Here is an 88,115-nt window from a genome sequence, read left to right on the forward strand (position 1 = left end):
GCATTGCCTGAATTATCAGTAATAGCCAAACCTGGAATCACAAGATCAGCTTCCTTGTGAATACCAGTGCCGTCAGGGTAAGCCCCAAAGAGGCTATCATAGCTATTCCCTTCTGCTGTGTAAGCATGACCGTATTCTGAGCCTAAACCAGAGCCGCCGCCATCGCTATAGAGACTGGTGGTCTCACCGTAGAGAGTGTCAGCATCGGTGTAGCTGGTGACATAAACGCGGTTGTTATAGAAACTATCCGTTGTTCCAGCGCTCACTGAGTCAATGGTATAGTAGCCAATATTTACTGTCTCATTGGCATAACCACCCAATACTTGACCTGCTGTATAGGTTCCTGCTAAAGCGTAGCCATAACCACTATAACTATCGCCATTACCGTAGGTGTAGGTGTAGTTGAATAGTTGGTTCTGGATGTCAGCTTCAGCGGAGTTACTGAAGTAGGGGTCGGAACTATTGCCACTTGCGTCATAGGCATTGCCAGATTCAGAGCCTAAACCAGAGTAACCTATTCCACTGCTGATATTAGTTGTTGTTCCATAACCCGTATCGCCATCTGTGTAGCCGGTGACATAGACGTAGCCGTTATAGCCTGCGTTAGTATTGCCTAACTCAACGGAGTCAATGGTGTACTGTCCTGTATAGCCTGTCTCATTGGCATAACCATCCAATACTTGACCTGCTGTATAGGTTCCTACTGCTGCGTAGCCATAACCACTGTAACTATCGCCATTACCGTAGCTATAGGTGAAGTTATATTTCTGATTAGCCAGAATGTCGGCTTCGTAGTATTGGCTAAAGTAGGAGTCGGCACTATTGCCATTCACATCATAGGCATTGCCAGATTCATAGCCTAAACCAGAGTAGCCAGTTCCACTGCTGATATTAGTTGTTGTTCCATAACCCGTATCACCATCTGTGTAGCTGGTGACATAGACAAGATTGTTAAAGGAACTATCTAAAGTAGTGGAGGCAATGGAGTCAATGGTGTAATAGCCATAATTCCCCGTTTCGTTATAAATGTTGCCAATGGTTTGACCTGCTGTATAAGTACCTTCCACGGCATAAACATAACCCGTATAACTATCCCCATTACCGTAGTTATAGGTAAAGTTATATTGGCTGTAAACCGAACCTATGAGAATTGGTTGGGATGTTTCCACATCTAGAGAGTAAGAGGGGTAGTTGGGGTAGTAGGGGTCAAATAAAGCTAGATCATCCGCTAAAGCAGCACTATCTACTGTGGTTGTGAAATAGTAAGTCCCGGTGGAATTTTCTGTTTGAAAGCGCAGAAGAGCAAAGCGTTCTAACTGATTCACTCCTATAGCTTGACCCAATTCAAAAGCGGGGAGAGAACCGCCACTAAGGTTGTTAATCAAACCACTGCTATTGTCTACAGTTCCATCCTGTAACAGTGGGAAATTGGCGGTGATAATGTTGGCGGGGTCAAAGGGCGTATCAATAGATTCCAGAATCAGCCCATCCCAAGCTAAATTAAGTCCTAAACCGTTAACCCCAGCCGCATTTCCACGCAGGTCTGCTACCTGTATTTCTACAAAGAAGGAACGATTTAGTCCTACTTGGTTATTGCTGATTATTTCACCAGGTGTTCCATCGTTATCTGCCAGCAGATTCAGTCGCACTTGCAGGATAGCAACTATGTCATCATTTACGTTAGTGATTGCCACATTTCCAGCATTACGTCCGCTATAATTGGGATCTTCGCTGATTGTCTCACCTGTCAAAATCAAGTAGCTCACATCGCCATCATTTAAATCGTCATTAACACCGGTTACAGTGATGGTCTGGGGAACATTAAAATTAGTTGGAGTAAATACCAGCGAAGTAACAGAAACTTCCCCTTCTGTTGGATCAGAACTGCTGATAGGAATAATGACATCGGCAGTTGGCTGACTGGTTAGCGATACCGTAAAAGTAGCCGTTCCCCCTGCTTCTGTCGTAAACAAACCTGGGGCAGCATCCACACTAATGTTCACCACATTACCTAATGCACTTTGTACCGCACTGACAATATTTGAACTATTATTTTCCAAAGCCACAACAGAACCATTACCCCCCAATTGAGAAATTAAGGATTCATAAGCACTGATATTTTCAGGAGTGACCGCAAAAACCGGAACAATCCTTACGCCTGCGGCACTCAGAATACTGGCAACTTGAGCGATACCAGGGTAATCCTCACCTGTTCCTGCCGGCGTACCATCTAAAATGGCATCTCCGTTGTTGGGTGTGTAAATCCCGGCGAGCGCACCATCCCCTGCAAAATGATAGGGAGCATCTGTGAAAATAATAGCGAGTCTCTGGGAGTCCGGTCGAAAACCAAGCTCACCTGTACGTAACCCAGTCTGCATTAGAGCTTCCAGTTGAGACTCAGACCAATCACCCCCGTTTAATATCACCAGATTATCATAGGTGGACTGTACATCTGTGAGATTTGCAGTGAGGGGAAGATCTGTCCGGTAAACATAGTCCGACCCAGCGCTTCCAAAGGGAAAAATTGGTTTGTCAACAAAGGAGGCTACCGCAAATTGAGCATTAGGTTCAAAGCTCAGAATATTAGCAATTAAGCCAGGAATAAGTCCCCTAACCGTTGCAATATCGTCTCCAAATGACCCCGAAAGGTCTTGAACAAAGACAATATCGAGAAGTCCACGACTGTCGTCATTCTGGATGGTCAAAGTCGCCGTTGATACCCCCAGACTCACACCCTCTGAAGGATTAATAAGTTCCAAGCCAATAGTGTCGCTGGCTTCTACAGTGGTGTCTCCATAAATAGGAATTTCGACAGTTTGAGTTTCTTCACCAGGATTAAACGTTACTGTGATCGGGAAATTGGTATTGTTATAGTCTGTTAATTCGCTGATGCTGTCTCCCCCGGCGGCTGATCCTGGAGAGGCACTGTTGACAACTACTTGGACTGTTTGAGTTTCACTCAGGTCACCAGTTCTGGTTAAAGTTACGGCATTGTTATTGACAAAGCTTCCACTATTGCCTTCGGGAGAGATAAAAGCAGTAGTGCTGAAACTAATATATGCGATGGATTCCGTCATAAATATGACTCTGTATATTGTATATGTTCGCTTTTTTTAGTATACACTATAGATGACTAAGTTCCGTACTGACTATTACTGACTTTGTACTGACTTCGATCGCATATATATTAAGTTTTTTTAAAAGTATACATGAATTGTTCCTACAATTTTTTTCACCGGATGTCTACTATACCTTTGCTATTTTCTCGTAAGTTGGGTTTCGGACCTTAACCCAACAGACGAATCAAGGCTTTTTTCAATTGAGCGCAGGCATTAATGTGTGATATATCTATCTTTGGATAGATGACAGATAAGCCTCAAGGCATAAGCTTGACAGTTGCTTAATTGGTGCGTTAAGATGCCAAAGAGAAATTAAAAATTAAAGTCATAAATTACCTAAAATAGGCGAATTTAAGCGTAAAAATGAACCATCGTCTGTACGCTTTCACCATGGGAATAACCACTTAACAAAAATCAATGCCAAGATCACTATGCCTTCGTTATGACTGTATTGACAAGGTTAGGGTGGCTGTTACACGCAGTGGATATGCTAACCAAAGAGCCTTAGCTGATGATACCGGATTATCCTTAGCTACAGTTAGTAATTTCTTAACTGGTAAACCTGTTAACTATAGAACCGTTGAAGAACTATGTCGCAAATTAAATCTAGATTGGCAAGAAATTACCACTAGCAGCGATGAAGTAATATCTACCCCCCCGCAATCCGGACAAATACGCAAAAAAAAAACAATTTCAATAAATTCCAAGATTGGGGAACAGCAATTGATATTTCACCATTTTACGGACGCAGGGAAGAACTCATACAGCTAGAATCATGGATTATCCAAGATAGCTGTCGGTTGGTAGGATTGTTCGGTATCAGTGGAGTTGGTAAAACAGCTTTAGCTACTCAACTAGCAAAACAGATTGGGGGTGAGTTTGATTGCGTTTTTTGGCGTTCAGTGCCTACTGTTCCATCTTTTGAGAGTATGATCACTGACTTGCTATCTTTTGTCTCTAATCACAAAGAAAGCAAATCCGACATTAATCGAGTTATCCATTATTTGCGTACTCGTCGTTGTCTGATTATCTTGGATAATCTTGACCCGGCTTCAGATATTAATTATATAAAATATACTCAACTCACCCAAATAATTGCGGAAACACACCATCAAAGCTGTCTGATTTTCACCAGTCAATCCAAACCTGCTGAAGTTGGTTTTATGGAGAGGTGGACATTATCAGTACGTTCTTTGGGATTATTGGGTTCATCAGAAATAGCTTTTTCCCTAATCCAATCAAAACAATTATTGGGAACTGATGAACAAAAATATGAACTATGCTATCTCTATGGAAATAATCCCCTCAAAATTAAAGTGGTTGTTAGTACCATCATTGACTTATTTGATGGTGACATTGGTAAGTTTCTAGAAGAAAAAAGTACCCGTTAGACTCTCAAATAGATTATTCCGCCTATGCGTCTGAGTTCACTTGATGTGTTTCGTGGTATCACCATTGCAGCGATGATTCTCGCTAATATGGCCGGAGTTGCAGATGATGTTTATCGTCCCCTCAGTCATGCCAAATGGCACGGTTGTACACCTACTGATTTAATATTTCCCTGCTTTTTATTCATTGTCGGTGTAGCAATGACCTTTTCTTTAGCAAAATATACCGCCCAGAACAAACCCACCAAAGCAGTTTATTTACGCATCCTGCGCCGGACTGCGATTCTATTTATATTGGGTTTAGTATTAAATGGTTTTTGGAATCAAGGTGTTGGGACTTTTGATTTAAGTAGTATCCGCTTGATGGGGATATTACAACGGATTGCTTTAACTTATCTTTTTGCATCTTTAATAGTTTTAAAATTACCTCGCAAAAGTCAATGGTTAGTAGCAGGAGGATTACTAATTGCTTATTGGTTGACAATGATGTATGTTCCTGTTCCTGATTATGGTGCGGGAGTGCTGACGCGAGAAGGTAATTTTGGTGCATTTATTGATAGATTAATTATTCCCAAAGCACATTTGTATAAGGGTGATGGGTTTAATTTTATGGGAGACCCTGAAGGACTCTTTAGCACTATTCCGGCAATAGTTAGCGTTTTAGCTGGTTATTTTACAGGGGAATGGATTAAAGATAAAAAACAGGCTAGTTCACAAACTAGCATGGATTTAGTATTGTTTGGTTTGTGTTGTTTGGTAATTGCAATTATTTGGGATGTGTCATTTCCCATTAATAAGAAAATTTGGACGAGTTCCTATGTTTTATTTACCTCTGGTTGGGCGTTAATGTTATTAGCAGCTTGTTATGAGTTGATAGAGGTGAGGCTAATTAAACGCTGGAGTAAGCCTTTTGAGATCATGGGATTAAATGCGATCGCTCTTTTTGTAGCTTCTGTATTTCTAATTAAAATCATAGCCAAAACTCAACTGGGTACAGGTGAAACTGCTGTTAGTATCTATAATTGGATTTACAAAAATATCTTTGCATCTTGGGCAGGAAATTTCAATGGCTCATTTTTGTTTGCATTTATTACCTTGTTATTTTGGTATGGTGTGGCTGTGTTAATGTATCAGAAACGCTGGTTTATTAAAGTGTAAATAAAGTTCTGTTGGGACAGGCATATTGACCAGAGATCAGATCCCCGACTTCTTAAAGAAGTCGGGGATCTGATTTCAAATTAAGCTAAATTAGATTAACAAAATGACCATCAAGGAGAAATAAACTATGTCAGCGAGAAAACCTAGCATTTTGGTGACGGGAGGAGCAGGATATATTGGTTCTCATACAGTGTTAGCACTCAAGCAAGCTGGTTATGAGGTAGTCATCCTGGATAACTTGGTGTATGGACATCGGGATTTGGTAGAAGAGGTTTTAGAGGTAGAATTGATTGAAGGGGATACGAGCGATCGCACTTTATTAGATAATCTTTTTCAGAGTCGCCATTTTGCCGCAGTTATGCACTTTTCCGCCTATGCTTATGTAGGTGAATCTGTCACTGACCCAGCTAAATACTACCGGAATAATGTTTTAGGAACGTTGACATTATTAGAGTCAATGTTAGCAGCTTCAATTCATAAATTCGTCTTTTCTTCCACCTGTGCCACCTATGGTGTACCGAATTTTATTCCGATTACGGAAGATCATCCCCAAAATCCCATTAATCCCTATGGTGCAACTAAATTAATGGTAGAAAGGATATTAACTGATTTTGATGTGGCATACAATTTTAAATCAGTACGTTTCCGCTATTTTAATGCTGCTGGCGCTAACCCTGAAGGATTATTAGGAGAAGATCATCATCCCGAAACCCATTTAATCCCTTTAGTGTTACAAACAGCATTAGGTCAACGGGAAGCTATTAGCATTTTTGGGACTGATTATCCTACTCCTGATGGTACTTGTATTCGGGATTATATTCATGTCAATGATTTAGCCGATGCTCATATTTTGGGACTAGAATATTTATTAAATGGTGGTGAAAGCGAAGTTTTTAACTTAGGTAATGGTAACGGTTTTTCAGTGAGGGAAGTGATTGCTGCGGCAGAAGATGTCACAGGTATGGTAATATCAGTCAAGGAATGCGATCGCCGTCCCGGAGATCCTCCAGCCTTAATTGGTACAAGCGAAAAAGCTCAGAAAATCTTGAATTGGCAACCCCAATATCCAGGTATTAAAGATATCGTCTCTCACGCTTGGCAATGGCATCAACAAAGGCATAAATAAAAGCCTTAGAAGATGTCGTCTCGTTCGCATAGCGTTCCGAAGGAATAGAGATAGCGCGACCTAGGAATCGCATTGTTTGTGAGAAATGCGGGTCAGATACCCGATTTCTCTAAGAAGTCGGGTATCACATGAGTTCGACATAACGATAATTTGTGGAAAACTCACCCCACGTAGGAGTCTCAAGCCCTTATTCTCTCGTTGAAAAAATCATAACTCCGTTCGCGTAGCGTCTCCGAAGGAGAAACTCCGAACTCAGAACTCAGGTGGTATCTTGTTGGTAAACAAGTCCCTTCTCCTTCACAAGGGGGTAAAATAGTAAAATGACAGATGCTACTGTTATTGTCCCCAAAATAACTATCACGAAAATATATGACAACCAACCCACCAATTCTCACTTATACTCTGGAAGAAATATTATCTCGTTTGGATCAAAAGATAGAGAAGCAATTTACCGAAGTTAACCAAAAAATGGATCGGCAATTTGCTGAAGTCAATCAAAAGTTTACTGAAGTCAACCAAAAACTAGAAACTATTGATGGTAGACTAAATAAACTGGAAATTGGACAAGCAGAACTATCAGGGGAAATTAAAACCTTAGATAAAAAACTATCAGGGGAAATTAAAACCCTAGACGAAAAACTATCAGGGGAAATTAAAACCCTAGACGAAAAACTATCAGGGGAAATTAAAACCCTAGACGAAAAACTATCAGGGGAAATTAAAACCCTAGACGAAAAAGTTATTGGTATTGATAAAAGACTAGATAACCAAGAATTTATTAATCGTGGAGTTCTAGTAGCAGTGATTATCGCCTTAATTAGTGGAGTAGTCAAACTATTCGGTTTCTTCCCCACTGGTAAAATCTGAAAACCTTAATTGTATACAAAACTCATTTTCAGTCATAGAAAATATAAAATATGAAAAGCAAAATTGCGAAAATTATACCCTTCTTCTGTTGCTTTACCCTTGGTTTGACCCCTATGGTAGCCTATGGTCAATTATCTGTTTCTCCTTTAACAATTCAACGCAAAGCAGAATCAGGACAAGCTAGGGGAGTGATTGAAATTTATAATGCCTCTAATAAACCCTATCGAGCTAGAGTTTCCTTGTCACAAGAACCTAGCTGCTGATGTTGCCATATTATATCTACCAGATGAAGAATCTCTCCAGGAAATAACCAGAAGCGAATTTGTAACAATTCATGATACCCATTGGGGAATTGAAAGTTTTCACAGAGCCATTAAACAAGTATGTGGAATTTGTCGATTTATGGTGAGAGATAGCCAAGCAATCAAAACACACATATTTTGTTCACTTCAAGCATTTGCTCGTTTAGAAAAAATGCGCTCTGAAAACATAATTTCTAATTGGTATGAAGTGCAAAGAAACTTATTCACTTTAGTTGTGCGCGACTACATTGTGGACAATCTTACCAATGCTTGTGCTGCTTCATCAACATAGATTCATTTTTTTGTCAATGCGTAAGTCCTAAAAGATTAGATAACCAAGAATTTATTAATCGTGGAGTTCTAGTAGCGGTGATTATTGCCTTAATTAGTGGAGTAGTCAAACTATTCGGTTTCTTCCCCAGCAGCAAAATTTGAAAATTCTAATCGGAGTAAAACTGAAGGAAAAATCAAGGGTTTGAGTGATTACCCAGGGATGCATCACTACGCTGCGCTAAGTTCAGCAGAACTTTTCAAACACCCTCTTAGAGGTTGATAGTTGCATCGGGATTTGGTAGAACAGGTTTTACAAGTAGAATTGATTGAAGGGGATACCAGCGATCGCACTTTATTAGATAATCTGGTGTTGCTGAGTAAAAGTATGATTTTATTATGCCTACGGCACGCTGCGCGAACACGCAGAAACGCTCCAGGCACAGAGAGTAAGAGTTTGAGAGATGAAGTTTTCGACTTTCATACCCCAATTCACCAACACCAGATTTACAAGGAATATTCGGTAAGCGTAAAGCTCAGTGGCTAAAGCCGCTGAGAGTGTTAACTATCCCCCTTTATCTTTTTCCTAGGAAACCAATCATCTAAAATGGCGTAAAATACTGGGACAACAAACAAGCTGAGAATAGTAGAACTGACCAAACCACCAGCAATAGATACAGCCATGGGCGATCGCAATTCTGAACCCGCACCTAAACCCAAAGCAATGGGAACCATCCCCAAAATTGTCGCCGCAGTTGTCATCATAATGGGACGCAAACGGACAGGGCCAGCCTTGAGAATTGCCTCAGTTCTTTCTAGTCCAGAATCTCTTAACTGGTTAATGTAATCTACAATTAAGATAGCATTTTTGTTAGTAATCCCCAGCAAAAATACAAAACCAATTAGAGATATCATCCCAAAATCACTTTTTGTAAATAGCAGTGCCAACAAAGCCCCCACGATTGCTAAAGGTAAAGAAAGACCAATAACTATGGGGTCTACCCAACTTTTAAATAACCAAACTAACACCACAATAATACAAAGTGCTGATAACCCCAAAGTCGTGCCGAAACTCGCAAAAACCTCATTTTGACGGGCAGAATCTCCCCCTAAATTCAAAGAAACACCCGCAGGTATAACTGCTTTAGCTTCTGCTACCACCTGATCAGTCGCATCACCCAAAGTTAAATTTTGACCCAGGTTAGCGCCGATATAAGCTACCCGCTGATTATTCAAACGTTCAATGTGGAAAATAGTATCTTGTTGCACAGATGCACCTGTAATAGTCACATCCACAAACCCTGATATTTTCTCAATTCGGGCTTTTACGGCTTTAGCCGCCGTCGTTAAAGCTTGAAGATCATTACCTTGTAAGGCTATTTGCAGAGGTTTTTGTCCACCTGTGTCTACAAACTGAATATCTTCTACACTTGTAGTTACACCCGCCAATTTTGGCAAAGCAGCGCGGAGTTGGTCTTGTACTTCTGCCGTTTTCACTTCTGAGTCTGTTTTCAGCTTAACGTACAGCGTTCCTTTATTTGGCTCACCTTCACGAGAACCGACAGTAGTAAACACAGTTGCTACTGCGGGAGACTTCCTCACTACTTCTTCCAGTTTCTTAGCAACATCCAAAGAATCGTTTAAAGGATTAGGAATGGGAATAGAAGATGATGAAGCAGCTAAAGCCGCAGCAGACAAAGACGAATTTCCTAATTTATCTTGTTGTCCCGTTTGTCCTGCCTGTCCTCCTGGTTGTCCTAGTCCTTCTGTCCTTCCTTGTGCAAGATCCCCAGGAAGACTAGGTAAAGGAGCAGTATAGACAATATTAAATTCTCCTCGATCAAGTTTGGGAATAAACCCTTTGGGAATTAGGGGAATTAGGGCTAAACCAGCTATTAAACTACCCACTGCCAAGCCAACAACTATCAAGCGGTGCTGCAATGACCAGGCTAACAAGTTACGGTAAGCCTGATCAAATTCTAACCAAATTTTACGTTGCTTTTGGGGAGAATTGGATGGTTTCGCTTTGAGCCAGTAAATAGCTAAGACTGGTGATAAGGTTCGGGCGACTAACATGGATGTGAGCATGGCAGCGGAAACTGTAATCCCAAAGGGTTTGAAAAATTGACCAATGACTCCACCCATTAAACCGATAGGCAAAAATACCGCTACCGCTGTCAAAGTGGCTGCGGTGACAGTTAAACCAATTTCATTGGTGGCTATGAGGGCCGCTTCGCGGGGGGTTTTTCCTGCTTCTATATGCCGCATGATGTTTTCGACATCAACGATCGCATCATCTACTATTGAACCAATGACTAAAGCTAAGGCTAACAGGGTGATGGTTTCTAGGTTAAAGCCATATATCGCCATGACGATAAATGTTCCTAACAAAGATATGGGAATGGCTAAGGCAGAAATCAGCGTAGCTCGCCAATTCCATAAAAAGGGGAAGATGACAACTACTGAGAGGATAATGGCTTCAAGCAGTGCATCTATGGTGGAATGGGTGGCGTTGTGAATATATTCAGCTTGGGTAGCAGCTAAGGTGAGGGTGACATCTTTTAAGCTCAACCTTAGCTGTTGTACTTCTTTTTCTACCCGACTGACTACTTCTAGGGTATTGGCATCACCTTTTTTAATTACTTGAAAGGCTAAAGCCTGTTTACCATTGAATCTGACTAAGGTTCCAGATGAGGGTAATAAAACATTCCTTTTTTCCTCCTGAGTGCTGGGCGGGGAAACCCCGCCCCTACGTTCTTGACTCCTGCTGTTGCCATCTCCTAAGAGAGAGACTTTGAGGACTCCTGGTAATTTAGCGATCGCTGGGACAATTTTCTCTTTTGCTAGTTGCTGTAAATTATCAATCTTCCCAGTAGCACTTTCAATGGCATAGCTAACAGCCGCTGATTCGTTCAGATTCAAAGGGATGATTTTTTTAGTGGCATTCTTGGGTAAATTTAATTGATTGACGATTTGAGAAATTTCGTTGGTCGCAGTTTCTAAATTTGTCCCCACCACAAAAGAGGAAATTACAGCAGTTTGACCAGGATAAGTTGATGAACGAATATCCTCAAGTCCTGTCAGTGATTTGAGACTTGCCTCCAGGGGTTTAGTTAATTTTTCTTCCGTATCTAGGGCAGAGGTTAAGGGTGCTTGAGCATTTACCACCACTACCGGAAAGGTGATGTCTGGAAATAAAGCATATTTGAGGGAACTGAATGCAAGCACACCAGCTACCGCTATACCTATCCAGAAACACACTGTCAACCAAGAAAACTTAATCGCTAATTTGGAAATATTGAAGCTTTCCCGTGTAGATTGTGTATTGGTCTGTACCATCTGATAAAATTATTTGAGTCCTTGGTGATTAGTTGTCAGTCTTTTGATCACTGACAACTGACAGGTTAGTATAGAACTTCTAGGGTGAAAATGGTGGGAGAGGTTTAGTCATAGTAAACCTTAATTCTTTCGTTCCTTGTTCAAAGTATTCTAAGCAACACCATAATCTGTATATGGACGCTTGTAGGGCGGATGCAACCCCAACACAATATCTTCTTTGGGAACACCCATTTTTACTAACTCCTCAGCAGGATTTTGGTCTGTCAAATTCTGTTGTAGCCAAATTTTGCCATTTTTAATATCAAAGTGCATGACACTACGATAAACTCGATGTAGTTCTTGCCAACCGACATTCATCCATTGGTAATGATCCCTTTGGGTATCAAAAATCAGTTGTAGTTCTTCTTCATCATCATCTTTGGCGTAATTAGTTAACAAAGTTTGAATATATTCTCGATATTTAGCTATTTTATCCATTTAAAATTGGCAGACACGGATAACATTAAATCGTTGTATCCTTAGTATTCTATACTATTTGTAGTCAAAGGAAAATAGGGCGTTGCTGAATCGAGGTGTGAAATTTCCAAATTGAACCTTTAAAAATTTTACCTTTGCGTCTTTGCGCCTTTGCGTGAGACTAAAATTCATACCCTTAATCAGCAACACCGAAAATAGTTTCTAAATTTCTCATTCTCATGTCAACTTTGATCTTAGTCCCCCAGGGAGCAGAATATCAAGCCGTCTGTCGCGGATTAAGTCGCGTCCCCAATTCTCAAACCAAGGTATTAGCGATACCAATGGGAATCGAACCAGTGCGGAAATATTTACAACAGTTCACCCATAATCAAGCAAATCGGATGCTGATGATGGGTTTGTGCGGTAGCTTGAGCCAAAAATATCAAATTGGAGATATTGTTTTATATCAAAATTGTCTTTATCAAGGAAATCTGCAAGAAGGCGATAATTCCTTTACCGCAGATATACATAATCAACTTGGGGATCGTGTATCTTTAGTCAAAGGGTTAACAAGCGATCGCCTCTTATATAAAGCTACAGAAAAACGCGAGTTCCAAAAACAATCCGGTGCTGACGTTGTAGATATGGAAGGATACGCTTTTCTCGAATTTTCCCAGCAACCATCGGATGCAGTTTCTCCACCAGTACAAGTAGCCGTCCTCCGAGTAGTTAGCGATGATGCTCACCATGACATCCCCAATATCACCTCAGCCATTAGCGCAGACGGCTCATTACAACCTTTACCCTTAGCTTGGGAATTAATTCGTCAACCCCTAGCAGCAACTCGATTAATTACGGGTTCATTGAAAGGACTCAAAGCTTTAACAACAGTTACACAACTATTGTTTACGGCTTAAGGCAAGAATGTCCAATAGACCCATAAGATCCCCGACTTCTCTAAGAAGTCGGGGATCTAAACAGAATTTAAACCGGAGAAATGTCTTTTAAGCTAAACTACTGGTGCCAAATTGACTTTAACAATCACATCATTAAAGTCTTTATCTCCACCACCACGTAAATCCTCAAAGCCAAAGGTATTATCACCTAACATCCGTACATGATCTACACCATCTGAGTTAGCCCCCATGAAGACGAAGTAAATATCTGGGTTATTATTAGGATTTCTATCAAGTAGGGCATCAAGTGTACCATTAGCCACAAGAAATGGTACATACATAGCACCACCTTGAAGGGTAGTATTGAAACCTGCTGTTCCGCCGTTATTCACGTTCAAACTAACATCAGAAACACGGCCATTCAGAGCCGCTTGCACATAACCATCCTGTCCTGGGAGGATATCAGCGATACCATCACCATTAGTATCAATACCGCCATTCCCATCAGTTACGCGATAGAAACCAACGAAATTGTTGTAACTTGCTTCTCGGTAAACGGTAAAATCAGCGGTTACTGCACCAGTAATACCCCGTAAATCCAGCGATTCGCCTTGTGGTTTACTTTGCAAAGCTGTACCCAAAGGCATAGATTTTTCATTTGCTTGAATCTGGACTTGCAAATCGTCGAACCCAGTTGAATTACCAGAACCATCTTCCCAATTTAGGGAGAAACTATTAGACCCCAAGTCTGTAATTTTTACAGTAGAAGGGTTGGCAAAGAGAACATTGCCAATGGGTGTGTTCTTATTCAGTACAGAATCGGTTGAACCATCTTTTACTAAATAGAATCTCAAATTGTCATTGGAGTTAAATTCTAATAACCTACCGAGGCTAGTGAGATCAAATCCAGCAGGAAGATTAGTAATAGTAGAGAAAATTATCTGACCTTTTGCTAATGCTTTTTCTGCATAACCAGGTTCACCTGGGGCAATTCCATCTATTTTACCAGACGCATCATCAACAGTAAATACTCCTATTTCATAGAAACTATTAAAATTGAATCCTGTCAATTTTACTTCTAGTGTCACTTTGCCGTCGTTACCTTTGATATTGAAGACATTATCACCAATTAGTGAGAGGGAATCGTTAACGTTCACAGTTTCCGTGTCAGTGCCAGTTTCAGTTCCCGTATCAGTGCCAGTTTCAGTTTCCGTGTCGGTTCCCGTATCAGTGCCAGTTTCAGTTCCCGTATCAGTGCCAGTTTCAGTTTCCGTGTCGGTTCCCGTATCAGTGCCAGTTTCAGTTTCCGTGTCGGTTCCCGTATCAGTGCCAGTTTCAGTTCCCGTATCAGTGCCAGTTTCAGTTTCCGTGTCGGTTCCCGTATCAGTGCCAGTTTCAGTTCCCGTGTCGGTTCCCGTATCAGTGCCAGTGTCAGTTCCCGTGTCGGTTCCCGTATCAGTTCCCGTGTCAGTTCCCGTGTCGGTTCCCGTATCAGTTCCCGTGTCAGTTCCCGTATCAGTTCCAGTGTCAGTGCCAGTGTCAGTTTCCATGTCAGTGCCAAGCCGCACATAGACTTTCCCTGTTCCAGGTGCGCCAATAATTAAATCGTTAACACCGTCACCATCAAAATCTCCATTACTGATCGAGCTACCTAACTTATCACCTATAGAAGCACCGTCAATTATAAAGCCATTTTGACTGTTGGGACTTTCGAGACTTGAGAGTTCAAAGGTAGGAGCAAAGTCTTCCTCTGCGCCATAAATGACGTAGACTTGTCCAACATTATTATTAGCATTTTTTGCCCCAATGATGATGTCATCAATGTCATCATCGTTAATATCCCCAGCATCACTGACATACCAATCGGAGTTATCAAGGGTTGAAATACCATTGATGGTAAAGCCATTGCTACCATTAAGGTCAGAAAGATTGATGCTAGAACCAAAATCTTCTTTGCCAAAGACCACATAGCCTTTGCCTTTCCCACCAATAATCAAGTCTCGGATGCCGTCACCGTTGATATCCCCAGCTTTGCTAACAGAAAGTCCTGATTGATCACCATCTTGTCCGTTGATGACAAAGCCATCGCTGCTACTGAAGTTGTAAATGTTGATGTTATTATCGCTAAAGGGGTTGTCATTGCTACGCCCATAAATGACATAACTGCTGCCAGAATTGTTACCATTGGGATTCGCATAGGGCGCACCAATGATGAGGTCATCAATTCCATCACCGTTGATATCCCCAGCGTCACTGACAGAATAACCTAAGCTATTGTTGTCATCAATTGGGTTATCCGGGTTATAGCTGTAGATAATCAAACCGTCATCAAGCCCAAAGTTTGGGTCATCGAGGTTTAGGGTTGAGTCAAAATTCTCTTTCCCAAAGATGATATAGCTTTCACCTATAGTCCCTGATCCATTATCACCAGGATTAGTTGCGCCAATTAATAGGTCTTTGATGCCATCACCATTGATATCGCCAGCAGCACTAACAGACCAACCGGCATTACGACTATATTCACTGCCTTGAATCTTAAAGCCCTTACTGCCAAGGCTGGAGAGTTCGATGGGACTATTAAAATAGTCGGACTCTTCACTACCAAAGATGACATAAGCAGAGCCGAGACTATTCTCATCTGCACCGGGTGCGCCAATGGCTAGGTCATCAACACCATCACCATTAATATCCCCAATATTCCTAACAGAATAGCCGAATTTATCACCCGCGTTAGGCCCATTGATCACAAAGCCTTTAGTGTTATCGAGGCTAGAGACATCTATGGTTCGATTAAGTGAATCTCTTTCACCAAAGACTACATAGGTTTTTCCGGCGTTGCTTTTGTTATTAGGATCGCTCAAATGTGAGCCAATGACGATATCTTCAATTCCATCACCGTTAATATCAACAGCACTAACTGAGTAGCCGAACTCATCGCTACTTACACCCTTGATAGTAAAGCCGTTGTTGTTGGATATGGGAGTGGAAGTGGGTATAATCTCACCACTTACAGGATCGATAACAATAGTCTCGCCAGTTACAGGATCTATACCGATCAAAAATACCTCTTCATCTTCGCTGCCAGAATTAGGATCTGGTAGGGCTGCTTCAAATGGGATCTCCTCAACTGGGGTATTTTCACTTGTTATGATCGATGGATTGCCGCTAACTCCAGTTGTGGTGGCAATAGCACTAGGATCTAGTTCTGTTGATGGATTGCTGCTAACTCCAGTTGGGGTGGCGATAGGATTAGGATCTGGTTCTGTTGATGGATTGCTAGGATCTTCAGTTGTGGCGGACATAGGATCTAGTTCTGTTAATAGATTGCTAGGATCTTCAGTTGTGGCGGACATAGGATCTAGTTCTGTTAATAGATTGCTAGGATCTTCAGTTGTGGCGGACATAGGATCTAGTTCTGTTAATAGATTGCTGCTATCTACAGTTGTGGTGTCCATAATGATGTAGTGTTATTAGTTTTTCTTCATTGGTTAACAAATTTCGGTTACAGCAAAGCTGGTGTAATAGGTAGTTCCACCCTAGTTACACAAGTATTTGCTATAAATCTGCGTTGAGAAATAGCTCTAGGCTGTAGTTGAGTGGCTAGAGTGTTGGTGATAGTATGGACAGCATTTCATACCTCTGGGGTAAATATGCGTGTTTGCCCCTAAGCTTGAGTCGTTAGAGTAACTTTTGATGGAAGTAGGGGAATAGTAGTTAATACCCTGGTATGATGAAACCTCCCTGGCTTGCAGTTGAGTCGCCAGAGTTGGTGGAGATAATTTTTTCGGATGGTCAGATCCGGTTAGTTTCTATGCCAGATCAAACTCTCTTTATATCCATATTTGTGTACCCAATTTTTCACCTCATATAATCAAATCCAGGTCTATTTAAGACTTGGGGTTTTTGCCGACTACACCCAGACGCGGGAAGATGCTGAAGTTTATGCCTGATTTGATTTAAGGACTCTTAGTTTTTCACTAACGAGAAAGTTTACTTTGATTGCCCGAAAACAGTATAGCCTAGATATTGTGTTATTAGTTGTGAAGTTTCTGTGAAGTTGAGGTCAATAATACGCAAATTTCTGAGTTGGGCTTTTATCATTGGCTGTAAACATGACAATCTGTTTTAGTCTGCGGTTATGATACTTGATGTCAATGGGAAGAATTTCCTTTCCCTGTTCTCAAGTCCCGCTTCCTATAAATTAATCCCTAGTTGTGAATGTCCAATCCGGACTCGTTTTAAATATTCTGACTACTTTTGATCTACTGTTTTTACCAGTAATCCTAATGTGTGGTTAATGCTGGGTCTGGTGTTTAATGGGTAAAAATGGAAATTCTGGGGAAAAATGCCTGCTACTGGTTGTCAACGGGGTAAACTCTGGCTTGATTAGGGATCAGGGATCAGGAGTCAGAAGTATGGCTTACGCCAAGTCAGAAGTCAAAAGAAGAGGGAAATTTCTGTGTTTGCTGCTTTTGCTCGTCCTACTTTGTTATTTGACATATACTCTACCTTTCCATGCGCCTCCACGACCTTGCCAATGTTGTAATGCTGAATCTAATGTCATACAAGTATACATAAAGGAAATAATGGGTAAGCTAAAAGCAAAAGCGGAGGAGCATTTGTAAAAGCGAATAATGGGGAAGTAAGCAAAAGTCATTAGCAGGTATCCAATGACAGAGGTGAGGGTAATTGTCCAATTCCCGAATACCAGTCCTAAAATAATTCCTACTGGTGGGACTATATATACTAAGGTCATTCCTAAGAGGCTACCCAGGAGGAGAAAGGGGGAATAATTTAGTTGTGTATAAGCACTTCTGGCGACCATATCCCATATTGTTTTGAGGGAATCGTAGGGGCGTAAGCTATAGGTTAAGACGCTAAGTCCTAACCAGATTCTTCCCTTGGTTGATTTGACGGCTTTGGCTAGGGAACAGTCATCAATTAGGGCTTGACGAATAACTTGTAATCCACCAATTCGATTGAGGGCTTCTTTGTGAATGAGAATACAACCTCCGGCGGCGGCGGCGATCGCTTTTTTGGGGTTATTTACCCAGGAAAAGGGATAGAGTTTTTGGAAGAAGAAGACGAAGGCGGGTATTAATAGTTGTTCCCAAAAGCTTTGACAGCGTAATCGTACCATGATGGATACGAGGTCTAATTTCTGGGCTTCGGCTTTGGCAACTAGGCGGCGGAGGTTACTGGGATGATGTTCTATATCTGCGTCCGTAAGTAAAAAATAGTCGGGTTTTAATAGGCTGGCTGTTTGTACACCTTGTGCCATTGCCCATAATTTGCCTGTCCAACCCGGAGGTAATGGGGGGCTGGATATAATCTGTAGTTGCTGGGTTTTGTCGAGGGCGTAGGCTACTCCTTGGGCAATGTTGGCTGTACCATCGCTACTTTGATCGTCTACGAGGAAGATGGTGAAGTTACCAGGATAGTCTTGGAGGAGGAGCGATCGCAAGCTAATGGCAATGACATCGGCTTCATTGCGGGCGGGAATGACTACGCACACTGTTGGTAAGGTGTTATTATCAATATCTTTGTCTGGTGTTGCTTCTAATAGGTGATTAATTCGCCAAAATTGCCCCCAAAATAAGATTAAAAATAACCAAATGACTAAGGATAGAAGGGTCAAACTCAAGATAATTGTTGCCATCACTGTTGCCATACTCCAATTTAAAACTTAAAAAACACATTTAATTGTCACTGACTTGGATAGAATACAATATCTGCTGATTTTGGGGAAGAATTTTCTCGTAATTCGGTTATGTTATTAAATACTTGAGTTTGGTGCTGAGGTAGGTATTTGATGGAAACACAAGATGGAACAAAAGTCAATAAAGTTGTTGATGCGATCGCGAAGCTGACCGAAGGTATCGCCGCCAGTCAAAAACATCTGCTTTCTATTCAAAATCCCGATGGTTATTGGTGGGCAGAGTTAGAATCTAATGTTACCATTACCTCGGAAGCTGTTTTACTGCATAAGATTTGGGGAACTGATAAAACCAGACCTTTATATAAAGTTGAAAATTATCTCCGTTCTCAACAGCGAGAACATGGAGGTTGGGAATTGTTTTATGGTGATGGTGGAGATTTAAGCACAACTGTAGAAGCTTATATGGCTTTGAGGTTGTTAGGTGTACCTGCTACAGACCCAGCATTACTAAAAGCAAAATCCCTAATTTTAGCTAAAGGTGGTATTAGCAAAACTCGGATTTTTACGAAGTTACATCTAGCTTTGATTGGCTGTTATAATTGGCGCGGACTGCCTTCTTTGCCACCTTGGGTAATGTTGGTACCCGATAATTTTTTCTTCAATATTTATGAACTTTCCAGTTGGGCGCGTTCTAGCACTGTACCATTATTAATTGTCTTTGATCGGAAACCCATCTTTAAAATTGATCAACCAATTAACTTAGATGAATTATATGCTGAAGGTGTGGTAAATGTAGTTTGGGAATTGCCAAAAAATGGTGATTGGTCGGATATATTTAACACCCTTGATGATGGGTTTAAATTAGCAGAAAGATTGAATTTTGTACCTTTTAGAAATGAAGGCATTAAAGCCGCAGAAAAATGGATTCTAGAACGTCAAGAAGTTACAGGTGATTGGGGGGGAATTATTCCCGCTATGTTAAATTCTCTGTTAGCTTTAAAATGTTTAGATTATGATGCTAATGATCCAATTATCGAACGGGGTTTAAAAGCAGTTGATAATTTTGCTATTGAAACAGAAAATAGTTACTGTGTTCAACCTTGTGTTTCTCCTGTATGGGATACTGCTTGGGCGATTCGGGCTTTAATTGATTCAGGTTTTGCGCCAAATGATGCCGCTATTGTCAAAGCTGGAGAATGGTTAATAGAGAAACAAATTCTCGATTATGGTGATTGGAATGTCAAAAATAAGCAGGGAAAACCCGGCGCTTGGGCCTTTGAATTTGAAAATCGTTTTTACCCAGATGTGGATGATTCGGCTGTAGTGGTCATGGCTTTACATCAAGCAAAATTACCAAATGAAGAACTGAAAAAACAAGCTATTAATAGGGCTTTAAATTGGATTGCGACGATGCAATGCAAACCAGGAGGTTGGGCAGCTTTTGATATTAATAATGATCAAGAATGGCTCAATTATATACCCTATGGTGATCTAAAAGCGATGATTGATCCCAATACTGCTGATGTCACAGCTAGAGTATTAGAAATGTTGGGGGCTTGTAATTTATCAATTCAACCAAATAATTTAGAAAAAGCTCTAGATTATCTCTTGCAGGAACAAGAAACAGCAGGTTGTTGGTTTGGACGTTGGGGTGTAAATTACATTTATGGAACTAGCGGCGTTTTATCAGCTTTGGCTTTAATTAATCCTTTAAAATATGCGGGAAATATCAATCAAGGTGTTAATTGGTTAGTGAAAGTCCAAAATTATGATGGTGGTTGGGGAGAAACTTGTTTTAGTTACAATGATCGTAATTTAAAAGGAAAAGGTGACAGTACAGCATCCCAAACTGCATGGGCTTTAATTGGGTTAATAGCAGCAGGTGAAGCAACGGGAAAATTAGCTCTTGATAGTATTGAAAAGGGGATTAATTACCTGTTAGAAACACAAAAATCCGATGGTACTTGGGATGAGATTTACTTTACTGGGACAGGTTTTCCTTGTCATTTTTATTTGAAGTATCACCTTTATCAACAGTATTTTCCGTTAATGGCTTTGGGAAGATATCAAGCGATACGTTAGTAATAGAAAACATTAAAAAAATAGATCCCCGACTTCTTTTAGGAGTCGGGGATCTGAAATCCCACTTTAGATATATCTCTATCTATTTCTTTAGCATGAAGTTAAGTTAATAATTCAAGTTTAGACTAAAGTAAATTTACCACTTTTCTAGAATGACGATACTCAGGCTTTAAACTATTCACGCATAATTATTTTGTTATTGATTTGAATACTGGAGATAAAAAAATGGAATATACCGAGTTTATAACCCATGTTCAAAGTTTAGCTCAATCGGAATTTCGTGAAGAAGCAGAAGTTGCTACTCGTGCTACTTTGGAAATTATTAAAAAAATTATTCCTAGTGACGAAAGAGAAGAATTAGCAGCACAAATACCCCAGGAATTGAGAGAATATTTACATGGAGGTGAAACAGAACCTATTCAATCTTTGAATTTACAAGAATTTATTGAATGTATCAGTAACAAAGAACAGGTAGAACCCACGATAGCCGCTATTCATGTGCGGGCTGTTTTTGCTGTTGTACAACTTGCTGTTTCTCCAGAAAATTTCCGCAAATTTTATAACTATTTCTCTCATGATTATGAGGAATTATTCACTATCTCACTTGCTTAGTTAAAAGAAATTTGCAAGGGGAATATTTAAAAATACTCGATTTCTCTACGAAGTCGGGTATATTTTTGTTTACTAAATATTGAAAATGAATTACTATAGACACAAAATCATCAAAATTAAAGTTAATTTCAGGAATTATGCTGACTTTTACTCAACGTCAACCACCTAATGATGATACTATAGTTACTTTCACTCTTGCGCTGACTGCGGAAGAACGCACTCGTAGCCGTCATAAATTTGCATTAGCAGATGGTCAAGAGATTTTTTTGCGTTTAGCTAGAGGTACGGTATTAAACGATGGTGATCTTCTCACAGATGAAACTGAAAGTATTTATATGAGAATTATTGCTAAACAGGAACCTGTTTTAACTGCTTATGCAGAAATTCCTTTATTATTAAGGGCTGCGTATCATTTAGGAAATCGTCATGTTCCTGTGGAAATTAATTCTACTTATTTACGCTTATCTCCAGATACGGTTTTAGCTGCTATGTTAATCCAATTGGGGTTAGAAATTAAAGAGGAAGTTGTACCTTTTCAACCAGAATTAGGGGCTTATGGAAATCACTCTCACACATAGCCATTTTTTGGCGATTTTACAATTAGCAAGTCCAGCTTTACCTGTTGGTGCATACAGCTATTCGGAAGGGTTGGAAATGTTAATAGAAGATGGTACTATTACTAATGTTGAAAATCTCCAAGATTGGCTAAAATCTGAATTACTTTATGGCTCAATTCGCCTAGATGCAGCGATAATGTTGAGGGGTTTTTATGCTGTGAAATCAGGTGATATAGAGGCTTTAAAGCGGTGGAATTTATGGTTGTCAGCGGCGAGGGATACGGAGGAATTGCGGGCTGCTAGTTGGCAAATGGGACGTTCTCTGATGCAATTATTGGGTAAGCTAGAACCGGATATTTTACCTGTGGTGAATGCTGTAGGTTATCCTAGTAATTATGCGATCGCTTTTGCGATCGCTTGCGCTCATTGGGATATCAATATTCAAGCCTGTTTATTAGCCTATTTACATAGTTGGGCGAATAATTTAATTACTGCTGGTATTAAAATTATTCCTCTGGGACAAACTGCGGGACAGGAGTTATTACTGAGTTTACAATCTTTATTAACTATTACTGTGGAGGAAATTTTGACAATGACAGATGATGATTTAGGATGTTGTAATTGGGGTTTGTCTTTAGCGAGTATGCAGCACGAAACCCAGTACACTAGATTGTTTAGGAGTTAAAAATTATGACGGCTTTAAGGGTGGGAGTTGCAGGTCCTGTGGGTTCGGGAAAAACGGCTTTAGTAGATGCTTTATGTAAGGATTTACGAGAACAATATCAGTTAGCTGTGGTGACAAATGATATCTATACTCAAGAAGATGCTCAATTTTTAGTCCGTTCTCAAGCCTTAGAAAGCGATCGCATTTTAGGAGTAGAAACAGGAGGTTGTCCCCATACTGCTATCCGTGAAGATGCTTCTATGAATTTAGCCGCAATTGAACAATTAGAAGAGAAATTTACCAATTTAGATTTAGTCTTTTTAGAAAGTGGTGGAGATAATTTAGCGGCTACTTTCAGTCCCGAATTAGTAGATTTAACAATTTATGTCATTGATGTAGCTGCTGGTGATAAAATTCCCCGCAAAGGTGGTCCAGGTATTACTAAATCTGATTTATTAGTTATTAATAAAACCGATCTTGCTCCCTATGTGGGTGCTGATTTGAATATAATGGAAAGAGATGCAAAAAAAATGCGTGGTGATAAACCTTTTGTTTTTACAAATCTGAAAACTCAAACTGGTTTAGGAGATGTTCTTCAATTTGTGAATGCAGCTATTTGTTAATTGTTAGAATCAGGATTTACAGGATTAAAGGATTTTCAGAATGTAATTGATTTGCTTTCAGAAACAAACACAGATTTATTATATGGGGTTTGCTGAAAAAGTTGTCTGTGAGGGGAGGTGACAGGTGCTACGCCACGGGGACAGGGAAGGAATTTTCTTCTTTCTTCTTTCTTCTTTTTTTCTCCTGAACCCTTGGTAGGACATTAACTCTTACCTCTAACCTAGTTCGGTCAAGAACTGAGTCTGGTCAACTAGGCTTTTACAAGCCCTCACTTACCCGAGTCAAATTTATTTTGACGGGTAATGATCGGAAAAAACTTCTGTTCTTTCCTCCCCTGCCCCCGGTGCCTCTCTTCTCCCCCTACTTGGCTTCACCCGTCATTTTCACCTGAGTTCGACATAAGATAATTTTTCGAAAACTGCCCCAAATATGAGTCTCAAACCCTGATAATCTCGTTGAAAAAATCATAACTCTGTTCGCGTAGCAGAAACTCCGTTCGCGTAGCGTCTCCGAAGGAGAAACTCCTAACACCGAACTCAGGTATTTTCGGGTTGACAGACTACTGGGGTAAAATGACAACTAACAACTGACTATCTGGGGTAACGTTTCATTAATTCTCTGACTTGCTCTGCATGATAGGAGCTTCTTGTCAATGGTGAAGAAACAACTTGTAAAAATCCTAGTTCTTCGCCAAAAGTTTGCCATATTGCAAATTGTTCTGGTGTTATGAAGTTAGATACTTGTAAGTGTTTTTGACTGGGTTGGAGATATTGCCCAATTGTCAAAATATCACAATCTACTTTTCGTAGGTCTTCCATAACTTGGCGAATTTCTGCATCTGTTTCACCTAAGCCGACCATGATACCAGATTTGGTGTAAGTGCTGGGAGAAATTTGGCGAGAGCGTTGTAATAATTCCATTGTGCGATCGTAATTTCCCTGGGGACGCACACGGCGATACAAGCGAGGAATGGTTTCTGTATTGTGGTTAATTACTTCTGGTTTCCCTTGGAGAATTATTTCTAAAGCTTGCCAATTACCGCATAAATCGGGAATTAATACTTCTATTGTTGTCTGAGGCGAAACTTCATGAATAGCATTAATACAGTGGACAAACTGAGATGCACCACCATCAGGTAAATCATCTCGGTTAACGGAAGTAATCACGACGTGATTAAGCTGCATTCGCCGCACTGCTTCCGCTAGTCGTATGGGTTCGGTGGGATCTAAGGCTTGGGGTTTCTTTTCAAAATCAATATCACAGTAAGGACAAGCTCTAGTACAGGCTGGCCCCATAATTAAAAATGTGGCAGTACCCGCGTTGAAGCATTCCCCAATATTGGGACAGGAAGCTTCTTCGCAAACGGTATTCAGGGCTAAATCCCGCAAAATTTCTTTAACGTTACCAACACGCTCCCATTGAGGCGCTTTCACTCTCAACCAGTCTGGTTTTACAGTCACAGTCTACTTTTACCATTTTAGTTATACAAATCTTATGGTAGCAAGCAAAGACCTTGGAGGCAGATGAAATATTTGTTATTTTATAAGGGAAATGCCGAAAACCCTTGAAGATGTAGCTGACTTAGGAAGCTACATCTGTGCTTTAGGCAAGGGATGAAGGCTAGAGGCTTTCCTTTATCCTGCATTGATTTTAATCCATATTCGTGATACAACTATATTGTCACTAAAGACGTAAAAAGCTACCGAGAGACTCTCGGAAAGTTACGCTTGTCAGATATGATTTCGCCCGCCAGGTCTAACGAAATCAGGGCAAGAACCCAAATATTTAAGGCAGTGCCTGAAACTGGGATAACTGAGGGATATAGACTGAAACTCTCTATAGAATCTCCGCGTCTTTAGACCGGAGAGTGTCAAAATGATTGTGGTAATATTTTTATATAATGAATGCCACTTTTGTGGCGGGATGTGGCGCAGCTTGGTAGCGCACTTCGTTCGGGACGAAGGGGCCGCTGGTTCGAATCCAGTCATCCCGATTGTTGTTTTGTCACTTGCCAGATTATTTGACCGCGTTGACAAATTGGTGTCCGTCTTGCCAAATTATTGTCCGCGTTGCCAAATTACCTAATCATCATCGTGTATTGGCATTGGAAGCTATTACAATAATAGCTTTTATTTATTGGTATTGCTTCAGTTACGGAAAATCCCGAACGAAGTGCGCCTTTCAACCCACCTAAAATGTTTTATATGCCTGGGGTTAGCAAGCAAGTTACCAAGATAGCAATTCCTACGGATCACTTTGCGATCGCATCTCTGGATGAAGGTAAAGCTGTGATTCCCGTATGGTTGGATGTTATTTATCAGCAGTTGGCGGTTAAGCTAAAAATGTGATGGGTACAATAAATTAGGACTTACGCACTATACAAATTAACCATGATGTGAATGAACGAAAATCCGTCGTTTCAGGCTTTAGGCGATTAACTTCTGTTCAATAGCGAACTGCTTGCAGCAGCGCTTCGCTATCGCTCAAAAATAATCAAAAAATCACGTTAAAATGCCCAAAACCCATACCTCATAGTAACCGTTCACGGGGGGTACAAAAAACGCTCTATATGAGATTCCACGAAAACAGCATGAAAAACGTTATAGATTTGATTTTTTTAGGTCATTTGAAATTCGCAAAATCTCTATATCGGTCTGCAAATCGTTTTCCAGCCAATTTAAGAACCATTCGTTAATATGTCAAGTTGCCTGAAAAACCCAACAGACAAAGCTTTCAGGTTTTTTAATAAATTCTCACCCCCTGTGAACGGTTACATTAGCAGTAGCTACTCAAAAAACTTATGAAACTTTGAGCAAAAAGACAAATCAAGATGATATATATGACGATCTAGTAAAAAGACTATTTAAAGATAGATTACATAAAGCAAATGTTAATCATATCGTTTTTGCTAGACGTGGTAAAACTGCACGAGAAGAAGCACTACAACAAGCTATTAATCAAGCAAAAATAAATTTTGAAACAAAATGGAAAATATCTTCCGATAGTACAACTATTATTAAACCCGACCTTCACCCGCAGTTGTATTATATCATTGATATTAAAAACATTCAAATAATGTAATGAATTAAAACCAATATTGTGGTTAATATGTACCATAAAATAGCAAGCGATCGCTCATGATATCCTAAATTTTCTTTTGATGTTGTACCATCTCCCCAAACGGCAAAAAACACCGATGACACCAACCATCAACCCACAACGCCGGAACTTTGAACCTAGCTCCACAATTAGGACACTCAGACAACAAACTTAAATGATGATGCTGACACCCCTGAGTCACCTTAAACTGCCACTCAATCCGATGACAAGGCGACTCCACATAACAACCAGCACAAAGCCGAATCGGTTCAAGATTCATTCCCACCCCAGCAGGTGGTAACATCTGCTCTAACCTATTAGCATCAACCCCCACAACCTTAGCCACAGCCTCCAATTGTTGCCGAGAGGGAGGGGGATTAAAACGAAACTTTTCCCAACGAGCGATCGCACTGGCCAAGACGCAGGAAAAACCAACATTTACACATCCTACGTTGGGTTTCGTTCCTCAATCAAACCTTAAAAAGGTGGTAATTCTTTCAAAATGGTAAAGCGAATATGGTTAATAGCCAAGTCACCTAGTGAAATCTCTTCTTTTGTTAAGCGGATGCCATTTCTGCGTAAGGTTTCAAAGGTGATGCCTTTACCAATTTCGATGTGATACCAGCATAAGCCCATGAAGAACCTTGTAGGATATGGACCACCTTCTTCGAGATCATCAGGATTGGATTCCATTGGCAACCAACCAATTCCAGGAATGTAAAACTCTAACCAAACATGATTAAAATCAGGTTGAAGAGGAACGCCCTGGTGTTCGGCATAGACTGGACATTTATATCTACCAACGGTGCGACAAGGAATGCCATTGAGGCGACAAAGTGCTAGTAATACACCTACATATTCTCCACAAGAACCAGTACCCCGATCCAAGGCGATATCAGGTGAGTCAATATGGGGTTTAATGGCATAGGATAATTGATCATAGACATAGTTACGGATACTGTACATTTTCCGTAATATGTTGGTTTCTGTACCAACGGCTGTGCGGGCTGCACGGATAACAATATCGGTATCCATTGCCAGGTCGTCATCATCTACCAGATAGCGGGTTTTTAATTCTGGTGACAGTTCGGGAACATCTTCCACGTCTCTAGGAGTGATGCGATGTTTAATGCCGCGTACTTCTACTAATGCCTTCCAGCCAAATATGTGACGTTCACCGGGGGCAATGCTATCAAATTTAAATACGGCTACTCTTTGTCCGTCAATGATTTCTTCAGTGAAAGGTAAACCAATATGTTCAACTTGTTGGACTTTTTGGCGTTGGGTTTCTGAGGGGAGGGCTATACGCCATTCTATATCGGCTAAGTAAACTTCATCCAGGGGGGAAATTTCCTCAACATAAGACATTTCTATGAGATAGCCATTGGAGAGGGCGTAGCGTTTATCCTCCTGGTAATGATATTGTAGGGAATGAATGAATGTGCGATCGCGGTAGGTTAATTCAAAACAGGGGTCAGCGTTGGGATTATCCCGAATATAGGGTTCTTCGCTGGAGTATGCCACATAAATCCGATCTTTGCCTGTATCATCCTGTCCGTGAACGGCGATACCTGTAGGAGAATCAAAAGGCGTGAGAACACTAAAACGGACTTCTCCAGTTGCCCTATCCATAGAGTAAACTGTTTGTTCCGTGCGATCGCATACCCACAAAGTTTCTTTACTAACTGCTAAATTTTGTATACCGACACCAGGGGCATAAAATCTGGTGATTTCCTTGCGGGTATCTCGATTAAAAATCAAAATATAGCCAAGTCTTTGGCAACTAACATAAACGGTAGATTCCCAAACGGCCACACCATCAGCAGGATAGGGTAAAGTCACAAAATGCTCTAACCCTAAAGATGCCAATTTACATAAATAGACACTGTTCCCACGAGTCACCCACAGATCATCTTCCCACACGGCTAAACCGGTAACTTCTTGAAATTCGCGGACTTGGTGGGGATTGATAATTTTGCTGTTATCGGTAAGGGGGTCAATTTCTAATAAATGACCTTTAACCGTATCAATAGCAATAAGTTTATCTTTAATGGAAGCAATACCGTAGAGGGTAGCAGCAGTAACTGGTCTGATTATTTTTTGCCCAAACATCTGGCTCACCGTCAAACTAGGTAGTGGAACACTCATAAATTATTATTTATTAACAACAGTTGCCATAGAGAAAGGAGTCAGGAGTCAGGAGTTCAGGAGTCAGGAGGAAGAAGGAAGAAGAAAGAATAAAATTACCCAATGACCAATGACCAATGACCAATGACCAATGACCAATGACAACTGACAATTGACCAATTCCACATTTTCGGACATCACTAAATTATGATCGAATTTTGTAACCATTTCCTGTAACCTACACGATGTCTGCTCATTCTTTACCTGAATCTACCCACCTCTGGCATGGTTTGGAAGTTGAAAAAGCTTTAGAAATGCTTGATAGTGACGCAAACAGCGGCTTAACCTCCCAAGAAGTTGAACAGCGTCGTCAGAAGTATGGACTCAATGAACTCGAAGAAAATGGAGGTCGTAGTCCTTGGCAAATTCTGCTAGATCAGTTTACCAATATCATGTTATTGATGCTGATTGCCGTTGCCCTTATTTCTGGCTTTTTGGATTTAGTGGCTTTGACTGGGGGGACATTAAAACCCGGTGAAGTGCCATTTAAAGACACAATTGCCATTATGGCTATAGTTATCCTCAATGGTATTTTGGGCTATGTCCAAGAAAGCCGGGCCGAAAAAGCTCTAGCAGCCTTGAAAAAACTGTCTTCTCCCTCAGTGCGAGTCCTACGTGACGGTAAACTGGGGGATGTGGCGGCTAAGGAGCTAGTACCGGGGGATGTGATGCTGCTGGAAGCGGGTGTACAAATAGCTGCGGACGGTCGCTTAATAGAACAGTCTAATTTGCAAGTGCGAGAATCGGCTCTTACAGGTGAAGCCGAAGCTGTCAATAAGCAAGCCATACTTACACTACCAGAAGATGCACCATTAGGCGATCGCCTCAATTCAGTTTTTCAAGGTACGGAAGTCCTCCAAGGTCGGGCGAAGGTACTGGTAACTCACACCGGAATGCGCACAGAACTAGGCAAAATTGCCGCCATGTTGCAGTCTGTGGACGGTGAACCTACGCCTTTACAGCAGCGCATGACCCAATTGGGTAATGTTCTCGTCAGTGGTTCTTTAATTCTTGTAGCCATAGTAGTTGGTGGTGGACTAATTCATGATCTAACTAAAGGAATAGGTTGGAAGAATTTACAAGAATTAGTGGAAGTTTCTTTAAGTATGGCGGTGGCGGTAGTTCCTGAAGGTTTACCTGCGGTAATCACTGTGACTCTGGCTTTGGGAACTCAGCGTATGGTCAAGCATCACGCTTTAATTCGCAAACTCCCAGCCGTAGAGACTCTTGGTTCTGTAACTACTATTTGTTCTGATAAAACCGGAACTCTAACTCAAAATAAAATGGTGGTACAGTCGGTGTACACCAATAATTCTACCTTTCGCGTCACTGGAGAAGGTTATACTCCCATTGGCGATTTTCAATTAAATGGTGAAAAAGCCAGTTTAGATGAAGTCCCGGAAATTTCCGCCTTGCTTGTTCCCTGTGCTGTTTGTAATGATGCTGTTTTGCAACAACAACAAGGAGTATGGGCAATTTTAGGCGACCCCACTGAAGGGGCTTTAGTTACCTTGGCAGGAAAAGCCGGAATTGAACAAGACCAATGGAGTAGTAAATTACCCCGTGTTTCCGAATTTCCCTTTTCTTCTGAACGGAAGCGCATGAGTGTGATTTGTCAACTAGAAGCTGTAGCCACTGGTGATACTTCTTTAACCGCCATTGACCCAGCGATTGCTGGTTTTGTGGAATCGGAACAATACTTAATGTTTACCAAGGGTTCACCAGAATTAACTTTGGAAAGGTGTACAAAAATCCATTTAGGTAATCACTCGATTCCTATCAGTGACGAACACCGCAGCCAAATTTTGGTAGCTAATGACCAGATGGCGGGTAAAGGTTTACGGGTCTTAGGTTTTGCTTATAAACCTTTAGCTGAAGTTCCCCCAGATGGTTCTCATGATACATCTGAGGTAGATTTGGTCTGGTTGGGGTTGGTGGGAATGCTAGACGCGCCTCGTCCAGAAGTGAGGGCGGCTGTGCAAGAATGTCGCCACGCGGGAATCCGTCCGATTATGATTACTGGCGACCATCAATTAACTGCTCAGGCGATCGCTATTGATTTGGGAATTGCCCAAGTAGGTGATAGAGTCCTCACTGGTAAGGAATTACAACTTCTCAGTGACCAGGAATTAGAGGAACAGGTTGACTTAGTGAGTATTTACGCGAGAGTCTCCCCTGAACATAAATTAAGAATTGTCCAAGCTTTGCAACGTCGCGGGCGATTTGTGGCAATGACAGGCGATGGCGTGAATGATGCTCCCGCCCTCAAACAAGCCGATATCGGCATTGCCATGGGCATCACAGGTACAGATGTGAGCAAGGAAGCCAGCGACATGATCCTCCTAGATGACAATTTTGCCACCATAGTCGCTGCCACGAAGGAAGGTAGAGTTGTTTATACTAATATTCGCAGGTTTATCAAGTATATTCTTGGTAGTAATATTGGGGAAGTTCTCACCATTGCGGCTGCGCCATTGTTGGGATTAGGAGGTGTTCCTTTGAGTCCTTTGCAAATTCTCTGGATGAATTTGGTAACAGACGGTTTACCAGCTTTAGCATTAGCTGTAGAACCCCCTGAACCTGATGTGATGGAACGTCCTCCCTTTAGTCCCCGTGAAAGTATTTTTGCTAGGGGTTTAGGTTCTTACATGATTCGCATTGGGATTGTCTTCGCTGTGATTACAATTATCCTCATGGAATGGGCTTACCATCATTCTCATGCAGCCGGGTATCAAGGACATGAAGATACTTGGAAGACAATGGTATTTACTTCATTATGTCTAGCACAAATGGGTCATGCGATCGCCATTCGTTCTAATAATAGACTTACCATCGAAATGAATCCCTTTTCTAATCCCTTTGTATTAGGGTCAGTCATTGTCACCACGATTTTGCAATTGATGTTAATTTATGTTCCACCCCTGCAAAGTTTCTTTGGTACTCATGCACTGAGTTTAGAAGAATTAGGAATTTGTATCGGTTTTAGTGCTTTAATGTTTGTCTGGATTGAAGGTGAGAAGATATTCTTCCGCTTAATGGGCAAAAGGAATGTTTAATTGATAAATTGTCAGAATCAGGATTTACAGGATTTGAAGATTAACAGGATTTCATTTCATTATCTTTGGATTTTTTTATCCTGATTCTGATATTTACCAATTAGTCATCAATATGTATCGAAAAATCAACTTCAACAAGATCCAGAATTTCATCGTCAATCCTGTAGGGGCGGGGTTTCCCCGCCCTTAATTGTATTGCTGCATAAAAAAATCTTGGTGCGGGGACAATTCTAGAATTAATTAGGAGATAGATATCATGGGTGAATCCAAACGGAGAAAACAGCAAGATCCCAACTACGGGAAAGTTAAAAATCCTGTCAAAAATCTTATGAAAGTTTTTTGCCCATTCTTTGAAGATTACGATAATTTATCTCATCTCGATGGTGATACTATATCGTTGATGATAGCTAAACAGGGTTACAAAGAAACGGGTTTGAAAGGCATAATTGTCACAGGATATCTAGCCGAACATTTATTAAAAGACTATCCTCCCGAATCTGAATTAGTCCAAGCCTTCAAACAACATGGAAATATTTATGTTACTTCCACATTAGCCCTAGCGTATTTGGAAAATGATATAAACAAAGAGGAAAATCTTAGGAATTTTGATACATACGACCCATTAAATGACTTTATATGTATGAAAAGCGATTCTAAAAAGTACCAAGTAAGTTTGGTGACAGGATCTTAAAAAAATTTTCTCATCTCCCACAAAATCCCCAAAAGAATCCCGGCGACTGGAAGTCACGGCTACACAAGCAAAACCCACCTGCGTGGGTTTTAAATTTCCCTAGTCCGCCTACGCGGACTTTGTTTGTATAGCCGTGTATCCCTGACGGAAGCCGGAGGCATCTTTCTAATCGCCAGCTTATTTCTGCAAAATTGGGATGCTCCCCATAGGTTTCTCATCTCAAAGATAACTTATTATAGAAGTCAGGGATTTTGAATCCTTAGCCATTATGTACTTAAAAACTTTACACCTCAAACAATTTCGGAATTACCAAAACCAAAAAGTTGAATTTACCGCTGCTAAAACAATTTTGGTAGGTAATAATGCTCAAGGAAAATCGAACTTGTTAGAGGCTGTGGAGTTATTGGCAACATTGCGATCGCACCGGATGGCACGCGATCGTGATTTAATTAAGGAAGGTGAATCTACAGCCCAAATTCATGGCACCCTAGACCGGATTCATAGCCACAGCGATTTAACTCTCACCTTCCGTCGTCAAGCGCGTCGCACCGTCGCCATAAATGGGCAAATAGTCCCCAGACAAATGGACTTTCTCGGTGTTCTCAATGCAGTAGAGTTTTCTAGTTTGGATTTAGAATTGGTGCGTGGTAGTCCTGAAATTCGTCGCAACTGGCTAGATACACTCTTAATTCAATTAGAACCAGTTTATGCTCACATTTTGCACCAATATCACCAAGTTTTACGCCAACGCAATGCTTTTTTAAAACTTTATCTAAATACACCAGAAAAATCTCTACAATCAGAATTAGCTATCTGGGATGCACAATTAGTAACTGCTGGTACAAAGGTGATTATGAGAAGAAATAGAGCTATTCAACGATTAGCTCCTATAGCTTCTGCATGGCACGCTAGTATTAGTGGAGCATCCGAAATTCTGCAAATCAATTATGCTGCTAATATTCCCTTAGAAAAAACCTCTCCTCAAGAATTACAAGCAGCCTTTTTTACTAAACTTCAACAAAGAGCAGTTGCAGAATCACATCGAGGGATAACGTTAGTTGGACCCCACCGCGATGAAATAGAATTAATTATTAATCAAACTCCTGCCCGCCAATATGGTTCTCAAGGTCAACAAAGAACTTTAGTTTTAGCTTTGAAATTAGCCGAATTACAATTAATTGAGGAAGTGATTAATGAACCACCTTTGTTATTATTAGATGATGTTTTAGCCGAATTAGATCCATCTCGTCAAGGTCAATTACTTGATGCTATTCAAGACCGCTTTCAAACCTTGATTACTACTACTCATTTAGGTGCTTTTGACTCTCAATGGTTGAAATCTTCCCAGATTCTATCTGTGAGTGCGGGAAAAATTGACAACTAATACCAATTTTATAGCAATTCCCAATCTCAATAAATACACCCCAACCGCCCTAAGGCTATACCCCCTTAGTCCCCAGAATTTTTTGAAGCTAAATAGAAATTATTATTATAATAGAAAAACACTTTGCAAACATTGGAGATTTTCAACTACCCGAAATCGTCAGAAAATAATGACACATCATAAAATTTAAACTTTTGATCTACCGTAATTATTGTTAAACCTTCCACCAAAGCTTGAGAAATTAACATCCTATCAAACGGGTCTTTATGATGCCAAGGCAAACTACCCACATTCAAACAATGCTCCGCCGAAATATCCAAAACTTGACACCGATTATCCCGAAGCACCGCCAACAAATCATCGGGTTGCTTCAACTTTCCTAACGAAGTTTTAATCGCTATTTCCCATATTGTTGCTGCGCTAACAAAACTATCATTGACTGGATTTCTAATAATTTCTCGCACATCTGCCGACAACTTTGGGTCATTTGCTAACCACGACAATAAAACATGGGTATCTAATAAAAACCCCATTAACCTTTTCCATAAAACATAGCGTTAATCTCCTCTGACTCATCATCAAAATTATCAGCCATCCAAACGCGCCCTTCCCAAGCCCCAGGAGTCCGCGGCTCAGGTTCTGCTTCATAGCGGATCAAACGCACCAATGGTTTACCCTCTCGACTAATGACCACATCTTCACCCTCTAACACTGACTCTATTAATTCGAGAAGATATGCCCTTGCTTCTTGAACTGTTGCATTCTTCATAGACAAAAAAACAAAGAGATTAAAATCTAATTATAAGATGAAAATAATAATTCAGAACAACTTAAACAAGCTATTTTAAACCTGATATAAACCGAAAAAACCATAGAAGATAGTAATAATCAGTACGGCGTATTTTATTAAGTAAAAGATAAATTAAATTGAGTCACCGTTTAAATATGCTTTAGAGAAAAATACTATTCTTAGACTTTAATTAACGTCCAAAACCATAACAAAAAAACATAGCGCGTCAGGGTAGCTTCAAGATGATTTTGGATATGTGAAGTAAATCTCCTGTATTGGCTATTAATACAGCTGATGGTGGGGTACAATTGTTAATTATCAGCCGTCCTAATCTGGGTGAAAAAGGCAATTAATTTCATACCTTTAAATTTTTCTGTTCACCTAACTAATAAAATTTTTCTAATCTTTTAAATATGTGTAGAATAATTACAGTTAAAATCGCGCCCATTAATCCTAATTGCCATAAACCACACCCAGCCGCAATTCCCAAAGCAGCGGATACCCAAATTGCAGCAGCAGAAGTTAATCCGTGAACTTCTGGAGATTTTGATGATTGGGAAGATTGACGCAAAATCTCCCCAGCGCCTAAAAACCCCACTCCAGCAGCGATACCTTGAACTACACGACTAATAGCATCAGCACTAAGTTGTGTCCCACCTGTTTGGATAGCAATCAGAGTAAATACAGATGAACCTAAACTGACTAACATATGGGTTCTTAAACCAGCCGGTTTATTTTTTAGTTGTCGTTCTAAGCCAATTATAGCCCCAATAAACAAGGCGAAACACAGACGAAGACCGGTGTTTAGCCAGTCACTACTGGCAATATAGTAAGGGTTAATCAAGTTCTGTTGGTGGTAAATAGTTTGATAGGGAAATTTGTGAAATTAGTCATAAAATATGGGTGTATTGTCCATACTAATTGGTAATATAGTAACAAAAAGTATGTAATAAATATTATTTAATAAATTGAGTGGATAAACTCTATTGGCTTGACCAAATTAAACTACAAGACCGCCCGAAGGTTGGAGTTCAGGCGTTTTATTTAAGCAAAATTAAACAACAGGGCTATCCTGTTCTGCCTGGTTTTGTGGTAGAAGCGGATGTTTTACGGCAATTCCTAGAAACTCTCAATAGTTCAGAGTCGTTAATTGCTGATTTACCCTATTCTTCTCTACATTTAGATGTACATAATTGGCGACAACTGCAACAGGTAGCCGGACGCTTACGTCAGGAAATTATCTCAGCGACTGTGCCACCTCATTGGGTGAGGACAATTTTTCAAGCAGCCAGACAATGGCAAAGAAGCAGTTTAATTTTGCGTCCCAGTTTGGCAATATCAAATAACCAAGAAATGAAAAATGTATCTGGGTTATTAGAACCAGTATTTTGTCCTTGTGAAGAAGAGGAAATAGGTGAAGCTTTAAAGCTGCTTTGGAGTCAGTTATTCCGGGCGAGAAGTTTACTATATTGGCACAGTGCGGGGATTAGTTTGCCTAGCATTAATTTAGGGGTGTTAGTGCAACCAGTTGACAATGCGATCGCTTCTGGTGTAATCAATACTAAATCATCGGCATGGGATATTGAAGCTACTTGGGGTTTAGGACTAGCAATTACCAACGGTGAAGTATTACCAGATGTTTACTACATAGAACCAAAAACCGGCGCAGTCATAGAACGACAATTGGGTAATAAAATGTTGGCGTATCGTCTTAATCATGGTAATGCTTTTACAGATGAACAACTGCAACCAACATTAGATACTGATTTTTTACTAGCGTATGTTCTGGAAGAATCTCAACAACAAGAATATGCTTTGCCAGAGGAATTTTTGCAAGAATTAATTACTGTAGGCAATCAAATAGTCAGTGAATTAGGTGCAACTTTAACTATGAAATGGACAGTTGCCAAGGAATCTTTAGCCACAAAACTCTATATTACAGAAGTCACTGTTCCCCAATCTGTAAATAAGAGTGTGCAATTTATTCAAGGCGTTGGGGCAGCCAGAGGGAGAATTATTGCTAATGCCCATATTTTTAATTCATCACAAAAAGTAATCCAAGTTCCTACAGGCGTAATTCTCATCGCCCCAATGATTACTCCTGATTGTTTACCCTTGCTACAAGGCGTTGCGGGGATTATTACAGAACAAGGGGGATTAACCAGTCATGGAGCGATTTTAGCCAGAGAGTTGGGTATTCCTGCGGTGGTGAGTGCCACTGGTGCAACAACTATTTTACAAGCAGGTGAAAAATTATTAATAGATGGTGATAAGGGAGAAGTATATCGTCTCACAGGTGATGAAGAAAATTTTCCTAGTCAGGAGATAGAAGGATTAATTAAAGAGGAAAAAGTTGTCAATTATCAGCCAATAAATTTACCCATAATTGCGACTAAGTTACTCATAAATCTGAGTCAAGAACGATTAATTAAACAAGTAAAAGGTTTACCTGTGGATGGGGTGGGATTATTGCGTTCAGAATTAATGATGTTAAATATTCTGGAGAAAAAACATCCTCAAGAATGGTTGAAAGCCGGAAGAAAAGCGGAATTATTAGAGTTATTATCTAAGCAAATTATGCAGTTTGCCCGTGCTTTTTCACCCAGACCGATTTTTTATCGGTCTTTAGATTGGCTACCTCATGATTTGCCATCATTGAGTACAGATACCCCATTATCAAAGTCATCAATTATCAGCGATCGCGGTATTTTCAGCTATATACAAAATCCGGCGGTTTTTGAATTAGAATTACAAGCTTTAGCGATAGTTCAAGCATCTGGCTATAGAAATATTAATTTGCTATTACCTTTTGTCCGCAGTGTTGAAGAATTTGTATTTTGTCGTCACAAGGTTGAACAAGCTGGGTTAATGCAAATATCCCAGTTTCAATTATGGATGATGGCAGAAGTTCCTAGTGTATTATTTCTATTACCTGAATATATTAAAGCTGGTGTGATGGGTATTTCCATTGGCACAAATGATTTAACACAATTATTGTTAGGAATAGATCGAGAACAGGGAAAACCAGGAATAGGCTCGAAATATCTTGATGAAAGTCATCCAGCAGTGATGGGTGCAATATCTCAATTAATTAAAATGTCTCAAGCTGGGGGTATTTCCTGTTCTATCTGTGGTCAAGCTCCGGTGCTTTATCCAGAAATGATTGATAAATTAATAGAATGGGGGATTAGTTCTATTTCTGTAGAACCGGAAGCAGTGGAAAGGACTTATCAAGCGATCGCTCGTGCTGAACAAAGATTAATTGTAGCAGCAGCACGGCGACAACTGGGAAATTTGTAATTTTTTTTAATTGCTCATCAAGAACATAAAAAAACAACTATTATAGATAATGGTTCATTCACTTGTGTGTAAATGTCATTCCCACAATTTCAACAACATCTTACTAACTTAATCACGACAGCGGAAACTATGCTGCGTTCATCTCGTAGTGGCAAACCAGAGGAAAATACAAAAGATAGTCTGATTGTACCTTTTCTCGATGCACTAGGTTATACAACAGAATATCGGACACTTGAAGGATCAATTCGCAGCTTAATTGGCACTACTACATGGGTAGATTATTTATTACGCAATGAAGTAGGAAAGCATCCAAAATTGATGTTTGAAGCTAAAAGTTTATGGGATAAAAATATCTGGGAAACAAATTCACAACAAGTTTTAGATTACCTCAGAAACTATAGTTTAGATATCGGGACACAAGAACCTGTACTTTGGATTATTTTATCTAATTTTCGGGAATGGCACATTTTAAGATTACAAGATAGAAAACCCTTTTGGTCATTTACACTTGATCAGTTAAAAAATGATCCTGAATTGGTAAATAGAGTATATACCTGTTTGAGTCGTGAAAATTTATCTGGCAACCATTTAGAAGCATTTTATAGTGAAAAAACTAGAGAAGAATTAGGAACAAAATTTCTAGCAGATTTAAAAATTTGGCGCGTAATTCTTGCTAATGGCATTAAAAAATCCCAACCTAATTTAAGTTTAGAGAAAATTCGTGAAGCAGCGCAAATCATTTTAAATCGTTTTCTATTAATTAGACTTTTAGAGACATTTAGCCGAGAAATGCCCTTTAATTATCTGGGTAGAGTTTATTATAACTGGCAACAAACCTTTCCAAATTTGCCATTTATTGACCAACTTAGACAAGCATTTCGTAGTACATGGTTAGACTATAATACTGAGCTATTTCAACCTTCTTGGATTGATGAATTAACAATTGATGTTGAGTATTTAGAATCAATTATTGTCATTAATGCAGTACCACAGGAAGGTATACTTGATACAATTACTGGAACATTAGCTAATTATCGTTCAATTTATAACTATGATTTCACAACTCTAACCCAGGATATATTAGGTACTGCTTATGAACAATTTTTAGCCCATCAATTAATTCTTGTTAACGATGTAGTCCAAATTCTAGAAAATCAAAAAACTCGCAAAAAAGAAGGTATTTTTTATACTCCTAACTATATAGTTCGTCAAATTGTTTATCAAACTTTACAGCCCTTAGTACAACCTAAAATTGATCAAGCCATTCAATTCCTAGAAATTGGTGAATTACAACAAGCTTATTTAGTAGCAGCATCAGTTTTAGAAATTACAGTTCTTGATCCTGCTTGTGGTTCAGGTTCATTTTTATTAGGTGCATTTGATTATTTATTAACAGAACTAAAACGTTATAACCAAGCGTGTCAAACGGCTAAAATTCCTGATAATTTTGATTTATTTACTCATGTATCAGTACAACCAATTATTAATCCTGAAGAACAAATTTTAGTCAAAATGCTGCATGGAGTAGATCGAGATCCCCAAGCAGTATTATTAGCAAAATTATCACTATGGACAAGATTATTACGTGCGCGTCCTGGAGAATATGGTAGACGCAATGGTTCTATCTATTCTCATTTACCAGCACTCACTTTAAATATTCGGGTTGGGGATAGTTTAATTCATAGTCCCGCTAATTTAGAACCTTTTTACCAACAATTAACAATAGTTGCAGATTTGGCTAATATTGCTAGAGATCCTAATCAAAGTGAAATAGAAAGAAATCAAGCAGTTAGTAATTTAGAAAATACAATTGTAACTATTAATCAACAAATTAATTCTGTTTTAACTGCGTTTTTTGCTAGTGATGAAAGTATCAATTCAGTAATTTACTTAATTAAAAACAGAGAAGCTGAAGTAGCAGAAATAGAAGCAATACGAGAATTTATCACAGAAGATATCAATTCTGAACAAACCTTAGAAAATTGGACATCTGCTGAATTAGCGAGAGTTAAATCTGAACTCATGAGTTTAGAAACAGCTAAAGAAGAGGTAATTATTAAACGTCCATTTAATTGGGAAGTTGAATTTTCCCATATTTTTGATCCTAGATTACCAAAGTCAGAACAAGGTTTTTCTGTCATCATTGGTAATCCTCCTTATTTTAATGTTGATTCAACATTTGGTAGAGGTGCATTAGAATTAAAATGGCTCAAATATGCTTATGTTGATATTTACACTGATAAAACAGATATTTTGTTTTATTTCTTCCGTCGAGGGTTTGAAATTTTAAAAGCAGATGGTTATTTAACTTTTATTATTTCTCGTGCTTTCATTCAAGGTGATAAATCTAGAAGTTTACGAGAATTTATCTGTAAAAATACGAAAATAGTCAATATTATTGATTTCTTAGGTCATCAAGTCTTTAAAGCGGGAATTGCTACCTGTATTATTGAATTTCAAAGAAAAAATCCTCAACCAGAAGATACTTTTACTACCTTTTATGTCCTGGATCTTAATATTGTCAAAAATACTTTTATGAGTGATGATTGTTCTTTACATTTAACCCAAGGTGTAACTCAGGTAAATATTACACAATCTGAATTAGATGATAATCGTTGGCAAATATCTCCATATAATGATATTTTTAATACAATTGATGAATCTGGTATCAAGTTAAGAGAAATAGATTGGGTACGTTATACAGAAGGTATTACTACAGGACGTGATTCTATTTTTGAAGGACAATTTAATACAAAATTTCCAGAGAATTACTACTTACAAAGAGTATCTATTTCTTCTATTAATTCCTATGGTTGTGAACCTCCAGAAACTCAAATTTTGTATTATACTCATCAAACTGAATGGGAAGAATTGCCTAAAGCTATAAAAACATATTTACAAAAAAATAAGTTAGAATTAGAAAGTAGAGATGTTTATAGAAATAAAACCAGTAGTTATAAATGGTTTCATTTGCATCGGCCACGTCATGGTATGAGAGATGCAAAAATTTTATTTCCTCGTCGTGCAAGTTCTAATAAGTTTTTTGTTGATGAACAGGGAATTTGCGGGTTTAAAAGTGATGTAGCTGCTTATATAAAATGTGGAAATATTGATGTTAATATCCTTTACTATATCTGTGCTTTACTCAATTCTCAAGTTTTAGAATTCCGCTATCGTGCATTAGGTGGAATTGGAAAACTCACAGGTAAAGGAATGTTTGAATATTTTGAAAATCAAGTTGGTGATTTACCAATTCCTCAGTTGAATGAAGAAAATCATGATGACTATCAAGAGTTACTTAAATTAAGTCGTGAAGCGCATGAAATTTGGCAAAGTCGCTATCAAATTATCACAATTTATGAATCTAAAGCTGCAAAAATTCCTAGTAAAGAAGTATTATTAACTGAATATCATAAATTATCTAGTGATTATGCTGTTGATATTGAATGGGAAAGTTCTCATGCTAATGAAGAAGGACATTTACTGGAATTGAAAATTGAACCCACTGCAAATGGATATATTATTTGGGGAGAGGTAACTGATGATGAAGATTGGAAAGAAGGTGATCGAAAATGGATAGAAATAGCTAATGTGAATATTCGTAACCCCTATTTACGGAGATATATATTAGCAAGATTGATTTATTTAACTGAATTTGATTCATCTTTCCGTCGTAAACAAAAATTATCGCGGGAAATAGGAAACTTAGTTAATATTACTTTTGATGTTTTAAAAGTTAATAAATATGACGAAGATAGATTTAGTAATCTTCGTACTTTAGAAATTATTGAACAAAGAGTTCAGCAAGAAGTAGGTAGATCAGATTTAGAAACAGTTTTACTTAGACAAATAGAAATTAAAAATCAAATTGACAAAAAAGCTTACCGGATGTATAACGCAGAGGAATATGTAGATATTATTGAACAAGCTTTAAAAGTTGTGTTGTAATTTCAATTCCTAGTAACTGCTAATAATATCCCCGACTTCTTCAAGAAGTCAGGGATCTGACGCTTAAAATTAATATCGGCAAATAGCCGCCACTTTGACTCCACGAGGCATTGCTTCTGGCTCCAGACTATATACTCTACCACCATTTAACATGGTGTGAATCACGGCAAAATCTAACATATCTTCATCCTCTGGTGTTGGTTCTGGATGTAACTCAACCGTAGCAGTTGGTAAATCAAATTTACCCCATATATATTCTTTCTCAGGCACAAATAAAGTATCAACTCTTTGATAATATGCAGCGGGAACAATTGTTTTGATATCATTGGCAATTTTGTTACTTTCTTCCCCAGCTAGTTGCAGATAAACAGCCATTAGATCCTCATATTCTCGTTGAAATAAAGGAGCAACAATTTCCCAAGCTGCCTGATTTAATTCTTGGGTTTTGAGAAGTTCTACATTACCAGTAATACCTGTTTCTAAAAAATGTGGATAGGTGTTAGCCTTTTGGTAAATTGGTAATAAATAATCTACTCCTGCTAATATTAAAGGTGCTTTTTCATCTCGTAAAGTTTCATGTAATGCAGTATCAACAGCATAACAAAAATTTAAAATCTCTCGCTCATGTTTTTCCCGATCTGAACTACCCTGTCCATGGACAGAACCCGGTTGTTGAGCGGCATAACTTACACTTCTAGGAGTACCGACTCTGTGCTGTACACCTTTTTGAAATTCATCCTCTAGAAGTGTTTTCGCCAGATTTTGAGGCATATTTTCTACTGCTATCTCCTCGAGTTTGTAGCGCGTTCCTGAGTAAAATTTGACATGATTTTGACTCAAGGCTAAAATATAGAATTTTCCATCATTATTAATCAAATTTAGTAAGGGTTTAATGTGGAAATTTTTGCCCACAACCACTAATTGGGGACAAGAAATTGGTAGACAATAGTAACGAAATAGATTGGGGGAACTAAAAATTACCAATCCTTGATTCTGAATTTCCCAAAAATCAGTATTGTCTAATTCCATTGCTGGTTTGAGCAAATTTACAGTCTCAGCATGGCGTAACCCCATTTCATCTAAGCGATTTTCAGCTTCTCGAATTAAATTTTTAAACCGAATTGGATTTTGTCGTGTTTCTCCGCCTAGTTTTTCCATAGGTAGATAGAGAGAAACGCATGGATACTCAGGATTTTGGACTAGATTTTTGAGTTCATCAAGAGAAAATATAGTCATAGATTTTATCCCCGTTGAGGATAATGATAGAATCTAGATTTAATTCAACTCTTGATGTGGAAATTCTGCATCTTTCTTTTGACAAGAAATTACCCGCTTCCTATTCCTTTTTATAGATGTGAACATGTGTAGAAAGAATTATTGCTGTTTGAGAATACTGGGAATTGTGGCTAGGATGCGTGTGGCAATTTCTTCTGGTGTTTCGGTCGCGTTAATAGTAATATGTAAATCAGCTTGGGAGTACATTGGCTGACGTTGTTCCAAAAGCGATCGCAATTTACTTTCCATATCAGCATCTTGTAAAAGTGGTCTAGTATCGTCTGCCGCCAATCGCTGTAAGATGATTTGTATTGGTGAATCTAACCAAATTATCAAACCATGATGGAGGTAACTCCAATTCTGTTGCTGCATGACAATACCCCCACCAGTAGCCACAACCAATTTAGTATAGGCACAAACTTGAGCTAAGACATCACCTTCCAACTTACGAAACTCTGCTTCACCATTCTCGGCAAATATTTCGTTAATAGATTTACCTGCGGCTTTAACTATCACTTCGTCTGTATCTACAAATCTATAACCAATTTCCTCGGCGATTAATTTTCCTACCGTTGTTTTCCCAACTCCCATCAGGCCAATTAAGTAGAGGTTAACTCCTTTTAAGATATCAATCACAATTATTTTTCTCCTGTCAAATTATTATTTATTATTTAAGCTTAAATTAGCTAGGACTTAGGCAAGTGTCACACAAAAAATCTGTTGTAGGGTGCGTCAGATATAAATAATCTGTTTATTTGCAGGATTTATACCGTCTGACGCACCTTACCAATGTGCCGGTTGCGTAAGTCCTGTTAGGGTTTTTGTGGTTTATTTTCTTCATCATCCTCAAAATCATCATCTTCAAAAAAATCCCAGTCATCATCATCTGTTACTTGATTTTTCCCTGATTCTTGATAAGGGGGGATAATAACTCGATAATCAGCATCATAAACTGATTCAGTTTTACCTACAGCAGTATTTTTCGGTGATTGAGAACTATAGGAATAAACAGAACTAGGGCGAGAATTAGAACTTTGTGGACTAGCAGAAGTTTTTTGTTCTGGTTGTGAATCTTCTCCGTCATTCCAATCATCTTGATCCCGATTTGTGTCCCAATCGTCAAATTCATCATCAGCTTGATTAACTGGGGGTGACGGACTTTTAGGCGGAGGCGGATTTTGTCTGACACGGGGTGAAGTCGAAACTGATTTGGGGATAGGTTGTTGTGCTTGTAAATTTAAATCAGTGGCGAATTTTAATAATTTAGTAATTATTAAAGATGTAAAAATACCAGCAGTTATGCTCAATAAAATCCACAATGCTAATGGTAATGCCTGACTTCGCATTCCCAAAAATACTAGTGGCAGTGAGGGCGACAAATTTTGAACTAATATTATTATTAGTCCTAGCATTGCCGTCACTAAGATAATTAAGCGAATTGCAGCCATAACGAATTTAAAATTACAGCAAAATTTGAGAATACACCAGAAGAAAACAGATGAAAATAGCTATTGTCACAAACAAGTTAAATAGAATTAAAAATTAAAAATTTAGTGATTCCGTTTTTAATTTTTAATTGTCAATTTTTAATTGCTATATAGGGCTTGCTGAAAAAGTTGTCTGTGATAGCGCAGCGTGACGTAAGTCATGGGCTAGGAGTCAGGAGGAAGAATTAGAAGAAGAGAAGAATAGTATTAAATCTGGTAAAGTGATAGGTTTTTGCTAATTTCCACCCTTATTCCTTGCACTTATTTCACCTTTTTTACCTTCAAACTCTTGATATATCTCAGTTCTAGGTTTATTCCGCAGCCCCTATATAGCGGTATGCACTTGAATGAGATACAGAATCTACAGTAAAAGCCTTATGGTAAGAGATTCTTACCTCCTGACTCCTGACTTCTGACTCCTGACTCCTGCTATAGATGACCTTGCCAGCGCTGAATTGATACACAGTCAATATCTAGTTGATCTAGGGCGCGAGCAACCACAAAATCAACTAAATCCTCAATGGTTTGAGGGTTGTGATACCAAGCAGGAATAGCGGGGACAATCCTCACGCCAGTTTCCGCTAAGGTCGTTAAGTTCCGCAGGTGAATTAAGCTAAAGGGAGTTTCTCTGGGGACAATTACCAGTTTACGTCCTTCTTTAATTTGGACATCTGCGGCTCGTTCTAGTAAATCCGAACTGAGTCCCCCAGCCAGTTTGGCAACTGTACTCATACTACAAGGCATAATGATCATCCCCAAAGTTCGGAAAGAACCGCTGGCAATACCAGCACCAACATCACTCCAAGGATGACACCGAAGTTTCCCCTGTTCGGGAACTCCGGCTTGTTGTCGCCAAAATTGCTCTTGTTTATCTGGCTCTGCTGGCATTCGGATTTCCTGTTCTGCTTGCCAAACTATGTAAGTTGATTTAGAGGCTACCAGTTCAATCTGATATTCCGCTGCTAAGAGAAATTTGAGGGCGCGAACAGCGTAAATCAGACCGGATGCACCTGTTACCCCCAGGATTAAAGGTTTTGTGTTATTGGTCATTAGTTAGTGGTCAGTGGTTATTGGTTATTGGTGATTGGTTATTGATTCACAGCAAAGAACAACTGACAACTGACAAAGAACAACTGACTATTCCTCATCATAGGGTTCTTGATCAAAAGGGTCAGTTTTATTGGGTGAATAAATGTCTCCTGTATCGTCATCTTCATTGTTACCATTTGCGCCCATACTTTTGGGTAAACCATCAGCGCCAACGGTGACAAGATCAATTTGTTGACGGTAGTAATCAACACTTTTGACTTGTACCATGCAGCTATCGCCTAACCGGTAGGAAGCTCGATTTTTCCGCCCAAATAAAGCCTGTTGTCTGGCTCGATATTCGTACCAATCGTCTTTGAGGGAACTAACGTGAACTAGTCCTTCTACCCGTAAGGTATTAGCGAGATTGGTTTCTGTGGGCGATTCTACTGGGACTTCAATTTCCACAAAGAAACCGTAGGATTGAACACCGGTGATCACCCCTGGAAATACTTCGCCAATGCGTTGTTTCATTAAGGAAGCTTTTTGCAGTCCGGCTAAATCGGCTTCAGCTTCTTGCACTTCTTTTTCCCGGTCATTAATTTGCACAATGACTCTGGTTAAGTCACTTTGGATTTCTTGGTGCAGTTCTGGGGGGAGAACGTTCCAATTGATTTCTTCGTGACAATTGGAATGGCGCAGGTTAATCCGATCCTTGACGCGGGTATTTCGGCGATCGCGCCCATGTTCTATTAAGTGATGATACACCCGTTGTAAGAGGATGTCTGGATAACGACGTAAGGGGGCGGTGACGTGGACATATTGTGACAAAGCCAGTCCAAAATGAGAACCTTTGGTGGTGCTGTAGACGGAAGGCTTGAGGGTGTCTTGTAATAAATAGGTGAGAACTTGTTCCGAGGGGGAATCGGCAAAAGCTCCGGTCAAGTGTTGATAATCTAGGGGTTGGATTTCTAATTCTGGATCTAGTCCCAATTCCACACCTAAATTAACAGCTAGTTTGAGCATTTCCTGAACATCTTCGGGATCAGGTGTGCCTTGAACTCGCCATAAACTAGGAATCCCCAAGGCGCTGAGGTGATCAGCCATGAGTTGATTTACTAATATTACCAACTCTGTAATCAGCGATCGCCCAGGTAAGTCATTCAAGACGACAGATCCCATTGATCCCTCATCATAATAGGGGTTATGACTAGGGGGGAGATTCAACTGTAAACTACCGCGCTGTAGACGTACCTGTTTAACAGCTTTAGCTAACGTCTGCAAATCTGCTAATTTTTCCTGGACGGCGGCCGCTACTTTGCTGCTTTCACCGGCGAGAATGCTTTCTGTCTCCCCTTGACTGACAGCTACATCTACATTCATCACACTCGGTTGAATTTCCCACTCCTCCACTTGTCCCGATTCAGGGTTAATGGTGATGATAAAGGAAAGAGCCAAGCGATCGCTCCCAGGCACTAAAGAACACCGTTCTGTCACCGCTGCTGGTAACATCGGCAATAACAATTCTCCCAGATAAACTGACTTACCACGTTTGAGTGCTTCCCTGTCCAAAGCTTCATCCGCTTGAATGTAGTGGGAAACATCCGTAATGTGAAAAATTAATCGCCAATTGTCAGCGCTAATTTTTTCCATACTCAAGGCATTTTCTACCACCGACTCATCACCGTTGGTACTCTTAATAGTGAAGGTAAAAACATCACGTAAATCCAGGCGATTTTTCAGGTCTGCTTTCAGGAGTCTCTTGGGTAACTTCGCCGCTGCTTCGAGGATCGAATCGGGAAAAGTTCGGGATAAATCATGTTTACAAGTGACCAAATCTATATCCGCTGCCGCTTCAGCATCACTACCCAAAATTTGCACAACTCGACCCAAAGGAGGATATTGTGCCAAGGGATAGCGGAGGATTTCTACGTGAGCCAAATGGTCAATAGCTTCCTCTAGCTTCATGTTGTTGAGTTGTAGTTTCAGTTCAAACAGCAATCTGTCATCCAAAGGAACAGCCCGAAACCCTTCCTCCACCTGCTTAATTCTGGCGAGTAAAGTATGATTAGACCGCTCCATAATCAACTTCACCTCACCTTCAGGCGATCGCCGCCGGCTACCTTCCTTGAGGACTCTCACTAAAACGCGATCGCCATTCCAGGCATTACTCAAATGACTTTCGCGGATGTAAATATCCTCTGAGCCTTCGCTATCTTGAATCGCAAAACAAAAGCCCTTACTAGAGCAACGTAGTTTCGCCTCAATTAAGCCCTCTTCCGTAACGCGGCGATATTTCCCCCGTTCCTTCACCAAAAGCCCAATTTTTTCTAACACATCCAAAGTAATTTGGAGTTTTTCTAGACTTTCTTCATCCTCACAACCCAGTTTCTTTTCTAGGACTTTACGGGCCACCAATTTATCATCTGTAAAATTGGCAAGAAGTGTAGCGATTGAAAATTCCATGCAGTGAACCGACCTTTGGTCAAAACATCATTTGTTGTCGAATCTGGCCTTTACTGTATCCCCTCACGGTTTACAGACACTTGCTGCTGTACGAATTTCGCCCTTGGGTAGTGTTTCGTCTTCAAGGCAAGTCCGCTCATAGCGCGGCGTGGCATTAGCCATAGTCATTGTCAGCGGAAGCCCCTGCGTTGACTTCTCACTGCACGACAATCTCAGAGTTTGCTTGCATGACCCTTGACTTGATCTAAACAATCTTCACCATGCACTCCTGATACTCAATAATTAAACACTAAGTAATTAGATAATGGATGAGTGAGAGACTTGGTTTGGAGAACTCTCTATACCATCCACGAGCTACAAACCGGCTTAACCACAGGTGTTCGATAGTTTAGATATAAGGTAATCTCACGCCATCAGCATCTGATAACATAACGTGGCATTAGCCATGTCTTCACCAGCAGAAACCGCTGAAAACCCAATTCTCCCTTATGTAGAATCGGTAACAATCAGGTAAGCAGTAAAACACAGGCAACGAGGGCAAACCTTATCTTGATCATAAGGATAGTAGATTTAGAGCGCACTTCTTTAAAAATACTTCTAGATATCTAATTGGGTAATTAGTATAGCATTTAAAGATAGACAACAATTTGTGCTGAACAACTGCTAGTATCAGAACATATTTAAAATCGTGAGTGCTTAGTTCTCAGTAAAACTTTATATTGAAATATAGGGTTTTGTCTAGGGGATTGGTAATTGGTAATTGGTAATTGGTAATGGAGAAAAATTCTTGACTCATTCCCTATTCCCTGTTCCCTAATTAAGAACCGACGTTATTAGGAAAATTTAGATAAAAATGGTTGAAAGCATTATGTTGGCACAATTCCAGAACTTGTACCCCAACGGCAGTATTATCTCAGAACTAATAGAAATTTTTCAAGGGAAATATATCGTCCGTGTTAGTATACAACTCGAAGGCATCACCCGGGCAACAGGTATGGCCGGAGCAGAAACAGTAGAAGCAGCAGAAGACCAAGCCAGAGATAGAGCATTCACAGTTTTAGGCATCAAAAACCTCCCAGTAGAAGCCACAAAATCAGCTTCACCATCAGTGACTCCACCACCCATCAAACCTACTTTACAGGAATCAAAACCTCTTCCTCCAGTCACCCACACCACCACACCAACATCTACACCGCCCTTTCTAGAAGAGCAAATTAATCCTCAAATTACAAAACCAGAAATATTCCCCCATCCAGAACCAGAATATCCACCCTTAGCAGAAGTCCCTCCCAGCAATGTGACACCGTTCACCCCTCGGAGTTACACAGCTTACGAAGACGCTAGTGTCCAGTCAGCCATTGGTAAAAACAAAAGACGCAACGAACCAGTTAACTTATCTGATGTTATTGCTCAAACAGACGTAGAAATCGAGCGCTTAGGCTGGACACCAGAACAAGGAAAAGATTATCTAGTCAAAACCTACAGTAAACGAGGACGTTCGCTCCTGAGTGAAGAAGAACTCCGAAATTTTCTCACTTATCTCAAATCCCAACCAGACCCCATTGCGGGATTTTAAATTAAGTAGGGTTTGCTGAAAAAGTCTTTTCGTGAAGGCTAGGAGTCAGGAGTCACCGAGTCAGGAGGAAACCTGAGTTCGATATAAGATAATTTTTGGAAAACTGCCCCAAATATGAGTCTCGAACCCTTATGATCTGGTTGAAAAAATCATAACTCTGTTCGCGTAGCGTCTCCGAAGGAGAAACTCCGTTCGCGTAGCGTCTCCGAAGGAGAAACTCCTAACACCGAACTCAGGTCTAAGTGGGGTTTGCTGAAAACTTTAACCATAAAAATTATTTTAACTTTAACTTTAACAGCGATCGCCGTCACCACAACCACAATCCGCTTAATATTCGTAAACTTGCTAAATAACCGTAGGGGCGCAGGGCCCGCGCCCTCTGTATTCTGCACTCCCCATTATATTTCATTCCCGCCTCGCTGTACTGAGAGGTTATCAGTTTTCATACAAAAATGTAGGGGTTTAGCACTGCTGATATGTGTCAACTTAACGTAAAACGGGCGGTTAGAAACCGCGCGTACAGAGGCAAAACCCACCTGCGTGGGTTTCAATCCTTGATTTTTTCTTAGTCCGCGCAGGCGGACTTTGTTTGTGTAGCCGCGTTCGCCCTTGGCGTGGCGAAGCCATATTCCATTCGCCAGGGCTTAAGTTGACACCATTAAGCTTTTGCTTTACCCCTACCTATACGAATCAATCCTGATTACTTCCTAACCTAACTTAATTCTAGAAAGTGAAGGTAGTCCGCAAAGTACCAACCAATTCGTTGGCGTTATTGTCGTTATGCTCAGGATTCAAGATTACCAACACACCAGGAGTTACCAGGATGTTGTCGGAAAGCTTAATCTTGTACAGACCTTCGATGTGATAAGAATCGCCTGCTTCAAAACCTGCATTTTTCAAAGCATTGATATTTGATTGCCCACGTACTGCACTTTCAGTAATTTTAGGTGATTGACCAAAGATAAAACCCAGAGTATTACCTTCTCTCAAGAAGTCTTTGACACCTATTGTACTAGCCCAATAAAATATTTCAGCACTTTCTGGAGTACCGACTAAAGAACTAGCCGTTGTGTAACCTGCCCAACCGCCTAATGTAATTTTTGGTGTAGGTTGCAAACTAACTTGTACACCGTAGTTGTTAGATTCAGTTCTATCGGCAGCAACAGTCCCCAGATTATTCGCCAAGGCACTTCCTGTCGTTCCGAATAAATTGGCAACACCTCTTTGATAACTATGGGCGTAGGTTAGACCAACGTTGATTGCTTTGTTAGGCTTGAAAGCCAACTGACCAAAGATAGTGTTGCTACCATCGAACAGTCCGCTTCCAGCCACGGGGTTAGCAGCATTATCTCTACCTGTAGCAAAATAAGCCGCGCTCAAAACAAATTTATCATTAGGAGTGACGTTAACAGTGATACCTGCACCGTCATTTGCTAGACGGTAAATGGGGCTGAAACGTCCATAGCGAGATAAAGAACCTGAACCACTGCTTCTAAAGTCAGGGTTGAAAACATTGACGTTCTCGTTCAACTCACCACCAGTAGCATCAATCCTGACACGGATTTTGTCGCTCAAGTTGAAGGCGTAGTTAAGTTTGTCTATAGAAACGCTGTTATTGCTGTTAGCACCAGTGTCATAGCCCAAACGGCTCATATTAGTGCCAGTACCAGTATTTGCAGCGGCAGCAGCACCAGTGGGGTTATTATTGTTCCAAATATTCCCCGCATTCAACCGAGTTTGCAATTGGTCTTTACCAGTGAAGCTGGTGTTCAAAGTCAACCGCACTCGGTCAGAGAAAGTTGCATTGTTGTCTGAGTCTCTTGTTGGTGAGCCAGAAGCAACTGCTACCTTGTCCCCAAAAGCTTGGGATACGCTGAAAATGGCTTCTCCAGACAGTTTGGTGGTGGTAGAGAACTGATTAGCTTCTAGTTCGCCAGTCCGAGCTTCTAAAGCATCCACTTGACCGCGAATAGTTGCTAGTTCAGTGGAATATTCTTCCTGCAAGCGCTGTAAGGTAGCTAAGTCCTGCTTGCTTACCATGTCAGCAGTTGCAGTAGCAATAAGTTCATTAACGCGTTCTAAGCAGGAATTTAAACCACTCGCAAATTCATAACGACTCAAGGCGCGATTACCACGAAAAGTACCGTCAGGATAACCACCAATTCCACAAGCATAACGTTCCATTAGTGATTGTAAAGCTTGAAACGCCCAATCGCTAGGTCGTACGTCAGAAAACCGAGAAACGGATGTTACTTGACCCAAACTGTTGGACTCTTGGGACAACTGAGCAACACTTGTTACTTGTTCGTTAGCTTCACCAGCAAAGGCGGCGTTACCAGTTAGTAGGCTCAAAGCAATAACAGGGCTAACTTTGAGGATGTTCCAAAAAGCTTTTTTCATAAATTTTAGTCTCTCACACACCTAAATGAATCCAGTTTATGGTAAATTCCCAAGGAACTTATACATAAATTTCCTATGGTGATTCTACATCATTAATGGCAATTAAAACAACTAAATATTAAAATTTTTATACAAGATGGTGATTTATTTATTATCTGGTAAATTTGAGATTATACTCTGCTTATGGTATGTATTGATAACAATCAATATCAAATTTACGATCGCTGACCTGTAACAATATATGTGACTCGTTGGGCAATATTGGTTGCGTGATCTGCCATCCGTTCTAAACAACGAATTGCTAAGGTTAACAGCAGAATTGGTTCCATGACTCCGGGAAAATTTTCCTGTTGGGCAAAGGTTTGATAAAGATGCTCATAAGCATTATCTACAGCATCATCTAACTGCTTCATTCTTTGTCCACTGGTTTCATCCAAATCCGCTAAGGCTACCAAACAAGTTGCTAACATTGCTTGGGCGTGCTGGGACATAATGGCGATTTCTGGCAAGGAACTATGTTGAGGATAAGGAAAAAGTTTAATGGCAATTTCTGCTAGGTCTTTGGCATAATCCCCAATCCGTTCTAGGTCACGAACTAACTGCATAAAAGCACTTAAACATCGCAAATCTTTTTCCGTAGGTGCTTGACGAATGATAATAGTTGTGCAATCGGATTCTATTTGCCGATAAAAGCGATCAATTTTCTTATCTAATTTGGGTATTTGTTCCGCTGCTATCAAGTCACCGGCAAATAAGGCTTGATGACTCAGACGAAATGATTGTTCTACTAAAGCACCCATGCGTAATAAATCCCGTTCTAAACGCCTAATGGAGCGTTCTATTTGCGGTATTTTATGATTTGGTGTATCAAATACAGTTTTCACACTGGTTATATAAAAAGTGTATATATTTCATCAACTATAACGTGAGTTCGACATAACGATAATTTGTGGAAAACTGCCCCAAGTATGAGTCTCAAACCCTGATGATCTCGTTGAGAAAATCATAACTCCGTTCGCGTAGCGTCTCCGAACTCCGAACTCACGTTAACTATAATCTTGGCTAGGTGTATTTGTCATGATCTGAGAGAATTGAAGTTGAACCCATGCACCCCCTGTTTCTGGATGGTTCATAGCTTTAATTGCACCATTATGGGCAATAATTATTTGCTGGACAATGGCTAAACCTAATCCACTACCAGCAATTCCCGTTGTCGAATTGACTTCATTAAGTGGTGAACGATACCGAGCTTTGTCTCCGCGATAAAAGCGTTCAAATACGTGGGGTAAATCAGCAACAGCAAAGCCAATACCGGAGTCAATAATGTTGATTTCCAACATTTGACCGTTATCAGTAGAAATTATTTTAGTTTCAATGTCAATAGTGGTTTGAGTGGGACTATATTTAATGCTATTATCTAGCAAGTTAACGAATACTTGATAAAGTTGGAATTTATCTGCTTGAATGTAGATGTTTTCTAATCCAGTATAGTTAATACTCAAAGATTGACGTTGGGCAATTGGTTCTAGAGTTTCCCATGCTGAAAGGATGAGCGATCGCATTTCCACCATTTCTAAATTTAACTGCATGGTCGGATTATTTTCCATTTGCGTCAGTTCCAACCAACTTTGCACCAAATTAATCAGTCGGTCAACCTCTTGCATTAACCTATTAACCCAACGGTCTAAAGGTGGTTCTAGACGGGTTTGCAGAGTTTCCACTACCAGACGAATAGCTGTAAGAGGTGTTCTCAGTTCATGGGCTAAATCAGAAAAAGAGCGATCGCGTTCTTGCTTCATATCTAACACAGATTGGCAATTTTCCAAAAATACCCCCACTTGTCCCGTTGTCAAAGGCAAACTAGAAGCCCGCACCAGCATAGATTTTACCGCTGTCATCTCCCTAGCATCCTCACAAGCAGGATGAAAAACCCATTCTTGCACCTGTGGCTTTTGCCAATCACGAGTTTGTTCAATTAACTGATCTAATTCATAAGACCGCACCAACTCTAACAACAAACGCACCTGCCCTGGTTGCCACCTTTGAAGATATAAAATTTCTCGCGCTTGCTGATTGCACCATAGCAGTTGATTTTCCTCATCTACCTGCAAATATCCCACAGGTGCAAAATTTAGCAATTCCTGATACATAGACAATGATTGCTGCAAATCCTGTCGTTGTTTATTCACCATAGACATATCCTGCCGTAAGCGAGGTCTTAGCAGCAACCTAATGTGATTGATTTTACGAGAATGAGAATTTAACGGTTGCAACAATCGCTCTAAATACCAGTTCAGGTGAACCTGTTGCCAAACCCAAAAACCAAGGCCGACAACTAAACCCAGAAAAAAACCCAGAAAAAGCATGGAAGTCGTTAGTTGGTGTATGATTCAAAACTAACAACTATCTTCACGAATCACCCAAATCTGTAACCAAAACCCCTCACAGTCACAATATATTCTGGATGACTAGGATCTTCCTCCAGCTTTTCCCGTAGCCAGCGAATATGAACATCCACAGTTTTGCTATCCCCGACAAAATCTGGACCCCATATCTGATCCAACAACTGCTCCCGTGACCACACTCGTCGGGTATAACTCATAAATAATTCTAACAGCCGGAACTCCTTCGGAGACAAATTCGCCTCTTCTCCCCGCACCGTTACCCGGCACTCTTGAGCATTTAAAGTTATATCTTTGTGCTTGAGAATCGGAACTTGTGGCAATGCACTTAAACGTTGACGACGAAGTAACGCCCGACACCGTGCCACCAATTCTCGCATACTAAACGGTTTCGTCAAATAGTCATCAGCACCCACCTCCAAGCCCAGCACTCGGTCAGTTTCACTACCCTTAGCACTCAACATCAAAATTGGTACTGAGTTGCCCTGGTGGCGCAAAAAACGGCAAATATCCAGACCATTAATTTGCGGCAACATCAAATCCAACAGCACCAAATCCAAGGACAATTCTTCAGAATTATCTTCACAACTCTTCAGATATTCTATTGCCGTTCTGCCATCACTAGCAATAATTACCTCATAACCTTCCCCTTCCAAGGCTACAACTAACATTTCCCGAATTAGTTCTTCGTCTTCGACTACGAGAATACGGCTTGTTTGTCCAATATCTGCCCTGGCAGAATACTTAGCTAATTCACTGGTATACATTAACTTTTTCAGTGTATAACAAAGTCTAGTATATTATAAATCATACCAATCATAGATTTATTTTGATTTTCTTTGTATTTACGTTAATTGCAATACTGTTCGGTTAGGGAAATGTAGGTTGGGTTGAGCGACTCTTAACCCAACAGGATTAATGATTTGTTTGGGTTTCCTTGCGTCAACCCAACCTACGATGTAAAGATCAGCTATGAATACTACCATCAGGCATAATTGCTCCTGTGAGGAAAGTTTCACTCATATCTGTATCATCCAAATTAGCTCCAGTTAAGTTCACTTCGCATAAATTAGCCTCGCTTAAATCTGCACCACTCAAATCCGCACCTTGTAAGTTTGCTTTCCACATTCTTACACCTCCCATTTTTGCACCACTGAGGTTTGCACCCTGCAAATTCGCGGCGGAAATTGATGCCATGTGTAAATTAGCATCACACAAATTAGCACAACTCAACAATGCACCACTGAGGTCTGATTCATTTAAATGAGCAGTTTTTAATGTAGCTTGAGTCAAATCAGCACCACAAAGAATAACCTCAGATAAATGCGCTCTTGTTAAGATTGCTCCTTGAAGATTTGCTTTACTCAAATTAGCTCCACTTAAAGAAGCTGCTGTTAGGTTTGCTCCTCTTAAATCTGCTCTGCCGAAGTCTACACCACCCAAGTTGACTCCCTGGAGATTTGCTCCTGGTAAAGCAATGCAGTTAAAGCTTCTTTCCCCTGTTGCATACCTATCTAAAAGTTCTTGAACATTCATAGTTTTTTAGACCTTGGTAAGTAGTCGGACAAAATTAAAAAATAATTAAATTAAATATTGATGACAGGATAATTATTGAGAGTATGGTTTAACTCTGTTGTTGATTTGATCTAAACATAAATAAAATTCCAATTATAAATTTATTCACATTTTTTAACTTCTGAGCAATTAATAACCTAGAGTTTCAATAAATGCTACAATAGAATTACAGGTTTCATAACTATCCAGTATTTATGAATACTCATAATTTAAAGCTAGGAAAATATCTAAATTTAGAAGAATTTTGTACCTGCACTCAAACCTATCATAAATATGCTCAAAATATCAACCCCTATCCACAAAATCTACCAGAAGTAATTCCTGCATTACAGGATTTAAATAAATTTATCATTGACCCAGTGATAGATTATTTTAGTCGAGAAAAATTTCGACTTACCTACGGTTTTTGTTCTCCAGAACTAAAAAAGTATCTAGAGAAAAAAGACCCAATTACAGGGCAAAAAAATGGACGGGTAGCTCCGCATCTTGACCAACATATTAGCCATGAAATCAACAAAAAAGGTAAATACTACTGTGAAAGATTAGGTGCTGCTTGCGATTTTCTAATTACAGATTTACCGAGTACACAATTAGTAGAATGGATATTACAAACAAAACTACCCTTTGATTCCCTCTATTTTTATAGTCATAACCAACCAATTCATATTAGTTATGGACAACAACATAAACGAGATATTTGGACATTTAATAACTCAGGAATCCCCACAAAAAAAGGAATCGAAGACTGGATAAAACTAGCAAAACAAACATAAATAACCCTCTATTCCTCTTCTCTGCGCCTCTGCGTCTCTGCGTGAGCAACATTCTTTTTTCTTTGTCGAGTTCTCAAAGCTGCCTTAAGTGCTTTCAACTTATAAGCATCTGCATCTTTAGCCCAAGATAACCGATAACCATCAATAACAGTACAATTTTCTTTTAAACATTTTTTCCAGCCAGAAACATGACTAATACTATGCCAATTATCCAAAAGTCCTCTATCTTCTTCTTGACGAGTTAATTTAGCAAATTTCTCATATTGGGGATAATCGGGAGTAACTAAAGCTTCTATTTGGTGTAAGATTGGTGGGTCATCTTCTTGATCATAATCTTGATAGGTAACGTGCAAATCTCGCAAATCAATTGTCATGACTTTTGATAAAATAGGATGGGGGTTAATATCAAAATCAGGATAAAATAAATAGGAAATTTTGGGAGTTTTTAGATGAAATTTAATCACATTAGCCTCTTCTAACCGTCCAATGGTGCGACTAGCGCAACCTTCATAAAGACGTAATAAAGGGTCAACTGCTTGTAATGCAGAAATATGCACCCAAAGGGAATTAGGTAACTTCTTACCTACCTTACTTTCTTGACAACGTTTGATAATGAGTTCTGTATTTCCCAAACTGCGTAACATTTGGTCAGCATCTAAACAGGCTTGTTTATAACTACTATATAAGCCTAAAATGTCCTCTTGTACTGCGGGGGTTAATTGTCCTAATCGGGGACGACGGCTAAAATTACATAGTGCTAAATAAACCATTATATCTTGACGGCGTTTGTCGGCGATCGCTTGCCATTCTTCCGAGTCCGTTGCCTGTATAATGGTATTAAACGCCCGACGTAAACTCCCAAATTCCTGAATAATTGCCTCTTCTTGAGGTAATTCTCCCTTAATAGGCATTCTGCCCCGTTCCGTGATAAAATTCATTAGCGGTGCTAATAATTCCTGATGTTCCTCAAACCGTTTTACACAAAGACGGATTCTGGGAGTAGTCGCACGGGAACGGAAGCGAGAAGCACGAAATAACTCCGCTTCAGCCTCATCTCGAAACACAAAATACACCCCCAAAGCCACAGGAATTGCGTCAACTCCTAACACTTGGTCAATGTAAATTTTTAATTCTTCCTGCTCATAATATTTCTGAAATGTGTTACGATTAGTAATGATGCCATCTCCATAAGCAATTACACCCCGCCTAATATCAGATATTAACACTTGGGCAGCTACTAGCAACACCTTTTGAGTTAGTTCCCAAGCTTGAATTAAGGCTTCCCGGCGCTCGCTCTGATTTTCAATCACATTGATGACAAAACCAATATTGACAATATCTGCAGCTATTTTCGGTGTATCTGGCGAGTAATAAGGGTCCCAGCCACAACTTGTATAACCATGTTCAGCAATGCGGGTAACATCTCCACCATGTCCACAACCATAATCAAAAAAGGTGGTTTCTGGACTAAATAAGCTCAATTCCAAAGCTAACCGCACAGGGCGAGACAAATCAGGGCGAATAATTGCGGCTTTGTGACGGTCTATTTTGGGAACTATCTTTGTAGCTATAGAACCACTTTCCCGTTTAATTAAGCGATGTCCTTGTACTTCCACCCCAAAAACTTGTAACCGTTGTTCCCAACCCAACCTAGTACCAATTCCTTTAGGATGATTAAGCAACCCTAAAGCAACTTGAGCGCGAGTCAAAGCTGCAAACTCCTCATAGAGGGGATATTCTGGAGTCACAAAAGTTTCTTTGCGGTGCAGAATGGGGGGATTTTCTGAATCGCTATAATCCCGATAACCAACTTCTAGAGTTTCTACGTCAACCTGAATACTAGCTTGTAAAGCTGGATGAGGATCAGTATCAAAATCAGGATAAAATAGATAGGATATCTTGGGTTTGTTTGTGCTAAACTTGACTATAGTTGTCACCTGAACTTTAGGTAAGACACTACGGGCGCGGCTTTCATATTCCTGAAGCCAAGGATCAAGAGTATGTAAAGCTAAAATGTGAATGTAAAAGGCATCAGGTAACATTTTGCCAACAAGATTGTTTTGGCAATATTTATTTATGCTATCTATATCAATAGAATGAAACGTTGAGAGGTTTTCCTCAACTGCATTCCTTATGTTATCGGGTTGAACCATTACTTTGTCATCTTGTCAAAATATAGATAACCTGGTTACATTTACCTTAGTACAAAAAATCTGAAATTGGAAGTTAATAAGCTGTTGTGCATTTAGTTTGTATAATTCTAGCGGGCAAGATGCCCGCACTACAAAGTTCAAGTAAATTATGGTTATCAAATTTAGCTGCGTAACAGCTTAAACTTTAAAACTGAAGCTCTAAACTGGTGCAAATGAGTGTTTCTTATCTGTTCCCTGTTCCCTGTTCCCTGTTCCCTTTTTTGTAAAAAGAGTAAAACACAACCAAAAATAACGTTCACTAATGACAAACTCTGGTCTTAGTTAAGTTAAATTAAGTTAATTTATATAACTTGACATTTCTTAATTTTCAGCAAAACATTTGGTCATTTATTAAATTTTTAATAATAGTTATATCTAGTTGTACATTTATGCAGTCAGTTAATATCAGAATTGTGTAATCTGAAAAGAACTAAACTAATGATTAAATAGAGGTCTAATGACTCCAACTATCATGCGTCAGCTTTGGTCTATCGTTGAAGCCACCCACACAGTAACACTTTTACAGCTGGATGATGCTAGTTTGGTGCAGTGGTTGGTGAAACAAATAACTAATCAAGCTTTTTTAGATCCCCATGAAACTGATTTCTTGTGTGATTACATTCAGTCTCGGTTGAGTCTAATTCGTGATTTAGCTTATGAACGCCAACAGTCATAGTCAAGTGGCTGTGCTGTTTATTTAACTTTCAATGGTAAATAACCTTCTACTAAGCAATCATTACCGACAATTCGCCAACTTACCCGTTCCAACGGTAAGGCTTCAGTCATGCTAGTTAAACCCAAGTCTCCCACAGGTGTAGGAGCATGATCTCCACCGATAATTTTGGGGGCGATAAATGCCATAATTTTTTGGACAGCACCTTGAGCGATCGCACTAGCTGCTAAAATACCCCCACATTCCCATAGCACGCTACAAAAACCGCGCTCATATAAATGATTCATTACTGCTCCTGGAGTGAGGGAGCTAAATTCCACAACTTCCACCCCTTTTGACCGCAGCATTTTTTGAAAAGTTTGTGAACTGCCAACTTCCGTTACAACCAAAGTTGGAGCTTCCTGAGTATCCCATAGACAAGCCTGTTCTGGTAAATTCAAGCTACGACTCATCACCACTCGTAGAGGATTATGAGCAGCTACTTGATGGCTAGTCAAAAAAGGATTATCTTTTCTCACTGTATTCCCACCAACAATCACCGCATCGCAAGCCCCTCGTAATTGATACACCTCAGTGCGAGCATCTTGATTTGTTACCCAAGCACTATGACCAGCAGTAGTGGCAATTTTACCATCTAAAGTCATAGCATATTTCAAAATACCTAAAGGTCGTTGATAGAGAATGCGATGAATAAACCCTTCATTTAAACGCCGACAAGCCGCTTCCTCCACTCCAACTACCACTTCGATTCCCGCAGCCCTTAGCCGCGCAATCCCGCCACCTGCTACCAAGGGATTAGGATCAACCATTCCTACCACCACCTTAGACACACCAGCATTGATTAATCCTTCCGAACAGGGAGGAGTCCGTCCATAGTGATTACAAGGCTCAAGACTCACATAAACAGTGCTTGAGTGCGCCCGTTCTCCCGCTGCTCTGAGAGCAAAAACCTCAGCGTGAGGTTCACCGGCACGGGGATGAAAACCTTCTCCCACAATCTCCCCATTCTGGACAACCACCGCCCCCACTAGGGGATTTGGTGAAGTGTATCCCAACGCCAGACGAGCTAATTCCACGCACCGTAGCATCATCCGCGAATCAAAGTCATTACCTACTAATTCCGGGACTACAGGCTGTGCAAATTGATGGTTTTCAGGTAAGGATGTAGATGCTGGAGAGACTCCTGGAAAATTATCCATTTGACTTAAGAATTACGAATTAATTTCATCTGCTGCCACCAGCGATTAAGAGGATAATAAACCACAGGCGCCCACAAACTACTCAGAATTGCTGAAGCTAAGGTCGCACGCTGGTAATATGTCCAAATACTGGCTGCATGACGATTTCCTTCCCAAGATAACTGGAAAGCAAAAATAGTGTCTGCCACCACAGCCATCACAAATACAATTAAAGCGATAGAAATAAAGTCTTCTTGAATAAACCGCTGTTTTTGCATCAGGGCTGTTAACATTCCCACAATTCCCAAACCCAAGGCATGAGTCGGATTTGGTGATGTCATGGCATCTTGCAATAGTCCCAAAATGATCCCTGACAGCAGACCAGAAAATACTGAGCGATTAACACTCCAAGCCACTACCCAAATCAGTAGCCAGTTAGGACCAATGCCTAATAATTCCATTCCAGGAAGACGAGTTGGCAACATTAGTAAGCATAGCATCACAGTTAAAAATATTACCATCCAATTCATAAATTGATGCCACCAAGGATGCCAAAGCGCTAATGGGGGAATCAAAAAATAGGATTTTCGTCTAGTTGAAGTTGATTTTTTATTTCTTTTACTTGTAAATCCAGGTATCTTCATATTTTAATGATTAGTGATTGGTTATTATAGTAGCTCTAGGCAGTCGGCAATCAGGAGTAAGTAGGTGAACACAATCAAACAAAACTGTGTAAAGAAACGTAAAATCGCTGAAAACTTCTTTACTCTTTACTCTTGCCTCCTGCCTTTTGCCTGACTATAACGACAATTTTCAACGCCAACCTACTTAACAGCCTTTCGGTGTCAGCATCTGGGATGAAAATTAGGATCTCCTACCAGTGCATACCGCTATGTCATCGCTTAATTTTAATCTTTCTCAACCTAATCTGACTACAGATTAATTTCTCAAAAGCTGGAAAAATACACTTGTATAATTAGTTACATTTTTATTATATCAGTAGCTTTTGCCGAATAATTAGCCACAATTTTGCCAAAAGATACAAACAAATGTCCAAATTTTTGCCAAGATAGAAATATTATTTTCTAAAAATTAATTTGGCAAAAATCAGCATGAATGAAAAAATCATGGAAAACTCAGGCAAAAGTTTTCTCGTTCTAATTTTGCCGATATCGTTTTTGATTGTTTTCCTAGTCAATACCTGGAAAGTTTTACTGGTAATCTTAGGTCTGTTAATGGTTTTCAATCTTTGGCAGCAATCTAGATGGGAAAAGTGGTGCAATCAAGTTAATCCGCTTTTTTATGAGTTAATTCAGGAAAATCAGGGGAAAATTACGCCCATGGACTTGGCAATCAAGGGTAATTTTTCTGGAGAGGCGGCAAAAAGCTATTTAGATGGCAAAGCTAGGGAATTTGGTGCTAGTGTACTAGATTCAGAAAATGAGGAGGATCAATCGTACTACTTTATTAATGCCAGTATTCTTGGCGATATTCTTGATAGTAGTGAATTGGTAGAAAAACTGGCCGCTCAACCAGTTACTAAAATTGCCCGCTCGTTTTTAGCTCCACCTTCATCAATACCCCAGGAGGAGGAAGCGCAATCTGAATCTTTGCCGACAGCAAACCATGATGAAGCCAAAAAGCCTCTAGAAGAACAGTTAGTTTTTGGTTCGCTGATTCAATCTGAATTAGCCAAACGGCTCAATGTCTATTCTAGTACGGTTTACAAACGACGCAATGACCCAGATTTTACCCAGTGGTCTCGTAGCCGTGATCCTGATGGTATTGCTTGGTCTTATTCTCGTAAGTCTAAGGATTTTTTCCCCGTAGAAGAATAGGAGGCAGGGGGAAATATTTATTACCCATTACCTATTCCCCATTCCGATCGCCTGACTAATAGATGTTAAGCCGTTTTCTTCTAGTTTGGTTAATAAACCGGCGAGGATACGGCGTAGCATCATTGGTCCTTCATAGATCCAGCCTGTATAGGTTTGAATCAGACAAGCACCGGCTGTGATTTTCTCCCAAGCATCCTCGGCGGTAAATATGCCACCTACGCCAATGATGGGCATTTGTCCCTGGGTTTGTTGGTAAATAAAGCGAATTACTTCTGTGGAGCGATCGCGCACTGGTTTTCCACTAATTCCTCCCGCTTCCTCTTGGGGGGATTTACCAGTTTTTTCAATTATTTGGGTTTTGAGTCCTTCCCGGCTAATCGTGGTGTTGGTGGCGATTAAACCAGCGATTTGGTAAGTTTTTACTAGCACAATAATGTCAGATATAGCCTCCCATTCTAAATCGGGGGCTATTTTCACAAATATGGGTTTTCGGGCAGTGTTTTCCTGTTGTAGTCCGTCCAATATTTGACTGAGCATGGCAGCATCTTGGAGCGATCGCAATCCCGGAGTATTGGGAGAAGAAACATTAACTACAAAATAATCACCCAAATCCTTTAGCAATCGAAAACTCTCTAGATAATCCTGGGCTGCTAATTCCAAAGGTGTGATCTTGGATTTACCTAAATTTATACCTATAGGTATGGGTATTGGATAATTCAACTTTTCTTTCCCCTCCTTCAGTCTTGCGGCCATAGCCACAGCACCGCCATTATTAAAACCCATCCGATTAAGTGCTGCTTGATCTAAAGGTAAACGAAACAACCGAGGGGGCGGATTTCCCGGTTGGGGGTGATAAGTCACAGTACCCAATTCAGCAAAACCAAAACTAAAATTATGCCAGATATTAGCACCAACGCCGTCTTTGTCAAATCCAGCCGCTAAACCCAGAGGATTGGGAAATTTCATTCCCAGGATGGTTTGTTCTAATCGTGGATCATTGAGACACAGATATTGCTGAAGGAGGTTATTCAACCAGTTGGTAGAAGGATAATAACTGGCTTTCGACAGCCAGTTTAGACTACCGATGGTTTGTTTGTGCAACCACTCCGGTTCGGTTTTCACCAGAGTAAATAGGAAATGACCAACTAATGATTTATAAAGATCCAATTTAGGTTACGAGTCAGTTAACGTAGAATTATATTCATATTATAGCTTTACGTAAATCTGAGAATTTTAAAAAATGTTTTGCTTCTTTCAATTCTGATTTCGTAGATGTAATTTATAAAACTGGTAAGTAATTGGACAAAAATATTTACAGTCATTGCGAGCGAAGGGAAGCAATCACAACCCTTGCGATTGCTTCATTTCACTTCGTTCCATTTGCAATGACATTGTGTAACTCATTCTGTTTCACTACTTAATTTGCAAAAATCCCAACTGAGAAGATTTTTTTAAGTCTAAATTTTCCAGTTTAATTTCACTTTTTATAGCCGATTACTGCAAGATTACCAGCGGGAATAGAAACGGGTAAGTAGCCGATTTTTGTCTTCTTCAGAAAAGAAAGACAGAAGCGCTTGAGTTTTAAAGGAAGTGGGAATAATTTTACCCAGTAATGTAAAGGATAACGATTAAAGATAACTTTAGTTGTTATCGTTGTAAAACCATTTGTTTTTAAAAGATATCTAGCACTTTTTTCCGAGAACAATTGTAAATGTTCAATATCAAAAATGGGAGATCTCATTCTCAAAATTTTAGCTGAGAGAGCGCGATGATTATGACAAATGAAAAAAACAGCCCCACCTTTTTTGACAAGAGTATAAGCATCTTGACACATTTGTTTAGGGTCATACAAATGTTCTAAAGTTTGAAAACAAGTAATAAGACTAAAAGTTCCCGCTTGGAAATCCTCAACCCTGAAAAGACCATGCTTAATTAATGGTTGTATTTCCTCCTTAGCCGCTAGAATAGGTGCTTGGGAAGGTTCTACTCCAATAACAGAAGTAAACCCTGTACGCAGCAATTCCTCTAAAAATGCTCCATCCCCTGTGCCAATATCAATCGCACCATCTAAATTAGGAATATGTTGCATAATTTCGGGTAGAAAACTGGCATAAGTACGACTCGCATAATGGGCTTCTTCCGAACTATCAAAAGCAGGTTCATGGTAGGCGGTTGCTAATTCACTTAATTCAGGAATTGGACTGGCATACAGTACATCACAAGTTGGACAAGATATCAGTCTGTAGTGCATATATTCAAGCAGTTTACGACAAGCAAAGGCAAAACTGTCCAATTGATTAAGATCACAGTCAGCCTCAGCAAAGACTTTAGACTGATCCTTTGAACCGCAAACTGGACAAGAACGATTAACCATTTTCATTTTTATTTTCTCCTTTTCAGAAATTTCAGACTTGAAATTCTGTTTTCTGCAAATTATCGTAGAATCTGGGAAAACCTATGTAATTAATTTTGCTTGGTTAATTGTAGACAGTACAAGTATTAAAAAATCCTTGTCATCCGTCTTTAGATGTATTTTTTGATAGATGATGTTTTTCGTGTTTATTGTTACGTTATTGTTACGTTATGCGTCCTACTTGTTCTAAATCTGATTTACCGGAAAAAATCTGTGTAGTATGTCAACGTCCGTTTACTTGGCGGAAAAAATGGCAAGATTGTTGGGATGAAGTGAAATATTGTTCAGAACGTTGCCGTCGTCGTCGTTCTCAGGCTAAAAATGAGAGTTAGACCAACCAATAAATATATGGGCGCAGGCCCTGCGCCCCTACGAAGAAAATAAATGATTTTACAAATGCAACCTAAATTAATTATTCATGGTGGTGCTGGTAGTTCTCTCCAAGGTAAGGGGGGATTAATCGCAGTTCGCAATTCTCTTTCTCAGATTGTTGCGGAAGTTTATGCTCTTTTACTAAACGGTGCAAGTGCGACTGAGGCTGTAGTTCGAGGTTGTCAGATGTTGGAAGATGAACCCCGCTTTAATGCTGGTACTGGTTCTGTCCTCCAATCTGATGGACAAATCCGCATGAGTGCTTCCATGATGGATGGGACAACAGGGCGCTTTAGTGGTGTGATTAATGTGTCACGGGTGAAGAATCCGATTGAAATGGCGCTGTTTTTACAAGATGCTGATGATCGGGTTTTGTCTGATTATGGTGCGGCTGAGTTGGCGCGGGAGTTGGAACTGCCTATTTACAATGGTTTAACGGATTTGCGCCTGAAAGAGTGGACTCTAGAACGCCAGGATAACTTTAAAAGAACCATGGCTGGGGTAGTAGCAGAACCAGAAATGGCAGAAAGTGCTGGGAGGGGAACGATTGGTGTTGTCGCTTTGGATGGCTATGGTAAATTAGCGGCTGGTACTTCCACTGGGGGCAAAGGCTTTGAACGCATTGGGCGAGTCAGTGATTCAGCTATGCCAGCGGGTAATTATGCGACTAGTCAGGCGGCTGTGAGTTGTACGGGGATTGGGGAAGATATTATTGATGAGTGTTTAGCTGCTAAGGTTGTGGTGCGTGTTACTGATGGAATGTCACTACAGGATGCTATGCAGCGATCATTTACAGAAGCAAAGAGGAATAATCGGGATTTTGGGGCGATCGCTCTTGATGCCACTGGTGCGATATCCTATGGTAAAACCTGTGAAGTATTACTAGCTGCTTACCACAATGGGGAAAACATTGGTGATACTTTGGAATGGAATGATCAAGAACTAATTGGTAATTGGTAATTGGTAATTGGGAAAAGTAAAGATAAATATTTCCTCTATTTTCTTTTCCCTTTATTGTTCTTTGTGCTTTTGTGGTAAAAACATGAATCTCCCAGTAACACAATCTTGGCAAGATGTTCGCGCAGCATTAAAGGCAATTTGGGGATATGACGATTTTCGTCCTCCTCAAAAAGAAATTGTTAACTGTTTAATATCACAAAAAGATGCTCTAATTATTATGCCCACTGGTGGGGGAAAGTCAATTTGTTTTCAACTTCCTGCCCTATTAAAAACAGGATTGACTTTAATAGTTTCTCCTTTGGTGGCACTAATGGAAAACCAAGTTGAGGAATTACGGCAACTATCACAAAAAGCAGCACTTTTACACAGTGAATTAACTGCATCTCAACGCAATACAACCTTGCAAGCTTTGGAAAAACAGCAATTAAGATTATTGTATTTATCACCAGAAACATTACTCAGTCCAGCAGTATGGCAAAAGTTGTGTAATCCTCAACTGCAAATTAATGGTTTAATTCTGGATGAAGCCCATTGTTTAGTGCAGTGGGGTGATACTTTTCGTCCGGCTTATCGGCGTTTAGGGGCTGTGCGTGAAGCTTTACTAAAATCAAAACCACCGGGAACAAAAATTAGTATAGCAGCCTTTACGGCAACGGCTGATACTTTAGCTCAAAAGACTATTTCTACAGTTTTAAAATTAGATCAACCGGAGATTTTTCGGATTAATCCCTATCGAGAAAATTTAAATCCTCTTGTCCGAATTGCTTGGAGTCCTAGAGGCAGAAAACAACAATTATTAAAGTTCATTCAAAACCGACCAAAGCAAGTTGGGTTAATTTATGTACGCACTCGAAGAGATAGTGAAGATTTAGCCAAATGGTTAACAGAAATTGGTTATCAAACTGCTAGTTATCACGCGGGATTGAGTCCAGGAGAACGCCGAGATATTGAAGCTAGTTGGTTAAGTGGAAAAATCCCTTTTGTGGTGTGTACCTGTGCTTTTGGCATGGGGATAAATAAATCTGATGTCCGCTGGGTTGTCCATTTTCATGCGCCACATTTATTGTCTGAATATGTGCAAGAAATAGGCAGGGCGGGAAGAGATGGTAAACCTGCTGATGTTTTAACTTTGGTAAGTGAACCAACGGGATTTTTAGATGCTGAGGATAAGCAAAGACAGAAGTTTTTTGAGTCACAAATGAAATTGCAACAACAAAAAGCTCAACAATTAGCCAAACAATTACCACTCCAAGGAGAAATAAATACTGTAATTAAAGAATTTCCGAATAGTGCTGTGGCACTTTCTCTTCTGCATAGTAATGGACAGTTGGCATGGCTTGATCCTTTTCATTATTCTATGTCTTTGCAGTCAGAAAATCCAGAAAAAACACAATTACAAGCTGCTAAACAAATGAGTGAATATCTCACGACTAAAAGGTGTCGTTGGCAGTTTTTATTAAATGCCTTTGGCTTTGAAACACCGACTGCTAATTGGCGTTGTGGACATTGTGATAATTGTGGAAATTAATTATAGTGGTTCTTGGCTGTGTGAAAGACAATAACCCCACACCCAACCCCCTCCCCGCAGGCAAGGAGGGGGCTAATGAGGTATAAAATTATCTGTGTTCATCTGTGTTGATCTGCGTTTAATTCTGACTTCTCGTACCTCACTTATATGGGAATTGTTATATCATTCAGGAGGAAAAGTTAAGTTGACTTCCGGGCGCAGTCCCTACTTTCTTCTGAGTCCTGACTTCTCAATTTTTAATTGATTCTGCTTGGCTACAATATTTATTTAATTGAACGCCTAGAGTATCTGATTCTTTACCGGCAGTTTTGGCGGCTGTTGTCAGTGCGGAATCAATTTCTTTTCTGGCTTTTTCAATTTTTGCTCTACCATCTGATGATGCTTCTGCTTTTTTAGTTTCCCCAAGTGCTTGAGAAGCTTTGGCTATGGCTTTACTAAGATGATCAAAGATTTTGATAAATTTAGTTTCAAATTCTTGCAGTTTGGGATCTTTTAAATTTAATTCCTGAATAGACTTAGTAACGTTTTTTAAATCTTTGGATAATTGCAGGCTGGTTGATACTTGCTGACCTTTTTTTATATCAATCAGTGCTGTACCCTGATTGACAACTGTAACTAATCGCTGACATTGGGAGATTTTAGTCTCGCTGCAACTAGTAATTAACAAAGCAATGCTCAGACTAACAGGAGCAACAACTGGATAACGGGAAAACAATATTAACATCCCAAGAGCATTAAAGTCCCCTAAATATTAAGCCAATTGATTATTAATTCGCAATTGCGAATTTCTGTGTTGAGCAGTTTACCAATCTACTGGCAACCCTAATTTATCTAAGGTTTGGCCATCTTGCAACAGTGTTTGAATGTCGCTGTCTATTTGGATTTTACCCGTAGATAGGACTAAAGCCCGTTGAGTTACTCTTCCTAGCCAATTGAGATCATGGGAAGCTATTAACATCACTTGTACGGGCAGTTTTAATAATACGTGAGCTAAATGTCGTCGCCATGCTGGATCTAGTCCGTTGGTGGGTTCGTCTAAGATGAGAATGGCTGGATCTAGGGCTAAAATTGCCGCTAAGGCGGCTAAACGTCTTTGTCCTCCAGAAAGTTCATGGGCGGAACGGTGGGCGTAAGCTTCTAGTCCGAAGTCGGCTAATAGTTGATGGGCTTTATCTTTTGCAGCTATGGGTGAAACACCATAGTTAAGGGGTCCGAAAGTAAGGTCTTCCAGGATTGTGGGCATAAATAATTGGTCGTTAGCATCTTGAAAGCTAAAACCAATTTGTTGGCGTATTTGAGGTAAGGTGGTTGGCAATAGGGGGATGCCGTTAATCCAGATTCTGCCACTTTGGGGATGTTTTAAGCCGATGAGGTTTTCTAATAAGGTGCTTTTGCCTGAGCCTGTAGCCCCCATTAAGGCAACGCGATCGCCTGTTTGTAAGCTAAAAGAAATTTCTTGTAATACGGGTTGCTGGTGTGAATAGGCATAGACCAGATTTTGGACTTCAACGACATTGGTATGCGGTTGAGAGAGGGAAATTTGGGGATTAGAAGTTAATGATGTCAAGATTCACCACTCAAATAACAGTAAGGTAGGAACTTAGGGTTAAACAAGTAGCTGTCACCCCAGCTATTAACAAGATAAAACGTTCTTTCGATTTGAGGGGGGAATCTATCGGTAATTGTCCATTATATCCACGGGCTACCATAGCAGCATAAACTCTTTCCGCCCTGTCGAGGGTGCGAAGATATAAAGCACCAATCATGGAAGCACTAGCATAACGTAGCCATCCCGCTGCACCATTTAAACCACGTAATTGGGCGCTGCGCTGCATTTGCCTTACTTCTGAAAGTAAGATATCTAAGTATTGGGCGGCTAAAATCAGGTTTTCCTTTAATGGGGCAGGTATTGGTAAGCTTTTGAGGGCAATGCCGAAACTATGGGGAGGTAAGGTTAATAAAAAACTATTCATGGTAATTAAACAAATTAAGGAACGCACAAGCAAAAAACTAGCTCGTTCCCATCCCAATGGTAAAGCCACCAATGATAGAAAAATTAATTCTGCACCGAGTAAACCGCCCAATTTGCGAATGGGTACTTGTAATATGCCAACCCATAAAAGGGCGATCGCCCCATATACTAGTAAATTAGACCAAGTATGATGTTTTAAAAAAGCTGCCCCAATCACAATGATCAGGGATAATTGCAAGCGTAATGGCAAGGAAATTTTAAGCATTTTTCGGTTTTATGACTTTAGCAATTCCAAAAGCCACAGTGAAGCAAGCTGTAGAACCGACTAACCCAGCAATACTTGTGCCGATTTGCCCTAAACCTTTAATCTCATAGTCAGCCAAAGGTGTTGGTACTACCACTCTGACTTGTTCAGCTAAGTTGATAAAACCCAAGTTTTCTGCTACTTTTTCTAAACCATCTGGCCAAGCAGAAGCAAATAGAGACAACACACCGGAAATCAGCAAAATACTCACAACGGGAACTAACCAACCTCTAACTTTATGTTCCTCACCTGGTAACAAATCTGGACGGGCTGTGGCTAGATAGGTTAATACACCCCCGGTAATTAATCCTTCTCCAACACCAATCAAAATATGTACACCTGTCATGGTGGGTAAAACTATGCTGGCTGGCGCTGTTCCAGAAAGGGCTAATTCAATGGCACAAGCTAAGGCGGCGACAACTACGCTAACTGCGGCGGCTATGCCGGCTGCTAGGGGTAAACGCCTTTGAGAACCGCCCAATAATCGTTGTAAGGTTTGGGTTAATCCCCACGCTACCCACACGCCGACTATCCCCATATTCAAAATATTTGCACCTAAAGCGGTGATGCCACCATCGGCAAATAGCACGGCTTGAATAATTAAAACTGTAGCAATACATAACATTCCCGCCCAAGGACTACCTAAAATAATGGCGGCTAAAGCCCCCCCTAATAAGTGGCCGCTGGTCCCCCCCGCCACGGGAAAATTAATCATTTGGGCGGCGAAAATAAAGGCTGTGGTTAAGCCAAGAATGGGGGCGCGACGAATGCCAAAAGTTGCTTGCGATCGCTCACAAGCTATAAATAAACCCGCTCCACTGGCTAAACTGGTGGCTGCTGCTACTGGCAAAGAAACAAATCCATCGGGTATGTGCATAAGATTGACCTATTCTTTAAATGTGTTTTTTGCAAACTAATTGTAAGTAATATAACCACTAACAAAATTAATAGCAAACTAAAATTTATCTCTTTTGACAATACCCTATTGGTGGATGTTTTGGGATTTTATTTAGGGTAATTTTATAATAAAAAATACGTCAAATTATATATTTATTTTTTGAATTGTTAACATTTATAAATCTTTATGACATGATCTTATATAGGGTTTGCTGAATAAGTTGTCTGTGAAGGTAGGGAACAGGGAACAGTTTCAACGATCTGGATATCCTCAAAGCCCTACTTAATCCAAAAACTCTCCCAAACTTGGCACATTTACCCAACTTCCTCTTGCATGAGATTCATGGGATAAATCCATGAGCAATTGCGAATAAACTCCTTCCCGCAAAGAAGGAGTAGTTTGTTGATGATTCGTAATTCCCTTTACCCATTCATCAACAACCCGCAGAAAAGCACAGATTCGCCCATCATGATAATGTTGAGGAAAGAGAAATTGTTGCGGAACTGCTATTTCTGTCAAAGATTCTCCTGGTTGAGAACCCCAAATCTGAAACCCATGAATATAGTCTTTTTGATTCTTGCTACCTAAAACTAATGTTCCCTTATCCCCATATACTTCTATCCAATGAGTTCTTTCTGCATGAACAACCGCACTAATAGAAACTTGACAAGGTGTACCATTTACCAATTCCAAAGATAATAAACAAGTATCATCAGTATCAACTGCTTGTAATTCTCCAGTTGCGGGGTTAACTCTTTTAGGAATAGCAGTAATTAAGTGAGCATTTAATTTGTGAACTGAACCGAATAACCAATTAATATAATCAAAAGCATGAGAACCTAAAGAACCTAAAGCACCTCCACCTTTTTCTTTACTGGAATACCAATTCCAAGGACGGGAAGTATCAGCGCGAGAAGAACCTAACCAATCAATTTTAATTAATCGGATATTCCCTACATAATTTGATGAAAGAAGTTGAGAAAAAAACTGCCATTCCGGGACAAACCGAAATTCAAAATCTACAGTTGCAACTACATCCTGATTTTGGGCTAACTGATATAATTCTTTAGCTTCATTTACATTTAAAGTAACAGGTTTTTCTAACAAAAGATGTTTACCAGCTTGCAAAACTTGTTTCGCCATTTCATAGTGTGAAAATGGCGGTGTGGAAATGCTGACAGCTTCAACTGTGGGTAAAGCTAGAATTTCTGCTAAATTATCGCCAGTGTAGGGGATATTGTGAGTTTCCGCAATGGTTTTGGCTTGATTGATATCTCGATGATAAACAGCGACAATCTGAGTATTATGATGTGCTTGAAATGCAGGAATATGAACTTTTTGACCAAATCCTGTACCAACAATTGCTACCCCAATCATGTTTAGTTTTTATGAAATTGACTTAATAATAATCAATACCTTGTCCAAATTAGAAAAAGCCTTGATTTGTAGGTTGGGTTGTGGAACGTAAACGTTCGCGAAGCAATAGCATGAAACCCAACAAAGCAGGAAATGGACAAGGTATTATAATAATTGTACAGATTAATTGGATTTTCAGAAAGTTAATGGCGAAAATTATTAATAGATAAAAATAATCGCCATTAAGTTAACAAAGACAAAATACTCAAACCTTAGATAGAAACTGAAGCTGGAGTAATAGGGTTATTAGCAAGTAAATCTACATCTTTCGATGCTTCATTTACGCGCAGAATTTTTGCTCCTAATTGCTGCAATTTCAGGTCTAGGCGATCATAGCCTCGATCTAAATGGTGTAATCCTTGAACAGTGGTTGTTCCCGTTGCCGCCAATCCGGCTATAACTAAAGCTGCGGAAGCTCTTAAGTCTGTGCCTATAACTGGTGCGCCCGATAACACTGGCACTCCCCGAACAAAAGCAGTATTACCTTTAACACGGATATCCGCGCCCAAACGATTTAACTCAGAAGCATGACGCAAGCGATTTTCAAAGACAGATTCGTTAATGATACTGTCACCTTCAGCTACAGTTACTAAAGCCATGAAAGGTGCTTGCATATCCGTGGGAAATCCAGGATGGGGCAAGGTATCAATATTTATAGCTTTAAGTGCTTTTGCTGGTAAAATCCGTAAGCAATCTTTCCCCTCTTCGATAATTGATACACCAATCTCCTGTAACTTGGCAATAACGGGGATTAAATGATCTGGTACAACTGGGGATAGAATTATTTCAGAGCGAGTAATTGCACCAGCAATCAGCAATGTCCCTGCTTCAATGCGATCAGGAATAATAGTATACTCAGTAGAGTGTAGTTTAGGTACACCCACTATTGTAATTGTACTTGTTCCTGCGCCTTGAATTTTTGCGCCCATGGAGTTACAGAAGTTAGCTAAATCAACTACTTCCGGCTCTCTAGCAGCATTGTCAATGATGGTTTCTCCATCTGCTAGGGTAGCAGCCATCATTAAAGTTTCTGTCGCCCCGACACTGGGAGTATCTAAATATATTTTTGCTCCTGTTAATCTACCATTATTCCCAGGAACATGAGCATTGCAAATACCATGTTCAATTAACACTTCTGCGCCCATTGCTTGCAGTCCCCTGACGTGCAAATCTACAGGTCTAGCACCAATGGCACAACCCCCTGGTAAGGGCATTTGTGCTACTCCCAGTCGAGCTAAAATTGGACCAATGGCAAAGAAACTGGCTCGCAGTTGGGTAACGAGTTCATAAGGGGCTTTAGATGTGGTAATTTCCCGCGCATCAACATCTAAGATGTCACCTTCTCTATTTAAACGTAATCCTAAAGCTGATAAAACTTGTCCCATCCGGTCTACGTCCGCTAGTAAGGGAACGTTGCGAATGCGACAATCACCGGAACAGAGGAATGTTCCAGCCATGATTACCAGGGCGGAATTCTTAGCTCCGCTAATTTTCACATGACCTCCCAAAGAATGCCCTCCACTGATTTGCAGGACTGAGGAGTCCGCTGCTAGTGAAGACTTGGCATCTGGTAAGCTGGTAGAAGAATTAATAAGCCTACCTCCAAAAGTACGTAATTATAAAGGTTTGATGTTGGTTTTGATTCTAAGTTAATTATCCCCTGGCTAAAAGCAAGGAAGAGTTTTCTCTAGGTTGTCAAATGCCATAAAGTCGTTAGATTCTATCATGCAGTATGCCGGCTTGATTGGAAAAATGGGGATTGGCTAGATGTGAACAAAATTTTCAAATTGTTCTGTCTCTATTCTGGCAAATCTTTTCTTGACAAATAAAAAAAATTGGGCAATAATAATAAACTGTTAATAAGATTCGATTACTGCGGAACTGGCGGAATTGGCAGACGCGCTAGATTCAGGTTCTAGTGCCTTCACGGGCTTCCGGGTTCAAGTCCCGGGTTCCGCATATTAATTTCAGATGTGGTTTTTTACGAAAATGCCACAACATAAGAATCAGATGTCTACCATGACAAGGTTGCGTTGATCATGGGTTTTATAAGGGAAATGCCGAAAACCCTTGAAGATGTAGCTGACTTAGGAAGCTACATCTGTGCTTTAGACAAGGGATGAAGGCTAGAGGCTTTCCTTTATCCTGCATTGATTTTAATCCATATTCGTGATACAACTATATTGTCACTAAAGACGTAAAAAGCTACCGAGGGACTCTCGGAAAGTTACGCTTGTCAGATATGATTTCGCCCGCCAGGTCTAACGAAATCAGGGCAAGAACCCAAATATTTAAGGCAGTGCCTGAAACTGGGATAACTGAGGGATATAGACTGAAACTCTCTATAGAATCTCCGCGTCTTTAGACCGGAGAGTGTCAAACTATGGGACGCTAAGAAAAGGATATTTTAGAAGTTTATGGCCAACGCCATGCTAGGCTATCGGCGAATAAATTCGCTACTACACAAGCGAAGTCCACAAATGTCTACGCTCCGGTAAGGGATACGTGGACTAATGAAAAATCAAGATATCTGAACCCACGAATGTGGGTTTTGTCTGTGTAGCCGCAATTTCTAATCGCCCAGGGGCGTATGAATTTAGACTTTTCAAACACCCTCTAAAAGCACAAAGAAAATAAACATGAGCGCGGAGGGATTCGAACCCCCGATCTACAGGACCGGAACCTGTTGCTCTATCCACTGAGCCACGCGCCCCTATACCTTCCGTCAGTATAGCATACTTTTTGAATTTAAATAAAATTAAATTATGAGTAATTTGCTGGGTTAACGGGTGTACCATCACGGCGGACTTCAAAATGGAGGCGGGGTCTGGTCGATAAGCCTGTAGAACCAACAGCAGCGATCGCTTGTCCTTTCTGTACAGTTTGTCCAAATGATGATTACCTATGCCGAATTTTGAATTGTTTTATTTCCTATCTCTACAGGTGGACGGATGCACAAATAAATCAAAGTTCCAAATAAAGGTATGACAAATAACCAAAATAATTGATTATCTTTCCAACCACGTCGCGCCATATCATCTCCTAACAACATGGGAAATAATAGACTCAACATCACAAAATCTAAACTCATGACATGAATAAATCGGCTAGTTTGCCACTGTTGGACGAAATCACCCCAATTTCCCTGGACACTAGATGCTAATAAAACCGCCGTACCTATAGTTAATAAAATTCCTAAAATGCGAGAATCTAGGATTTTCAGAAATAAATTTTTTTCACCAACAAACTTTTGATTGGGTTCTCTTAAAGCCAAATAGGGTAAAAGTGCAAAAGCACCTAACGCAAAAGCACCACTAGCAAAAGGCCAAGCTGGTATTTTTTGACCTCTACCATCAAAAAAGACTACCGCACTATATATAAAAGGCCAAATCCCCATGATATTAAATAAAGATATAATCAGAGGATTAATGCCTTGCCAATTGCCTGTAGAGAGGTTTTTAATTAACTCAAAAGTATTAGGCTGTTCGGGAGGAGCAAAGAAAAAGGCATAGGAAATAAATCCTAGCCATAGTAGACCAAAAGTGATTTTTCTCAACATGAATTTATGGAAATTAACTAAAAGCTTCCGAGAGATAATCTGCTGCTGCTGCAACCACAGCGATCGCACTCTCATAGTTTAACCTAGTTGGACCCAAAACCCCCACACTTCCCACTGGTACAGAACCCCGCCGATAAATAGCCGAAATCAAAGTACAAGTCCGAATAGGTTCAAGAGGATTTTCTGTGCCAATCCGCACCGTTACCTTAGACTTATTAGCATCGTCCATTTCTGCACCCTCACAAATTAAATGCCAAAGTTGGTCTTGTTGCTCTTCCAACAATTGCATAATTGTTTGTACCTGCTGTATCTGGGAAAACTCTGGCTGTCGTAAAACCTCTCCAATCCCTCGCACCATAATTTGTGTAGTTGTTGGTGCCAGAGCGCGGTGAGTCAATTCTACCAAAGAATTTTTTAATAATTCCCCATAAACGCGAAACTCCTGATCCAATTCACTCCAATTAAGATAGCCTATTTCTAACAAGCTCTGTCCTCTTAAATGAGTATTCAAAAAGTTAGAAACAATCTGCAACTGACGATCAATTACCTCCGCTGCCGGTTTATTTTCTGCATTCTCTAAAAATAAATCCATCACCTTAGAATGGGTTTCATAACCATCCGTCACCACAATTAACATAATTCGCTCTGATTCAATTTGTACCAGTTGCAAATGTCGTAACTTTGCCGTCGTGGATTGCGGCATCGTAATTAAAGTAATACAGCCGCTTAATGTTGCTAAAATTTGGGCAGCACCTTGTAATAAAGCTTCTAAACTCCAATCTTCCCAATGCAGATGTTTTTGTAATGCTGTTTCTACCTCTTTCGCTAAAACTTCTGATGGTTTAATTAATTGATCAACGTAAATACGATAACCAGAATCAGAAGGAATTCTCCCCGCAGAAGTATGTGGTTGATAAAGTAAACCTGATTTTTCCAAAACACCCATCACACTGCGAATCGTAGCCGAGCTAACACCCAAATCAAATCCTTCAATTAGAGCCTTAGAGCCAACAGGTTCTGCTGTGGTAATATAATGACGGACAGTTGCAGAAAGTATATTTTGTTGCCGATTAGTCAGATGAACTTGCATAAGTGATTTTTTTACTGAAGGCAAATCTTAATCAAAATTTGAAAAAAATGTGGTTTTCGCCACAAAAACGGAAAAAAGAATTAATTATTAATTAAAGTAAGATAGCAGATTATATACTTATATTGTATTAATTGAACACAAAATTTACCTTCAATATTTATTTGCTGCATTTGTCATTACTACACACCTGAACCCCAAAAAGAAGACGAATTTCTCTCTTTTTCAGTATTATCTCATAGTCTATCAACCTAAGTTGTGGTTTTAGGCACAAAATATTACTTTCTATTGATCGAAATTTTGACAGCGCCAGCAGAGGGCAGGGGCGGAATTGTCTTGTTTATTCCTTCTCAATCCTGGGCGCAGACCCTGCGCCCCTACTATTCCCTAATATTGAGGAACTGAAGGATCAACTAAAATCGAATAAGCGGAAATCCCACCCTTAATATTTTTAACATTTGTGAATCCTTGAGAAACTAACCACTGACACATCTGAGCCGAACGGATACCATGATGACAGAGAACCAGAGTTTCTGCATGAGCATCAAAGCGGACAGGTACTTGCTGATTCCATTGTTCATATTCACTCAAAGGAAGATTGACAAAACCATCTAGCCGTGCTATGGCAATTTCCTGGGGTTCACGCACATCTATTAACTGAAGCGTTCCTTCATGATTTTTAAGACGTTTGGCTAGTTCCTCAACAGTAATTGCGGAAAAGGGTTGATCAAATGATGTATTTGTCATGCAGTTTTTCTAAAAAAACCTATACTACACCTTATGTGAGTTGAGAAACAAGATGCTATTTTCAGCCAAGGTCAGTTTAGCATCTGTTGATATCTGCGTTACCGTTTTCTCCCCATGACCAAAGAATGTAGGCGTTGCTGAATCGAGGTATGAAATTCCCAAATTGAATCTTTAAAACTCTTTGCGTCTTTGCGCCTTTGCGTGAGACTAAAATTCATACCCTTAATCAGCAACGCCAGAATGTGAATTACAGCCAATGGTCATCAAACCTGGAACAAGAACCTCATCCCCAAGCCCTCTACACAAGCGATGAGGGGGGCTAGGATGTACCTTATATGATTGGAAATCGCTGTAAATAAGGGTTGCTGAAAAAGTCTTTTGGTGATAGCGCAGCGTGACGTAAGTCATGGGCTAGGAATCATTCCAAAATCAAAAAATCATCCTATGAGACTGATAGTGGTAAATTATCTTGTAACCATCTTTCCAAATCGGTGATAGAGGAGAAATCCAATAAAGCTTCACCCAATTCTTCCAACTGTTTAACAGATAATTGACTAATTCGTTCAGTTAAAGAAATTTGAATGTCACCACAACGCCGATTTAGTAAGCGGATAATTAACTCCAATTTACCTTCAAGTTTACCTTCAAGTTTACCTTCAAGTTTACCACGTAATTCACCACGTTCCATAGCAAGTTGTTCAGTTGGGCTAACTAAAGGCATCTTCCTTTCCTCCTCAAAATGTTTGATTTTAGCGACTAATTCTACCTGTAATTCCTTCGGTAGAGTCATCATCGTATCAATAATTTTAAACAGCTTCACAATCTGTTCTTTGCTTAAACCCCGCTCATAAAGTCCGCGAATTAATTGCCATTTATACTCTGACCGTTCCGTAAACTGATTAGTTGTATCCTTAGTTTTCAGGTGTGCCATTGTAATCATAGCAAAGGGGTTATGACTACATTCTAATTCATCCCAACGGGATTTGTAGTCAATCAGTTTAACAGTGGGAAATTTCAGAGTAATTTCACCTTTACCGATCGCATAATGATAACAGTTCGGTCTCCAGTTCGGTCGGTCATCACCGATAATGGCTAAACTCAGGACTTTATTTTCATAAAGATCAAAGGCGCGATAATGATAAACGAACATCCGTTTTTCAAAGTTAACATCATAATTACTTTGAATTTCTACATGAATCAAGATCCATATCTGTTCTTTATTCAACAACCAAACTCGATAAAGTTTATCAGCAATCCGGCTTTCAGTTTCTGAGGAAGCGGTAATTTGTTGTAGTTCTTTATCCAGTGGTTGTGGTGGTTGTGTCCAATCAATTAATTCGTAAATTTCGGGGAAAAAAAAGGATAAAAAGCTTTCAAAATATTCGTTTAATGCTTCTTTCCATGATTCATCATAATTAGCTGTTACTTCACTCATTTAACTTTTAGTATGACTCTATCATTTAGAGGGTGTTTGAAAAGTCTAATTTATTACTTGCAAGGGCGACTAGAAGTCGCAGCTACACAGACGAAACCCACCTATTCCTTCGGAACGCTACGCGAACGTGGGTTCAAAAGCCTTGATTTTTCGTTAGTCCACGCAGGTGGACTTTGTTTGTGTAGTAGCGATTTCTAATCGCCGGAAACTTTTCAAACATCCTCTTACACTATAGCATTGGGGGTGGGGTCTATGAACCAGCCCATACCATTAGCGTTGTCGTCAATGAGGATTGTGGCGACTTTGGGGTCGTAGGTGGTGATTTGGAAGTTGATGTTAACTTCATAGTGCTTACTTTTCAACAGCATCCTGGTTCTCAACTCACATAAGGCGTATACTATTCCTGTTTGCAGAAAAGCTAGAAAATATAAAGAATGTGAACAGTCAAAACTTAACAAAAAATATTAAACTTGGTTTCCTTATAGCTGGCATAATCACGCTTGTATTAGTTTGCGTAGCTAAATTTTCCTGGTTTGCGAAAAAAAGTCCAGTTAGTCTTGTAGTTCGCAACTCTCAACCCACTGCGGCTATATTTGTTCCCAAGTCCTCACCAGCAATGGTATCATTATTGGTAAATCCCGACGGTTTACAGAAAATAGCACCAAAAGGAGAATTTTCTCAACTCAAAAATCGTCTACTAGCAAAAAGTAATATAGATTATTCAAGTGATATTAAACCCTGGTTGGGTAATGAAATTACCCTAGCTGCAACTACCATAGATATAGACCGTGATCCAGACAACGGACTACAAACCGGGTATTTAATGGCGCTTGCAAGTACAACACCGGAGAAAAGCCGTGAGTTTTTGGAATTGTTATTTTCTCAACGGGCTTTTAGTGGCACTAATTTAGGAATTGAACATTACAAAGGTGTCAAGGTTATTTATGATCATGCCGAATATGCACCAGACGTAAACAGCCAAAATCCAAAATCTAAAATCCAAAATAATTTAGCTGGTGCAGTTGTTAATAATTTTGTTTTGCTGGCTAATCATCCTCAAGTAATCAAAGAAGCAATTAATAATTTACAAGCGCCAGATTTAAACTTAATTAGTTCTCTAGAATATCAAAAAGCTACTCAACAAATCTCTAAAAATGCTGTAGCTGTAACTTTCTTGAATTTACCCGAAGTTGGGAAATGGCAAGGACTAGAATTAGCAGAATCAACTTATAATAGCCAAATTCTCTCTTTCGTTTTCAACTCCCAAGGATTGCTCACAGAAAGTACATTTTTAACAAATTCCCAGATTGTACCTTCATCATCACCACTATCTCAACCTGTGGGAGCATTACAGTATATTCCAGAATCAACAGCTTTTGCGATCGCCGGCACAAATTTGAGTAAACTAGATAATAGCGATGTCGCAAAACTGTGGAAACAAGGAACAGCAACTATCTACGGTTCTAGTGAAGATGGTACTGCTCGATTACTACAACCCCTAGCAAAAATCCAACACAATTGGAATTTAAACTTTAGCGAGGATATTTTCAATTGGGTAACGGGAGAATACGCTTTAGCTTTATTACCTAATTCAGAAAATACCACCCCTCATTGGTTATTTATCAGCGAAAAAAACCCAGAATTAACAGCAGGAATCACACATTTAAATAATATTGCCACCAGAAGTGGTTTTAACCTTAGTTCCCTAACTTTAGATCAACAAAAAATATCAGCTTGGACAAAAATTACAGCCACAAGTGAAAATAACAAATCCATTAATGTTGACACAAGATTTAACGGAGTGCATACAACCTTAGATAATTATGAAATTTTCAGTTCCGACTTAAAAACCCTCAAAACAATTTTAAGTCACAAACAAAAATCTCTCCTCGAAAATCCCCAATTTCAAAATAGTATTGCCACAATTCCCCGACCCAACCAAGGGTATATTTATCTAGACTGGGAAAATAGTCAGAATCTTCTCAAACCTCAACTACCTTTGCTTAAACTTGCAGAAGTGTTAGGTAGGCCACTTTTTGATCATTTAAAATCCCTGACAGTCAGTAGTTATAGCAGCGAACCAGGAACACTCAAAAGCGGAGTATTCTTGCAACTGCATTAAATGTCAGAGGATATCCAGGATTAAAGGATAAACAGGATGAATAGCAATACAGTTAGGTTAAGAAAACATAATTTGGGTTGAGCGATATTTTGCGTAATTCTTATGAAAATAAGGATTTTATGACCAATCACCAATTACCAATTCCTAATTACCAAGTCACGATAATATGGGAGAGTAGCTTGTTGTGCTATCAAGGGTACTATCTCAATGTTCTCTAGACTCCGTGCCGATTTTCGCATCATCTTTGAACGTGACCCCGCAGCCCGAAATTGGTTGGAGGTTTTGTTTTGCTATCCAGGTTTGCAAGCCCTAGTATTTCACCGCTTTGCACACTGGTTGCGTCGTCTGGGTCTTCCCTTTTTCCCCCGCTTGATTTCTCACATTGCGCGGTTTTTAACAGGTGTAGAAATTCATCCAGGGGCTACAATTGGTAAAGGCGTATTTATTGATCACGGAATGGGAGTAGTAATTGGGGAAACAGCCATTATCGGCAACTACGCGCTGATTTATCAAGGTGTTACCCTGGGGGGAACAGGTAAAGAAAGCGGTAAACGTCACCCCACATTAGGCGAAAATGTCGTCGTTGGTGCCGGTGCAAAAGTTTTAGGAAACATCGAAATTGGTGATAATGTTCGCATTGGTGCCGGTTCAGTGGTATTGAGAGATGTACCATCTAGTTGTACCGTTGTCGGTGTTCCTGGACGCATTATCTACCGTTCTGGAGTCCGGGTTGCACCTCTAGAACACAGCAATTTACCAGACTCAGAAGCCCAAGTAATTCGCACCTTAGTTGACCGCATTGAAGCCTTAGAAGCACAAATTCAAGCTTTGCAAACTTCCTCAAAAACTCCGGTTTTAGTGGGTAAATTCCTTACAGAAGATGAATCACTAAAAGAACACAATTTTTGTAATATCAGAGATAAACAGATTCAGGAATTCTTTGATGGTGCAGGAATCTAGGAAATTAAACACCAAAAATTGAAATTACGGGTTTATTGCTTCTGTCAACCATTCCTGGTTTTCATGGCGGTGATAAACCCATCTATTTTGTGGTTCACCCCGCAATTGTAAATGATCTACTTTTACTGGTTCAAGTAATAATAAACAAAAATTTTCTAATGGTTGAATATTGTCTGGTGCTGGTGGTGTAAAAGCTTCTGGTGTTTGTACTCTCATATCACCAGGAATAGGCCAAGCAAATTGTAACCTAGCTGCATCACTTAATTCTTGCCACATTTTAATTCTCGCAGGTTGTAAATGTGGGTGAGAATCAGCACTTATTAATATTAATTCTCCAGTAATCCGAAATTGTTCTCTGGTGTTGGGAAAATACCAGCAAATTTCCGCAGCGGATTGTTTGGATATTTGTTCAGCTTTTTCACTACGAATATCAGTAATAAATTTTAGCTGATTTGTATCGTCTAGAAAGCCACGAAACACAACGGTACGATTAGCAGGAAAACCATTTTCCCGCACTGTTGCTAGTTGCACATAGCGGGCATAAACGAGGCTACGATTTTGATGTAGGGCGCGGGTAATCAGACTTCGCCAAGGTGCTAAGGACATTTAAAATTTTAGTTGTAATTAATATCTCTACCGAATAAGAATTGTTTTCATTGTACGGGAAACCAGGGGAAACGCACCTTAATCATAGGTCAGTTGCGTAAGTCCTAATTATAAATCTGAAAAAATTAATCAAACAATAAATTGGGATTTATTGGTTTATACATTAAAACAGTATTTTGTCAATAAATTTTAGATCGGTTTTCTCGTACGGGAATCCGCAAATCTTGCCCTTCTACCGCTAAAATCCCCTCTCTACGTTGGGAGTGTAAGATTACCCCTGTTAATTATGAAAAAGCAAGTCGATAAGACTGGAATTTTCCAGCCACCGTTTCCGACTGTTGAAAATCAGTTATCTAGTATCCTTGTAGAAAATACGTTGGACACCCCAGAAAAAGTAGACAATCGGCTGATAGCTGCTAATTCTACAAATACTGCCATACAACCAAATGCAGGAGAGATAATACCTATACTTACCTATGGAGGTGTGTCCGTAGCTGTAATTATTGCAATGGCTTGGTTCGTGAAGATATTGCTTGCGTCTATATCTGAATTACAGCAAGCAATGCCTAAATCTAAGAAATAATTTTGAGTAAGGGTTTAGCACTGCTAAACCCCTACCTCTACGCATCAAAAACTTTTCAACAGCAGAGTTATGGCAATAAAAATTAAACTAATGGCTGATTATGGGTGCGACCCTTTATGGTGGGCAGATGCTGACAAAGTTGGTAACATTGACCCAGCCAAACTGCCCCTCAGCCAAGAAACCATTAACCATTTGAGAAAATGGGCAACTGCTTTTGACACTCTCCGGTCTAAAGACGCGGAGATTCTATAGAGAGTTTCAGTCTATATCCCTCAGTTATCCCAGGTTCAGGCAGGGTTCCTTAAATATTTGGGTTCTTGCCCTGATTTCGTTGGCCCTGGCGGGCGAAATCATATCTGACAAGCGTAACTTTCCGAGAGTCCCTCGGTAGCTTTTTATGTCTTTAGTGACAATATAGTTGTATCACGAATATGGATTAAAATCAATGCAGGATAAAGGAAAGCCTCTAGCCTTCATCCCTTGTCTAAAGCCCAAATGTGGCTTCCTGAGTCACCCACATTCTCAAGGGTTTTCGGCGTTCTTCCTTATAATGCCACATTAAATTGGCAAGATCCTGGTAATTCACCAGATTTGAGTCCAGAAGCAGCAGCAGCTTTTGAACAAGAAGGGATTAGTTTGTGGAAACAACTACAAAAAGAACTTGCACCTAATTATGAAGTTATCTATTTCAGTGAGCAATTAAATCAAGTCGTAACTAATACAAATGAATTGGCATCTTTACTTACTATTTCTGCTTGATGAATAGTCAACGCAAAAATTACACAAACATCACTATTACACTGATACCCCATTCTACGAAAACTGACAGGTAAAACTTTGAGATTCTATTACCCTGATAATACACTGTCGGGGTTCTATACTTAAACAAAAAACAAAAATATATAACAAGTTCCAAGGCAATTAGGACATCAATCAACGGTCAAGTTCTTGCTACCAAAGGGTTTTTCTCCTGACTCCTGACTCCTGACTTCTGACTCCTGCTGTAGTTATAATTGACACAGACTCAGCTATAGCGCAAAGTGGGAAAATTTTCAATCTTTAATCCTTAATCCACTTGGCGTATAGTCATAGTTTGTCCATCAGCAATCATACTTTATCATGGTTCGAGAACTTGAACGTCAACGTCAGGGTGCAACTTTTCCAGAATCTGCTCCAGCAGCCAATCCAGTGTTTTTTAGAACCTACAGCCGCAGAACAGAGGCAGGTTTGAGGGAAACATGGGACCAGGTATGCGATCGCACTTTACGCGGTTTAGTAGAACTGGGAAAACTCACCCGTGAAGAAGCTGCCATTTTAGACAAGATGCAGCGAAACATGAAATCCCTCCCCAGTGGGCGCTGGATGTGGGTTGGTGGCACAGATTGGTTAGCCAAACCCAAAAACTTCTCCGGTGCTTATAACTGCACCTCTACTAACCTTGTAGACTGGAGTGCTTTTGGATTGATGATGGATCTAGCCATGATGGGCTGTGGTACAGGTGCTATCATCGAACCAAAATATATTAATCAACTTCCCCCTATCCGTAATCGCCTCAATATCACCATTAAAGGTGAAATTGGCAGCACACCCCAAGCACAGCGTCGTGAATTTACACAAACCCATATAGAAGCTAACACCGCTATTATCCACGTTGGAGACAGCCGGGAAGGTTGGGTAAAATCCTATCAAACCCTTTTAGAACTTTCTACCGATGAACGCTTTACAGGTGACGTTCAGGTGATTGTTGATATTAGCGATGTCCGCCAATCTGGAGAAACCCTCAAAGGTTTTGGCGGTATGGCTAACCCTGTGAAGTTGCCTGGATTGTATCAGCGTTGCGCCTCTATTCTCAATAAGGCAATAGGCAGACAATTAAATTCAGTTGAATGCTGCTTATTAATTGATGAAGCTGCTGTCACAATTGTTGCTGGCAATATTCGGCGCTGTCTTCCTGAAGATGCCTTAGTTCATACAGAATCAGGCTTAGTTCCCATTGCTAAGGTGCGTGTAGGCGATCGCGTTCTCACCAGCAAGGGTTTTTATCCTGTTACTAACTTCTTTATTCAAGGTGAACAATCTCTCTGCCGGATTCAAACTCAAGATGGCAGCTTTGAATGTACAGCCGATCATAAAGTTGCCGTTTTCACAGATGTGTACGGCAATTATAAAATGGTTAAGGCTCAGGATTTGCAATCAGGCGATCGCTTGATATTCGTGCCACAAACTATACCTGGTACACCTACTGAACTGCCTGAGTTTCGGGGTAAAGTCGAAGGTAAGACCAAAAAAATTACTGTTCCTGCCTTAACTCCTGATGTTGCTTACTTTATCGGCTATTTACAGGGTGATGGTTCAGTTAGTTCTGATGGTTTAAGAGTCAGATTCCGCGTTCATGAAAATGACCCCAATATTTTAGACCGTTTAATTGCCGTTGGGAATGAATTTGGTTTAGAAACTCACACCATAAGAACCCCAGAACAATGCAAAACCAAAGCCTACGAGTTACAATTTAACTCAGCAGCTTTAAACCAATATCTAGGATTATTCAAACAACCATTTCAACCCTTAAATATCCCCGATTGTATATTATTAGGTACAGCAGACATTCGCCAAGCTTACCTAGCTGGTCTTGCTGATGCAGATGGTTGTCATTCTCAAGGTGTTTTAGTAGCTTCAGTTCACCAGCGATTTTTACAGCAAATTCAAGCCCTTTACGCATCCCTGGGAATTACAACCCGGATGTGTAGTTCAATTCGCAAGCGAACTGGCAAATGGGAAGGTGAATTAGTCACAGTTGGTGCAGCGGCATATCAATCTATTGAAAACTGCTTTGAAAAATATTCCCTGCAATTTCCTAACCAAAAACGTCAAACCCCAAAATCATTTAAAGATCATGGTTTCCCAACAACTATGGTACGTCCAATTATTAACTCCTATCAATATGGATGGAGTAATAATCAGGAGCAAATGATACTACCTACTTTAAAAAAATATCTTCCTGACGCGACTGAATTAGTTCCAGTCAAGGTTTTAGGGGTAGAAATGAATGTACGCACTGCACAAACCTATGATATTGAAGTTGCCAATATTCATGAATTTGTGTGTGAAGGTATTTTAGTTTCTAATAGTGCCGGTATGCGTCAATTCGTTTCTGAAGATGAACAAGGCGCAACTGCCAAAGATAACTTATGGCAACAAGATTCAGAAGGTAACTGGCGTATAGATCCAGAGCGTGATTCTTTGCGAATGGCCAATCATACACGAGTCTTTCACCGCAAACCAACCTTAGAAGAATCCATTGCAGCAGTTCAAAAGCAGTATTATAGTGGTGAAGGCGCAATTCAATGGGCTGGTGAAGCAGTTGCTAGAGCTAACATTGATTTATTAAATACACCAGAACTGAAAAAAGAATTTTTGCAAGCTTACGAGCAAGGAAAAGCTAAGTTTTGGATAAAAGAATACTATCCTGAAATTGATGCTGATGAGCTAGAACATAGAATAGGTAGATTTGGTTTAAATCCGTGCGGAGAAATTATTGGTAGTAATTTTCACTGTAATTTGGCTGAAGTACACTTAAACCAACTCGACCCCGACAACTACAAAGAACAAGAAGAAGCATTTACCGCTGGGGCGCTTTCCGTCGTCGCCCTGTTAAATCACCAATTCCTCGAACCCCGCTATCAATACAGCCGGGAATTAGATCCCATTGTCGGTGTATCCTTTACTGGTTTATTTGACTTCTTTGTTCATGCTTTTGGTACAGATTGGTTACGCTGGTGGGAAGCAGGAAGACCTGAAACCCCCGAAGGACTGATATTCAAACGTGGTGAGCAAAAATATCTCAACTTCTGGAAAGATGTCGTCCATAAAGTAGTGTGGGAATATTGCGATCGCCATCAAATCAAACGCCCCAACCGTTGTACCACAGTTCAGCCAGCCGGCACAAAATCCCTATTAACAGGCGCTTCTCCCGGTTGGCATCCCCCCAAAGCCCAAAGATTCATCCGTCGCATTACCTTCCGTAAAAACGACCCCGTCGCCCTAGCCTGTATAGACTATGGTTACAACGTCATCCCCTCCCAATCTGACAAAGACGAAAACGGCAACCTCCTCAACGACCCTTTTGATCCTCGGTGTACAGAATGGTTAGTCGAAATCCCCGTCGCCGTCTCTTGGGCTGACTTACCCGGTGCTGATGAAATAGAAGTTTCCCAGTTTTCCGTCCTAGCGCAACTGGATTTTGTCATGCAAGTTCAAAATCATTACGTTACCCATAACACCTCAGCCACCCTAGAACTCCGTTCCGAGGAAGTTGAACTATTGGGAACACGCATCTATGAAGCCATTCAAAATGACGAAGGATATATTTCCGCCGCATTATTAGCCCGATTCGACGACTTGCAATCCTTCCCCCGTCTCCCCTTTGAACCCATAGACAAAGCCACATATCAACGCTTATCGAAAGAAGTCAAAGCCAGACGGAAAACAGATGATTTCTGTGGAGTCCTAAGTCGTTACGATTTGGGAGAATTATCAGAAGCAGGCCCTAGCGGTTGTGACTCAGATAAATGTATGTTCCCAGAACAGCCACCCACATCATAAAATCTCTTTTCGTCATACCATTGCTCAAAGCCCCCCTTTTTAGTCAAAGAGAGTTCCAATCTCTAAAAACAGTACTTAACCGCAAATCCTGTTCCCCTCCTCGCTTGCGGGGAGGG

At 40.0% G+C, this 88,115-nt stretch carries 71 protein-coding genes, 3 tRNA genes and 2 pseudogenes; 35 read left to right on the plus strand and 41 right to left on the minus strand.

All coding sequences use genetic code 11. The annotated features are described in order from the left end of the window. Window positions 1–3,077 (minus strand): Calx-beta domain-containing protein (locus tag IQ226_RS06315; protein WP_228039282.1); only part of this gene is annotated, 3,077 nt, incomplete at its 3' end. 459 nt (window positions 3,078–3,536) lie between these two features. Between IQ226_RS06315 and IQ226_RS06320 the strand changes: the two genes are divergently transcribed. From IQ226_RS06320 to IQ226_RS06350, 7 genes and pseudogenes are all read left to right on the plus strand, one after another. Next, window positions 3,537–3,890, plus strand: coding sequence for a helix-turn-helix transcriptional regulator (locus IQ226_RS06320; protein ID WP_193893446.1), 354 nt, complete (start codon window positions 3,537–3,539; stop codon window positions 3,888–3,890). 38 nt (window positions 3,891–3,928) lie between these two features. Beyond that, on the plus strand, window positions 3,929–4,510 hold the full coding sequence (locus tag IQ226_RS06325) for an NB-ARC domain-containing protein (RefSeq protein WP_370567090.1): 582 nt from the start codon (window positions 3,929–3,931) through the stop codon (window positions 4,508–4,510). A gap of 24 nt (window positions 4,511–4,534) precedes the next feature. Continuing rightward, window positions 4,535–5,665, plus strand: coding sequence for an acyltransferase family protein (locus IQ226_RS06330; RefSeq protein WP_193893450.1), 1,131 nt, complete (start codon window positions 4,535–4,537; stop codon window positions 5,663–5,665). Window positions 5,666–5,792: 127 nt separating this feature from the next. Further along, entirely contained in the window at window positions 5,793–6,791 is a 999-nt protein-coding gene (galE, locus tag IQ226_RS06335; RefSeq protein WP_193893452.1) for a UDP-glucose 4-epimerase GalE, read from the plus strand. Window positions 6,792–7,160: 369 nt separating this feature from the next. Continuing rightward, window positions 7,161–7,658: a hypothetical protein gene (locus tag IQ226_RS06340; protein ID WP_228039283.1), complete on the plus strand. Its 498-nt coding sequence runs from the start codon at window positions 7,161–7,163 to the stop codon at window positions 7,656–7,658. A 50-nt stretch (window positions 7,659–7,708) separates the two neighbouring features. Continuing rightward, complete coding sequence (locus tag IQ226_RS06345) at window positions 7,709–7,921, plus strand: hypothetical protein (RefSeq protein WP_193893454.1); 213 nt, start codon at window positions 7,709–7,711, stop codon at window positions 7,919–7,921. 7 nt (window positions 7,922–7,928) lie between these two features. Beyond that, window positions 7,929–8,252: pseudogene (locus IQ226_RS06350) on the plus strand (IS701 family transposase); the annotation flags it as partial. A 539-nt stretch (window positions 8,253–8,791) separates the two neighbouring features. Here the strand turns inward: IQ226_RS06350 and IQ226_RS06355 are convergent. Then, window positions 8,792–11,569: an efflux RND transporter permease subunit gene (locus IQ226_RS06355; protein WP_193893456.1), complete on the minus strand. Its 2,778-nt coding sequence runs from the start codon at window positions 11,567–11,569 to the stop codon at window positions 8,792–8,794. Between the two features lie 150 nt (window positions 11,570–11,719). After that, window positions 11,720–12,046 carry a XisI protein gene (locus IQ226_RS06360; RefSeq protein WP_168467201.1) on the minus strand — a complete coding sequence of 109 codons (327 nt, stop codon included), beginning with the start codon at window positions 12,044–12,046 and terminating at the stop codon, window positions 11,720–11,722. A gap of 218 nt (window positions 12,047–12,264) precedes the next feature. On the opposite strand from IQ226_RS06360, the gene IQ226_RS06365 reads away from it, so the two are divergent. After that, the gene (locus tag IQ226_RS06365) at window positions 12,265–12,942 is read left to right on the plus strand and encodes a phosphorylase (protein ID WP_193893458.1); all 678 of its coding nucleotides are present in this window, start codon (window positions 12,265–12,267) and stop codon (window positions 12,940–12,942) included. Between the two features lie 92 nt (window positions 12,943–13,034). On the opposite strand, the gene IQ226_RS06370 is transcribed toward IQ226_RS06365, so the two are convergent. Next, window positions 13,035–16,376 carry a DUF4114 domain-containing protein gene (locus IQ226_RS06370; protein ID WP_193893460.1) on the minus strand — a complete coding sequence of 1,114 codons (3,342 nt, stop codon included), beginning with the start codon at window positions 16,374–16,376 and terminating at the stop codon, window positions 13,035–13,037. Between the two features lie 1,034 nt (window positions 16,377–17,410). Further along, the gene (locus IQ226_RS06375; RefSeq protein ID WP_193893463.1) at window positions 17,411–18,580 is read right to left on the minus strand and encodes a glycosyltransferase; all 1,170 of its coding nucleotides are present in this window, start codon (window positions 18,578–18,580) and stop codon (window positions 17,411–17,413) included. 153 nt (window positions 18,581–18,733) lie between these two features. On the opposite strand from IQ226_RS06375, the gene shc reads away from it, so the two are divergent. The 5 genes from shc to ureG all read left to right on the plus strand — a co-directional run bounded on the left by shc (window position 18,734) and on the right by ureG (window position 23,118). Next, window positions 18,734–20,662, plus strand: a complete 1,929-nt coding sequence (gene shc / locus IQ226_RS06380; protein WP_193893466.1) for a squalene--hopene cyclase — start codon at window positions 18,734–18,736, stop codon at window positions 20,660–20,662. A 225-nt stretch (window positions 20,663–20,887) separates the two neighbouring features. Beyond that, window positions 20,888–21,274, plus strand: coding sequence for a DUF2267 domain-containing protein (locus tag IQ226_RS06385; RefSeq protein ID WP_193893469.1), 387 nt, complete (start codon window positions 20,888–20,890; stop codon window positions 21,272–21,274). A 137-nt stretch (window positions 21,275–21,411) separates the two neighbouring features. Continuing rightward, window positions 21,412–21,852 (plus strand): urease accessory protein UreE, encoded by a 441-nt coding sequence (ureE, locus tag IQ226_RS06390; protein WP_193893471.1) that lies wholly within the window; start codon window positions 21,412–21,414, stop codon window positions 21,850–21,852. Continuing rightward, entirely contained in the window at window positions 21,830–22,516 is a 687-nt protein-coding gene (locus IQ226_RS06395; protein ID WP_193893473.1) for an urease accessory protein UreF, read from the plus strand. Before ureE ends, IQ226_RS06395 begins: the two co-directional genes overlap by 23 nt. Window positions 22,517–22,521: 5 nt before the next feature. Next, window positions 22,522–23,118: an urease accessory protein UreG gene (ureG, locus tag IQ226_RS06400; RefSeq protein WP_193893475.1), complete on the plus strand. Its 597-nt coding sequence runs from the start codon at window positions 22,522–22,524 to the stop codon at window positions 23,116–23,118. A gap of 591 nt (window positions 23,119–23,709) precedes the next feature. On the opposite strand, the gene lipA is transcribed toward ureG, so the two are convergent. Beyond that, on the minus strand, window positions 23,710–24,579 hold the full coding sequence (gene lipA, locus IQ226_RS06405; RefSeq protein WP_193893477.1) for a lipoyl synthase: 870 nt from the start codon (window positions 24,577–24,579) through the stop codon (window positions 23,710–23,712). 459 nt (window positions 24,580–25,038) lie between these two features. Here lipA and IQ226_RS06410 point away from each other — a divergent pair. The 3 genes from IQ226_RS06410 (at window position 25,039) to IQ226_RS06420 (ending at window position 26,200) form a co-directional block, all read left to right on the plus strand. Next, a tRNA-Pro gene (locus IQ226_RS06410) sits at window positions 25,039–25,112 on the plus strand. A 211-nt stretch (window positions 25,113–25,323) separates the two neighbouring features. Then, complete coding sequence (locus IQ226_RS24955; protein ID WP_228039284.1) at window positions 25,324–25,467, plus strand: hypothetical protein; 144 nt, start codon at window positions 25,324–25,326, stop codon at window positions 25,465–25,467. Window positions 25,468–25,927: 460 nt separating this feature from the next. After that, a complete protein-coding gene (locus IQ226_RS06420; protein ID WP_193893479.1) occupies window positions 25,928–26,200 on the plus strand; it encodes a hypothetical protein in 273 nt (90 codons plus the stop codon). A gap of 64 nt (window positions 26,201–26,264) precedes the next feature. Here IQ226_RS06420 and IQ226_RS06425 read toward each other — a convergent pair whose 3' ends face one another. Continuing rightward, window positions 26,265–26,636: a hypothetical protein gene (locus IQ226_RS06425; RefSeq protein WP_228039285.1), complete on the minus strand. Its 372-nt coding sequence runs from the start codon at window positions 26,634–26,636 to the stop codon at window positions 26,265–26,267. Between the two features lie 59 nt (window positions 26,637–26,695). Beyond that, a complete protein-coding gene (locus tag IQ226_RS06430; RefSeq protein WP_193893531.1) occupies window positions 26,696–28,366 on the minus strand; it encodes a transglutaminase domain-containing protein in 1,671 nt (556 codons plus the stop codon). Between the two features lie 224 nt (window positions 28,367–28,590). Between IQ226_RS06430 and IQ226_RS06435 the strand changes: the two genes are divergently transcribed. From IQ226_RS06435 to recF, 3 genes are all read left to right on the plus strand, one after another. Continuing rightward, window positions 28,591–31,461, plus strand: coding sequence for a cation-translocating P-type ATPase (locus tag IQ226_RS06435; protein ID WP_193893534.1), 2,871 nt, complete (start codon window positions 28,591–28,593; stop codon window positions 31,459–31,461). Window positions 31,462–31,717: 256 nt separating this feature from the next. Next, complete coding sequence (locus IQ226_RS06440) at window positions 31,718–32,152, plus strand: hypothetical protein (RefSeq protein WP_193893536.1); 435 nt, start codon at window positions 31,718–31,720, stop codon at window positions 32,150–32,152. A 268-nt stretch (window positions 32,153–32,420) separates the two neighbouring features. Continuing rightward, window positions 32,421–33,536, plus strand: a complete 1,116-nt coding sequence (gene recF / locus IQ226_RS06445; protein ID WP_193893538.1) for a DNA replication/repair protein RecF — start codon at window positions 32,421–32,423, stop codon at window positions 33,534–33,536. 146 nt (window positions 33,537–33,682) lie between these two features. Here the strand turns inward: recF and IQ226_RS06450 are convergent, their stop codons facing one another. The 3 genes from IQ226_RS06450 to IQ226_RS06460 form a co-directional block, all read right to left on the minus strand. Beyond that, window positions 33,683–34,069 (minus strand): type II toxin-antitoxin system VapC family toxin, encoded by a 387-nt coding sequence (locus IQ226_RS06450; protein WP_193893540.1) that lies wholly within the window; start codon window positions 34,067–34,069, stop codon window positions 33,683–33,685. Next, a complete protein-coding gene (locus IQ226_RS06455; RefSeq protein ID WP_193893542.1) occupies window positions 34,069–34,305 on the minus strand; it encodes a type II toxin-antitoxin system Phd/YefM family antitoxin in 237 nt (78 codons plus the stop codon). Before IQ226_RS06455 ends, IQ226_RS06450 begins: the two co-directional genes overlap by 1 nt. Window positions 34,306–34,711: 406 nt before the next feature. After that, window positions 34,712–35,170 carry an MgtC/SapB family protein gene (locus IQ226_RS06460; RefSeq protein ID WP_193893544.1) on the minus strand — a complete coding sequence of 153 codons (459 nt, stop codon included), beginning with the start codon at window positions 35,168–35,170 and terminating at the stop codon, window positions 34,712–34,714. Between the two features lie 128 nt (window positions 35,171–35,298). Here IQ226_RS06460 and IQ226_RS06465 point away from each other — a divergent pair, with 128 nt between their 5' ends. Beyond that, complete coding sequence (locus IQ226_RS06465; RefSeq protein WP_193893546.1) at window positions 35,299–37,626, plus strand: putative PEP-binding protein; 2,328 nt, start codon at window positions 35,299–35,301, stop codon at window positions 37,624–37,626. Between the two features lie 72 nt (window positions 37,627–37,698). Further along, window positions 37,699–41,574, plus strand: coding sequence for an N-6 DNA methylase (locus IQ226_RS06470; protein ID WP_193893549.1), 3,876 nt, complete (start codon window positions 37,699–37,701; stop codon window positions 41,572–41,574). A 69-nt stretch (window positions 41,575–41,643) separates the two neighbouring features. On the opposite strand, the gene IQ226_RS06475 is transcribed toward IQ226_RS06470, so the two are convergent. The 5 genes from IQ226_RS06475 to IQ226_RS06495 all read right to left on the minus strand — a co-directional run bounded on the left by IQ226_RS06475 (window position 41,644) and on the right by IQ226_RS06495 (window position 47,828). Beyond that, window positions 41,644–42,810 (minus strand): hypothetical protein, encoded by a 1,167-nt coding sequence (locus IQ226_RS06475; RefSeq protein WP_193893552.1) that lies wholly within the window; start codon window positions 42,808–42,810, stop codon window positions 41,644–41,646. Window positions 42,811–42,948: 138 nt separating this feature from the next. Further along, window positions 42,949–43,485, minus strand: coding sequence for a shikimate kinase (locus tag IQ226_RS06480; protein WP_193893555.1), 537 nt, complete (start codon window positions 43,483–43,485; stop codon window positions 42,949–42,951). Window positions 43,486–43,661: 176 nt separating this feature from the next. Beyond that, on the minus strand, window positions 43,662–44,297 hold the full coding sequence (locus IQ226_RS06485; RefSeq protein WP_193893558.1) for a LapA family protein: 636 nt from the start codon (window positions 44,295–44,297) through the stop codon (window positions 43,662–43,664). 468 nt (window positions 44,298–44,765) lie between these two features. Then, on the minus strand, window positions 44,766–45,386 hold the full coding sequence (locus tag IQ226_RS06490) for a flavin prenyltransferase UbiX (protein WP_193893561.1): 621 nt from the start codon (window positions 45,384–45,386) through the stop codon (window positions 44,766–44,768). 87 nt (window positions 45,387–45,473) lie between these two features. Further along, window positions 45,474–47,828 carry a ribonuclease R family protein gene (locus IQ226_RS06495; RefSeq protein WP_193893564.1) on the minus strand — a complete coding sequence of 785 codons (2,355 nt, stop codon included), beginning with the start codon at window positions 47,826–47,828 and terminating at the stop codon, window positions 45,474–45,476. Window positions 47,829–48,696: 868 nt separating this feature from the next. Between IQ226_RS06495 and IQ226_RS06500 the strand changes: the two genes are divergently transcribed. Beyond that, the gene (locus tag IQ226_RS06500) at window positions 48,697–49,404 is read left to right on the plus strand and encodes a hypothetical protein (RefSeq protein WP_193893657.1); all 708 of its coding nucleotides are present in this window, start codon (window positions 48,697–48,699) and stop codon (window positions 49,402–49,404) included. Between the two features lie 149 nt (window positions 49,405–49,553). Here IQ226_RS06500 and IQ226_RS06505 read toward each other — a convergent pair whose 3' ends face one another. The 6 genes from IQ226_RS06505 to IQ226_RS06530 all read right to left on the minus strand — a co-directional run bounded on the left by IQ226_RS06505 (window position 49,554) and on the right by IQ226_RS06530 (window position 55,742). Beyond that, window positions 49,554–49,796: a hypothetical protein gene (locus IQ226_RS06505; protein WP_193893567.1), complete on the minus strand. Its 243-nt coding sequence runs from the start codon at window positions 49,794–49,796 to the stop codon at window positions 49,554–49,556. Window positions 49,797–50,127: 331 nt separating this feature from the next. Next, entirely contained in the window at window positions 50,128–51,804 is a 1,677-nt protein-coding gene (locus IQ226_RS06510) for an iron uptake porin (RefSeq protein WP_193893570.1), read from the minus strand. A gap of 215 nt (window positions 51,805–52,019) precedes the next feature. Beyond that, window positions 52,020–52,688 (minus strand): phosphate signaling complex protein PhoU, encoded by a 669-nt coding sequence (gene phoU / locus IQ226_RS06515; RefSeq protein ID WP_193893573.1) that lies wholly within the window; start codon window positions 52,686–52,688, stop codon window positions 52,020–52,022. Window positions 52,689–52,850: 162 nt separating this feature from the next. Then, on the minus strand, window positions 52,851–54,170 hold the full coding sequence (locus IQ226_RS06520; RefSeq protein WP_193893576.1) for an ATP-binding protein: 1,320 nt from the start codon (window positions 54,168–54,170) through the stop codon (window positions 52,851–52,853). 50 nt (window positions 54,171–54,220) lie between these two features. Beyond that, window positions 54,221–54,973, minus strand: a complete 753-nt coding sequence (locus IQ226_RS06525) for a winged helix-turn-helix domain-containing protein (protein ID WP_193893579.1) — start codon at window positions 54,971–54,973, stop codon at window positions 54,221–54,223. 199 nt (window positions 54,974–55,172) lie between these two features. Beyond that, entirely contained in the window at window positions 55,173–55,742 is a 570-nt protein-coding gene (locus IQ226_RS06530; RefSeq protein WP_193893581.1) for a pentapeptide repeat-containing protein, read from the minus strand. Between the two features lie 233 nt (window positions 55,743–55,975). Here IQ226_RS06530 and IQ226_RS06535 point away from each other — a divergent pair, with 233 nt between their 5' ends. Then, window positions 55,976–56,554: a hypothetical protein gene (locus IQ226_RS06535; protein ID WP_193893584.1), complete on the plus strand. Its 579-nt coding sequence runs from the start codon at window positions 55,976–55,978 to the stop codon at window positions 56,552–56,554. Between the two features lie 8 nt (window positions 56,555–56,562). On the opposite strand, the gene IQ226_RS06540 is transcribed toward IQ226_RS06535, so the two are convergent. Next, window positions 56,563–58,707, minus strand: a complete 2,145-nt coding sequence (locus tag IQ226_RS06540; protein WP_193893587.1) for a DNA phosphorothioation-associated putative methyltransferase — start codon at window positions 58,705–58,707, stop codon at window positions 56,563–56,565. A 496-nt stretch (window positions 58,708–59,203) separates the two neighbouring features. Between IQ226_RS06540 and IQ226_RS06545 the strand changes: the two genes are divergently transcribed. Further along, the gene (locus IQ226_RS06545; RefSeq protein ID WP_168645441.1) at window positions 59,204–59,422 is read left to right on the plus strand and encodes a hypothetical protein; all 219 of its coding nucleotides are present in this window, start codon (window positions 59,204–59,206) and stop codon (window positions 59,420–59,422) included. Window positions 59,423–59,439: 17 nt separating this feature from the next. Here the strand turns inward: IQ226_RS06545 and ribD are convergent, their stop codons facing one another. Then, window positions 59,440–60,618, minus strand: coding sequence for a bifunctional diaminohydroxyphosphoribosylaminopyrimidine deaminase/5-amino-6-(5-phosphoribosylamino)uracil reductase RibD (gene ribD / locus IQ226_RS06550; protein WP_193893590.1), 1,179 nt, complete (start codon window positions 60,616–60,618; stop codon window positions 59,440–59,442). 5 nt (window positions 60,619–60,623) lie between these two features. Next, window positions 60,624–61,241 carry a rod shape-determining protein MreD gene (gene mreD, locus IQ226_RS06555; protein WP_193893593.1) on the minus strand — a complete coding sequence of 206 codons (618 nt, stop codon included), beginning with the start codon at window positions 61,239–61,241 and terminating at the stop codon, window positions 60,624–60,626. 468 nt (window positions 61,242–61,709) lie between these two features. Here mreD and IQ226_RS06560 point away from each other — a divergent pair, with 468 nt between their 5' ends. Beyond that, window positions 61,710–62,435 (plus strand): hypothetical protein, encoded by a 726-nt coding sequence (locus tag IQ226_RS06560; protein ID WP_193893596.1) that lies wholly within the window; start codon window positions 61,710–61,712, stop codon window positions 62,433–62,435. A gap of 27 nt (window positions 62,436–62,462) precedes the next feature. Here IQ226_RS06560 and IQ226_RS06565 read toward each other — a convergent pair whose 3' ends face one another. Together IQ226_RS06565 and IQ226_RS06570 are read right to left on the minus strand one after the other, a co-directional pair. Continuing rightward, on the minus strand, window positions 62,463–63,602 hold the full coding sequence (locus tag IQ226_RS06565) for a quinone-dependent dihydroorotate dehydrogenase (protein WP_193893599.1): 1,140 nt from the start codon (window positions 63,600–63,602) through the stop codon (window positions 62,463–62,465). 310 nt (window positions 63,603–63,912) lie between these two features. Continuing rightward, the gene (locus IQ226_RS06570) at window positions 63,913–64,815 is read right to left on the minus strand and encodes a class I SAM-dependent methyltransferase (RefSeq protein WP_193893602.1); all 903 of its coding nucleotides are present in this window, start codon (window positions 64,813–64,815) and stop codon (window positions 63,913–63,915) included. 203 nt (window positions 64,816–65,018) lie between these two features. Here IQ226_RS06570 and IQ226_RS06575 point away from each other — a divergent pair, with 203 nt between their 5' ends. From IQ226_RS06575 to IQ226_RS06585, 3 genes are all read left to right on the plus strand, one after another. Continuing rightward, window positions 65,019–65,180 carry a DUF2256 domain-containing protein gene (locus IQ226_RS06575; RefSeq protein ID WP_071992819.1) on the plus strand — a complete coding sequence of 54 codons (162 nt, stop codon included), beginning with the start codon at window positions 65,019–65,021 and terminating at the stop codon, window positions 65,178–65,180. 52 nt (window positions 65,181–65,232) lie between these two features. Beyond that, window positions 65,233–66,180, plus strand: coding sequence for an isoaspartyl peptidase/L-asparaginase (locus IQ226_RS06580; protein WP_193893605.1), 948 nt, complete (start codon window positions 65,233–65,235; stop codon window positions 66,178–66,180). Window positions 66,181–66,262: 82 nt separating this feature from the next. Next, entirely contained in the window at window positions 66,263–67,708 is a 1,446-nt protein-coding gene (locus IQ226_RS06585; protein WP_193893608.1) for an ATP-dependent DNA helicase RecQ, read from the plus strand. Window positions 67,709–67,937: 229 nt separating this feature from the next. On the opposite strand, the gene IQ226_RS06590 is transcribed toward IQ226_RS06585, so the two are convergent. The 6 genes from IQ226_RS06590 to murA form a co-directional block, all read right to left on the minus strand. Then, on the minus strand, window positions 67,938–68,432 hold the full coding sequence (locus IQ226_RS06590; RefSeq protein WP_193893611.1) for a hypothetical protein: 495 nt from the start codon (window positions 68,430–68,432) through the stop codon (window positions 67,938–67,940). Between the two features lie 78 nt (window positions 68,433–68,510). Continuing rightward, window positions 68,511–69,275 (minus strand): energy-coupling factor ABC transporter ATP-binding protein, encoded by a 765-nt coding sequence (locus IQ226_RS06595; protein ID WP_193893614.1) that lies wholly within the window; start codon window positions 69,273–69,275, stop codon window positions 68,511–68,513. Window positions 69,276–69,285: 10 nt separating this feature from the next. Then, complete coding sequence (locus IQ226_RS06600; protein WP_193893617.1) at window positions 69,286–69,945, minus strand: energy-coupling factor transporter transmembrane protein EcfT; 660 nt, start codon at window positions 69,943–69,945, stop codon at window positions 69,286–69,288. After that, window positions 69,938–70,861 carry an energy-coupling factor ABC transporter permease gene (locus tag IQ226_RS06605; protein WP_193893620.1) on the minus strand — a complete coding sequence of 308 codons (924 nt, stop codon included), beginning with the start codon at window positions 70,859–70,861 and terminating at the stop codon, window positions 69,938–69,940. The genes IQ226_RS06600 and IQ226_RS06605 overlap by 8 nt, the downstream gene beginning before the upstream one ends. Before the next feature lie 303 nt (window positions 70,862–71,164). Continuing rightward, window positions 71,165–72,259 (minus strand): Gfo/Idh/MocA family protein, encoded by a 1,095-nt coding sequence (locus IQ226_RS06610; protein ID WP_193893623.1) that lies wholly within the window; start codon window positions 72,257–72,259, stop codon window positions 71,165–71,167. A 251-nt stretch (window positions 72,260–72,510) separates the two neighbouring features. Beyond that, window positions 72,511–73,890 (minus strand): UDP-N-acetylglucosamine 1-carboxyvinyltransferase, encoded by a 1,380-nt coding sequence (murA, locus tag IQ226_RS06615; RefSeq protein WP_193893659.1) that lies wholly within the window; start codon window positions 73,888–73,890, stop codon window positions 72,511–72,513. A 283-nt stretch (window positions 73,891–74,173) separates the two neighbouring features. Here murA and IQ226_RS06620 point away from each other — a divergent pair. After that, window positions 74,174–74,257: transfer RNA gene (locus tag IQ226_RS06620), tRNA-Leu, on the plus strand. 681 nt (window positions 74,258–74,938) lie between these two features. Here the strand turns inward: IQ226_RS06620 and IQ226_RS06625 are convergent. From IQ226_RS06625 to IQ226_RS06655, 7 genes and pseudogenes are all read right to left on the minus strand, one after another. Next, window positions 74,939–75,011 (minus strand) — tRNA-Arg (locus IQ226_RS06625). 50 nt (window positions 75,012–75,061) lie between these two features. Next, window positions 75,062–75,193 (minus strand): annotated as a pseudogene (locus IQ226_RS06630) (M23 family metallopeptidase); the annotation flags it as partial. A gap of 7 nt (window positions 75,194–75,200) precedes the next feature. After that, the gene (locus IQ226_RS06635; protein WP_193893626.1) at window positions 75,201–75,857 is read right to left on the minus strand and encodes a DUF2834 domain-containing protein; all 657 of its coding nucleotides are present in this window, start codon (window positions 75,855–75,857) and stop codon (window positions 75,201–75,203) included. A gap of 13 nt (window positions 75,858–75,870) precedes the next feature. After that, window positions 75,871–76,947: a heat-inducible transcriptional repressor HrcA gene (hrcA, locus tag IQ226_RS06640; RefSeq protein WP_193893629.1), complete on the minus strand. Its 1,077-nt coding sequence runs from the start codon at window positions 76,945–76,947 to the stop codon at window positions 75,871–75,873. 384 nt (window positions 76,948–77,331) lie between these two features. Then, the gene (locus tag IQ226_RS06645; RefSeq protein WP_193893632.1) at window positions 77,332–77,691 is read right to left on the minus strand and encodes a rhodanese-like domain-containing protein; all 360 of its coding nucleotides are present in this window, start codon (window positions 77,689–77,691) and stop codon (window positions 77,332–77,334) included. A gap of 442 nt (window positions 77,692–78,133) precedes the next feature. Next, window positions 78,134–79,126 (minus strand): DUF4351 domain-containing protein, encoded by a 993-nt coding sequence (locus tag IQ226_RS06650; protein WP_193893635.1) that lies wholly within the window; start codon window positions 79,124–79,126, stop codon window positions 78,134–78,136. Window positions 79,127–79,350: 224 nt separating this feature from the next. Beyond that, a complete protein-coding gene (locus tag IQ226_RS06655; RefSeq protein WP_193893638.1) occupies window positions 79,351–79,494 on the minus strand; it encodes a hypothetical protein in 144 nt (47 codons plus the stop codon). 68 nt (window positions 79,495–79,562) lie between these two features. On the opposite strand from IQ226_RS06655, the gene IQ226_RS06660 reads away from it, so the two are divergent. Further along, window positions 79,563–81,248, plus strand: a complete 1,686-nt coding sequence (locus IQ226_RS06660; protein WP_370567093.1) for a DUF3352 domain-containing protein — start codon at window positions 79,563–79,565, stop codon at window positions 81,246–81,248. Window positions 81,249–81,455: 207 nt separating this feature from the next. Continuing rightward, window positions 81,456–82,208 carry a serine O-acetyltransferase gene (gene cysE, locus IQ226_RS06665; protein WP_193893640.1) on the plus strand — a complete coding sequence of 251 codons (753 nt, stop codon included), beginning with the start codon at window positions 81,456–81,458 and terminating at the stop codon, window positions 82,206–82,208. A 24-nt stretch (window positions 82,209–82,232) separates the two neighbouring features. Here the strand turns inward: cysE and IQ226_RS06670 are convergent, their stop codons facing one another. Continuing rightward, window positions 82,233–82,814, minus strand: a complete 582-nt coding sequence (locus IQ226_RS06670; protein ID WP_193893642.1) for an Npun_F5749 family FMN-dependent PPOX-type flavoprotein — start codon at window positions 82,812–82,814, stop codon at window positions 82,233–82,235. 286 nt (window positions 82,815–83,100) lie between these two features. On the opposite strand from IQ226_RS06670, the gene IQ226_RS06675 reads away from it, so the two are divergent. The 4 genes from IQ226_RS06675 to nrdJ all read left to right on the plus strand — a co-directional run bounded on the left by IQ226_RS06675 (window position 83,101) and on the right by nrdJ (window position 87,999). Further along, window positions 83,101–83,397, plus strand: coding sequence for a hypothetical protein (locus IQ226_RS06675; protein ID WP_193893644.1), 297 nt, complete (start codon window positions 83,101–83,103; stop codon window positions 83,395–83,397). A gap of 69 nt (window positions 83,398–83,466) precedes the next feature. After that, entirely contained in the window at window positions 83,467–83,649 is a 183-nt protein-coding gene (locus IQ226_RS06680) for a hypothetical protein (protein ID WP_193893669.1), read from the plus strand. A 243-nt stretch (window positions 83,650–83,892) separates the two neighbouring features. Further along, a complete protein-coding gene (locus tag IQ226_RS06685) occupies window positions 83,893–84,156 on the plus strand; it encodes a hypothetical protein (protein ID WP_370567094.1) in 264 nt (87 codons plus the stop codon). Between the two features lie 360 nt (window positions 84,157–84,516). Next, window positions 84,517–87,999 carry a ribonucleoside-triphosphate reductase, adenosylcobalamin-dependent gene (gene nrdJ, locus IQ226_RS06690; RefSeq protein ID WP_193893647.1) on the plus strand — a complete coding sequence of 1,161 codons (3,483 nt, stop codon included), beginning with the start codon at window positions 84,517–84,519 and terminating at the stop codon, window positions 87,997–87,999. Window positions 88,000–88,115 lie beyond the last annotated feature (116 nt).

The sequence above is a fragment of the Dolichospermum sp. LEGE 00240 genome (assembly GCF_015207875.1).
Taxonomy (GTDB): domain Bacteria; phylum Cyanobacteriota; class Cyanobacteriia; order Cyanobacteriales; family Nostocaceae; genus Dolichospermum; species Dolichospermum gracile.

What these genes read in the sequence shown, in the direction of transcription:
- IQ226_RS06375 (WP_193893463.1), bottom strand. Translation starts at nt 18,580, where the DNA reads ATGGCAACAATTATCTTGAGTTTGACCCTTCTATCCTTAGTCATTTGG.
- IQ226_RS06320 (WP_193893446.1), top strand. Translation starts at nt 3,537, where the DNA reads ATGCCAAGATCACTATGCCTTCGTTATGACTGTATTGACAAGGTTAGG.
- IQ226_RS06580 (WP_193893605.1), top strand. Translation starts at nt 65,233, where the DNA reads ATGATTTTACAAATGCAACCTAAATTAATTATTCATGGTGGTGCTGGT.
- IQ226_RS06520 (WP_193893576.1), bottom strand. Translation starts at nt 54,170, where the DNA reads ATGCTTTTTCTGGGTTTTTTTCTGGGTTTAGTTGTCGGCCTTGGTTTT.
- IQ226_RS06610 (WP_193893623.1), bottom strand. Translation starts at nt 72,259, where the DNA reads ATGATTGGGGTAGCAATTGTTGGTACAGGATTTGGTCAAAAAGTTCAT.
- IQ226_RS06600 (WP_193893617.1), bottom strand. Translation starts at nt 69,945, where the DNA reads ATGCTTAAAATTTCCTTGCCATTACGCTTGCAATTATCCCTGATCATT.
- hrcA (WP_193893629.1), bottom strand. Translation starts at nt 76,947, where the DNA reads ATGCAAGTTCATCTGACTAATCGGCAACAAAATATACTTTCTGCAACT.
- IQ226_RS06655 (WP_193893638.1), bottom strand. Translation starts at nt 79,494, where the DNA reads ATGCTGTTGAAAAGTAAGCACTATGAAGTTAACATCAACTTCCAAATC.
- IQ226_RS06645 (WP_193893632.1), bottom strand. Translation starts at nt 77,691, where the DNA reads ATGACAAATACATCATTTGATCAACCCTTTTCCGCAATTACTGTTGAG.
- IQ226_RS06525 (WP_193893579.1), bottom strand. Translation starts at nt 54,973, where the DNA reads ATGTATACCAGTGAATTAGCTAAGTATTCTGCCAGGGCAGATATTGGA.
- galE (WP_193893452.1), top strand. Translation starts at nt 5,793, where the DNA reads ATGTCAGCGAGAAAACCTAGCATTTTGGTGACGGGAGGAGCAGGATAT.
- IQ226_RS06475 (WP_193893552.1), bottom strand. Translation starts at nt 42,810, where the DNA reads ATGACTATATTTTCTCTTGATGAACTCAAAAATCTAGTCCAAAATCCT.
- IQ226_RS06450 (WP_193893540.1), bottom strand. Translation starts at nt 34,069, where the DNA reads ATGGGGTTTTTATTAGATACCCATGTTTTATTGTCGTGGTTAGCAAAT.
- IQ226_RS06490 (WP_193893561.1), bottom strand. Translation starts at nt 45,386, where the DNA reads ATGACCAATAACACAAAACCTTTAATCCTGGGGGTAACAGGTGCATCC.
- IQ226_RS06670 (WP_193893642.1), bottom strand. Translation starts at nt 82,814, where the DNA reads ATGTCCTTAGCACCTTGGCGAAGTCTGATTACCCGCGCCCTACATCAA.
- IQ226_RS06680 (WP_193893669.1), top strand. Translation starts at nt 83,467, where the DNA reads ATGGCAATAAAAATTAAACTAATGGCTGATTATGGGTGCGACCCTTTA.
- IQ226_RS06340 (WP_228039283.1), top strand. Translation starts at nt 7,161, where the DNA reads ATGACAACCAACCCACCAATTCTCACTTATACTCTGGAAGAAATATTA.
- IQ226_RS06605 (WP_193893620.1), bottom strand. Translation starts at nt 70,861, where the DNA reads ATGCACATACCCGATGGATTTGTTTCTTTGCCAGTAGCAGCAGCCACC.
- IQ226_RS06395 (WP_193893473.1), top strand. Translation starts at nt 21,830, where the DNA reads ATGGAAATCACTCTCACACATAGCCATTTTTTGGCGATTTTACAATTA.
- IQ226_RS06585 (WP_193893608.1), top strand. Translation starts at nt 66,263, where the DNA reads ATGAATCTCCCAGTAACACAATCTTGGCAAGATGTTCGCGCAGCATTA.
- IQ226_RS06360 (WP_168467201.1), bottom strand. Translation starts at nt 12,046, where the DNA reads ATGGATAAAATAGCTAAATATCGAGAATATATTCAAACTTTGTTAACT.
- IQ226_RS06535 (WP_193893584.1), top strand. Translation starts at nt 55,976, where the DNA reads ATGAATACTCATAATTTAAAGCTAGGAAAATATCTAAATTTAGAAGAA.
- IQ226_RS06650 (WP_193893635.1), bottom strand. Translation starts at nt 79,126, where the DNA reads ATGAGTGAAGTAACAGCTAATTATGATGAATCATGGAAAGAAGCATTA.
- IQ226_RS06570 (WP_193893602.1), bottom strand. Translation starts at nt 64,815, where the DNA reads ATGAAAATGGTTAATCGTTCTTGTCCAGTTTGCGGTTCAAAGGATCAG.
- IQ226_RS06485 (WP_193893558.1), bottom strand. Translation starts at nt 44,297, where the DNA reads ATGGCTGCAATTCGCTTAATTATCTTAGTGACGGCAATGCTAGGACTA.
- ureE (WP_193893471.1), top strand. Translation starts at nt 21,412, where the DNA reads ATGCTGACTTTTACTCAACGTCAACCACCTAATGATGATACTATAGTT.
- IQ226_RS06365 (WP_193893458.1), top strand. Translation starts at nt 12,265, where the DNA reads ATGTCAACTTTGATCTTAGTCCCCCAGGGAGCAGAATATCAAGCCGTC.
- IQ226_RS06435 (WP_193893534.1), top strand. Translation starts at nt 28,591, where the DNA reads ATGTCTGCTCATTCTTTACCTGAATCTACCCACCTCTGGCATGGTTTG.
- IQ226_RS06470 (WP_193893549.1), top strand. Translation starts at nt 37,699, where the DNA reads ATGTCATTCCCACAATTTCAACAACATCTTACTAACTTAATCACGACA.
- ureG (WP_193893475.1), top strand. Translation starts at nt 22,522, where the DNA reads ATGACGGCTTTAAGGGTGGGAGTTGCAGGTCCTGTGGGTTCGGGAAAA.
- IQ226_RS06440 (WP_193893536.1), top strand. Translation starts at nt 31,718, where the DNA reads ATGGGTGAATCCAAACGGAGAAAACAGCAAGATCCCAACTACGGGAAA.
- nrdJ (WP_193893647.1), top strand. Translation starts at nt 84,517, where the DNA reads ATGGTTCGAGAACTTGAACGTCAACGTCAGGGTGCAACTTTTCCAGAA.
- IQ226_RS06510 (WP_193893570.1), bottom strand. Translation starts at nt 51,804, where the DNA reads ATGAAAAAAGCTTTTTGGAACATCCTCAAAGTTAGCCCTGTTATTGCT.
- IQ226_RS06545 (WP_168645441.1), top strand. Translation starts at nt 59,204, where the DNA reads ATGACTCCAACTATCATGCGTCAGCTTTGGTCTATCGTTGAAGCCACC.
- IQ226_RS06455 (WP_193893542.1), bottom strand. Translation starts at nt 34,305, where the DNA reads ATGAAGAATGCAACAGTTCAAGAAGCAAGGGCATATCTTCTCGAATTA.
- IQ226_RS06385 (WP_193893469.1), top strand. Translation starts at nt 20,888, where the DNA reads ATGGAATATACCGAGTTTATAACCCATGTTCAAAGTTTAGCTCAATCG.
- IQ226_RS06560 (WP_193893596.1), top strand. Translation starts at nt 61,710, where the DNA reads ATGAATGAAAAAATCATGGAAAACTCAGGCAAAAGTTTTCTCGTTCTA.
- IQ226_RS06675 (WP_193893644.1), top strand. Translation starts at nt 83,101, where the DNA reads ATGAAAAAGCAAGTCGATAAGACTGGAATTTTCCAGCCACCGTTTCCG.
- cysE (WP_193893640.1), top strand. Translation starts at nt 81,456, where the DNA reads ATGTTCTCTAGACTCCGTGCCGATTTTCGCATCATCTTTGAACGTGAC.
- IQ226_RS06345 (WP_193893454.1), top strand. Translation starts at nt 7,709, where the DNA reads ATGAAAAGCAAAATTGCGAAAATTATACCCTTCTTCTGTTGCTTTACC.
- shc (WP_193893466.1), top strand. Translation starts at nt 18,734, where the DNA reads ATGGAAACACAAGATGGAACAAAAGTCAATAAAGTTGTTGATGCGATC.
- IQ226_RS06430 (WP_193893531.1), bottom strand. Translation starts at nt 28,366, where the DNA reads ATGAGTGTTCCACTACCTAGTTTGACGGTGAGCCAGATGTTTGGGCAA.
- IQ226_RS06355 (WP_193893456.1), bottom strand. Translation starts at nt 11,569, where the DNA reads ATGGTACAGACCAATACACAATCTACACGGGAAAGCTTCAATATTTCC.
- IQ226_RS24955 (WP_228039284.1), top strand. Translation starts at nt 25,324, where the DNA reads ATGCCTGGGGTTAGCAAGCAAGTTACCAAGATAGCAATTCCTACGGAT.
- IQ226_RS06685 (WP_370567094.1), top strand. Translation starts at nt 83,893, where the DNA reads ATGTGGCTTCCTGAGTCACCCACATTCTCAAGGGTTTTCGGCGTTCTT.
- IQ226_RS06495 (WP_193893564.1), bottom strand. Translation starts at nt 47,828, where the DNA reads ATGGAATTTTCAATCGCTACACTTCTTGCCAATTTTACAGATGATAAA.
- recF (WP_193893538.1), top strand. Translation starts at nt 32,421, where the DNA reads ATGTACTTAAAAACTTTACACCTCAAACAATTTCGGAATTACCAAAAC.
- IQ226_RS06500 (WP_193893657.1), top strand. Translation starts at nt 48,697, where the DNA reads ATGTTGGCACAATTCCAGAACTTGTACCCCAACGGCAGTATTATCTCA.
- IQ226_RS06590 (WP_193893611.1), bottom strand. Translation starts at nt 68,432, where the DNA reads ATGTTAATATTGTTTTCCCGTTATCCAGTTGTTGCTCCTGTTAGTCTG.
- IQ226_RS06635 (WP_193893626.1), bottom strand. Translation starts at nt 75,857, where the DNA reads ATGTTGAGAAAAATCACTTTTGGTCTACTATGGCTAGGATTTATTTCC.
- ribD (WP_193893590.1), bottom strand. Translation starts at nt 60,618, where the DNA reads ATGGATAATTTTCCAGGAGTCTCTCCAGCATCTACATCCTTACCTGAA.
- IQ226_RS06540 (WP_193893587.1), bottom strand. Translation starts at nt 58,707, where the DNA reads ATGGTTCAACCCGATAACATAAGGAATGCAGTTGAGGAAAACCTCTCA.
- IQ226_RS06330 (WP_193893450.1), top strand. Translation starts at nt 4,535, where the DNA reads ATGCGTCTGAGTTCACTTGATGTGTTTCGTGGTATCACCATTGCAGCG.
- IQ226_RS06370 (WP_193893460.1), bottom strand. Translation starts at nt 16,376, where the DNA reads ATGGACACCACAACTGTAGATAGCAGCAATCTATTAACAGAACTAGAT.
- mreD (WP_193893593.1), bottom strand. Translation starts at nt 61,241, where the DNA reads ATGAAGATACCTGGATTTACAAGTAAAAGAAATAAAAAATCAACTTCA.
- IQ226_RS06530 (WP_193893581.1), bottom strand. Translation starts at nt 55,742, where the DNA reads ATGAATGTTCAAGAACTTTTAGATAGGTATGCAACAGGGGAAAGAAGC.
- IQ226_RS06575 (WP_071992819.1), top strand. Translation starts at nt 65,019, where the DNA reads ATGCGTCCTACTTGTTCTAAATCTGATTTACCGGAAAAAATCTGTGTA.